The organism is Aeromonas sp. 25-AL00135 (assembly GCF_054052385.1).
Map to the genome: position 1 here is coordinate 56,871 of NZ_JBSTYQ010000002.1, position 113,780 is coordinate 170,650.

General features: G+C 59.9%; 97 protein-coding genes and 1 pseudogene (1 of these 98 only partly in view). 53 read left to right on the plus strand and 45 right to left on the minus strand.

Features of this window, described 5'->3' with window-relative positions:
• Positions 1-2,428: the 3' portion of a DNA polymerase III subunit alpha gene (gene dnaE, locus ACW5XC_RS01835; RefSeq protein WP_042055125.1), read on the plus strand. Its footprint begins 1,052 nt before the window's first position; 2,428 of the gene's 3,480 nt are visible here — the last part of the coding sequence; the start codon falls outside the window, past its left edge; it ends in the stop codon at positions 2,426-2,428.
• 15 nt (positions 2,429-2,443) lie between these two features.
• The gene (gene accA, locus ACW5XC_RS01840; RefSeq protein ID WP_005338549.1) at positions 2,444-3,394 is read left to right on the plus strand and encodes an acetyl-CoA carboxylase carboxyl transferase subunit alpha; all 951 of its coding nucleotides are present in this window, start codon (positions 2,444-2,446) and stop codon (positions 3,392-3,394) included.
• Between the two features lie 287 nt (positions 3,395-3,681).
• On the opposite strand, the gene ACW5XC_RS01845 is transcribed toward accA, so the two are convergent.
• Positions 3,682-3,864 carry a DUF3545 family protein gene (locus ACW5XC_RS01845; protein WP_005338547.1) on the minus strand — a complete coding sequence of 61 codons (183 nt, stop codon included), beginning with the start codon at positions 3,862-3,864 and terminating at the stop codon, positions 3,682-3,684.
• A gap of 159 nt (positions 3,865-4,023) precedes the next feature.
• Positions 4,024-4,974, minus strand: a complete 951-nt coding sequence (gene tal, locus ACW5XC_RS01850; RefSeq protein ID WP_042055127.1) for a transaldolase — start codon at positions 4,972-4,974, stop codon at positions 4,024-4,026.
• A 701-nt stretch (positions 4,975-5,675) separates the two neighbouring features.
• On the opposite strand from tal, the gene ACW5XC_RS01855 reads away from it, so the two are divergent.
• A complete protein-coding gene (locus tag ACW5XC_RS01855; protein WP_042055130.1) occupies positions 5,676-7,106 on the plus strand; it encodes an alanine/glycine:cation symporter family protein in 1,431 nt (476 codons plus the stop codon).
• 62 nt (positions 7,107-7,168) lie between these two features.
• Here ACW5XC_RS01855 and ACW5XC_RS01860 read toward each other — a convergent pair whose 3' ends face one another.
• From ACW5XC_RS01860 to ACW5XC_RS01870, 3 genes are read right to left on the minus strand one after another with little or no spacing between them, the layout of a single operon-like run.
• The gene (locus tag ACW5XC_RS01860; protein WP_042055133.1) at positions 7,169-9,184 is read right to left on the minus strand and encodes a transglutaminase family protein; all 2,016 of its coding nucleotides are present in this window, start codon (positions 9,182-9,184) and stop codon (positions 7,169-7,171) included.
• On the minus strand, positions 9,171-10,166 hold the full coding sequence (locus tag ACW5XC_RS01865; protein WP_042055135.1) for a DUF58 domain-containing protein: 996 nt from the start codon (positions 10,164-10,166) through the stop codon (positions 9,171-9,173). The genes ACW5XC_RS01860 and ACW5XC_RS01865 overlap by 14 nt, the downstream gene beginning before the upstream one ends.
• Positions 10,166-11,095: an AAA family ATPase gene (locus tag ACW5XC_RS01870; protein ID WP_178378367.1), complete on the minus strand. Its 930-nt coding sequence runs from the start codon at positions 11,093-11,095 to the stop codon at positions 10,166-10,168. The genes ACW5XC_RS01865 and ACW5XC_RS01870 overlap by 1 nt, the downstream gene beginning before the upstream one ends.
• A 357-nt stretch (positions 11,096-11,452) precedes the next feature.
• Between ACW5XC_RS01870 and ACW5XC_RS01875 the strand changes: the two genes are divergently transcribed.
• From ACW5XC_RS01875 to dtpB, 3 genes are all read left to right on the plus strand, one after another.
• Positions 11,453-12,625, plus strand: coding sequence for an MFS transporter (locus ACW5XC_RS01875; RefSeq protein ID WP_042055137.1), 1,173 nt, complete (start codon positions 11,453-11,455; stop codon positions 12,623-12,625).
• Positions 12,626-12,643: 18 nt separating this feature from the next.
• Complete coding sequence (gene yidZ, locus ACW5XC_RS01880) at positions 12,644-13,606, plus strand: HTH-type transcriptional regulator YidZ (RefSeq protein ID WP_042055140.1); 963 nt, start codon at positions 12,644-12,646, stop codon at positions 13,604-13,606.
• Between the two features lie 711 nt (positions 13,607-14,317).
• Positions 14,318-15,823, plus strand: coding sequence for a dipeptide/tripeptide permease DtpB (gene dtpB, locus ACW5XC_RS01885; protein WP_042055142.1), 1,506 nt, complete (start codon positions 14,318-14,320; stop codon positions 15,821-15,823).
• A gap of 57 nt (positions 15,824-15,880) precedes the next feature.
• Here dtpB and ruvX read toward each other — a convergent pair whose 3' ends face one another.
• The 7 genes from ruvX to metK all read right to left on the minus strand — a co-directional run bounded on the left by ruvX (position 15,881) and on the right by metK (position 21,616).
• Positions 15,881-16,303, minus strand: a complete 423-nt coding sequence (gene ruvX, locus ACW5XC_RS01890) for a Holliday junction resolvase RuvX (RefSeq protein WP_005343821.1) — start codon at positions 16,301-16,303, stop codon at positions 15,881-15,883.
• Between the two features lie 43 nt (positions 16,304-16,346).
• Positions 16,347-16,901 (minus strand): YqgE/AlgH family protein, encoded by a 555-nt coding sequence (locus ACW5XC_RS01895; protein ID WP_042055143.1) that lies wholly within the window; start codon positions 16,899-16,901, stop codon positions 16,347-16,349.
• Positions 16,902-17,105: 204 nt separating this feature from the next.
• On the minus strand, positions 17,106-18,056 hold the full coding sequence (gshB, locus tag ACW5XC_RS01900) for a glutathione synthase (protein ID WP_042055145.1): 951 nt from the start codon (positions 18,054-18,056) through the stop codon (positions 17,106-17,108).
• Positions 18,057-18,238: 182 nt separating this feature from the next.
• Positions 18,239-18,970 (minus strand): 16S rRNA (uracil(1498)-N(3))-methyltransferase, encoded by a 732-nt coding sequence (rsmE, locus tag ACW5XC_RS01905; RefSeq protein ID WP_042055147.1) that lies wholly within the window; start codon positions 18,968-18,970, stop codon positions 18,239-18,241.
• A gap of 120 nt (positions 18,971-19,090) precedes the next feature.
• Positions 19,091-19,795, minus strand: coding sequence for an endonuclease (locus ACW5XC_RS01910; protein ID WP_042055150.1), 705 nt, complete (start codon positions 19,793-19,795; stop codon positions 19,091-19,093).
• A gap of 73 nt (positions 19,796-19,868) precedes the next feature.
• The gene (locus ACW5XC_RS01915) at positions 19,869-20,396 is read right to left on the minus strand and encodes a SprT family zinc-dependent metalloprotease (protein WP_042055152.1); all 528 of its coding nucleotides are present in this window, start codon (positions 20,394-20,396) and stop codon (positions 19,869-19,871) included.
• A gap of 68 nt (positions 20,397-20,464) precedes the next feature.
• A complete protein-coding gene (gene metK, locus ACW5XC_RS01920; protein WP_005338519.1) occupies positions 20,465-21,616 on the minus strand; it encodes a methionine adenosyltransferase in 1,152 nt (383 codons plus the stop codon).
• A gap of 349 nt (positions 21,617-21,965) precedes the next feature.
• On the opposite strand from metK, the gene tkt reads away from it, so the two are divergent.
• The gene (tkt, locus tag ACW5XC_RS01925) at positions 21,966-23,957 is read left to right on the plus strand and encodes a transketolase (RefSeq protein WP_005338517.1); all 1,992 of its coding nucleotides are present in this window, start codon (positions 21,966-21,968) and stop codon (positions 23,955-23,957) included.
• A 95-nt stretch (positions 23,958-24,052) separates the two neighbouring features.
• On the opposite strand, the gene ACW5XC_RS01930 is transcribed toward tkt, so the two are convergent.
• From ACW5XC_RS01930 to ACW5XC_RS01940, 3 genes and pseudogenes are all read right to left on the minus strand, one after another.
• Entirely contained in the window at positions 24,053-24,583 is a 531-nt protein-coding gene (locus ACW5XC_RS01930; protein WP_042055155.1) for a hypothetical protein, read from the minus strand.
• A gap of 217 nt (positions 24,584-24,800) precedes the next feature.
• Positions 24,801-24,959: pseudogene (locus ACW5XC_RS01935) on the minus strand (reactive intermediate/imine deaminase); the annotation flags it as partial.
• A gap of 8 nt (positions 24,960-24,967) precedes the next feature.
• Positions 24,968-25,996, minus strand: coding sequence for an NAD(P)H-quinone oxidoreductase (locus tag ACW5XC_RS01940; RefSeq protein WP_042055158.1), 1,029 nt, complete (start codon positions 25,994-25,996; stop codon positions 24,968-24,970).
• A gap of 135 nt (positions 25,997-26,131) precedes the next feature.
• Here ACW5XC_RS01940 and ACW5XC_RS01945 point away from each other — a divergent pair, with 135 nt between their 5' ends.
• From ACW5XC_RS01945 to ACW5XC_RS01955, 3 genes are all read left to right on the plus strand, one after another.
• The gene (locus tag ACW5XC_RS01945) at positions 26,132-27,004 is read left to right on the plus strand and encodes a LysR family transcriptional regulator (RefSeq protein ID WP_042055160.1); all 873 of its coding nucleotides are present in this window, start codon (positions 26,132-26,134) and stop codon (positions 27,002-27,004) included.
• A 145-nt stretch (positions 27,005-27,149) separates the two neighbouring features.
• Entirely contained in the window at positions 27,150-28,013 is an 864-nt protein-coding gene (hchA, locus tag ACW5XC_RS01950; RefSeq protein WP_042055163.1) for a glyoxalase III HchA, read from the plus strand.
• Positions 28,010-28,732: a PA1136 family autoinducer-binding transcriptional regulator gene (locus tag ACW5XC_RS01955; protein WP_080771410.1), complete on the plus strand. Its 723-nt coding sequence runs from the start codon at positions 28,010-28,012 to the stop codon at positions 28,730-28,732. The genes hchA and ACW5XC_RS01955 overlap by 4 nt, the downstream gene beginning before the upstream one ends.
• Positions 28,733-28,804: 72 nt before the next feature.
• Here the strand turns inward: ACW5XC_RS01955 and ACW5XC_RS01960 are convergent, their stop codons facing one another.
• A complete protein-coding gene (locus tag ACW5XC_RS01960) occupies positions 28,805-30,070 on the minus strand; it encodes a RidA family protein (protein ID WP_042055168.1) in 1,266 nt (421 codons plus the stop codon).
• Between the two features lie 1,255 nt (positions 30,071-31,325).
• On the opposite strand from ACW5XC_RS01960, the gene ACW5XC_RS01965 reads away from it, so the two are divergent.
• Positions 31,326-32,135: a hypothetical protein gene (locus tag ACW5XC_RS01965; protein ID WP_236727588.1), complete on the plus strand. Its 810-nt coding sequence runs from the start codon at positions 31,326-31,328 to the stop codon at positions 32,133-32,135.
• 22 nt (positions 32,136-32,157) lie between these two features.
• Here ACW5XC_RS01965 and ACW5XC_RS01970 read toward each other — a convergent pair whose 3' ends face one another.
• Both ACW5XC_RS01970 and ACW5XC_RS01975 read right to left on the minus strand, forming a co-directional pair.
• Positions 32,158-33,279 carry an anhydro-N-acetylmuramic acid kinase gene (locus ACW5XC_RS01970; protein ID WP_042055175.1) on the minus strand — a complete coding sequence of 374 codons (1,122 nt, stop codon included), beginning with the start codon at positions 33,277-33,279 and terminating at the stop codon, positions 32,158-32,160.
• Between the two features lie 312 nt (positions 33,280-33,591).
• On the minus strand, positions 33,592-34,917 hold the full coding sequence (locus ACW5XC_RS01975; RefSeq protein WP_042055177.1) for a peptidoglycan DD-metalloendopeptidase family protein: 1,326 nt from the start codon (positions 34,915-34,917) through the stop codon (positions 33,592-33,594).
• A 109-nt stretch (positions 34,918-35,026) separates the two neighbouring features.
• Here ACW5XC_RS01975 and tyrS point away from each other — a divergent pair, with 109 nt between their 5' ends.
• Entirely contained in the window at positions 35,027-36,226 is a 1,200-nt protein-coding gene (gene tyrS, locus ACW5XC_RS01980; RefSeq protein ID WP_005347884.1) for a tyrosine--tRNA ligase, read from the plus strand.
• 42 nt (positions 36,227-36,268) lie between these two features.
• Here the strand turns inward: tyrS and ACW5XC_RS01985 are convergent, their stop codons facing one another.
• Positions 36,269-37,204: a LysR family transcriptional regulator gene (locus tag ACW5XC_RS01985; RefSeq protein ID WP_042055179.1), complete on the minus strand. Its 936-nt coding sequence runs from the start codon at positions 37,202-37,204 to the stop codon at positions 36,269-36,271.
• A gap of 108 nt (positions 37,205-37,312) precedes the next feature.
• On the opposite strand from ACW5XC_RS01985, the gene budA reads away from it, so the two are divergent.
• On the plus strand, positions 37,313-38,107 hold the full coding sequence (gene budA, locus ACW5XC_RS01990) for an acetolactate decarboxylase (RefSeq protein WP_005338506.1): 795 nt from the start codon (positions 37,313-37,315) through the stop codon (positions 38,105-38,107).
• An 18-nt stretch (positions 38,108-38,125) separates the two neighbouring features.
• Entirely contained in the window at positions 38,126-39,796 is a 1,671-nt protein-coding gene (alsS, locus tag ACW5XC_RS01995; protein WP_005338504.1) for an acetolactate synthase AlsS, read from the plus strand.
• Between the two features lie 115 nt (positions 39,797-39,911).
• Here alsS and ACW5XC_RS02000 read toward each other — a convergent pair whose 3' ends face one another.
• Positions 39,912-41,324: an MATE family efflux transporter gene (locus ACW5XC_RS02000; RefSeq protein WP_042055186.1), complete on the minus strand. Its 1,413-nt coding sequence runs from the start codon at positions 41,322-41,324 to the stop codon at positions 39,912-39,914.
• Positions 41,325-41,397: 73 nt separating this feature from the next.
• A complete protein-coding gene (locus tag ACW5XC_RS02005) occupies positions 41,398-42,336 on the minus strand; it encodes a LysR family transcriptional regulator (RefSeq protein WP_042055187.1) in 939 nt (312 codons plus the stop codon).
• A gap of 498 nt (positions 42,337-42,834) precedes the next feature.
• On the opposite strand from ACW5XC_RS02005, the gene ACW5XC_RS02010 reads away from it, so the two are divergent.
• Positions 42,835-44,127, plus strand: a complete 1,293-nt coding sequence (locus ACW5XC_RS02010; protein WP_005338498.1) for an HAAAP family serine/threonine permease — start codon at positions 42,835-42,837, stop codon at positions 44,125-44,127.
• 91 nt (positions 44,128-44,218) lie between these two features.
• On the opposite strand, the gene ACW5XC_RS02015 is transcribed toward ACW5XC_RS02010, so the two are convergent.
• A complete protein-coding gene (locus ACW5XC_RS02015) occupies positions 44,219-44,938 on the minus strand; it encodes a substrate-binding periplasmic protein (protein WP_042055190.1) in 720 nt (239 codons plus the stop codon).
• A gap of 91 nt (positions 44,939-45,029) precedes the next feature.
• Positions 45,030-46,052 (minus strand): MBL fold metallo-hydrolase, encoded by a 1,023-nt coding sequence (locus ACW5XC_RS02020; RefSeq protein WP_042055192.1) that lies wholly within the window; start codon positions 46,050-46,052, stop codon positions 45,030-45,032.
• A 153-nt stretch (positions 46,053-46,205) separates the two neighbouring features.
• Here ACW5XC_RS02020 and ACW5XC_RS02025 point away from each other — a divergent pair, with 153 nt between their 5' ends.
• The 6 genes from ACW5XC_RS02025 to pdxY all read left to right on the plus strand — a co-directional run bounded on the left by ACW5XC_RS02025 (position 46,206) and on the right by pdxY (position 55,674).
• Positions 46,206-47,105, plus strand: a complete 900-nt coding sequence (locus ACW5XC_RS02025) for a LysR family transcriptional regulator (RefSeq protein ID WP_042055193.1) — start codon at positions 46,206-46,208, stop codon at positions 47,103-47,105.
• A gap of 101 nt (positions 47,106-47,206) precedes the next feature.
• Positions 47,207-48,487: an L-methionine/branched-chain amino acid transporter gene (gene yjeH, locus ACW5XC_RS02030; RefSeq protein WP_042055194.1), complete on the plus strand. Its 1,281-nt coding sequence runs from the start codon at positions 47,207-47,209 to the stop codon at positions 48,485-48,487.
• 389 nt (positions 48,488-48,876) lie between these two features.
• Positions 48,877-50,430 (plus strand): lysine decarboxylation/transport transcriptional activator CadC, encoded by a 1,554-nt coding sequence (cadC, locus tag ACW5XC_RS02035; protein WP_042055196.1) that lies wholly within the window; start codon positions 48,877-48,879, stop codon positions 50,428-50,430.
• Positions 50,431-51,175: 745 nt separating this feature from the next.
• A complete protein-coding gene (gene cadB / locus ACW5XC_RS02040; protein ID WP_042055198.1) occupies positions 51,176-52,510 on the plus strand; it encodes a cadaverine/lysine antiporter in 1,335 nt (444 codons plus the stop codon).
• A 77-nt stretch (positions 52,511-52,587) separates the two neighbouring features.
• Positions 52,588-54,720, plus strand: coding sequence for a lysine decarboxylase CadA (locus ACW5XC_RS02045; protein ID WP_042055201.1), 2,133 nt, complete (start codon positions 52,588-52,590; stop codon positions 54,718-54,720).
• A 93-nt stretch (positions 54,721-54,813) separates the two neighbouring features.
• The gene (pdxY, locus tag ACW5XC_RS02050) at positions 54,814-55,674 is read left to right on the plus strand and encodes a pyridoxal kinase PdxY (protein ID WP_042055204.1); all 861 of its coding nucleotides are present in this window, start codon (positions 54,814-54,816) and stop codon (positions 55,672-55,674) included.
• 76 nt (positions 55,675-55,750) lie between these two features.
• Here the strand turns inward: pdxY and ACW5XC_RS02055 are convergent, their stop codons facing one another.
• Together ACW5XC_RS02055 and ACW5XC_RS02060 are read right to left on the minus strand one after the other, a co-directional pair.
• Entirely contained in the window at positions 55,751-56,194 is a 444-nt protein-coding gene (locus ACW5XC_RS02055; protein ID WP_042055206.1) for a PliI family lysozyme inhibitor of I-type lysozyme, read from the minus strand.
• Between the two features lie 58 nt (positions 56,195-56,252).
• A complete protein-coding gene (locus ACW5XC_RS02060; protein WP_042055208.1) occupies positions 56,253-58,286 on the minus strand; it encodes a M13 family metallopeptidase in 2,034 nt (677 codons plus the stop codon).
• Positions 58,287-58,466: 180 nt separating this feature from the next.
• Between ACW5XC_RS02060 and tilS the strand changes: the two genes are divergently transcribed.
• Complete coding sequence (gene tilS / locus ACW5XC_RS02065; protein ID WP_042055211.1) at positions 58,467-59,825, plus strand: tRNA lysidine(34) synthetase TilS; 1,359 nt, start codon at positions 58,467-58,469, stop codon at positions 59,823-59,825.
• A gap of 77 nt (positions 59,826-59,902) precedes the next feature.
• Here the strand turns inward: tilS and ACW5XC_RS02070 are convergent, their stop codons facing one another.
• Entirely contained in the window at positions 59,903-60,805 is a 903-nt protein-coding gene (locus tag ACW5XC_RS02070) for a GGDEF domain-containing protein (RefSeq protein WP_042055212.1), read from the minus strand.
• A 118-nt stretch (positions 60,806-60,923) separates the two neighbouring features.
• On the opposite strand from ACW5XC_RS02070, the gene ACW5XC_RS02075 reads away from it, so the two are divergent.
• Complete coding sequence (locus tag ACW5XC_RS02075; RefSeq protein ID WP_042055216.1) at positions 60,924-62,876, plus strand: monovalent cation:proton antiporter family protein; 1,953 nt, start codon at positions 60,924-60,926, stop codon at positions 62,874-62,876.
• Positions 62,877-62,904: 28 nt separating this feature from the next.
• Here the strand turns inward: ACW5XC_RS02075 and ACW5XC_RS02080 are convergent, their stop codons facing one another.
• The 4 genes from ACW5XC_RS02080 to ACW5XC_RS02095 all read right to left on the minus strand — a co-directional run bounded on the left by ACW5XC_RS02080 (position 62,905) and on the right by ACW5XC_RS02095 (position 66,478).
• Positions 62,905-64,050, minus strand: a complete 1,146-nt coding sequence (locus tag ACW5XC_RS02080) for a patatin-like phospholipase family protein (RefSeq protein WP_005347843.1) — start codon at positions 64,048-64,050, stop codon at positions 62,905-62,907.
• A 112-nt stretch (positions 64,051-64,162) separates the two neighbouring features.
• Complete coding sequence (locus ACW5XC_RS02085; RefSeq protein ID WP_042055218.1) at positions 64,163-65,041, minus strand: alpha/beta hydrolase; 879 nt, start codon at positions 65,039-65,041, stop codon at positions 64,163-64,165.
• A gap of 82 nt (positions 65,042-65,123) precedes the next feature.
• Entirely contained in the window at positions 65,124-65,720 is a 597-nt protein-coding gene (locus tag ACW5XC_RS02090) for a TetR/AcrR family transcriptional regulator (RefSeq protein ID WP_042055221.1), read from the minus strand.
• Between the two features lie 113 nt (positions 65,721-65,833).
• On the minus strand, positions 65,834-66,478 hold the full coding sequence (locus ACW5XC_RS02095; RefSeq protein ID WP_005338467.1) for a response regulator: 645 nt from the start codon (positions 66,476-66,478) through the stop codon (positions 65,834-65,836).
• Positions 66,479-66,649: 171 nt separating this feature from the next.
• Here ACW5XC_RS02095 and ACW5XC_RS02100 point away from each other — a divergent pair, with 171 nt between their 5' ends.
• Entirely contained in the window at positions 66,650-67,276 is a 627-nt protein-coding gene (locus tag ACW5XC_RS02100; protein ID WP_042055224.1) for a glutathione S-transferase, read from the plus strand.
• A gap of 75 nt (positions 67,277-67,351) precedes the next feature.
• On the opposite strand, the gene ACW5XC_RS02105 is transcribed toward ACW5XC_RS02100, so the two are convergent.
• The 5 genes from ACW5XC_RS02105 to ACW5XC_RS02125 form a co-directional block, all read right to left on the minus strand.
• The gene (locus ACW5XC_RS02105; protein ID WP_042055225.1) at positions 67,352-69,463 is read right to left on the minus strand and encodes an alpha-amylase; all 2,112 of its coding nucleotides are present in this window, start codon (positions 69,461-69,463) and stop codon (positions 67,352-67,354) included.
• Between the two features lie 229 nt (positions 69,464-69,692).
• Complete coding sequence (locus tag ACW5XC_RS02110; RefSeq protein ID WP_005338464.1) at positions 69,693-70,859, minus strand: hypothetical protein; 1,167 nt, start codon at positions 70,857-70,859, stop codon at positions 69,693-69,695.
• A complete protein-coding gene (locus tag ACW5XC_RS02115; protein ID WP_005338463.1) occupies positions 70,859-71,230 on the minus strand; it encodes a GtrA family protein in 372 nt (123 codons plus the stop codon). The genes ACW5XC_RS02110 and ACW5XC_RS02115 overlap by 1 nt, the downstream gene beginning before the upstream one ends.
• Positions 71,227-72,246, minus strand: coding sequence for a glycosyltransferase family 2 protein (locus ACW5XC_RS02120; RefSeq protein WP_005338462.1), 1,020 nt, complete (start codon positions 72,244-72,246; stop codon positions 71,227-71,229). The genes ACW5XC_RS02115 and ACW5XC_RS02120 overlap by 4 nt, the downstream gene beginning before the upstream one ends.
• Positions 72,247-72,301: 55 nt before the next feature.
• The gene (locus tag ACW5XC_RS02125) at positions 72,302-72,847 is read right to left on the minus strand and encodes a hypothetical protein (protein ID WP_041202288.1); all 546 of its coding nucleotides are present in this window, start codon (positions 72,845-72,847) and stop codon (positions 72,302-72,304) included.
• 316 nt (positions 72,848-73,163) lie between these two features.
• On the opposite strand from ACW5XC_RS02125, the gene ACW5XC_RS02130 reads away from it, so the two are divergent.
• The 4 genes from ACW5XC_RS02130 to ACW5XC_RS02145 all read left to right on the plus strand — a co-directional run bounded on the left by ACW5XC_RS02130 (position 73,164) and on the right by ACW5XC_RS02145 (position 76,514).
• A complete protein-coding gene (locus ACW5XC_RS02130; protein WP_042055230.1) occupies positions 73,164-73,928 on the plus strand; it encodes a substrate-binding periplasmic protein in 765 nt (254 codons plus the stop codon).
• Positions 73,929-74,020: 92 nt separating this feature from the next.
• Positions 74,021-75,505, plus strand: a complete 1,485-nt coding sequence (locus tag ACW5XC_RS02135) for a L,D-transpeptidase family protein (protein ID WP_042055232.1) — start codon at positions 74,021-74,023, stop codon at positions 75,503-75,505.
• A gap of 164 nt (positions 75,506-75,669) precedes the next feature.
• Positions 75,670-76,215, plus strand: a complete 546-nt coding sequence (locus ACW5XC_RS02140) for a DUF882 domain-containing protein (RefSeq protein ID WP_042055303.1) — start codon at positions 75,670-75,672, stop codon at positions 76,213-76,215.
• Positions 76,216-76,262: 47 nt separating this feature from the next.
• Positions 76,263-76,514: a lipoprotein gene (locus tag ACW5XC_RS02145; RefSeq protein ID WP_005338457.1), complete on the plus strand. Its 252-nt coding sequence runs from the start codon at positions 76,263-76,265 to the stop codon at positions 76,512-76,514.
• 85 nt (positions 76,515-76,599) lie between these two features.
• Here ACW5XC_RS02145 and ACW5XC_RS02150 read toward each other — a convergent pair whose 3' ends face one another.
• Together ACW5XC_RS02150 and cysZ are read right to left on the minus strand one after the other, a co-directional pair.
• Positions 76,600-77,214 (minus strand): trimeric intracellular cation channel family protein, encoded by a 615-nt coding sequence (locus ACW5XC_RS02150; protein WP_005338456.1) that lies wholly within the window; start codon positions 77,212-77,214, stop codon positions 76,600-76,602.
• Positions 77,215-77,360: 146 nt separating this feature from the next.
• The gene (gene cysZ, locus ACW5XC_RS02155; RefSeq protein ID WP_005338455.1) at positions 77,361-78,125 is read right to left on the minus strand and encodes a sulfate transporter CysZ; all 765 of its coding nucleotides are present in this window, start codon (positions 78,123-78,125) and stop codon (positions 77,361-77,363) included.
• Positions 78,126-78,338: 213 nt separating this feature from the next.
• On the opposite strand from cysZ, the gene ACW5XC_RS02160 reads away from it, so the two are divergent.
• From ACW5XC_RS02160 to ligA, 3 genes are all read left to right on the plus strand, one after another.
• Positions 78,339-81,713 (plus strand): AAA family ATPase, encoded by a 3,375-nt coding sequence (locus ACW5XC_RS02160; protein ID WP_042055234.1) that lies wholly within the window; start codon positions 78,339-78,341, stop codon positions 81,711-81,713.
• 15 nt (positions 81,714-81,728) lie between these two features.
• Positions 81,729-82,895 carry a cell division protein ZipA gene (gene zipA / locus ACW5XC_RS02165; RefSeq protein ID WP_021229154.1) on the plus strand — a complete coding sequence of 389 codons (1,167 nt, stop codon included), beginning with the start codon at positions 81,729-81,731 and terminating at the stop codon, positions 82,893-82,895.
• 99 nt (positions 82,896-82,994) lie between these two features.
• Positions 82,995-85,001, plus strand: a complete 2,007-nt coding sequence (gene ligA / locus ACW5XC_RS02170) for an NAD-dependent DNA ligase LigA (RefSeq protein ID WP_042055238.1) — start codon at positions 82,995-82,997, stop codon at positions 84,999-85,001.
• A 78-nt stretch (positions 85,002-85,079) separates the two neighbouring features.
• Here ligA and ACW5XC_RS02175 read toward each other — a convergent pair whose 3' ends face one another.
• Positions 85,080-86,054, minus strand: coding sequence for an ABC transporter substrate-binding protein (locus ACW5XC_RS02175; protein ID WP_005338444.1), 975 nt, complete (start codon positions 86,052-86,054; stop codon positions 85,080-85,082).
• Between the two features lie 444 nt (positions 86,055-86,498).
• On the opposite strand from ACW5XC_RS02175, the gene nrdD reads away from it, so the two are divergent.
• From nrdD to ACW5XC_RS02200, 5 genes are all read left to right on the plus strand, one after another.
• A complete protein-coding gene (gene nrdD, locus ACW5XC_RS02180) occupies positions 86,499-88,616 on the plus strand; it encodes an anaerobic ribonucleoside-triphosphate reductase (protein WP_042055241.1) in 2,118 nt (705 codons plus the stop codon).
• A 48-nt stretch (positions 88,617-88,664) separates the two neighbouring features.
• Positions 88,665-89,492 (plus strand): hypothetical protein, encoded by an 828-nt coding sequence (locus tag ACW5XC_RS02185; RefSeq protein WP_139732991.1) that lies wholly within the window; start codon positions 88,665-88,667, stop codon positions 89,490-89,492.
• Positions 89,493-89,504: 12 nt separating this feature from the next.
• Positions 89,505-90,014, plus strand: a complete 510-nt coding sequence (nrdG, locus tag ACW5XC_RS02190; RefSeq protein ID WP_042055243.1) for an anaerobic ribonucleoside-triphosphate reductase-activating protein — start codon at positions 89,505-89,507, stop codon at positions 90,012-90,014.
• A 64-nt stretch (positions 90,015-90,078) separates the two neighbouring features.
• Positions 90,079-90,249 carry a YqaE/Pmp3 family membrane protein gene (locus ACW5XC_RS02195; RefSeq protein WP_005338440.1) on the plus strand — a complete coding sequence of 57 codons (171 nt, stop codon included), beginning with the start codon at positions 90,079-90,081 and terminating at the stop codon, positions 90,247-90,249.
• A gap of 176 nt (positions 90,250-90,425) precedes the next feature.
• The gene (locus tag ACW5XC_RS02200; protein WP_042055245.1) at positions 90,426-90,818 is read left to right on the plus strand and encodes a TonB family protein; all 393 of its coding nucleotides are present in this window, start codon (positions 90,426-90,428) and stop codon (positions 90,816-90,818) included.
• Positions 90,819-90,874: 56 nt separating this feature from the next.
• Here ACW5XC_RS02200 and ACW5XC_RS02205 read toward each other — a convergent pair whose 3' ends face one another.
• From ACW5XC_RS02205 to slyA, 5 genes are all read right to left on the minus strand, one after another.
• Positions 90,875-91,231, minus strand: coding sequence for an MliC family protein (locus ACW5XC_RS02205; protein ID WP_042055249.1), 357 nt, complete (start codon positions 91,229-91,231; stop codon positions 90,875-90,877).
• A 143-nt stretch (positions 91,232-91,374) separates the two neighbouring features.
• Positions 91,375-92,139 carry a substrate-binding periplasmic protein gene (locus tag ACW5XC_RS02210; RefSeq protein WP_042055251.1) on the minus strand — a complete coding sequence of 255 codons (765 nt, stop codon included), beginning with the start codon at positions 92,137-92,139 and terminating at the stop codon, positions 91,375-91,377.
• Positions 92,140-92,313: 174 nt separating this feature from the next.
• The gene (locus ACW5XC_RS02215) at positions 92,314-93,411 is read right to left on the minus strand and encodes a DUF2955 domain-containing protein (RefSeq protein WP_202904102.1); all 1,098 of its coding nucleotides are present in this window, start codon (positions 93,409-93,411) and stop codon (positions 92,314-92,316) included.
• On the minus strand, positions 93,401-94,456 hold the full coding sequence (locus tag ACW5XC_RS02220; protein ID WP_042055253.1) for an HlyD family secretion protein: 1,056 nt from the start codon (positions 94,454-94,456) through the stop codon (positions 93,401-93,403). The genes ACW5XC_RS02215 and ACW5XC_RS02220 overlap by 11 nt, the downstream gene beginning before the upstream one ends.
• Position 94,457: 1 nt before the next feature.
• Complete coding sequence (gene slyA, locus ACW5XC_RS02225; protein WP_042055256.1) at positions 94,458-94,970, minus strand: transcriptional regulator SlyA; 513 nt, start codon at positions 94,968-94,970, stop codon at positions 94,458-94,460.
• Positions 94,971-95,957: 987 nt separating this feature from the next.
• On the opposite strand from slyA, the gene ACW5XC_RS02230 reads away from it, so the two are divergent.
• From ACW5XC_RS02230 to ACW5XC_RS02245, 4 genes are read left to right on the plus strand one after another with little or no spacing between them, the layout of a single operon-like run.
• Positions 95,958-97,274, plus strand: a complete 1,317-nt coding sequence (locus ACW5XC_RS02230) for a 2-hydroxycarboxylate transporter family protein (RefSeq protein ID WP_042055258.1) — start codon at positions 95,958-95,960, stop codon at positions 97,272-97,274.
• A 23-nt stretch (positions 97,275-97,297) separates the two neighbouring features.
• Positions 97,298-98,848, plus strand: coding sequence for an NAD-dependent malic enzyme (locus ACW5XC_RS02235; protein WP_042055260.1), 1,551 nt, complete (start codon positions 97,298-97,300; stop codon positions 98,846-98,848).
• Positions 98,849-98,865: 17 nt separating this feature from the next.
• Complete coding sequence (locus tag ACW5XC_RS02240; protein WP_005338422.1) at positions 98,866-100,434, plus strand: ATP-binding protein; 1,569 nt, start codon at positions 98,866-98,868, stop codon at positions 100,432-100,434.
• 3 nt (positions 100,435-100,437) lie between these two features.
• Complete coding sequence (locus tag ACW5XC_RS02245) at positions 100,438-101,133, plus strand: response regulator (protein ID WP_005338420.1); 696 nt, start codon at positions 100,438-100,440, stop codon at positions 101,131-101,133.
• A 76-nt stretch (positions 101,134-101,209) separates the two neighbouring features.
• On the opposite strand, the gene ACW5XC_RS02250 is transcribed toward ACW5XC_RS02245, so the two are convergent.
• On the minus strand, positions 101,210-102,109 hold the full coding sequence (locus ACW5XC_RS02250) for a DMT family transporter (protein ID WP_042055263.1): 900 nt from the start codon (positions 102,107-102,109) through the stop codon (positions 101,210-101,212).
• Positions 102,110-102,342: 233 nt separating this feature from the next.
• Between ACW5XC_RS02250 and ACW5XC_RS02255 the strand changes: the two genes are divergently transcribed.
• The 12 genes from ACW5XC_RS02255 to ACW5XC_RS02310 all read left to right on the plus strand — a co-directional run bounded on the left by ACW5XC_RS02255 (position 102,343) and on the right by ACW5XC_RS02310 (position 112,822).
• Positions 102,343-103,167: a helix-turn-helix transcriptional regulator gene (locus ACW5XC_RS02255; RefSeq protein WP_042055265.1), complete on the plus strand. Its 825-nt coding sequence runs from the start codon at positions 102,343-102,345 to the stop codon at positions 103,165-103,167.
• 127 nt (positions 103,168-103,294) lie between these two features.
• Positions 103,295-104,575 (plus strand): GGDEF domain-containing protein, encoded by a 1,281-nt coding sequence (locus tag ACW5XC_RS02260; protein WP_042055267.1) that lies wholly within the window; start codon positions 103,295-103,297, stop codon positions 104,573-104,575.
• 63 nt (positions 104,576-104,638) lie between these two features.
• Positions 104,639-105,049 (plus strand): VOC family protein, encoded by a 411-nt coding sequence (locus tag ACW5XC_RS02265; RefSeq protein ID WP_042055269.1) that lies wholly within the window; start codon positions 104,639-104,641, stop codon positions 105,047-105,049.
• Between the two features lie 101 nt (positions 105,050-105,150).
• A complete protein-coding gene (gene phoB / locus ACW5XC_RS02270; protein WP_005338414.1) occupies positions 105,151-105,840 on the plus strand; it encodes a phosphate regulon transcriptional regulator PhoB in 690 nt (229 codons plus the stop codon).
• 8 nt (positions 105,841-105,848) lie between these two features.
• Positions 105,849-107,144, plus strand: a complete 1,296-nt coding sequence (phoR, locus tag ACW5XC_RS02275; protein ID WP_005338413.1) for a phosphate regulon sensor histidine kinase PhoR — start codon at positions 105,849-105,851, stop codon at positions 107,142-107,144.
• A gap of 178 nt (positions 107,145-107,322) precedes the next feature.
• On the plus strand, positions 107,323-108,297 hold the full coding sequence (locus tag ACW5XC_RS02280; protein ID WP_005338411.1) for a PstS family phosphate ABC transporter substrate-binding protein: 975 nt from the start codon (positions 107,323-107,325) through the stop codon (positions 108,295-108,297).
• A 181-nt stretch (positions 108,298-108,478) separates the two neighbouring features.
• The gene (locus ACW5XC_RS02285; RefSeq protein ID WP_042055271.1) at positions 108,479-109,285 is read left to right on the plus strand and encodes a M48 family metallopeptidase; all 807 of its coding nucleotides are present in this window, start codon (positions 108,479-108,481) and stop codon (positions 109,283-109,285) included.
• Positions 109,273-109,779 carry a GNAT family N-acetyltransferase gene (locus ACW5XC_RS02290; RefSeq protein ID WP_005338408.1) on the plus strand — a complete coding sequence of 169 codons (507 nt, stop codon included), beginning with the start codon at positions 109,273-109,275 and terminating at the stop codon, positions 109,777-109,779. Before ACW5XC_RS02285 ends, ACW5XC_RS02290 begins: the two co-directional genes overlap by 13 nt.
• Positions 109,780-109,887: 108 nt before the next feature.
• A complete protein-coding gene (locus tag ACW5XC_RS02295; protein ID WP_042055274.1) occupies positions 109,888-110,790 on the plus strand; it encodes an ROK family protein in 903 nt (300 codons plus the stop codon).
• 41 nt (positions 110,791-110,831) lie between these two features.
• Complete coding sequence (locus tag ACW5XC_RS02300) at positions 110,832-111,557, plus strand: copper homeostasis protein CutC (RefSeq protein WP_042055276.1); 726 nt, start codon at positions 110,832-110,834, stop codon at positions 111,555-111,557.
• Between the two features lie 150 nt (positions 111,558-111,707).
• Positions 111,708-112,319 carry an FKBP-type peptidyl-prolyl cis-trans isomerase gene (locus ACW5XC_RS02305; RefSeq protein WP_005338405.1) on the plus strand — a complete coding sequence of 204 codons (612 nt, stop codon included), beginning with the start codon at positions 111,708-111,710 and terminating at the stop codon, positions 112,317-112,319.
• A 188-nt stretch (positions 112,320-112,507) separates the two neighbouring features.
• Positions 112,508-112,822, plus strand: coding sequence for a DUF2845 domain-containing protein (locus tag ACW5XC_RS02310; protein ID WP_042055278.1), 315 nt, complete (start codon positions 112,508-112,510; stop codon positions 112,820-112,822).
• Between the two features lie 52 nt (positions 112,823-112,874).
• On the opposite strand, the gene ACW5XC_RS02315 is transcribed toward ACW5XC_RS02310, so the two are convergent.
• The gene (locus tag ACW5XC_RS02315; protein ID WP_005338403.1) at positions 112,875-113,093 is read right to left on the minus strand and encodes a DUF1107 family protein; all 219 of its coding nucleotides are present in this window, start codon (positions 113,091-113,093) and stop codon (positions 112,875-112,877) included.
• Between the two features lie 203 nt (positions 113,094-113,296).
• Between ACW5XC_RS02315 and yfcD the strand changes: the two genes are divergently transcribed.
• Entirely contained in the window at positions 113,297-113,779 is a 483-nt protein-coding gene (yfcD, locus tag ACW5XC_RS02320) for an NUDIX hydrolase YfcD (protein WP_021229132.1), read from the plus strand.
• Position 113,780 lies beyond the last annotated feature (1 nt).

Consider the following 113,780-nt stretch of genomic DNA (forward strand, 5'->3'; position numbering starts at 1 on the left):
CAAGGACAACGGCATTCCCGTTGGCCCGGGCCGGGGCTCGGGGGCGGGCTCTCTGGTGGCTTACGCCCTCAAGATCACCGACCTCGACCCGCTGGAATTTGACCTGCTGTTCGAACGTTTCCTGAACCCCGAGCGGGTATCCATGCCCGACTTCGACGTCGACTTCTGCATGGACCGACGCGACGAGGTGATCGAGCACGTCTCCGACATGTATGGCCGGGAGGCGGTCTCCCAGATCATCACCTTCGGTAGCATGGCGGCCAAGGCTGTGGTGCGGGACGTGGGCCGGGTGCTGGGCCATGCCTACGGCTTTGTCGATCGCATCTCCAAGCTGATCCCGCCGGATCCGGGGATGACGCTCGCCAAGGCATTCGAGGCCGAGCCCAAGCTGCCCGAACTCTACGAGCAGGATGAGGAGGTCAAAGACCTCATCGACATGGCTCGTCGTCTCGAAGGGGTGGTGCGCAACGCTGGTAAACACGCCGGTGGCGTGGTGATCGCACCCACCAAGATCACCGACTTTGCGCCGCTCTACTGCGATGATGAGGGCCATCACCCGGTCACCCAGTTTGACAAGAACGACGTGGAGTACGCCGGTCTGGTGAAGTTCGACTTCCTGGGTCTGCGCACTCTCACCATCATCGACTGGGCGCTCGGCATGATAAACCCGCGTCTTGCCAAAGAGGGCAAGCCGCCGGTGGATATCGCCGCCATCCCTATCGATGACAAGAAGTCGTTCGACCTGCTGCAACGCTACGAGACCACAGCGGTATTCCAGCTGGAATCCCGCGGCATGAAGGATCTCATCAAGCGGCTGCGCCCCGACTGCTTCGAAGACATGATCGCACTGGTGGCCCTGTTCCGACCGGGCCCGCTCCAGTCTGGCATGGTGGATAACTTCATCGACCGCAAACACGGTAATGAAGCGATCTCCTATCCGGACGAGAAGTGGCAGCACGAGAGCCTGAAACCGATTCTGGAACCGACCTACGGCATCATCCTCTATCAGGAGCAGGTGATGCAGATCGCCCAGACCCTGGCGGGTTATACGCTGGGTGGCGCGGATATGCTGCGCCGGGCGATGGGTAAGAAAAAGCCCGAGGAGATGGCCAAGCAGCGGGCCGGTTTCGAGGAGGGCGCCGTCAAGAATGGCGTCGACGGCGAACTGGCGATGAAGATCTTCGATCTGGTGGAGAAGTTTGCGGGCTACGGCTTCAACAAGTCCCACTCCGCCGCCTATGCGCTGGTTTCCTACCAGACCCTCTGGCTCAAGACCCACTTCCCGGCCGAGTTCATGGCGGCGGTGATGACCGCCGATATGGACAACACCGACAAGATAGTGACCCTGGTGGACGAGTGCCAGCGGATGGGGCTGACCGTGATCCCGCCGGATGTGAACACCGGCCGCTATCGCTTCTCGGTCAACGAAGAGGGTCATATCGTCTACGGCATCGGGGCGGTGAAAGGGGTGGGTGAAGGCCCTATTGACGCTATCCTCAGCGCCCGGGATCAGGACGGCCCGTTCCGCGATCTGTTCGACTTCTGCAACCGGGTCGACATCAAGAAGCTCAACAAGCGGGTGATGGAGAAGCTGATCCTCTCCGGTGCCATGGATCGGCTCGGCCCCCACCGCGCCGCCCTGATGGCGACCCTGGAGGAGGCGATGCGGGCCGCCGAGCAGCACGCCAAGGCGCAGGCGGTGGGGCAGGTCGACATGTTCGGCGTGCTCACCGAAGAGATTGACGACGTCAAGAAGGCGTTTGCCAACGTGCCGCACTGGCCTGACAAGGTGTGGCTGGAAGGGGAGCGCGAGACCCTCGGGCTCTATCTCACCGGCCACCCCATCAACCAGTACAGCAGCGAATTGCGTCGTTATACCTCGGGTCGCCTGTGCGATCTGCATCCCACTTCACGCGATACCGTGACCACGGCGGCGGGGCTGGTGATTGCGGCCCGCAGCATGGTGACCAAGCGTGGCAACAAGATGGGGATCTTCACTCTGGACGACCGTTCCGGTCGCCTCGATGTGACCCTGTTCAGTGAAGCGCTGGAAAAATATGAAGAATTGATGCAAAAAGACCGCATTTTGGTGGTTTCTGGACAGGTCAGCTTTGATGACTTCTCCGGTGGCCTTAAAATGTCGGCTCGAGAATTACTGGATATCAACGATGCGAGGGAGCGTTTTGCCAGAGCAATCCGTATCTCCCTCGATGAACAGCGGATTGATGATCGCTTTTTCCCGCGTTTGTGCGAGATTTTGGAGCCCGCCCGTGCCGGAGTCTGTCCGGTTCAGGTAAACTATCGTCGCCCCGGCTCCCGGGTGCGATTGACGCTCGGTACCGAGTGGCGGGTGACGCCCACCGATCAACTGATAGATGACTTGCGAGTCCTGCTTGGACGAGAGCGGGTTGAATTGGTTTTTGATTAGAGGTTCTAAGGCCCTATGAGTCTTTTTCTGGATTTTGAACAGCCGATTGCCGAGTTGCAGGCGCAGATTGATGAACTCAAACATGTGAGTGAAGGCAATCACGCCGTGGATCTGAAAGACGAGATCCGCCGGCTGGAGAAGAAAAACGAAGAGCTGACCAAGAAGATCTTCGGTGATCTGGGGGCCTGGCAGGTATCCCAGATGGCGCGTCATCCCCAGCGCCCCTACACCTTTGACTATATCGAGCATATCTTCACCGATTTCGACGAGTTGGCTGGCGATCGCGCCTATGCCGATGACAAGGCTATCGTCGGCGGCATCGCCCGTCTCGACGGTGAGCCGGTGATGGTGATTGGTCACCAGAAGGGTCGCGAGACCAAAGAGAAGATCAAGCGCAACTTCGGTATGCCGCGTCCGGAAGGGTACCGCAAGGCCCTGCGTCTGATGGAGATGGCCGAGCGCTTCAAGATGCCGATCATCACCTTTATCGACACCCCGGGCGCTTACCCCGGGGTCGGTGCCGAAGAGCGTGGCCAGTCCGAAGCGATTGCCCGCAACCTGAAAGTGATGGCCGGTCTGACCGTGCCGGTGGTCTGCACGGTGATCGGTGAGGGTGGTTCAGGTGGTGCGCTGGCCATTGGCGTGGGTGACCGCGTCAACATGCTGCAGTACTCCACCTACTCCGTCATCTCGCCGGAAGGGTGTGCCTCCATCCTGTGGAAGAGCGCTGACAAGGCCTCCGTAGCTGCCGAAGCGATGGGGATCACTGCCCAGCGTCTGAAAGAGCTCAAGCTGATCGACCACGTGATCGACGAACCCCTCGGCGGTGCTCACCGCGATGTGGAGAAGATGGCCAAAAACCTCAAGGCTCGCATCAAGCAGGATTTGGACGCTCTGCGTCCGCTCGATACCGAGCAACTGCTGGAGCAGCGTTACCAGCGTCTGCTGGGCTACGGGTACTGCTAAGCGCAGCCGTCACCCCCGAGTATTCAGGCCCCCGTCATCGACGAGGGCTTTTTATTGCGGTTGATCTGCCATTCAGGTGAGTGCCCCAACGTGCCCTGAAACGGCGCAGGTCTGCATTCGTGGGTGTGGGGTAGGGTTGGTATGCCACGCTGTTGGTGATGACTGTCATTAGCCTGCAGCATCCTTTGGCATCGCTGGCGATGGCATGACAAACCACGTGATCATCCGATTGCGGCAGAAAAAAGCGCCCCGACTATGCGGAGCGCTTTTACAGGTGTCTGGCGGTATTACAGTTCAATCTCGTCTGTAAGACCTTCATAGGCGATATCGATGGATTGCAGCTCCTTCTGCAGGCGATGTTTGTCTTTCAACGCCTCGATTTCACGCCATTTACGTTTTTTTCCCGTTGTCCCGCGGCTACGCGAACCGAGTTCAACCACCTCGTCATAATCGAAGTTGAACATTTCCATGGCTCCCTCCTTGGTTTTTATCGTTTTCACCACCCATATAACATAACGAATCTGAAATTAAAACGTTTTCGTGACGACTCTATGACAGCGCTAAAAAAGCCCATGAAAAAAAACCGGGCCCCTTGGTAGGGGCCCGGTTTTTATCAGAAAAAGAACTGATTACAGACGGCTTGCCAGCATGGTTTCCAGCTTGCCCTGGTCGATGGCGAACATGCGGATACCTTCGCCCAGCTTCTCGTGAGCCATGGCGTCCTGGTTCAGTTCCCAGCGGAATTCGGCTTCGGTCATCGGAGTCGGTTTGGCCTTGCGCTCACCGGTGTAGTCCAGTTTGCGTACCACGGCGCCTTCGGCCTTGCTCAGCTCTTCCAGCAGGGCCGGGCCAATGGTCAGGCGGTCGCAACCGGCCAGTTCCAGGATCTCGCCGGTGTTGCGGAAGCTGGCGCCCATCACCACGGTCGGGTAGTCGTGCTGCTTGTAGTAGTTGTAGATGGAGGTGACGGAGACCACGCCCGGATCTTCGCTGGCGGTGTAGTCACGGTTGTGCTTGGCCTTGTACCAGTCGAGGATGCGACCCACGAACGGGGAGATCAGGAAGGCACCGGCTTCGGCACAGGCACGGGCCTGGGCGAAGGAGAACAGCAGGGTCAGGTTGCACTGGATACCCTCTTTCTCCAGTACCTCGGCGGCACGGATCCCTTCCCAGGTGGAGGCCAGCTTGATCAGAATGCGGTCGTTGCTGATGCCGGCTTCGTTGTAAAGACGGATCAGCTTGCGCGCCTTGGCGATGCTGGCTTCGGTATCGAAGGAGAGACGAGCATCCACTTCGGTGGAGATACGGCCCGGAACGATCTTCAGCACTTCCAGACCGATATTGACGGCCAGCTTGTCGCCCGCGTCGATGATTTGCTGTGCCTTGTCCTGGCTCTGGGCTTTGGCCCATTTGATGGCGTCTTCGATCAGCGGAGCGTACTCGGGGATCTCGGAGGCCTTCAGAACCAGAGAGGGGTTGGTGGTGGCATCGATGGGCTGATAGCGTTTGATGGCTTCGATATCACCGGTGTCGGCAACAACAGTGGTCAGGGCTTTCAGCTGGGTTAATTTATCGGCCATAGCGAATATCATCTCTTAATGAGGGAGTAATCCCTGGGTTGCGGGCTTGAGACGGTGGTTCTGAAATAAAATTACAGGATCTTGGTGCCTCAGGCTCAGAAAAGCGCGATGGGGGCGGCCCATCGTCATTGCCTGCCTAATTAATACTGATGTGCTGCATCCTGCAATAGGGGCGCTTGGTTGTTAAACATTCAGGCTGTTGAGTCATCCCGTTTTATGGCGTGAAACTATATGATTAGTAAGGTTTTTTACATTTCCTCCCGACCTCGCTCCGGTTTGCTTTCAGCTGAACTTTTTTAGCCAATATCCATATTTGTGTCGTCGATCACATAAATTATCTCGCTACGTACTTGAAATTTAATTACAGCGAAAACGTTTGGCGAAATGTCTCCGTTTGAAAGCCATTTCATGCAAGCGTTTGCGTTTTCGGATAGCTCATCAGGGATATATCAAAATGGTTCTCTTATGGGGCTTAATGGTGGCCTGTCTGATTGAATTATTGAGTTTGTTGAAAGTTTGCGATTTAAATGGAGCTTTATGGGCTTTTACCGTTCGTTTTTTGTGTCTCGCGTGACCGGGATCACTATTCCGGGCTCTCCCGCTGTGCTAGATTCCGCCCCTTTAGCGAAACGCTAATTAAACGACAGACAGAAAACGGTCAGCGCAGACTGGCCATGGATGTGAATAACAACGAGAGAATTATGGACACCTTGATTGCGATGCTAAACGACCTGATGTGGGGAGCCGTGCTCATCTACCTGCTCATCGGGGTCGGTATCTTTTTCACCTTCCGCCTGGGTTTTATCCAGATCCGTCACTTTGGCCACATGTTTTCCGTGCTGAAAAACAGCCGTAAATCGGACAATGCAGGCATCTCCTCCTTCCAGGCCCTCTGTACCAGCCTTGCCGCCCGTGTCGGCACCGGCAACCTGGCCGGTGTGGCTGTCGCCATCTATCTGGGCGGCCCCGGCGCCATCTTCTGGATGTGGCTGATTGCCTTTATCGGCATGGCGACCGCCTTCGTCGAAAGCACCCTGGCCCAGCTCTACAAGGTCAAGGATGAGGATGGCAACTACCGTGGTGGCCCGGCCTACTACATGGAGAAAGGCCTTGGCATGCGCTGGATGGGGGTGGTGTTTTCGCTCTGCCTGATCCTGGCATTTGGTCTGGTGTTCAACGCGGTGCAGGCCAACTCCATCAGTCTGGCGATGAAGGTGGCGTTTGGTATTCCTGACTGGGTCAGCGGTCTGGCGCTGGTGGCGCTCTCCGGCCTGATTATCTTCGGCGGCATTCGTGGTATCGCCCGTTTTGCCGAGCTGGTGGTGCCCTTTATGGCGCTGGCCTACATCCTGCTGGCGCTGGTGATCGTGGCGATGAACATCACCGAGTTGCCCCATGTCTTCATGCTGATCATCAAGTCCGCCTTCGGGATTGAGCAGGCAGGCTCAGGTGCGCTGGGTTATGCCATCTCCCAGGCGATGATCAACGGTATCAAGCGTGGTCTCTTCTCCAACGAAGCGGGCATGGGCTCTGCGCCCAACGCTGCAGCGACTGCCACTCCCTATCCGCCGCACCCGGCCTCCCAGGGTTATGTGCAGATGCTGGGGGTCTTTATGGATACCATCGTCATCTGCAGCTGTACCGCCGCCATCATCCTGATGTCAGGTCAGTTTGAGCCGGGCTCCGGCGTGACCGGTGTCGAGCTGACCCAGCGGGCGCTCTCTTCCCAGATTGGCAGCGGTGGCAACATCTTTATCGCGGCGGCCATCTTCTTCTTCGCCTTCACTTCTATCGTGGCGAACTACTCCTATGCCGAGACCAATCTGGTGTTCCTCGAGCACAACCACAAGGGCGGTCTGATGCTGTTCCGGATGTTTGTGCTGGGCATGGTGATGTTCGGCTCTGTGGGCGAGTTGCCGACCGTCTGGGCAATGGCTGATGTCTCCATGGGGTTGATGGCCATCGTCAACCTGGTGGCTATCCTGCTGCTCTCCGGCGTCGCCATCAAGCTGGCCAAGGATTACAACGACCAGCTCAGGCTGGGCAAGGTGCCCACCTTTGATGCCAACAAGTACCCCGAGATCCGCTCCCAGCTGGAAGAGGGGATCTGGGACAATCCGACCAAAAAATAACAAGCGGTGAGTCAAACCTCTTGATTAAAACCTGAAGGGGGAGCCGGTGGCTCCCCCTTCTTTTATGAGCCGCTCTTCGGCGGCTGATCCCAGCGCTGGGCGAGCTGTCTGATACGCCGTTGCAACTGGCGCCAGCAGCGCCCTTGTTGCCGGTCGTTGAGGAGGGCATAACGCCAGCGGCGATAGAGCCACGCACTCTTTAGCAGGGGATGGGCAAGGTCGGGGCGCAGCCGCGCCAGCCGCTCGCACCATGCTCCCATGCTCTCGGCAGGCTCTGGGGAATAGCCGCTGCGTTTGCCCCGTTTGAGCAGGGGCTGCCAGATGCGCCGCTCTGGCGGCAGACGGGCGGGCAACAGCAGGGGCAAGCTCACCAGCAGGGCGACCAGCATCAGGCTGGCGAGGATCAACCAGGGAGTGTATCCCGCCAGTGCAGGCCAGCGCAGACCGATTTGCTGCCAGAGCTGGCCCGCATCGTAACCAATCACCCAGCGACTCCACTGGTAGTCGATATTGTTGCCCCACCAGCGCAGCTGATTGAGCAGGGCCCAGTTGCGATAACGCTGCAGAGCGAGAGGGTCGGCGGCGGTAAACTCGTCGCTCAGGGCCTCCCTCACGCCGCCTTCAATGCGCTCCGGTGCCACTGCCGCAGTGGGGTCGATTCGCCGCCATGTTCCTCCTTCATCGAGATACTCCACCCAGGCGTGAGCATCGAACTGGTGTACCGCCAGATAGTTGCCCGTGGGATTCCACTCACCGCCGAGATAACCGGTGACCAGCCGTGCCGGAATACCGGCGGCGCGCAGCACGAAGGCGGTCGCCATGGCGTAGTGGCCGCAAAAGCCGCGCCGAGTATCGAACAGGAACTCATCCACCCCGTCACCGCCAAGTCGTGGCGGTGTCAGGGTGTAGTAATAGGATTGGCTGCGAAACTGCGCTAGCAGGGCGGCGACCAGCTCTGCGCGATCCGGATAGCGCACAGCCAGCACTTGGCCATGGACGCGCGCTCTCGGGTTGCCTCCGGCTGGCAGTTGCAGGTTGCGCTGAGCGGCTTGGTGGTCGTCCTCGATCTGTGCTTCGCCGCGGCCAATGCGATAGCGGATTGCCACCTCGCCGCTCCCCTGCCGATAGAGGGTGTGAATGGGGGTGAGCAGCACTGGTCCAGTCAGAATAGTCGGTTCACTTTGGGCAAAGGCCCAGCGGTGGCGCTGGGGCTCGGCGATCACCTCGTAGCTCCCGGCGGGTAATGGACTATCTGCCAGCTGATTGCTTGCCCGTGAAGATGATGCCAGAAGGGTCAGCCCGGTCTGCACCGGCACTGTCTGCTGCCATGCTTTGACCTCGGGGCTCAGCAACCAGCGCTGACCATCGAAAACTTCTTGGCGCATCACCGGAAAATAGCGCTCGCGGACAGTGGGCGGGCCATCGGCAAAGGTGACCCGAAACGCCAGTTCCGAGGAGTTGACCAGTTCGCTGATATCGCCGGGGGCCAGCTCTTCCGAGAGGCCGGACAGGGCACGGCTGGTGGTGGGCATCTGCCAGAGGGGCGGCAGCCTTGGCAGTAGTATAAACAGGGTGATAAGCAAGGGCAGCGCCAGCAGCAGGGCGCTCCCCGCACTGCGCCAAGGCCGTTTCTGCTCGGGGACGACGGCGGTCACCAGCGCGGTCACTGCCAGCCAGAGTGCCACTGCCATCCCGGCTGTCCAGCCGATGCTTTGGCGTTGTACCAGCGCCAGCGCGATAAGAAAGAAGGCGAGCAGCAGCACCTGCTCGATATCCCGCTCGCGCCGTACCTCGATCATCTTGAGGCTATAGCCGAGCCAGAGCAGATTGATCAGGGCGGGCAGGGTGCCCAATGTGCGCCACTGCAACCCCAGCAACACCACGGTTGTGATGGCCAGCAGCGCCAACCAGCGGGCAGGCAGGGGCGGCAAGCCGCGCCACAGCATCATGGCCCGGACGCCGAGGGTGATGGCGCCCACTGTCACTACCCAGAGTTGCAACTGGGGCCAGAGCGCCGCGACCAGCAGCAGCTGTTGCAGGGCGATGAGTGGCAGCAGGCGGCGGTTATCGAGCAGCATCTGGCGTGCTCTTCGGTGGTGTGGCATCGAACTGGGCTAGTGCCAGCAGGCAGCGCTGCACAAAGGCGGCGCCACTATCGGGCCCCAGCGTCTGGTTTGCCAGCGTCAGGGTGAAGGGGATGCCCCGCTTGCCGTAATCGGCGCACCACCAGGCCAGCACCGCCAGCCGCTGCTCCAGATCCCCGCCCGCGACCCGCTGCAATGTGAGGTGAGTCTCATCCTGCTGTGGTTCATGGAACTGTTTGGTCAGCAGGCCGCGCCCTTGGGCAAGTTGCTTCCAGGCGACCCGGCTCAGTGGCTCACCGGCCTGATGTGTCCGCAGGGTATCAAAGTCACCGAGAGTGGCCGGAGCGGGTTGGCCCTGATTCCCCTCGCTTTCGGTCGCATGTTCCCCTCTTAGCGCCCCGAATGCCGGTTTGGGGGAAAGCCAGCCCTCCAGCTGCAAGTCCAGCAGGGACCAGCAGCGAAACAGGCCGAGGGGGTAGCGGCTCTCGACCCGCAATCGGCCAAGGGGCAGTAGTCCACGGCGCGAGCCAGATACTGGCAGGATAACTGAGCTGGGCACAGCGTCGGCCTGTGCCAGCCAGAGGGTGCCTTCGTTGAGGCTAAACCGGAGCGCCTGCACCGGGCGCGGGCTCTGCACCAAGATGCGTATAGGAAGCTGGCTACCCGCTTCCCCCAGCACCAGCGGGCCACCCAGCAGCTCCAGCCCCAGCAGGTTGCGGTGGGTGAGCCACATGGCTGCCATAAACAGGCTGCCGAGGCAGTAGGCCACCAGCAGTACCAGATTGTTCTGGTAGTTGGTGCCTAGCAGATAGATGGCGAGCAGCACCAGCAGATAGAGCAGCCCCATGCGGGTGGGGAGGATAAAGAGGCTGCGGGTACCCAGCGTGATTTGGCGGGCAGGGGGAATGCGGCGATCGAGCCAACGCTGCCGCCAGCGGGTTCGCCACTGCTGCCAACGGTCAAACAATTTGCTCATCAGGGATTGTCCGGATCGACCCGGGCCAGCAACCTCTGGCTCAGGGGACAGGCTTCGCCGTGCTGTACGCCAAAGCTGCCCCGCAGCCGATGCTCGGCCACATAGGGGAAGGCTGCCTGCACATCCTCCACCGTGACAAAGCGCCGCCCCGCCACCAGCGCCCAGGCCCGGCTCACCGCCAGCAAGGTCTGGGCTGCCCGGGGGGAGAGGGGCTGTGGCAGCTCCCCATCAAAGCGGCTCTGGTGCACCAGTGCCAGCAGGTAGTCGAGGGTGGCATCCGAAACATGGATGGAATCCCCTTCGCTTTGCAAGGTGGCGAGTCCGGCAGCATCCAGCATGGCGGGCAACGGGCCAGTCGGTTGGTGGCCCCGCAGTAGCTGGCGCTCCGCCTCTCGCGGCGGAAAACCCAGCGAGAGTCGCACGGCGAAGCGGTCTAGCTGGGATTCCGGCAGTGGATAGGTGCCCGCCTGATCCGCCGGATTCTGGGTGGCGATGACGAAAAATGGATCGGGGAGTGGGTGCGTGTGGCCCTCGATGCTCACCTTGCCCTCGGCCATCGCCTCCAGCAGGGCGCTCTGTACTTTGGGGCTGGCGCGATTGATCTCGTCCGCCAGCAGTACCTGGGTGAAGATGGGGCCGGGATGAAAGCGAAATGTTTGTTGCTGGGGGTCAAAAATCTGAAGCCCCAGCAGGTCGGCGGGGAGCAGATCTGCGGTGAACTGCATGCGCCTGCATGCCAGCCCCAGCACCTGCGCCAGCGCGTGGGCCAGGGTGGTTTTGCCCATGCCGGGCAGATCCTCGATCAGCAGATGACCGCGCGCCAGCAGGGTCACCAGCGCGATTTTCAGTTGCAGCGGCTTGCCCAGAATGACTTGCTCCAGTGCTGCCAGCAGCCCGGCAATCTGCTCGTCTCTCTTCATTCCCTTCATACACATTCCCTGTATTGCGTCGCACCTACAGCTTATACGCCCGTAAGGGTGAAGGCGGATAACTGACGGGCGGTAAAAGTGCTGCGCAGGGATGGCTATGAGCGGGAGGTGACCCGGTTTATTACTGAGTCTGCTCGATTCAATATGGCCGCTATGGCACGTAACTCAATACAATATTTCCTGATTGGAATGTACCGATCGCCATCTCTTCACTAGGTGAGGGCGTTGGGCGCCCATATAGTTGCCCCCATTGCGACGCACTGTGTTGCTACCTTTGTCACCACCTTGGCCCCGCCACTGTTCGCCTGTCGTTGTGATCTGGCAGGCATCGGCACGCCAATCTGTTATGGAGCATCCATGCCTGTATTCCTGTTGTGCACTTTTCTGATGATCATCCTCTATCCGATCGGGATCGATCTCTATCTGGTCGCCGTGCCCAAGATTGCCGATGCCCTGCAGGCGAGCGAGGCGCAGATCCACACGGCCTTCTCCATTTATCTGTTTGGCATGGCGGCGACCGTGCTGCTGGGGGGAATGATTGCCGATCGCTACGGGCGGCGCTGGGTGGTGCTCGGGGGCGCGCTGATTTTTGTCATCGCCTCGCTGGTGGCGGGTCATGCCGAAGGGATCACTCAGTTCTACCTCGGCCGTTTCTGGCAGGGGGTCGGGGCCGGGGCGCTCTATATCATGACCTTTACCGTGCTGCGGGATGTGCTAAGTCAGGAGCGGCTGGCGATGGCGCTCTCGATGATCAACGGGGTGATCTGCGTGATCCCGGTGCTGGCGCCGGTGCTCGGTTACCTCATCCTGTCCCATTTTGACTGGCGCGGGATCTTCGTGGCGATGGCGCTGGTGGCGGCCATCAGCGGTCTTGTGAACTTGTTGCTGCTCAAGGAGACCCGCCCGGCGCGGCAACCGGGGAGTAGCGCGGCGCTGTCCTTTGACCTGCTGCGCTCGCCGCGCTTTATGCTGCTCTCCCTGCTGACCAGTGCCAGTGTGACCGCCATTCTGGTCTATGTCAGCGTCTCGCCGCTGATCCTGATGAAGGAGTTTGGCTTCACCACCGAGCAGTACTCCATCGTGATGATGGTGATGGCCGGCGTGAGTATGTCCACCTCCTTCCTGACGCCCCTGCTGTTGCGCTGGTTGGGCAAACAGAAAGTGCTGGCGGTGTCTCATCTCTCCTATCTGCTGGCGGCGTGCTCACTGATCGGCAACTGGCAGGCGGGGGGCGATATCCATCTGTTGCTGCCGGGGTTTGCGCTGGTCTGTGTCGGCTTCTCCTGTGGCTTCGGGGTGGCGATGGGGGAGGCGCTCGATGGTTGCCAGCACAATGTGGCGTTCGCCAGTGCCGTGCTCTGCATCATGCAGATCAGCCTCTCCGGCCTCTACATCTGGCTGCTGGGTCAACTTGGCTTTGCCCCGACCGAGATGCTGATCTGCGCCTTGCTGCTGGCAATGCTCAGTTACCTGGCTGTCAAAGGGCTGTTACCATGGCTCGCGCTTCGTGAAGCGCGGTCGCAGGGCTGATGGAAGATGAGAGGGGATATGCGCAATCTGGGTGAACTCGATTTGAACCTGCTGGTGGTCTTCAAGTACCTGATGCAGGAGCGCAGTGTGGCAGGGGCGGCGAAAAAGCTCTGTGTCACTCCGTCGGCGGTGAGCAAGTCTCTGGCCAAATTGCGGGAGTGGTTTGACGATCCCCTGTTTGTGCGGGTGCGGCAGGGGTTGCAGCCCACCAACCTCTCCCTGACCCTGGAGGAGGAGCTGAAGGTCTGGTTCCAGCTCACCGACAGCATCACCTCGCTCAATAGCGAGGCGATCCCCGACGGAGCCCGCTTCACCCTGGTGATGGAGTCCCCCTTCTACATCAGCTTCCTGAGCGATCTGCCCATGACCATCTACCAGAAGTACCCCAACTCGGTGGTCAGGGTGCTGGGGTGGGATCACCACTCCCTCAACGACATCGTCAATGGCGATGCAGATCTCGGCTTCTGCGCCCGCGAGACCCATGGCCGCTCTCTGGCCAAGGTCAACCGCTTGCCTTATTACATCGATCACGAGGTGCTGTTCACCGATCGCCCGGTGGTTTTTTTGCGCAAGGATCACCCATTGCTCGAGCAGAAGTGGTCGCTGGAGAACTTTCTGGCCTGCCCCCAGATCAGCATGGTGTGGGAAGCGAACGATACCTGGGCTCTCGACAGTCTGCTGGAGGACGAGGGGCTGAAGCGGGAGGTGCCCATCATGGTCTCCAGCTTCGAGCAGGCGCTGCATATTGCCTCCCAGTCGAGCCACGAGCTGATCGCGGTGGCGCCTTCCTACTGCGGTGGTTATGCCAGTCGGCATCACGGCAATCTGATCGCCATGCCGCTGCCGCTACCCGAAAAGCTCTACGCCCAGCTGGAGATCGCCTTCATCCTGCTGTGGCACAAACGGCACAATCAGGATGCCAAGGTGATGTGGCTGCGCAACGAGATCCGGCGACTCTACAACGACGAATCGCCACGCTAATGTGGCCGTGACTGTGCCCATCGATCAGCCGGAGCCATCAGCTTCGGCTTTTGTTGTCGCATCGCCCTGATGAGTGGGCTTTTGCACGACTTAAGTGCCGAGATCGGGTTCAAAATGTGTGCCATTCAACTCTCTTTATGCACATATTGGCCTTGGTTGCACGTCTCGAGTGAAGCTCTTTTCACGAAAAGAATTCATGTGGTTTCATTAGAAAACTTCACCTATGGTCACTTTTAAAGTGTGATCGACCATTAAGTTCCTGTATTTGCAGTGATATAGCATGACTTCCCTTGAAATGACGGGGTTAGATAGTGCCTGCGTAGGGTGACTGCCAGTAGAGCGCGGCGTGAGCCAGCCCCACAGGTCGTCTGTGGCCGTGCCATGCCCCGGCTATCTGGCCACCAGCCATGAGTGACGGAGCAGAGGGGAATAAGCATCAAGGTTGATAAACCGGCTTGAGTAAAGGGATGCAGCAAAGGTAGAACCCGGAGCCGGTAACTGTACCGGGAGACGCCACTCACCATCCCCCGATAACCCGTAATTGAAACCGGCTAGATGAAAAACACCTTTCATCGAACGGGGCCCGTGTACCCGAAAATAGCCAGATTGGCAGGCTGACTGTACTCCCCGTAATGGCAATGACGGACGAAAAAATAGTGCGGCAGCCACCACCAGATTAATAAAAATAAATCTCAGCAAAGGCAGGTTGATATGCGTCCAGCAACAGCACCGACCGGGTTGTTACAACAGCCCAAACCCTTCTTTATGATATTTTTCGTCGAACTCTGGGAGCGCTTCGGTTATTACGGCGTGCAGGGGATATTGGCGGTTTTCTTTGTGCAGCAACTGGGATTTTCCCAAGAGCAATCCTTTATTACCTTCGGTGCCTTCTCGGCACTGGTATATGGCCTGATCTCGGTCGGTGGCTATGTCGGTGACCATGTGCTCGGCACCAAGCGCACCATGGTGCTGGGGGCCGTGGTGCTGGTGATAGGCTACTTTATGACCGGCCTCTCTATCTACAATCCCGACCTGATTTTCTATGCGCTGGGCACCATTGCAGTCGGTAACTGCCTGTTCAAGGCCAATCCGGCAAGCCTGCTGTCAAAATGCTACCAGCCAAAAGATCCTCGGCTGGATGGGGCTTTTACCCTGTTCTATATGTCGATCAATATTGGCTCCCTTATTTCCCTCTCGCTCGCACCGGTGATTGCCGATCACTACGGCTATACCGTGACCTATAACCTGTGCGGGGTGGGGCTGATTATTGCGCTGCTCACCTTCTTTGCCTGCCGCAATATGGTGAAGGATATTGGCTCCGTACCGGATCACCTGCCACTCGATTACAGCAAGCTGCTGCTGGTTATATTGGGCTCGGTAGCCATGGTCTTCTTCTGCGCCTGGCTGATGCACCACGTGGTGATCGCCAACATGGTGCTGATGACGGTAACCATCGCCGTGGTGATCTTCTTCTTTCGCGAGGCATTCAGGCTCGATACCGTGGGCCGCAACAAGATGTATGTGGCCTTCGTGCTGATGCTGGAGGCGGTGCTCTTCTATGTGCTGTATGCCCAGATGCCGACGTCTCTGAACTTCTTTGCCATCAACAACATGCACCACGAAATGCTGGGCATGAGCGTCAACCCAATCAGCTTCCAGGCGCTCAACCCCTTCTGGGTGGTGGTGGGCAGTCCGGTACTCGCGATGATCTATACCCGGATGGGCAGCAAGGGGCGGGATCTCACCATGCCGCTCAAGTTCACCCTCGGGATGTTCTTCTGCTCGCTGGGCTTTCTGACGGCGGCGGCATCCGGCTGGTGGTTTGCCGATGAGCAGGGGCTTACCTCCCCCTGGTTTATGGTGCTTATCTACCTGTTCCAGAGTCTGGGTGAGCTGATGATCAGCGCCCTGGGGCTGGCGATGGTCGCCGCGCTGGTGCCGCAACGCCTGATGGGCTTCATTCTCGGAATGTGGTTCCTGACTCAGGCGATGGCGTCCCTGCTGGGTGGTTATGTGGCAACCTTTACCGCCGTGCCGCAAGGGATGACGGATCCGCTGCAAACCTTGCCGATCTACACCGGCGTATTTGGCAAGATCGGGATGGCGACCCTGCTGATTGCGGTAGTGATGGGGCTGATGGTGCCCTGGCTCAACCGGATGATGAATGCGAACCCGACAGAGGCCGAAGGGCTGGTCGCGGGACAATCACAGGCGTAATGAGGGGATTGTGCGAGACAAGGCAAGGGCAGCGACCCTTGCCTTGCTATTGATGGCTTAGTTGTACTGCTCTTCCATCCAGGCTTCGACGATCAGCTGCGCCGATACCCCGTCCACACTGCCTTTTTCCAGCGCGCGATAGCCGCCTCGCTCAAACAGGCGGGCGCGGGCATCTGTGGTGGTGAGTCGTTCATCCTTGAACTCCACCGGCTTGCCGAAACGGCCATGCAGCCGGTTGCCGAATTTGCGGGCCCGTACCGTGATCTCCTGATCGGTGCCATCCATGTTCAGCGGCAGACCGACCACCAGCAGGTCCGGTTGCCACTCCTTGAGCAGCTTCTCAATCTCGTCCCAGTTGGGGATGCCGTCGTTGGCCTTGAGGGCGCGCAGAGGCTGGGCTGTGCCAGTCAGCTCCTGACCGATGGCGACGCCAATGCTCTTGGTGCCATAGTCAAAGCCCATGATGCTGCGTGATGACATAACTGATAAATCCTCGAAATAGAGAGCGGAGCGGGCCAGCCGATCAGCTGTGGCCGACGTCGCTGGAGAGGTGAACCGGATTCACCCCTATGCTGGCGGCGGCTTGCTGCCAACGTTTGCGAATGGGGGTTTTGAACACCAGATCCGGATTGGGGGGGATCACCAGCCAGGCGCCGTCTACCAATTCCTGCTCCAGCTGACCGGCACTCCAGCCTGCATAGCCAAGGGCCACCAGCCAATGGGCAGGGGCCTCGCTCGTACCCAGAGTTTCCAGAATATCCTTGGAGGTGGTCACCATCATCTCATCCCCCACCTGCAGGGTGGAGTTGAAACCGGGGCGGAAGCTGTGCAGCACGAAGCCGCGATCGGCATGAACCGGCCCCCCTTGCAACACCGGTTGCTTGAGCTCCGGACTGGCGGGTGGGTTCAGTTTGAGCTGGGTCAGCATGGTTTCCAGCGACATCTCGACCGGAATGTTGACCACCAGCCCCATGGCGCCCTCTTCGTTGTGCTCGCACAGATAGACCAGCGAGCGCTCGAAATAGGGATCCGTCAGGCTTGGCATGGCAAGCAGGAAGTGATTTTGCAGTGTTTGCATAGAGGCCAAATAGTGCAAAGGTATTTGAGGTCAATTATGGCAGTTGATCCCCATGGGAAAAACCGCTTTTTGGGGCTGGGTGAGATCCCGCCCCTTGCCGGATTACCTTGAAACAGAGAGGGGGGGCGCCAGCCCTCCCTCTCTGTTTCCGGGCTTGTCAGGGGCGGGTTACCCCCTGAACAGGCCGGTTAGCCTGCCCAGCGATTATTTGCCCAGCCGACGCTCGATGGCATCCATCAACATGCCGGTGATGTGCACATCGAAGGCCGCTTCAATCTCGCGAATGCAGGTCGGGCTGGTGACGTTAATCTCGGTCAGCCGATCGCCGATGATGTCTAGGCCGACGAAGATGAGGCCTTTCTCTTTGAGGGTCGGGCCTACCGCGCGGGCGATGGCCCAGTCCGCTTCGCTCAGGGGACGGGCTTCACCACGGCCACCGGCCGCCAGATTGCCACGGGTCTCCCCTTGCGCCGGAATACGGGCGAGGCAGTAGGGAACAGGTTCACCGTCCACCACCAGCACCCGCTTGTCGCCCTCCTTGATGGCGGGCAGATAGGTCTGCGCCATACAGTACTGGCTGCCGTGGGCGGTCAGGGTCTCGATAATCACGCCGACGTTGGCGTCATCTTCCTTCATGCGGAAGATGGAGGCGCCGCCCATGCCGTCCAGCGGCTTGAGGATGACGTCCTTGTGTTTCGCGTGGAAGGCGCGCAGCTTGTCGGCGCGGCGGGTTACCAGCGTGGTCGGGGTGTGCTCGGCAAACCAGGCGGTGTAGAGCTTCTCGTTGGCGTCACGCAGGCTCTGCGGCTTGTTGACGATAAGGCAACCCTCATCCTCTGCCCGCTCCAGCATGTAGGTGGCATAGATAAATTCGGTGTCGAACGGCGGATCCTTGCGCATCAGGATCACATCGAGGTTGGAGAGGGGCTGATCCACCACCTCGCCCAGCTTGTACCAGTCGGCATAGTCATATTTGACGGTGAGCGGGCGCATGGTGCCAAAGGCGCGACCAGCTTCCATGTAGAGATCCTTCATCTCCAGATAGAAGAGCTCATAGCCGCGCTTTTGCGCCTCTTCGAGCATGGCAAAGCTGGAATCTTTCTTGATGTTGATGGCCGAGATGGGGTCCATCACGATGCCGAGTTTAATGGTCATCCGAATATCCTTCTTGTGGCTCGATTGCGAGTGAGATTCTTAAAACCTGTTCAAAGTCTGTCGCGAGAGGTCGTCAGCAAGGTAAAGAGCAGCGCAGGAACCGGAGCGTATAGACATACGTGAGGATTCCGAGCAGCGCATGAGCCTTGATCACGACCTCGCAGTAAGACATTGGACTGGTTTCAAGCGAGATCGCCAAAGCGGCACTGCAGCGCAGTAATCGCAGTCAGGGCGGCGGTTTCGGTGCGCAGCACCCGCGGCCCCAGCAGCATCTCTTTGAAATCTTCCTGCACGGTACGGGCGATCTCGTCGCTCGACAATCCCCCTTCCGGGCCAATCAGCAGGCGCACGCCGTGCTCGGGAACGGGCAGGGTGTTGATGCTGTACTCGGCGCGCGGGTGCAGGTTGAGCTTGAGCTCTTTAGTCTCTTCCGCCAGCCAGGCATCCAGCTCCATCGGCATGCGCACTTCGGGCACCACGTTGCGGCCGCACTGTTCGCAGGCGCTGATCACCACCTTCTGCCACTGTTCGCGTTTCTTCTCCAGTCGATCGGCTGGCAGCTTGACGCCGCAGCGTTCGGAGAAGAGCGGGGTGATGCAGGTGACGCCCAGCTCCACCGATTTCTGGATGGTGAAATCCATCTTGTCGCCACGGCTGATCACCTGACCGAGGTGGATGGCCAGCGGTGACTCCACCGATTGGGTATCGCAGCTGTCGATGGTCACTTCCACCGACTTCTTGCCGACGCTGGCGATGGTGGCGGGATATTGATTGCCATCGCCGTTGAACAGCTCGAGCTGCTGGCCCGGCTGCATGCGCAGTACCCGGCCGATATGGTTGGCGCCGTCTTCCGACAGGGCGATAGTCTGGCCAACTTGCAGGGTGGCCGGTTCATAGATACGTGGAATGCGCATGGCTGCTTGTCAGTCTCTTGCTTGGAAACCCTTTATATCCTGCGGCGAGCAAGGCTCACGCGGCAGAAGGGAAGGGTTTCATAATTAGGAGGGGCGATCCCCCTCCCTGGTCAAATGGGGTTATTGGCACTGCTTTTCAATAAAGGGATTGGTATTGCCCTGCAGCTTGCCGATGTGGCGGTTGCGCTCGCACTCCCAGCCCTCTGCCGGGTACTGGCGATCCCAGGCTTCAAACAGTTTACGCTGTTGCGCTGCCAGACGCAGCCCATACTGCTGGCTCATGTAGAGGTAGGCGCGGGCAATCTGGCCCCGTACCGGCCCCTTGGGCGGCTGCACCCGACGATCCTTGAAATCCACCAGCATCTGGCACTGGCCGTACTGATCCGGCTTGCCGTTCCAGTCGGAGAAGCGGTAGTTGGCCCGATCGCCGTTCACTTCGCCAATGGCGGGGAAGAGGTTGTGCATGTCCCCCTCCATCTTGTTGAACTCGGGACTCGCTTTTTCGCAGTTCTTGCGACCGCCATCCTGCCAGCACTGCAGCTGGTGGCCGAACTCCCAGGCGGGGACCACGTGTTCCCACTCGATGCGGGCGGCGCGTTTGGCCTGCTTGCGCGGCTCGTAACCGCAGCTGGCGAGATCCGGGCTCATTTTCTTGCCCTGATAGTCGATGTCGCAGCCGCAGTAGAAGGTGGTGACCGCAGGCTGGCTGCGATAGATCTTCACCAGATCCTGCTTGGCTTCGCGAAAGGTCTGGGCGTGCAGGGGGGCGCTGAGCAGCGGTAAACCGGCCAGCAGGGTCAGGGCGAGGGAGGAGATGAAACGCATGGGATTCCTTGCAAACGGGGTGATTGACGAACGATGGCGGGCACCCTACCACAGGGGCGCGACACAAGCTGGCTTACTGCTCTGGCTCCGGCCGTTCCCGCTCCAGCGGCTGCTTGCAGCGACGACAGTGATAGCGGGCCTCGCCACGCACCACCTTGTTGTGGCGGCGTATCGACAGTTGATGCTGCTGGCAGTGACAGCGATAGGGCACGGTGCGCTGGGCCAGTACCGCCAGATCGAAGCTGTGGGTGGTTCTGGGCTCAAGGCCGAACACCTCCCGCATTACCGATTGCCACTGGCGGCCGTGGGGTAGCACCCGGTTTTTGCCGCGCCCGTCACCCCACAGGGCATAGACCAGCAGATGGGCCACCTCGTGGGGCACCACCTCATCCAGAAACGCCTGCTGGTTGGCCTGATAGAGGGCAGGGTTGAAGCGCAACTCCCAGGTTTGCAGCCGCGCCGATCCTGCCGCCCGGCCCCGCATATTGCAGTAGATCCGCGGGCGGGGGAAGGTGCGGCCAAGGCGCGCCTCGGCCTGCACAAAGCAGGCTTCTACGCGTTGTTGCAGCAGGGCGACAAGCTGGGCAGGAGTGGCAGACATCAACATCTCGTCAGATAGCGGATAAGCAAAAGGGGAGCCAGGCTCCCCTTTTATCACAACAGCGAGCCTTACAGGCCAGCGGCGGAACGCAGCAGTTCGGCCTTGTCGGTCTGCTCCCACGGGAACTCGTCACGACCGAAGTGACCGTAGGCAGCGGTGGCCTGGTAGATCGGGCGCTTCAGATCCAGCATTTCGATCAGGCCATACGGGCGCAGTTCGAAGTGCTCGCGCACCAGTTTGACCAGCAGCTCTTCGGCGACCTTGGCAGTACCGAAGGTTTCGACGCTGATGGAGGTCGGCTCGGCCACGCCTATGGCGTAGGAGATCTGGATTTCACAGCGATCGGCCAGACCGGCGGCAACGATGTTTTTTGCAACGTATCGGGCGGCGTAGGCAGCGGAACGGTCAACCTTGGACGGATCCTTGCCGGAGAAGGCGCCACCACCGTGACGGGCCATGCCGCCGTAGGTGTCGACGATGATCTTGCGACCGGTCAGACCGCAGTCACCCATCGGGCCGCCGATAACGAAACGGCCGGTCGGGTTGATGAAGTATTTGGTGTCCTTGTTGACCCACTCGGCCGGCAGTACCGGCTTGATGATCTCTTCGCGTACCGCCTCAACCAGATCCTTGTGGCTGATGGATTCGGCGTGCTGGGTAGACAGCACAACGGCATCCACACCGATGATCTTGCCTGCGTCGTCGTAGGCGAAGGTCAGCTGGCTCTTGGCATCCGGACGCAGCCACGGCAGGGTGCCGTTCTTGCGCACTTCAGCCTGACGCTTCACCAGCAGGTGAGAGTAGGTGATGGGGGCCGGCATCAGCACGTCGGTTTCGTTGGTGGCGTAGCCGAACATCAGGCCCTGGTCGCCAGCGCCCTGCTCCAGCGGATCGCTGCGGTCAACACCCTGGTTGATGTCCGGGGACTGCTTGCCGATGGCGTTCAGCACGGCGCAGGAGTCAGCATCGAAGCCCATGTCGGAGTGGGTGTAGCCGATTTCACGTACGGTATCACGCACGATCTCTTCGATATCAACCCAGGCAGAGGTGGTTACTTCGCCGGCCACCATGACCATACCGGTCTTGACCAGGGTCTCGCAGGCGACACGGGCCTTGGTATCTTGCTTGAGGATGGCGTCCAGTACCGCATCGGAGATCTGGTCCGCAATCTTGTCGGGATGGCCTTCGGAGACCGACTCGGAAGTAAACAGCTTTGCCATGATAAGAGTCTCAGCTTGTCTGGGTTATCGCCACGGCAATAACCGGATGAATGGGATGGTGTAGAGGTATCTACATCTGGACGTCTATTTTAATTAGCGCCCCCCCCGATTGCCAGCACTATTTTGTCGCGCAGTGTCCAATGGGTCACAAGCGGTGCTCTCCTATCCCGAAAGGGATGGAAATCAAACGTTTTTCTCTGGTTGCTTTGGTCAATAGAGGGCAAGAAAAGCGATTGTCCTCCCAAAGCCACTTTATTCATCCAGATAATATTTGCACGCCGCGCGCCCTGCTGGGACAATAACGCGCCTTAATCTTGGCCATCAAATGAAGCAATCGCAGGAGATTCAGATGCCTTCTCGTAAAGAGCTTGCCAATGCCATTCGTGCATTGAGTATGGATGCCGTTCAAAAAGCCAACTCCGGTCACCCGGGCGCCCCCATGGGAATGGCGGATATCGCCGAAGTGCTGTGGCGTAGCCACCTCAGACATAACCCGAACAACCCCAAGTGGGCCGACCGCGACCGTTTCATTCTCTCCAACGGCCACGGCTCCATGCTGCTGTACTCCCTGCTGCACCTCTCCGGTTATGACCTCTCCATCGACGATCTGAAAAACTTCCGCCAACTGCACTCTCGCACCCCGGGTCACCCGGAGTACGGCTATGCACCGGGCGTTGAAACCACCACTGGCCCGCTGGGTCAGGGCATCACCAACGCCGTTGGTATGGCGATCGCCGAAAAAGCCATGGCTGAGCAGTTCAACCAGCCGGGTCACGACATCGTTGACCACTACACCTACGCCTTTATGGGCGACGGCTGCCTGATGGAAGGTATCTCCCACGAAGCGTGCTCCCTGGCAGGTACTCTGCAACTGGGCAAACTGATCGCGTTCTGGGATGACAACGGTATCTCTATCGACGGTCACGTTGAAGGCTGGTTCACCGACGACACTGTCAAGCGTTTCGAAGCCTACGGCTGGCACGTTATCCCGGCTGTTGACGGTCACAGCCCCGAAGCCATCAATGCCGCCATCGAAGCCGCCAAGGCCGAGACCGGCAAGCCGACTCTGATTTGCTGCCGCACCATCATCGGTTACGGCTCCCCGAACAAATCCGGTTCTCACGACTGCCACGGCTCACCGCTGGGCAACGACGAGATCGCCGCTGCTCGCGCATTCCTGAAGTGGGACCACGCGCCGTTCGTTATCCCGGCCGATATCGCTGCCGAGTGGAACGCTCAGGAGAAGGGTGCTGCACTGGAAGCCGACTGGGCTGCCAAGTTCGCCGCCTATGAAGCCGCTCACCCGACGCTGGCTGCCGAATTCAAGCGCCGCACCGCTGGCGAACTGCCGGCCAACTGGGCTGCTGAATCCGCCAAGATCATCGAAACCCTGCAAGCTAACCCGGCCAAGATTGCGACCCGTAAAGCGTCCCAGAACTCTCTGGAAGCGTTCGGCAAGCTGCTGCCGGAGTTCATGGGTGGCTCTGCCGACCTGGCGCCGTCCAACCTGACCATGTGGTCCGGCTCCAAGTCTCTGACCAACGACGATGCCTCCGGCAACTACATCCACTACGGTGTACGCGAGTTCGGCATGTCTGCCATCATGAACGGTATCGCCCTGCACGGTGGTTTCATCCCCTACGGCGCTACCTTCCTGATGTTTATGGAGTACGCCCGCAACGCCCTGCGCATGGCCGCCCTGATGAAGCAGCGCGCCATCTTCGTTTACACCCACGACTCTATCGGTCTGGGTGAAGATGGCCCGACTCACCAGCCGGTTGAGCAGATCGCCTCCCTGCGTCTGACTCCGAACATGAGCACCTGGCGTCCGTGTGACCAGGTTGAATCTGCCATCGCCTGGAAACACGCCATCGAGCGTACCGACGGCCCGACCTCTCTGATCTTCTCTCGTCAGAACCTGGCCCAGATGGATCGTACTGCCCAGCAGCTGGCTGATACCGCCAAGGGTGGCTACGTGCTGAAAGATTGCGCCGGTACACCGGAGCTGATCCTGATCGCCACCGGTTCCGAAGTGGAACTGGCCGTTGCCGCCTATGAGCAGCTGACTGCCAAGGGCCGTGCCGTGCGCGTGGTCTCTCTGCCGTCTACCGACGTGTTCGACGCCCAGTCTGCCGAGTACAAGGAGTCCGTTCTGCCGTCCTCCGTCACCAAGCGCGTGGCCATCGAAGCAGGCATCGCTGACTACTGGTACAAGTACGTCGGTTTTGGCGGCAAGATCATCGGTATGACCACCTTCGGTGAGTCTGCACCGGCCGAGCTGCTGTTCAAGGAATTCGGCTTTACCGTGGAAAACGTGGTTGCGACCGCTGAATCCCTGTAATTCCAGAGTCTTTGCAAATAAAAACGCCTCCTTATGGAGGCGTTTTTACATTCTAAATAGAAATAGAAATGGAAATATATAAATCAGTTTGCATGTTAATTATATGGTATTAAATTAATAAAAAGTGGCATAGACTTGCTTATTGCTAGGAATATATAAGATATAAACAGTGAATAATCTCTAATCCTGTAACCAACTTCTATCTTATTTCCTAGCTTGTGTAGTTCATTTTTTCTCTCTGGAAGTATTTTTGATAATGCTCTAACCTTTAGCTCTGACTCATCAGGATATAATATATCCCCATTCTCCTCATTGATTGCAATGCCGCCTTCAATGACATTTTTCTTGTATCCAGCTAAATGCTCTGAAAGGTCTAGGTATTTTCCATTTTTATTTAAGTAAATATTGTAAAGTGATATTGTTTTCAACCCACAAATAACTGATATTGAAAGCAAAATTAACGCTAGTAAAATGACTGTGCTTTCATTGAAATAAAAATGCTCACTAACCTTGAAATCTTTAGCAAAATAAGAAAATGTCGCAGCTCCAATGCCTACTATAAAGTAGTCGTACTTATTAGCTCCGTTGATGCTCTGTTTTATTAACTCTATGGAACGTTCAGACATGGATTTATAATCTCTCATCGATAATTAGGATTGTTAATATGCTGGCAATTAGATGAATAATGCCATAAGCAGTGAGTATTTCCTAGTTAGTAGATCGATTAGTGAAGCGTAATCGGGCGTTCGCGTTCTTTAAGAGGATGCCATAAAAAATAATGCTATTTCCTGTTACAAAAAAAAGACCGGCATATAGCCGGTCTCTTTTTATTGAGCGAAAAACTTACGCCTGCGGCGGAGTACTTTCCGCGTTGGACATCACCGCATCCATCTGGATTCGTGCGCCGGCCGGCAGCTCGCGCACAGCGATCACGGGGCGGGCGGGCAGGTAGGCTGGGAAGTATTTGGTATAGATGGCATCCACCTCGGCCTGCTCCACTATGGGCTTTATCAATCTGACGACAACGGCACCATGGTTAATACCAGCTTGCCGATATGACGGCCTGAATCCAGCAAATGGTGAGCGGCAGCGGCCTCATCCAGCGGGAAGGTCTGGTAAACCTGTGGTTTGACCTCGCCCCTTTCGATAAATGGCCAGACATGAGTTTGCAGCTGGGCGATCAGATCGGCTTTTTCCTGCGGAGTACGCGAGCGCAGGGTAGAGCCGATATGGGTCAGCCGCTTTTGCAGCATGGGAAACAGATCCAGATTGGGGGCGGCGCCCGCAATAATGCCGATCTGGACTATGCGGCAATTGATGGCGGCCGCCGCATAGTTGCGCGCGACATACTCCCCGCCAATGATATCGAGAATGATGTCGGCGCCATGGCCATCGGTGGCGGCATGCACGGCCTCGACAAAATCTTCCTCCTTGTAGAGCACGGCCACATCCGCGCCCAGCTTGATGCTGGCGGCCTGCTGCTCGGGTGAGCCGACCGTGGTGATGATTTTGGCGGCGCCAAATGCCTTGGCCAGCATGGTGGCGGTCGTGCCGATGCCGGAGGCACCGCCATGGATCAAGATAATGTCTCCCTTTTTAAACTGACCCCGTTCAAACATATTTGACCAGACCGTCATAAAGGTTTCCGGCAGTGCCGCGGCTTCGGCAAAGCTCAATCCGGGCGGCAGAGGCAGGACATTGCTCTGGTGGGCGACGCTGTACTCGGCATAGCCGCCACCCGAAATCAGTGCGGCGACCTTGTCGCCAACCTTGAGATGTTCCACCTGCTCCCCCTTGGCGACCACGACCCCGGCGACCTCCAGCCCGGGAATATCCGATGCTCCTGCCGGAGGCGGGTAGAGCCCTTTGCGCTGCATCACATCCGGCCCATTGATACCGGTTGCATAGTGCCGGATCAAAACCTCATCAGGCTTGGGCGCTGGTGTGGCGCGGGTGGTCAGTTGCAAGACATCGGGGCCACCTGGCTGGGTAATTTCTACCGCGCTCATGGTGGCGGGAATGGAATAGGCGTTATGCATCAGCGGCTCCTTGTAACGAGGTGATATGCGGTTCCCCGAGTGGGATGAGCACCAAGATAGTGGAGATTGCTGATGAATAAACGCAGTATTATCCCTCATCTGTAATGCAAAAATGCATTTCAACCGGGAGTCGTGATGAACTGGGATGATGCGAAAATTTTTCTGGCGTTGCATCGGGAGGGGAGCCTGAGGGGCGCCGCCCGTGTGGTCGGGGTCGATCAGGCCACCATTGGCAGACGGATTGCCGCACTGGAGCATCGTCTGGCGGCCACGCTGTTTCTCCGCACATCCAAAGGGTATGTGCTGACCCATGTCGGGGAGATAGTGCTGGCCAGCGCTCAGCAGATGGAGCTGGCGGCCATTGATTTTGTGCGGGCGGCGCAAGGGGTCGACAACCGTCTGGTCGGTGAGGTCAGCGTGGCGACCACAGACACCCTGGGGATGGATTTTCTGATACCGGCCCTGACCGAGCTGCATCAGCGTTATCCCGATATCAGGGTCATCCTCAATACCTCGACCCAGGTGGTCAATCTGTCGCTGCGGGAAGCGGATATCGCGATCCGGACGGTGAAGCCGGACAATCCCGACCTGATTATTCGCAAGCTGGCCTCCTGGCCGGTCGGGTTGTATGCCTCCGCCGACTATCTGGCTCGCCATGGTATACCCGAAGCGGGCACCGGTTTTGCGGGCCATTCGCTGGTGGTGTATGAGCCCCACTGGCAGAGCGCGCGCTCGCCCATGATGCTCGAAGAGGCGGCCGAGGGGGCCACGGTCGCTGCGGGAGTCAATACCAGCCTGATGCTGCGTCAGGCCCTGTTGATGGGGCTGGGGCTTGGCGAGGTAGCGGTTCCGCTCGCAGAGCAAGCCGGGTTGGTGCGGGTCTGGCCCGAGCGGCAGTTACAGCAATCCTACGATGTGTGGTTGGTGACCCATCAGGATGTGCAGCATGCCGCGCGGGTCAGGGCGGTCATGGATGCCATCGTCAGGGCATTTGCCGCGATGGCCTAAGTCTGGCGGGGATTCTGTTCAGGTTTTGTCGCAGCGTGGTCACACCTCTTGCCATAGTCATGGCGGTTGAGGGAAAACCCTCATTTACTTGGTCTCTGACAGTCAATACTGTGAGACCGAGTCCACCACTACTGGAGCCTGACCCATGACCGACATGCTTGTTGACGATAAACAACCGACCCCGGATCCGGCAGAGCAGAATGCCTTCTTCCCGTCGCCCTACTCCCTGAGCCAGTTCACCTCGCGCAAATCTGACCTTGCCGGGGCCGACTATCCCGCTCCCTATCGGGAGGGGCGCTGGAAGATCCTGCTGATCGGGGCCGATGAGCGTTATCTGCCCACCGACAACGGCACCCTGTTTTCCACCGGCAACCATCCGGTCGAAACCCTGCTGCCCATGTATCACCTCGACAAGGCGGGCTTTGCCTTTGATGTGGCCACCCTCTCCGGCAATCCGGTCAAGTTCGAGTGGTGGGCCATGCCCAGCGAAGATGAAGAGGTGCTGGGGCTCTATGCCAAATATCAGGCGCAGTTCCGCCAACCGGCCAAGCTGGCTGATCTGCTGAAAGATGCGCTGGATGCCGACTCGGACTATATCGGCGTCTTTATTCCCGGCGGGCACGGCGCCCTGATGGGGCTGCCGGAGAGTGCCGAGGTGAAAGCGCTGCTGGAGTGGGCGATGGCCAACGATCGCTTCATCATCTCCCTCTGTCACGGGCCTGCTGCGCTGCTGGCGGTGGCCAATCCAGAGACCTTCGCGGGCTACAAGATCTGCGCTTTCCCCGATGAGCTGGATGCCCAGACCCCGGCAATTGGCTATATGCCGGGCCACCTCACCTGGAAGTTTGGCGAGAAGCTCAAAGAGATTGGCTTCGAGATCGTCAACAACGGCATCTCGGGAGAGGTGTGCCGGGATCGCAATCTGCTGACCGGTGACAGCCCGCTGGCGGGCAATAACCTCGGCAAGCTGGCCGCTACCACCTTGCTGGAGGCGGTTGCCAAGCGATGAGGTTGTCGTCATCGCCAGCGAATGCGTTGCAGGTCGCGGTGGCGCTGGAAGGGTGTCAGCGGCTGGAGGAGATCCAGCAACTGGTGCGCGCCTTTGCCACTCCGCTGGGGTATCACCGCTTTGCACTCTTCTCCATCAGTGCCAGCGAGGAGGGGGTGGTCGAGCACCTCTACTGGCTGGAGGGGGAGTGGCTGGAGAGTGGCGAGGCGGTCGACCTGCATACCTATATGCGCGAGTGCCCGATGGCGATGCATATCAGGGAGCGAGACCAGCCCTTCTTCTGGAGCAAAACGGTTGGCGCCGTTGGCGAGCAGTACCGTATCGTTCGCCAGCCTGAGGGGCCTGGCCGACATGGCTTGCAGGTTCCCGTCTATGGGCCGTTGGGACTGGAAGGGGCGATGAGCTTTGGCGGCGATCAGATCGATGCCAGTGCCCACACTCGGGTTAGCCTTGCGCTGATCGCGGCGGCGGCTTTTCATGCAGCTCGTCGGCTGATGGAGATGCCGGTAGCGGGTCACGAGCGTGGCCTCACTGGGCGCGAGCGCGAAGTGCTGGAGTGGGTCTCCCGGGGTTGGCGCCATGCCGATATCGCCACCACCCTGAAACTCTCGGTGCGCACGGTCGAGAACCATCTGCGCAGTGCCCGCCGTCGACTCGGTGTAGCCACCACGGCAGAGGCGGTCAGAGTGGCGATCAGGAACCGCGATATTGAGGGCTGAGGGGCTACCCCTTTGTCTGGCATGTAAAAAGAGACCGGCATATAGCCGGTCTCTTTTTTATTTACCGCAACATTACACCTGCGGCGGGGTGCTTTCGGCGTTGGACATCACAGCATCAATTTGCACCAGAGCGCCTGCGGGCAGTTCGCGCACCGCGATCACGGTGCGGGCCGGCAGGTAGGCCGGGAAGTATTTGGTATAGATGGCATCCACCTCGGCCAGATCCGCGATATTGCCGAGCTGGATATTGACCTTGACGATATCGTCCATCACATGGCCGATGCTCTCCACAATCGCCTTGATATTGCTCAGGCACTGGGCGGTCTGCTCCTTGATGCAGCCAGCCAGGAGCTTGCCGGTGGCGGGGTCTATCGGTAACTGCGCAGAGAGATGGTTGTAGTGGGAGAAGGCGACAGTCTGGCAATGGAGCGTGCTGCGCGGTGCCTTGTCGGTATTGCGGGCACGGATCACCAGATTGTGACGGTCTTCCACCAGTTGTGGCGGGGTGCCGTCACCGTGGGAGATGACCGCATCCATCTGCACCCGCGCCCCCATGGGCAGGGCGGCGGCACTGACTACCGAGCGGGCGGGCAGATAAGCGACGGCGCGGGCAATGGCAGAGTCGGGGAAGAAGGTGGTGTAGACCTCGTTGACGGCCTCCAGATCGGCCAGATCGGTCAGATAGACGGTGACCTTGACGATATCGTCAAACGGCACGTCGATGCTCTCCAGCACCGCCTTGATATTGCGCAGGCACTGGCCCGCCTGCTCCTTGATGCCACCGGCGACCAGTTGGCCCGAGGCCGCATCGACCGGCAGCTGGGCGCCGATATTGTTGTAGTGGGAGAAGGCCACGGTATGGGTGGAGAACGGATTGTGCGGCGCCTTGTCACTGTTGCGGGCGAGCTTCACCAGCGGGCAAGGATCTTGCGGGAAGGTACCTTCGCCGTTGGAAATGATGGCATCGATCTGCACCAGCGCGCCCAGCGGCAGGGCGGCGACGGCGAGGGTGGTGCGGGTCGGCAGATAGCCCGGGAAGAATTCGCGATAGACGGCGTTGACCGCCTCCAGATCCGCCATCTCTTTCAGGAAGATGGTCGCTTTCACCGTATCGTCCATCACATGGCCGATGCTCTCGATGATCGCCTTGAGGTTGCTCAGGCACTGTCTGGCCTGCGCGGTGACATCACCGCTCACCATCTTGCCGGTGGCGGGATCGACCGGCAGCTGGGCGGAGATATTGTTGTAATGAGAAAACGCCACCGTTTGGGTGCAGGGGCCCAGATCCTGGGGTGCATGGGGGGTATTTCTTGCCGACTTGATGATGGTGCCACTCATAGATATGCCTCTTTTTAATATTTGTTGTTCATTCAGGTACAGGTTTACCCCATCTTGTTGTGCGCCACGGCCACTGCGCCAGCGACGGCATCCCCGGTTATTATTTGTGATCCACTCAATTACTGAGAGGAATAAGGGAGAAGAGGACAGGGTAGATATTTCAGACGCTGCGATTCTATGAGTGGCTATCAGGGGTTGCAAACCGCTGATTGCATTTCTATGAGATGGCTCAATGGGTGCAAATTTAAGCATATTGCTATTCAATTCACCCGAAATAGGAGCCAATTTGTGCGCAAATTATGCCGAACCGGCGGACAGCCTTGCCCTGACTGGGTTTGCTCTCCCCCTCTTCGGGATATTGGAGTGTGAATAAAGGGTTAATATTATGCGCCGATGTGCAAATAATGCATATTATGGTGCATGGATATCTGTTTTCAGCTCTTTTAAGGGGCTATGAAAATTCCCGTGAATATGCATATCAACATTATTAAAGATACCTCTGGAATATAATTCACGGCTTTTGCATTCCTCTCTGTTAATGATGATTCCGGCATACTCGATGACGCCTTGCTGGCAGCCGGGATCTGTTATTAACGCCATAAAATTCTATGCCATGAATTTGCACGGCGGATCTGCCCCTGCTGTACAGGAGTGGGGAGCATGGCATTGGCATTGGCATTGGCATTGGCATTGGCATTGGCGTGACGGTGTGCGGGAGCTGTGGTGCTGGATGAGAGGTGGCGTTGGATGAGGGGCGGTGGTGGCAATCCGCTTATCTTCACGCCGGTTGCATCCTCCGATGGGTGGGGTTGCCCCGCCTCATCGCGTTTTCCACTTTTTGTGGCTTTGTCTGATCTCCCTCTTATCTGTGGCTGGTTGTGATGATTGGGATGGTTTTCAGGGCTCGGGAATAGTTCAGATGATTTCGCAGGAATAAAGTTCAATGCGCTGTTTTTAAAGGGAAATGTGTCAAAAAATGGATTTATCGACCGCTTTTTATGGTTTCTTGATGAAACTGTTAATTAGTGGCGTGATTGCGAGTCAGGTCGCTTTTTTCACTCGCTATTAATCGTATGATTAATAAGGTAATCAAGGAGCCCTGACGGAGAGCATCGATGCACCGGCAGGCCATTGCCCAGGATTGGCAAGCGAGATCGCGTCGCGATCATCATTACCTGACTGTGGAGGATTTATGCTGGGTTTCGTTCTGGGCGATATGTATTGTCAAACATCTGGGCAGCGGTTACCTCCTCGCTTGGGAAAGAGCTTTCCCATTCCTGCCGATTACCGACTGCGCGGCCGGGTATCCGCCGCCATCATGACCATCGAGAGCCTGCTCGATACCCCTTATCCGCAAAAGCAGTTTCGTGATCTGGTCTTTGGTGCCTTTATCGAGCGCCAGCGTCGGCTGTTTGGCGAACATGTTATTGTGGCCCGCATGGAAGGGGAGGAGGGGCTGGAGCTGTCGATTGATCTCTCGTTTGTCAGTACCGCCGTACCTGTGGGCCTGCTGGCCATCTCTGAAGAGCTGGCCCTCGCCACGGCGCCGCGTCCCAAGAAGAGCCATCCCCACTACGAGGCGCTGTGCAAGGCGATCGACTGCATGGTGATGCTGATGTTTTATGGCAAGGTGATCCGCCAGCGTAATACGGTGTTTGAAAATATCGGCCATCAGTTTGGTTATCAGCCCGCGGCGACCCTGACAGCGCGTGTTGGCCAGGGTGGGGAGGATGACTACGACGCCTTCATGGTCAATATCATGACCTGTATTGCCCACTCCAACTCGCTCAAGGAGGCGCTGGAGAATGCCAGCCGGATGGGAATTCAGGAGCCCGCTTTCTTCTGCATCGTCGGGGCGATTGCCAGCACCCTGTGGGGCGTGCCCAGACAGTGGGCGTATCAGGCTTCACAGCTGATCCATCGCTCCCACCACCACTACATCCAGAATCTGCTTCGCTGTGAAACCCGTGCCGGGCGGCGCCATATCAATCTGGAGCCGCCAAAGCCCCCGCTGTTTGCACCGATCCGGCAACAGGTTGTGCGTCTGTTCAAGGGGGCACACTGATCCGCAGCCCCCTTGTCATCACTCAGGCGGGATAAAGTGCCCCCAGCACAGCCGAACGGCTGGCGCCGGTGACGGCGGGCAGGTTCCCCGGCTTGCGGTGAACAAAGCACATGGCAAGCCAAGCAAAGGCTGCGCCTTCCACCCAGTCGGGGGCCAGCCCCAGCTCGGCGGTGCTGGCGATGCGCCATGCAGGCAGCAGGCTGGCCAGCTCCTTCAGCAAGGGGGCGTTATGGGCTCCGCCGCCGCAGACAAACAGCTCGGCTTTCGGCTGGCTGGCACCGACTGATTCGGGCCGGGCGGGCAGTTGGCGGGCGATGCTGTGGCTGGTGAGCGCCTGCAGGGTGCGCTGCACATCCACGGGGGCGTATGAAGTGCCTGCCAGCTCCCCATCGAGCCAATCGAGGGTAAACATCTCCCGTCCGGTGCTCTTGGGGGCGGGGGCGGCGAAGTAGGGGTGAGCCAGCAGTTTTTCCAGCAGGGCCGGGATGGGCTTGCCACTGGCGGCCCATTTGCCACCGGCGTCATAGCTGCCGCCGTGGGGCTGATGGCGGCGATACCAGCCATCGAGCAGGGTGTTGGCCGGGCCTGTATCAAAACCATAGACACCGCCCGGATTGCCCGGCAGCACCGAGATATTGGCGATGCCGCCGAGGTTCAGTACCACCCGCAGGGCACCGGGCTTGGCAAACAGCGCCTGATGGAAGGCGGGCACCAGCGGCGCCCCCTGACCGCCGAGGGCCATATCCATGGTGCGAAAATCGGCGATAACGTCGATGCCGGTCAGGGAGGCCAGCAGGGCGGCGTTGCCGATCTGCAGGGTAAAGCCGAGCTGGGGGCGATGGCGGATTGTCTGGCCGTGGCTGCCGATGGCGCGAATATCTTTGGGCTCAAGCTTCGCCTTGGCCAGCAGCGCGTGGGTGGCGGCGGCAAACTCTCGCGCCACCAGATTATCGGCCACCCCCATGCGGTCGATTTCGTTGTCGCCCGGGGTGCAGAGGGCATGCAGCGTGCGGGCGGTCTCTTGCGGCCAGGGGTGGCAAAGCGCCGCTTCGACCCGCAGTTCATCCCCGGCGATCATCACCAGCACGGCATCAATGCCGTCCATGCTGGTTCCCGACATCAGACCGATATAGCGTTCAGCCATGTGTCTCCTTACATTGCTACTTGAAAATGCGGTGTGCAGAGAGGGTAAAGAGGGGAGCGGCTTTCATCCCATGCCACATGGCGTGGTCTTTGACATCAGACCGATATAACGCTCAACCATGGTGCATCCTCAATGCGGACCGGAAAAAGAGTGAGAGAGACAGGATAGATAAGCCCTTACGCCTGTGCCATATGCTGCTCCCGGTGATCCATCTCATCTTATGTCCGAATGCGGACTCATTTCAATCTGGTTACCTGGCGCGAGCTCAATAAAAAGGGCTGGCAGGGCCTTCACCCTGCCAGCCCTGATGGCTTAGTTGCCGCGACTATCCCGCTTGTTCTGGGCCAGCTGCAGCTCGGGGTTGTCTAGCTTGGCCAGTTGCGGCATCGCCAGCTTTTTGAAGTTGGCCAGCTCGCGTCCGCTCAGGGTCTCTGCCTGCGGCAGGGTGAGGGTGCGCGGGTTCTTGTGAATGCCGCCCACCACGAATTCGTAGTGCAGGTGCGGGCCGGTGACGCGGCCGGTGCCACCCAGAGTACCGATGGTCTGCCCCTGCTTCACCCGCTGTCCCTTGTTGACGGTGCGCTTGGAGAGGTGCAGGTACTTGGTCACATAGTTGCCGGCATGCTTGATAAAGACGTAGTTGCCGTTGAACTGGTTGTAACCGGCAGCCACCACGCTGCCTGAGCCAGCCGCCATGATGGGGGTGCCCACCGGCGCCACATAGTCGATGCCGTTGTGGGGGCGGATCTTGCCGGTCACAGGATGGAGGCGGCGCGGGTTGAAGTTGGAGCTGATGTATTTGAAGTTGACCGGCGCGCGCAGGAAGCTCTTGCGCATCGCTTTGCCTTCCGGGGTGTAGTAGTTGCCATCTTCATTGAGCACGGCGCGGTAGGCAGTGCCCTGGTTGACGAACTCCGCCGCCAGAATATCGCCGGAGGCGACCCGCTCGTCGTCGCGGAACTTGTCTTCATAGACCACCCGGAAGCTGTCCCCCGGCTGCAAGTCCTGGGCAAAGTCGATGTCCCAGCCGAAGATGGCGGCCAAGTCCATGATCTGATCTTCGGTCATACCCGCATCCACCGCGGCGCCCCAGAAGCTGGAGCGGATCTCGCCTTTGCTCACCTGTTCGCGGGTGTCGAGGGCGATCTTGACGTTGCGAGCGACAAAGGTCTCCTCCTTGCGGCTCACCTTGAGCGCCTGCTCCAGACTGTGGGGGTAATAGAGGCTGTGCAACTGGCCATCTTCGGTCAGCTTGAAGGTGAGCTCCTGCCCCGGTTGCAGCATCCGCAGGGGATCGCTGCCCTCGAGTTGGTCGATCAGGTGCAGATCCGTGGTGCTCAGGCCAATGCGCTGGAAGATCACCCCCATGTTGTCGCCACGGCGTACTTTCACCTGCTTGGTGATGTAGCGCGGTTTGGGCGGGGTAACGGGCTGGGCGGTCTCGGCTGGCAGCTCGTCGTTTAGCGCGTTGTCGTTGGCCGGTTCCCGCAGGGCAATTTCATTGCCGTTTTCATCGACCCGTGTTGCTACTGCCTGTTCGCTTGGCCAGGCAGCTAGCATCATGATCATGATGCTCAAGATCAGCACCATCTTGCGGTGCCAGTGGGGGAGTGCGTTGAAGGCGTGCCAAATAACCATGAGAAGCAGATGAAGTCGGGCAGAATGGACGGATTTTACAGCCTTTCCAATTGGCCCGCCATTCCAGTAATATGTTTGGCCCTGTGGAATCGTGATGGAGAGTCAAAAAATGTCCCAGCTCGAGGTGGCGCTAGCCGAGATCAAGCGCGGAGCGGAAGAAATTCTGGTTGAAGAAGAACTTGTCGCCAAGTTGAAGGAAGGGCGCCCGCTGCGCATCAAGTTGGGCATGGACCCGACCGCCCCCGACATTCACCTGGGTCATACCGTGATCCTCAACAAGCTGAAGACCTTCCAGGATCTGGGCCATGAAGTGATCCTGCTGATCGGTGACTTCACTGCCATGGTGGGAGATCCCTCCGGCAAGAACGCTACCCGTCCGCCGCTCTCCGAAGAGGCTATCAAGCATAACGCCCTCACCTATGCCGAGCAGGCGTTCAAGATCCTAGACCCCGCCAAGACCCGCATCGAGTACAACTCGACCTGGCTGAGCGAGCTGGGTGCGACCGGCATGATCAAGCTGGCGGCCAAGCAGACCGTGGCCCGCATGATGGAGCGCGACGACTTCAAAAAGCGCTACACCGGCGGCCAATCCATCGCGATTCACGAATTCCTCTATCCGCTGCTGCAAGGCTATGACTCGGTCGCGCTGAAGGCGGACGTTGAGCTCGGCGGTACCGACCAGAAGTTCAACCTGCTGATGGGCCGCGAGCTGCAAAAAGATGCCGGCATGGCGACCCAGTGCGTGCTGATGATGCCGCTGCTGGTGGGTCTGGATGGCGTCAAGAAGATGTCCAAATCCGCAGGCAACTACATCGGCGTTCACGACGCTCCGGGCGAGATGTTCGGCAAGATCATGTCCATCACCGACGATCTGATGTGGAACTACTACGAGCTGCTCTCCTTCCGTCCGCTGGCTGAAATCGAAGAGTTCAAGGCAGGTATCGCTGCCGGTACTCTCAATCCGCGCGACGTGAAGATCTGGCTGGCCAAAGAGATCATCGCCCGTTATCACGACGAAGCGGCGGCCGAAGCGGCCCACGAAGATTTCACCCAGCGCTTCTCCAAGAACGCCATCCCGGACGAGATGCCGGAAATCGAGCTGGCACTGGAAGGCGAAGGTCTGGCCATTGCCAATCTGCTGAAAGAGGCCGATCTGGTGGCCACCACCTCCGAAGCGCTGCGGATGATCAAGCAGGGCGCGGTCAAGGTGGATGGCGAGAAGCTGGAAGATGGCAAGGCACTCATCGGTGCCGGTACCGCCGTCTATCAGGTCGGCAAGCGCAAGTTTGCCCGGGTGACTGTCAAATAAGCAGTACCGTCAAATAAGCCGTCGCATCAGGCAAGCTGGTCATCAGGCCGGTTCAAGCTTGTTTAACAGGGCCTCCTTCGGGAGGCCTTGTCGTATCTGGGCGGCACGGATCTGGGCGATAAAGTGCCGCAGCACGGCACTACTTGGGTGTGGCCGTGTCGCCAGACTGATGCTGGTCATCATGCCGTTGCCCTCAATGGGGTGATAACTGACCCCGAGCGGGCGCAGCGCCGCCACCGAGCTGGGCACCAGAGTCACGCCAAAGCCCGCCTGCACCATGCCGACGGTGGAGATCACCTGCGGGCATTCGGGCCCCAATATCGGTTCGAACCCCGCTTCCCGACAGAGGCCCACGATGCCGTCATAGAGCCCGGGCCCGATGGCGTGGGGAAACAGAATAAAACTCTCGTCCTTCAGGCTGGCCAGTGGCAAGGGGCCCGGCTTGGCCTTGGGGTGGCTGGTGGGCAGGGCGATCAGCAGCGGCTCCTGCTCGATAAGGTGGTGGGCAAAGCCCTCGCTACCCCGGCAGGGGAGCCGCAAGATGGCCGCATCCAGCCGATCGTTGCGCAGCGCCTCCACCAGTGCCGGCATGGTGCCCTCCTGCGGGCTGAGGGCCACCTCGGGGTAGCGCTCCCGATAGTCGTGCAGCAGGGTCAGCACCGCGGGGTGGAGCACGGTGGAACCGGCAAAGCCGATCCGCAGTGCCCCCTGCTCGCCCCGGGCAATCCGCTTTACCTTCAGTTTTGCCGCATCGGCCAGCGCCAGGATCTGCGCCGCATCCCGATAGAGGCTCTCGCCCGCCTCGGTCAGCTCGACACTGCGGGTCAAACGGCGCAGCAGCGGGGTGCCCAAGGTCTCCTCCAGCTTGCGGATCTGCTGGCTCAGGGGCGGCTGGGCCATGTTGAGTGATTCGGCTGCGCGGGTGAAATTCTGCTTTTCAACAACGGCCATGAAGTAGCGGAGCGTACGAAGTTCCATATCGATTGAGTCTCAAAGTCATGGGATCAGCGTATTGGTGTTGAAATGTGAACCAAGTCACCATTGGATCCGAACGCTAACAGGATTCACGGTGGAGGTGAAACCCGAATGGAACATATTGCAACATCTGACAGTGCCGGGTGCAGCTGTGCCCTCGAAGTGAGCCAGCAGTTTTCTCGCTGGCGCAGGCAGCATGACGGTGGCGAGATCTACCAGAGTTCCCTGATGAGCGCCCTGCTGGCGGGGGTCTACGAAGGGGAGACCACCATGAGCGAGCTGCTGCGCCACGGCGACTTTGGCCTCGGCACCTTCAATCACCTCGATGGTGAGCTGATCGCCTTCGAGCGCCAGATCCACCAGTTGCGCTCCGATGGCTCGGCCCGGCCCGCCCGCGCCGATCAGAAGACCCCCTTCGCGGTGATGACCCATTTTCGCCCCTGTCTGGAGCGTCGCTTCGACCATCCCCTCAGCCGTGACGAGATCCACCAGTGGGTGGATCGGCTGGTGGGCTCCGACAACGTCTTCGTCGCCCTGCGCCTCGACGGCCAGTTTGAAACGGCCAAGGTCCGTACCGTGCCGCGTCAGGAGCCCCCCTATCGCCCCATGCTGGAAGCCATCGAACAGCAACCGCTGTTCCGCTTTGCCGCGGTGGCGGGAACTCTGGTGGGCTTTCGCTGCCCGCCGTTCGTGCAGGGGGTCAATGTGGCGGGTTTTCACGAGCACATGATCACCGCCGATCGCAAGGGGGGCGGCCATCTGCTCGACTACACCATGGCCCACGGCACCCTGCGGCTTTCTGTGGTGCGTCACCTCAATCTGGCCCTGCCATCGGATCCCGCTTTCCGGCAGGCCGACCTCAACCCCGCCGATCTCGATCGCGCCATTCAGGCCGCCGAAGGCTGATAGACAAGGAGCAATAACGTGGAAAACAGACAGTGGAAGTGCGGTGCCGAGCTGGTGGTTCGTCATCTGGAGGCGCAGGGGGTCAAGCAGGTGTTTGGCATTCCTGGCGCCAAGATTGACCGGGTATTCGATGCGCTGGAGGATTCCCCCATCGAGACCATAGTGGTGCGCCACGAGGCGAACGCCGCCTTTATGGCGGCCGCCGTGGGGCGTCTCACCGGCAAGGCCGGGGTGGCGCTGGTCACCTCGGGCCCCGGCTGCTCCAACCTCATTACCGGGCTGGCGACGGCCACCTCGGAGGGGGACCCTATGGTGGCGCTGGGCGGTGCGGTGCGCCGTGCCGATGGCCTCAAACTCACTCATCAGAGCATGGATACGGTCAACCTCTGCCGTCCGGTCACCAAGTTCAGCGCCCAGGTCAACAGCGGGGCGGCGATTTCGGAAGTGATGGCCAACGCCTTTCGCGCCGCCGAGCTGGGACGGCCGGGGGCGGCGTTTGTCAGCCTGCCGATGGACATCATCAACAAGCCGGTGCAGGGCAATGTGCTGGTGCCCCGCGAGGTGCCGGAGCCGGGCTGCGCCGATGAGCAGAATATGGAGCAGGCATTGACCCTGCTGCGCAACGCCCAGAATCCGGTGGTGCTGCTCGGCCTGATGGCGAGCCGGCCGGAAAATGCCGAGGCAGTGCGCGCCTTCCTCGACAAGGCGCGGCTGCCGGTGACCGGTACCTATCAGGCTGCCGGGGTGGTGGACAGCTGCCACTTCGATGACTTTGCCGGACGGGTCGGGCTCTTCAACAACCAGCCGGGGGATCAGCTGCTGGCAGGGGCCGATCTGGTGATCTGCATCGGCTACAGCCCCATCGAGTACGACCCCGTGCTGTGGAATGGCGATCGGGAGCGGCGCATCCTCCATATCGACGTGCTACCTGCCGATATCGACAGCAGCTACTGCCCGACCGCCGAGCTGGTGGGGTCGATCCGCGCCAACCTGTTGCAGCTGACCCGCATCATGGGCAATCCGAAAATCCGTCCCCCCGAGGTGGATCGGCTGCTGCAAGGGGTACGCCAGCAGCGGCTGCGACTGGCGATGCGGGCCGATGATCTGCACGGCAATCCGGTTCACCCCTTGCGTATCGTGCGAGAGCTGCAGGATCTGGTGCGCGATGACATGACCCTCTGCGTCGACATGGGCAGCTTCCATATCTGGATTGCCCGCTACCTCTACAGCTTCCGTGCCCGTCAGGTGTTGATATCCAATGGTCAACAGACCATGGGGGTGGCACTGCCGTGGGCCATCGGCGCGGCGCTGGTGCGGCCGGGGGAGAAGGTGATCTCGGTATCGGGGGATGGCAGCTTTATGCAGTCGAGCATGGAGCTGGAGACGGCGGTGCGGCTCAAGAGCAATATCGTTCACATCATCTGGGTCGATAACGGCTACAACATGGTCGCGATGCAGGAGCAGCAGAAGTATTGCCGCACCTCTGGAGTCTCTTTTGGTCCCATCGACTTCAAACGCTATGCCGAATCGTTCGGGGCGGCCGGGTTTGCGGTGCGCTCGGCCGACGAGCTGCGCGCAACCCTGCGTGCCGCGCTGGCGGTGGAGGGGCCCGCTGTGGTGGCGATCCCGGTGGATTACTCCGACAACCCGGGGCTGATGGCCCAGCTCAGGCCAGAAGTATTGGCATAAGTGTGGGCAGCAGTGCTGGCCTGGCTTGTTGTGTCAGCGCAAGCAGACCCGCCCATATAGCAAAAACCGGCATCAATGGATGCCGGTTTTTTATTGCTACGCGGGATGGGAGGCCTTAACGGGCCAGCTGGACGGCGGCGCGTGCGCGGGCCGGTTGTGGGCGACGCTTGTTTTTTGGTGCGCAGGCCATCTTCAGGCGCAGCCACTCGCGCCACAGCAGCCAGCAGAGCGGCAGGGTGAGCAGCAGCACGGTCGCGGGCTGGGCCATCAGCACCCCATCACGGCCCCACAGTTGCGGCAGCAGGAAGATGAGCGGCAGCAGCAACACGGTTTTGGCGATGGAGATGACCAGCGCCTGACGGGTACGCGCCATGGATTGCAGCAGCACTATGCCGAACATGATGATCCCCTCCAGCGGAATGGCGCCGAGGTTGAGGGTCAGGCTGCTGATGGCAGCGGCCAGCAGTTCGGGATCCTTGTCGCCGGTATAGAGCATGGCGACCTGTCCCGGTAGCAGCTGGATGGTGAGCCACACCAGCATGCCGTAGATAAAGGTGAACTTGAGCCCCATCTCCATCAGGTACTTGAGGTTGCGGTGGCGTTTGGCCCCCGCCGCCTTGCTGATGAGCGGCTGAATGCCGAACGCCAGCCCCTGCAGGATGACGATAAAGACCGCTTCGGTGTAACCGGCCACGGTAAAGCCCGCCAGATCCTTCACATTGCCATACACCATCAGCTGGCTGTTGTGCAGCATCAGCAGCAGGCCGAGGTTGAACTGGGCAATCAGGCTCGGCAGGCCGGTAAAGAGCAGGTGCGGCATGGCGGGGAGGTTGGGCACCAGATCCCGCCAGCTGAGGCGAAGCCGTGCCCAGGGGGTAAAGAAGTAGCCAAGACCGATCAGGCTCACCGCACCCTCTGCCATCAGGGTGGCTTGCGCGGTACCGATCAATCCCAGCCCCAGCCGACCCACCATGATGTAGTTGAGGATGATATTGAGCACGGCGCCGCTGCTCACCAGCACCATGGCCAGCTTCGGGCGGCCATCGTTGCGCAGCAGATAGGGCACTGCCAGATTGCTGGCCAGCAGCAGGGTACCGCCGCCAATCCAGGTGAGGTAGTCACTCGCCTGTTTCCAGGTCTCGGTGCCCTGTTCAATCCCCAGCCCCAGCAGGATATCGGTGTGGGTGTAGTAGAGCAGCACCGGCGCAACGCCCCCGAGTCCGGCCAGCAGCCAGAGGGCGTTGACCAGCGCCTGACGGGCTAGCGTGTCGTTTTTCGCCCCCTGCTGGAAGGAGATGGCGGTGGCTGCCCCCATGCTGATCATGGCGGCCAGACCAATCAGCACCATGATGACCGGATAGACCAGGTTGATCCCGGCGAGGCCAGCGGCACCGACATAGTGGCCGACGAAGATGCCGTCGATGAGGTAGTAGGCCCCCGAGACCAGCATGGCAAGAATGGAGGGGAGGGCGTAAGCCCAGAAGCGACGGGTCATGGCCCGTTGCCGCAGTGTTAAATAGGCAGACATATCTGTTCTCTCGGGGAGTTCGATTATCGAACAGCTAGTCTAGATTAATACTTATTTGGTGATAATCAGGGTTTCACTTGATGAATTGCTGAGTATTACTCACTAATCCGGGATTTTGGTAGTGCGCCTTGAGCATGTCGATCAGGATGCGCAGCCCGCTGCCCAGCTGATGCCGACTGGGATAGAAGAGGTAGAAGCCGGCAAAGGTGGGACACCAAGGCTCCAGCACGGTGAGCAGTTTCCCCTCCGCGACCTTCTGGCTCACCTCCTCTTCCAGACAGTAGGCGAGCCCCAGCCCCGCCTCGGCGGCGCCCAGATAGAGGGCCGGGGTGCTGGTAGTGAGCGGCCCGGTCACTTCAATCTCCAGCATGGTGCCATCGGCGGCAAAGGCCCAGCGATAGTGATGGTGCGGGGTGAGGCGATAGCCGATGCAGGCGTGGCGGCTCAGCTCGCTCGGGTGCTCCGGCGTACCGTGCTCCGCCAGATAGGCCGGGGAGCCCACCACCAGATAGCGCTGGGGCGGGCCGAGGGGGATGCCGATCATCTCCTTGGGCAGCAGATCGCCATAAAAGAGCGCGGCATCGTAACCATCTTCAATCAGCCGGGGCATCAGCTCCTGCTCCACTACCTCCACCTGCATCCGCGGATAGCGGGCCAGATAGTCGATGAGTACAGGTGCCAGCAGGCTGTCGATGGCGCCGCGGGGGGCGCAGAGTTTGAGTCGACCCACCGGTTCATCGCTGTTGCGGGCCAGCTCGCAAAGCGCCTCTTCCAGGGTATTGAGGGTGGGGAGCAGCTGCTTGAGCAGCCGCTGGCCCGCTTCGGTCGGCACCACGGCGCGGGTACTGCGGTTGAGCAGCCGCACCCCCAGCCTTGCTTCCAACCCCTTCAGGCTGTGGCTGAGGGCGGAGGCGGAGACCCCGAGTTCGAGGGCGGCCTTGCTGAAACTGCGGTGACGGGCGACGGCGGCAAATACCGCCAGTTCGGCGAGATCGGTACGGGTAATGGTCATCATCAATCAACAAAAAGGCGTGAGTCACAAGGGTACGCCAAGGCCGTGCTGCACACAATCCGCGCTAAACGGGTGGCTTGTTGCGAATATGTAGCTGCTCGCAGGCCATTGATTCCAGTGAAACTAAGTTGAATTGTTAAAAAAAACTCACAATAAGGCGCTTTGAGTGTGATCTTGGTCGTCCGAAAGGCGACCAAAATCAAACTTTGGTTGATTAATTCAAAAAAACGCTGTGATTAATAAGGGCATTTAATTAAAGTCAGCCCATCAAGAGTGGCGCACGTTAATCAGTTGTTAAGTGAGACGGGCGCCGACCCTCAGGGTCAAAATCTCGCACTGTTGTTTGTTGCAATCCTGTTGTCACAAGGAGTGATGGCCAGGTTGCCGGGGGGCGAGAGGTTAATATCAAGGACGGACAGCAGGCGTTCCAGGGAGATGGAACCGGGCCAAGGCCCGACCAAACAAGAATCCCATTTTCCTAGATGACAGGAACAACGTATGTCTGACATGAATATTGCAGCTGATGGTCGTTTAGCCAGCAACACCTCCCGCGGCGTCAACAAGGCCGATGTGGTCTGGATGCTGGGTCTGTACGGTACCGCGATCGGTGCCGGTGTGCTCTTCCTGCCAATCAACGCCGGTGTAGGTGGCCTGTGGCCGCTGGTTGCCATGTTGATTCTGGCGCTGCCGCTGACTTTCTTTGCTCACCGTGGTCTGACCCGCTTCGTGCTGTCCGGCTCTACCCGTGATGGCGACATCACTGAAGTAGTAGAAGAGCACTTCGGCAAGACCGCAGGCAAATTCATCACCCTGCTCTACTTCTTTGCCATCTACCCGATCGTGCTGATGTATTCAGTCGCCATCACCAACACCGTCGAGAGCGTGATTGTTCACCAGCTGGGCATGTCTGCACCTCCCCGTGCCGTTCTGTCACTGGCCCTGATCCTCGGTCTGATGGCGGTTGTTCGTCTGGGCGGCCAGGTTATCGTCAAAGCGATGAGCGTGCTGGTATTCCCGTTCGTGCTCACCCTGATGGGTCTGGCGTTCTACCTGATCCCGCACTGGAACGGTGCCATCATCACTGAAGCTCCGGCCCTGTCCGACGCCTTCAACGGTGACTTCATCAAGACCCTGTGGCTGGCTATCCCGGTAATGGTGTTCTCCTTCAACCACTCCCCGATCATCTCCTCCTTCGCGGTGGACAACAAAGGTCGTTACGGTGAAGGTGCCGAGAAGAAGTGCAGCAACATCTTGCTGGGCGCCCACGTCATGATGGTGATGACCGTTATGTTCTTCGTATTCAGCTGCGTACTGAGCCTCTCCCCGGCTGACCTGGCTGCTGCCAAAGAACAGAACATCTCCATCCTGTCCTACCTGGCCAACCACTTCGATAACCCGGTTATCGGTACTGTGGCTCCGCTGATCGCCATGGTTGCCATCAGCAAATCCTTCCTGGGTCACTACCTGGGTGCGCAAGAGGGCATGAACGGCCTGATGGCCAAGGCGCTGCGCGAGAAGGGCAAGAACGTTGACACCAAGCAGCTGAACAAAGTCACTGCCGTGTTCATGATCCTGACCACCTGGGCCATCGCCACCATCAACCCGAGCATCCTCGGCATGATTGAAGACCTGGGCGGCCCGATCATCGCAATGCTGCTGTTCCTGATGCCGATGTACGCCATCACCAAGGTTCCGGCCATGCGCAAATACGCTGGCAACATCAGCAACGGCTTCGTGACCATCATCGGCCTGATCGCCATGTCCGGTATCATCTACAAGCTGATTGCCTGATAACGCCGGTTATCAAGTTGAATGAAGAAGCCGCCTCGCAAGAGGCGGCTTTTTTTATGGCTGTTTGGGGCGCTGAGCGGATGCGGTATCGCTACTTCATCAGTTTCTTCACCTCGTCACTGGCCAGCGCCTTGTTGAATTTGTCCCGTGCCTCTTTCCCCTTGGCGGAGTTGGTAAAGCAGACGTGAAGGGACTTGTCCTCGAGGATCTTGCCGTTGAAGCCGAGGTTGGCGGCGACGTCCTTGAGCTGGGGATCGCTTTCCAGCAGATAGGTCATCACATTCTGGTCGATGACCGCCAGATCGAGCCGACCGTTGCCGAGCTTGAGCAGGTTCTGGCTGTCCGAGCTGGTGGCATCGGCCGAGAGTGCCTTGCTGGCCACTTTTTCGTCGAACTCGGTGGTATTCACATAGCCGGTGACGACACCAATTTTCTTGCCCTTCAGGTCGTCCAGACTCTGCCAGCTCACCGGCTGATCGACCCGCTGGGCAAAGCCGAGAGGGCCGTTACCTATGGGGTCAGAGAAGAGGCAGCTGCTCTTGGGGTCGAGATACTCGGGGAAATAACCCAGTACCTCTGGGTTGTTGGTTGCCTCGTCCACGGCCCGTTGCCAGGGATAGAACTTGATAGTCAGCGGGTCGCCAGCCAGGGCAAAGGCTGCGGTCACCACCTGACTGCTCTTGCCCTGTTCAGGGAGGCTGGCGCTGGTGTAAGGGGGCCATTCAAGGCTGGTCAACACCGCCGCCTGAGCGACCGACATGCCGAACAAGGGAAGAGTGGCTAGGGCGAGGTGCTTCCATTTCAGGCTCATAGAGATAACTCCTTGTGGTCAAACACCCCTTAAAGATAGCCCCCGGTGTCGATTGCGGATGCCGGCCATGGCTGACTGGCATCCGTGCCAGCTATTTGTTGTCGATATTCTCCGACTGCCAGAGGGCATAGCCCTTGCCGGAGGCCGTGGTGGGCAGATCAATCTGCATCAGGTCGTTGCTGATGACAAAGGGGCCCGAGTAGCGGGCGCGCAGATCCTGCGCCAGATCTTTGACCCTGATCTTGCCGTTGAGGCCGATATGGCTGAACACGGTCAGCGCCGGTTTGGCTTCGTTCATTACCCGGGCCGCCTGCTCGGGGGAGGCGAGGTGACCGGCGATCGCCTTGTAGCCGGGGTTGGTCTTCATCTGCTCGGCAGAGGTCATGGAGACGCAGTGCACCAGCAGATCGGCCCCTTTGGCCTGCTTCACCACTTCGGGGCTGTAGCGGGTATCGCCGGAGAGCACCACGCTGTGGCCGTGATAGTCGATGCGATAGCCGAATGACGGCTTGATGTTGACTCCGTGGTCGTTGTCAAAGGCGGTTACCTTGACCCCGTCATGGTTGTAGACCACCCCGGCGGTGACCTCGTGGCTGTTGATCTCCACCCCGTCCAGCGGCGTTCCCTCATCCTTGACCCGGGTGGCGATGTCGGTGGCGTAGGCCTGCTGCAAGCCACGGGCGAGGGCGGTGGTGCCTTTGGGGCCGTAGAGTTCCATCGGCGCGTGGCGCTGGCCATAGGCCGGTTGCAGCCAGCCGGTCAGCCAGAGATCCGCCAGCCCGTTGGTGTGGTCGGAGTGAAAGTGGGTGAGGAAGAAGGCGTTGACCCGGCCGATGGGGATATGCAGCTGCCACAGGCGAGTGGCGGAGTTGCGGCCAAAATCGAACACCAGCTTCTGGTTGCCCGCCTCGACCAGAGTGCTGTAACCGCCCCGACTGATTTGGGGCACCGGAGTGCCGGTGCCGAGCAGGCTGACCCGAAAGATATCGTGCCGGGCTTGAGTTGCTGAGGCAGGGGCTTGATCGTGGTTGCTGATAAAGCTGCTCTCGGCGGCCTGACTGACACCGGTAGCCAGCAGACCGACCAGTAATGCGGCCAGATAGGTGCTTTTCATGGGAATTTATCCTGTGGGGAAGGGACGGCATCACTGTATTGGTAACTAAAAGTTGAATAAATTGGCTAAAATCCATTTCTTACTAAACTTTTGGTTGTGAATCAGGGCTCGGTAAGCGGGTCGTGTTACTCAGGAACGAACAAAGGAGCGGTTGTGGACCGATTGACCTGCATGCGTATCTTCACCCGGGTGGTGGATCTCGGCTCCTACAGCGCGGTGGCGAGCGAAGAGGGGATCAGCGCCCAGATGGTGGGCAAGCATGTGCTGGGGCTGGAGCAGTGGCTGGGGGGCAAGCTGTTTCACAAGACCACCCGCCAGCAGACTCTCACCGAGCTGGGCCAGCTGTTTTTGGCTCGCTGCCAGCGGGTGCTGGAGGAGCTGGCACTGACCGAGTCGCTCACCCAGAACCTGCTGGCCGAGCCGGCCGGACGGCTGCGCATCGCCGCTCCCCTCAGCTTTGGCCACCACCGGCTGGTGCCGCTGCTGCCCGCTTTTCTCGACCGTTATCCCAAGCTGGATCTGGATCTGCAGCTCACCCCCCGCTGGGTCGATCTGGTGGAGGAGGGGTTCGATGGCGCCATCCGCACCCTGCGCCCGCAGGATGAGGCGCTGATTGCCCGTCCGCTGCTGACCCAGCACTACCGGCTCTGCGCGGCCCCCGACTACCTCAATCGCCACGGCGTGCCCCGTCATCCGGCCGATCTTGCCCGCCACCAGTGTCTGCATGGCAACTGGGGCGAGCACGAGCGCTGGCAATTTGTTGGTGAGGATGGCCAGAGCGAGGAGGTACGGGTCGCCTCGCGCCTGCGCATCAATCACTGGCCTGCTTTGTTGACGGCTGCGCTCTCGGGGGCTGGCATCACCTTGCAGCCAGCCGAACAGGTGCGTGAGCATATCGCTTCGGGGCGTTTGCTGCCGCTGCTTGGCCGCTATCAGAGCCCTGCCAAGACCCTCTACTTCATCTATCCGGCGGCGCGGCGGCAGGTGCTCAAGATCACCCTGCTGGGGGATTTTCTGGCCGAATCCCTGCAAGCTGGGCCCGAGCCTGAATAAAAGGCTGCATATTTTCGCCCCCACGCTTAACCATCGTGCTTAACAAAGGGGCGGGGCAGGCCTAACATGGCGGGATGTTTTTTTAGTCAGGACAAAAGGATATGTCTGGGTTGAAAAAGGATCTCGGGCTCTGGCAGGGGATGGGGCTGCTCGCCACCTCGCTGCTCGGCACCGGGATCTTCGTGGTACCGGCGACTGCCGCCTCGCTGGCGGGGGGGGCCTCGCTCTGGGCCTGGTTGCTGCTGATTGCGCTGGTGCTGCCCATCGCCTTTACCTTCGCTCGCCTCGGCCGTCGCTATCCCCATGCGGGCGGCGCGCCGCACCTTATCGGCCTCGCTTTTGGCAATGGCGCCGAGCGCTTCTCCGCCTTCCTGTTTCTGGCGGTGCTGCCGGTGGGCCTGCCTGCCGCCCTGATGATTGCCGCCGGCTTCTGGCATGCCCTGTTCGAGATGGGGGAGTGGACCCTCTGGGCCATCCAGCTGCTCACCCTGCTCGGGGTATTCCTGCTGGGGCTGCGCGGGGCGCGCTCCTCCGGCAATCTGCAACTGCTGATTGCGCTCGCCATTTTGGGGCTCACCCTGCTTATCTGGTTCAAGGGGGAGGTGAGCTGGCGCGATGCGGCCCGGCCGCTGCCGAGCGCGGACGAGTGGCCCCCTATGGCCACCGCGCTGGCGGTGATGTTCTGGTGTTTCGTCGGGCTGGAAGCCTTCGCCCACATGGGGGAGGAGTTCAAGCGACCGGAGCGGGACTACCCCATCGCCCTGCTCGGCGGGGTGCTGCTGGCGGGACTTATCTACTGGGTGCACTCGCTGGTGGTGCTCAAATATGGCCTCTACGGCGATGAGGCGAAAAACGCCACCGCCATCCCCTCCCTGCTGGCGCTGCTGTTCGGCCCCACCGCCAAGTGGCTGGTGGCGGTGCTCGGCTACCTCTCCTGTTTTGCCAGCATCAACATCTACATTCAGGGCTTTGCCCGGCTGATCTGGAGCATGGCACGGGAAGGCAAGTTGCCCCCCTCGCTGGCCGTGCTCACCGCGCGCGGCGCGCCGCTGCGGGCGCTCACTCTGGTGCTCGCCATCTGTCTGCTCTGCATTACCCTCATCATCTGGCTGCGACTGCCGCTCGATGAGCTGATCCGCTACGCCAACGGCAACTTCGTGCTGGTCTACCTGCTCTGCATGGCGGCGGGCTGGCGCCTGCTCGGCGGGGTGGGCAAGGGGCTGGCGGGGATAAGCGTGCTGCTCTGTGCTCTGGTGCTGGTGGCGCTCGCCACTCAGGTGCTCTATGCGGTGGTGCTCAGTCTTGGCTACGGCGGCTTCTCGTTGTGGCGGCGTTATCTGCGCCGCAGTCGTCAGCAGGATGCGCTTCCGGTAGCGAAGTAACGTCTCCCCGATGTTCGAAGAAATGAGAAAGCCCTGATGTTCAGGGCTTTTTGATTCCGGCATATGGGATGTTCATATGAATACTAGTTGGCACGTTATTTGCCGAAAAGTGCGGTGTCGGATCAACTCAACGGCGATTTATAGCCAAAAAAAGTGGGATCCAGCTCCCGTTTTGCTTAAAGTGATCCCTCCCGATCCCGGTGGTCGGAATGCCCGCAAGGATGCCCTTCAGACGTAAACAGGATGGCCTGGCCAGACTGACTCTCAGAGATGTGATTGCTTCGGTTCTCTTTTTATCTGTCACCTGTGGTGATAGCGCCTTGTTCCGTTCAGTCAGCCCGGGTTTTGCGTCTCTCTCATCGTGTGTCACCATCTGCAGCGAGTGAATCATGAGCGAATCGGTTTTTGAGATCCACGACTGGACCCTGAGCGTTGACGACAACATGCTGTGTCGCCCCGACCGCGAGGTCTACCTCGAACCCAGACTGGTCAACCTGTTGCGGTTTCTGGCCCATAATGCCGGCACCGTGTTTGGCCGCGATGCCCTGATCAACGAGGTGTGGGATGGCGCCGAGGTGACCGATCAGGTTGTGACCCAGTCCATCTTCGAACTGCGCAAGATCCTCAAAGATGGTCGCACCGATGCGACCGACTATATCGTCACCGTACCCAAGCGCGGCTACAAGCTGGTGGCACCGGTGCGGCCGCTGCAGGTGGTTTCCGTGGTGATGGCGGACGAGCAACCCGTGCCCGCGGTCAATACCGCTCTCTCCGACAACCCGACGCTCTCCGATCTGAGCCCGCCCGCGGCTGAGCAGGATGATGATGCACAGCCCAATGTCGCCCCTTTTCCCGCCGGGCCCCTGACCCGCGCCATCTCCACCCATGCCAAGGATGCTCGCAGCCGCTGGAAGATGGTGAGTTTCGATATCTTCGTTGCCATCGTGCTGATCGCCATTGTCAGCATGCTCAGCTACCAGCACACCAGCCCCCAGGTGCATGCCATGCTGGATCCCAACCTGCTGGTGTTCCGCTTCCACTCCGGTATGGATGACAACAACGAGAACGTTCGCCTCGCCGATGGCATTACCCGCGCCCTGATGGGGGAGGTGGCGGTGGCTACGCCGCTGCGGGTGCAGTACGGCGCCACCACTCTGATGGGGGGCATCATGCCCGGCAAGGAGCTGAGTGTGCGGGTCACCCGCCAGCCCCGTGGCACCTATCTCGATCTGGAGTATCGCAATATCAACACCAACCGGGTGCTGTTCAGCCATCAGTACCAGCTCAGTCGCCACAGTGTGCACGGCGTGTTGCAGGCCAGCAGCCAGGATCTGTTGCGCGCCCTCGACCAACCCGATGCCGAGCCGGGGATGGGCTGGCCGACCGATGATGCCTCCCTGATGGCGATGATGGAGGCGCAGTACTACATCAACAGCCGGGATCCGGTCGCTCTGAAACGGGGTATCGATCTGCTGGAGCAGGCGCTGATTGCCCATCCGGATCAGCCGTTGCTGTTGGCGGAGCGCTATCTGGCGGGCGAGGCGCTGGCCACCCTGGCGGGCAAATCCGAGAGCGAGCGGCTGCAGGGGATTGGCACTCATCTCGCCAGCGTGGTGCAAAACAGCGGTGCTCTCCCTGCTCGGGTGTGGGAGGCGTTGACCCTGCAGGCGATCCTCAACGGCCAGCAACAGCAGGCCAACTATCTGCTGGAGAAGGCGGCGAGTCGCGGCCGCTCGGTGCTCTATTACATACTGCAGGGCAAGCTGGCGGAGCTGGACGGTCGCCCCGAGGCGGCGGGGGATGCCTACAGTCAGGCCTTCCTGATGGAGGCGACCGAGCAGACCTATCTGCTCTGCCAGCAGCTCGGTTTCTACAGCAATATGGAGAGCCTCACACCGGCTCTGTTCAATGCGCTGGGCCAGAGCAAAGTGAAGCTCTTCTAACTCCGTAGTGTTGGTTTTCCCCCGGTCGGTGCGGTTGCCGACCCCATCCACAGGCTGCCTTCGGGCGGCCTGTGTGGTTTCTGCTTGTTTCAATCCTGCTTGTTTGCCACCGGGGATAGTCGCTCGGGTGCGGCCCGGTTTATCCCCCACTATCCCCACTTGCCTTTGTCTTGCCCGCGGCATTCGCGGCACTCGCGTTTGTTCGGCTTTGTGCCGCGTGAGTAGCTTGTGACATCTGCTCATGGTTGGCGGCGGGATAAGCTGTCTGTCTCGACCCATTTCTCATTGCTTACCGGTTATCGCCGTTGTGCTTTACCTCTGAGACTGGATTGTGATGAGCCGAGCGGAGGGCCGAACAGGAGGTGAGTGGCCTTCAGGGTGATGGTCAGCAGGGCGTTCAAATGGTTACAAGGGGAGTGGGCGCATTGGGAGCTGCTTTATCCCGGGTTTATATGGCCAAAAATATCAAGACGGCGAGATAAGGGGGTTATCAAGGGGCAAAAATGGGGCAGAAGGATATCAAGGTTTTATCAAGACGGCTGTGTGATGTGATGTCAATGTACTGTTTTTAAATGGTTTTTATCAAAAGTGACGAGGCGGCGAAAAAAGTTGCCTCATATTTTTATCCGTTAGCTGGTCTTTATGTTTTCCGGGGATGAGAGGCCTAGTCTGTGCCCATTCTTTGGCGGGGCGTTCCGCCAAATGTGTATGTGACGACCCGACCTTTTATAGAACCGGAGATCTTATGTCCCTAGATACGAGCAAGAAGATTGGCCTTATCGCCTGTACAGGTGTGGTGGCCGGCAACATGATGGGGAGTGGCATCGCGCTGCTGCCTTCGGCACTGGCCACCATCGGCTCCATCTCTGTCTTTAGCTGGGCAATCTGTCTGGTAGGCGCCATGGGCCTCGCCTTCGTCTTCGCCCGCCTGGCTACCAAGAACCCGCAAGAGGGTGGCCCCATTGCTTACGCTGGCGAGATCTCTCCGGTGTTCGGTTTCCAGACCGGTGTGCTCTATTACCACGCCAACTGGATCGGTAACCTGGCCATCGCCATTACCGGCGTCTCCTACCTCTCGGTCTTCTTCCCCATTCTCAACAGCCCAATTCCGGCCGCCGCAGCCACCATCGCTGCCGTCTGGATCTTCACCTTCGTCAACCTGCTTGGCGGTAGCTGGGTGAGCCGACTCTGTACCCTGGGTCTGGTGCTGATCCTGCTGCCGGTTGTCGGTACTGCGGTGATGGGCTGGGGTCATTTTGATGCCACCGTCTACAGCCAGAACTGGAACACCACCAGCGGCAGCGACCTGCATGCGGTCATCAGCGCCGTGCTGATCTGCCTCTGGTCCTTCGTCGGTGTTGAATCTGCCGCCGTCTCTTCCGGCATGGTGAAGAACCCCAAGCGCACCGTACCGCTCGCTACCATGCTGGGTACCGGTATCGCGGGTGTTATCTACATCCTCTCTACCCAGGTGATCAGCGGCATGTTCCCGGCCGGTGAAGTGGCTGCTTCCGGCGCCCCGTTTGCCATGGCCTCTTCCGCCATCTTCGGTAGCTGGTCTGCACCATTCGTCTCTGCCTTCACCGCTCTGGCCTGCTTCACCTCGCTGGGCTCCTGGATGATGCTGGTGGGCGAGGCGGGCAAGCGTGCCGCCAACGACGGCAACTTCCCGAAAATCTACGGTGAAGTGGACAAGAACGGCGTAGCCAAGAAGGGTCTGATCCTGGGCTCCCTGAAGATGACTGCCCTGATGGTTGGCCTGACCGCCTTCACTTCCCAGTCCGCTCACGCTGCCGATCTCTTCAACGTGCTGACCACAGATGCGGTGCTGCTGACCATGCTGCCCTACTTCTACTCCAGCATTAACCTGATCCGCTTCGAGGGCATGACCTCCCGCAGCATCGGCGCGATGATCTTCTCCGGTGTGGCCTGTGTCTTCTGTCTGGTGGCCCTGATGGGTGCCAAGGGTTCCAACCTTACCGCTACCTTCGTGGTGTCGCTCATCATCCTGATGTTCTACGCCAAAAAACTGGGTCTGCGTCAGCACGACGCCCTGCTGAGCGAACAACCCAGCAACTAATTCCCCCTTTTATCTTCCGAGCGCTCTTCACTCACCATCCCTGATGGAGAGCGCCCCTTTACGTGTGGAGCATTACGATGAATATCATTGCCATCCTCAACCACCTGGGCGTTTTCTTTAAAGAAGAACCCATTCGCCAACTGCAAGCCTCCCTCGAGCGCAAGGGTTTCGAGGTTGTTTATCCGGTCGATGTGGCCGACCTGCTGAAACTGATCGAGAAGAACCCCCGCGTTTGCGGCGCCATTTTCGACTGGGACAAATACTCTCTGGGTCTGTGCAAGGAGATCCACGATCGCAACGAGAAGCTGCCGATCTTCGCCTTCGCCAACGACCAGTCCACTCTGGATATTCACCTGACCGACCTGCGTCTGAACGTGCACTTCTTCGAGTACCGTCTCGGCATGGCTGACGACATCGCCCTCAAGATGGGTCAGGCCACTCAGGAGTATCAGGACGCCATCCTGCCGCCGTTCACCAAGGCACTGTTCAAGTACGTGGAAGAGGGTAAATACACCTTCTGTACTCCGGGTCACATGGGCGGTACCGCCTTCCAGATGAGCCCGGCCGGCAGCATCTTCTATGACTTCTATGGCCCGAACGCGTTCAAGGCCGACGTCTCCATCTCCATGCCGGAGCTGGGCTCCCTGCTGGATCACTCAGGTCCGCACAAGGAAGCCGAAGAGTACATCGCCCGTACCTTCAACGCCGATCGCTCCTATATCGTTACCAACGGCACCTCCACTGCCAACAAGATCGTCGGCATGTACTCCGCGCCGGCCGGCAGCACAGTGCTGGTTGACCGTAACTGCCACAAGTCGCTCACTCACCTGATGATGATGAACGACGTGACCCCGATCTACTTCCGTCCGACCCGCAACGCCTACGGCATTCTGGGTGGTATCCCGCAGAGCGAATTCAGCCGCGACACCATCGCTGCCAAGGTTGCCGCGACACCGGGTGCCCAGGCTCCCCGTTACGCCGTGGTCACCAACTCCACCTATGATGGCCTGCTCTACAACACCGGCTTCATCAAGGAGGCGCTGGATACTCCTTACATCCACTTCGACAGTGCCTGGGTGCCTTACACCAACTTCAGCCCGATCTATGAAGGCAAGTGCGGCATGAGCGGTGAAGCGATGCCGGGCAAGGTGTTCTACGAAACCCAGTCCACCCACAAGCTGCTGGCGGCCTTCTCCCAGGCCTCGATGATCCACATCAAGGGTGACGTGGAGGAAGAGACTTTCAACGAAGCCTTCATGATGCACACCTCCACCTCGCCGCAGTACGGCATCGTGGCATCGACCGAGATCTCTGCTGCCATGATGCGTGGCAACACCGGCAAGCGTCTGATCAAGGACTCCATCGATCGCGCCATCTCCTTCCGCAAAGAGATCAAGCGTCTGCGTGATCAGAGCGAAGGCTGGTTCTTCGACGTATGGCAGCCGGACAACATCGACACCGTCGAGTGCTGGAAGCTGGATCCGAAAGATGACTGGCACGGTTTCAAGGACATCGATGACAACCACATGTACCTGGATCCGATCAAGGTCACCCTGCTGACTCCGGGTATGGGTCGTGACGGCCAGCTGCTGGAGAAGGGCATCCCTGCCTCTCTGGTCTCCAAGTTCCTGGACGAACGCGGCATCGTGGTCGAGAAGACCGGCCCCTACAACATGCTGTTCCTCTTCTCCATCGGTATCGATCAGTCCAAGGCGATGCAGCTGCTGCGCGCCCTGACCGAGTTCAAGCGCGGCTACGACCTGAACCTGACCATCAAGAACATACTGCCGAGCCTCTATCGTGAAGACCCGAGCTTCTACGAAGGGATGCGTATCCAGGAGCTGGCGCAGCGCATTCACGAGCTGACCAGCAAGTACCGTCTGCCGGAGCTGATGTTCAAGGCGTTCGACGTACTGCCGGAGATGAAGATGACTCCGCACGCCGCATGGCAGCAGGAGCTGGCCGGCAACGTGGTGGAAGTGCCGCTGCGTGACATGGTTGACCGCATCAGCGCCAACATGATCCTGCCGTACCCGCCGGGAGTTCCGCTGGTACTGCCGGGCGAGATGGTGACCCAGGATTCTCTGCCGGTGCTCGAGTTCCTCGAGATGCTGTGCGAGATCGGTGCCCACTACCCGGGTTTCGAGACCGACATCCACGGCCTCTATCGTCAGGCCGATGGCAGCTACACCGTCAAGGTGCTGCGTTAATCGACAGTGACAACAGTCGAAAGTGACAACAACGGGCCGCAAGGCCCGTTTTTCCCTCCGGAATTCCTGTTCTTATTGCGTGAGTCGCCAATCATGAAGCGAGTGCTCTCCATTCAATCCCACGTAGTCTTTGGCTGTGCCGGCAACAGCGCCGCCGTTTTTCCCATGCGTCGCCTCGGGATCGAGGTGTGGCCGATGAACACTGTGCAGTTCTCCAACCACACCCAATACCGCGAAGGCTGGCAGGGGATGGTGATGCCCGGCGGTCATATCCGTCAGCTGGTAAACGGCCTGGCGGAGATCGGCGTGCTGGCCGAGTGCGATGCGATCTTGAGCGGCTACCTCGGCTCGGCCGAACAGGGGGAGGAGATCCTGGCGGCGGTGGCCCGGCTCAAGGCGCTCAATCCGGCCGCCCTCTATTTTTGTGACCCCGTGATGGGTCACCCCGACAAGGGGTGCATAGTGGCACCCGGCGTCGCCGATTTTCTGAAAAACCGGGCACTGGCCTGCGCCGATATGCTGGCCCCCAATCTGCTGGAGCTGGAACAGCTCACCGGCCGCGATATCCGCAATGTGCCGGAGGCCATCGAGGCGTGCCAGCAGCTGCGCGCGCAAGGGGTCAAGCTGGTGATGGTCAAGCATCTGGGCAAGGCCGGTTTTGCCATGGACAGCTTCGAAATGCTGCTGGTGTGCGAGGAGGGAACCTTTCATCTCTCCCGCCCGCTCTACCCTTTTGCCCGCCACCCTATCGGGGTGGGGGATCTGCTGAGCGCCACCATGCTGGCCAATCTGCTGGCGGGTTGCACCCCGGTGGCGGCGTTCGAGCTTACCAATGCCAGCGTGGATGCGGTACTGGCCCAGACCTGGCTGGCGGGGGCTTACGAGCTGCAACTGGTGGCGGCCCAGCACGAGATGGCGCTGCCGCAGGTCTCCATCCGGGCGACCCGCCTCTGAGCTGGTTACGCCAACAGCAGAAACAACAAAGCCCTGATCATCAGGGCTTTTTACATTGCAGATTCGGGGAGAGGGCTTAGTCCTGCGGGCTTTTGAGCGCCTTGACCACATCCTCTTTGGGCTCCAGCTCCTTGACCTGATTGAAGATCTCCAGCTCCCCTTGCGGACTGACGGTGTAGGCATCGGCATCCTGATAGCTGCCGCTGCCGGCGCTCTCGATGATGACCACCAGCTCGGGCTGTTTGTCGCCATTCAAATCGACCAGTTTCAGCTCCCGGATAAAGCCGTTACGAGCCATCACCTTGCCATCCTGAAACTCATCCAGTGGAAACTGGGCGTTCTGGCCCGAATAGAGCCGCACGTCATAGCTACCGATGGAGGCGGGCTCACCGGCCCCCTGCGCCACCCGGATCACCTGCCCGGAGGGGAGGGTCAGTTGCTTGCTAAATCCCTCTTCGGCTTGTGCTTGTGCCGCCAGCGGCAGGGTCAGCAGCCCCGCCATCATCAATACTCTGTTCATCTTGCAACCTCTTGCTGTCTCTTGAGTGCGGGCTCCCGGGGAGCCCGCCGTGATGTTGCTACCAGATCTTCACCCGCTTCTGGGGCGGCAGATAGAGTTTGTCCCCCGGCTGGATGTTGAATGCCTCATAGAAGGCGGGAATGTTCGGCACCACGCCGTTGACCCGGTACTCGGGCGGCGAGTGGGGGTCGGAGCGCAGCAGCATCTGCATCAGCTCGGGACGATACATCCCTTTCCACACCTGCGCCCAGCCGAGGAAGAAGCGCTGTTCGCCGGTGAAGCCGTCCAGCACCGGTGCCTCCTTGCCATCCAGCGACAGCTCGTAGGCTTTGTGGGCGATGGTGAGACCGCCCAGATCGCCGATGTTCTCGCCCAGAGTGAACTGACCATTGACGAACTGGCCGTTGATGGGCTCGAAGCGGTTGTACTGGGCCACCAGACGGCTGGTGCGGAAGCGGAACTCCTTGAGATCTTGCGGCGTCCACCAGTCGCGCATCATGCCGTCGCCGTCGGATTTGGCCCCCTGATCATCAAAACCGTGGCCCATCTCGTGACCAATGACCCCGCCGATGGCGCCGTAGTTGACCGCATCATCCGCCGTCATGTCGAAGAAGGGGGGCTGCAAGATGGCCGCCGGGAAGACGATCTCGTTGTTGCTCGGGTTGTAGTAGGCGTTCACCGTTTGCGGCGACATATGCCATTCGTCCCGGTCGACCGGCTTGCCGAGGCGCGCCAGACTATCTGCGTATTCAAAGGCTTGCGAGCGTTGCAGGTTGCCCACCAGATCATCCGGTTTGATGGCGATGGCGCTGTAATCCTTCCACTTGTCGGGGTAGCCGATCTTGGGGCGGAACTTGGCCAGCTTCTCGAGGGCCTGCGCCTTGGTCTCGGGCGACATCCAGTCGAGCTCCTTGATGCTCTGGCCGTAGGCGGTGCGCAGGTTCTCCACCAGCTGCTCCATCCGCTCCTTGGCCGCAGGCGGGAAGTAGCGGGCCACATAGAGCTGGCCGACCGCTTCACCCAGATGATCGTTCAGCACCCCGAGCGCCCGCTCCCAGCTGGCGCGCTGCTTGGGCGTGCCGCTCAATGTGGTGCCGTAGAAGGCGAAGTTGGCGCGGTCGGTCTCGCTGTCGAGATAGGGGGCGTAGTCGGTCAGCAGTTGCCACTTGAGGTAGGCCTGCCAGTCGGCGATGGGGGTCTGGGCCATCACCTGATCCAGCGCGCTCAGATAGGTCGGCTGGCCGATGATGAGATCCGGCTGGCCAGCAATGCCCGCGGCATTGAGATAAGCCTGCCAGTCGAGGTGGGGGGCGAGCCGTGCCAGTTCGCTGGCGGGGCGCTTGTTGTAGTTCTTCTCCCGATCCCGCAGCGCGACGTTGTCCCACTGGATGGTGGCGAGCCGGGTTTCGAGGGCCAGAATCCGTTTGGCCTTGCCGCTCGGGTCAGATTCCCCGAGGCGGCTCAGCATGGCGGCGATATGCTGCTGGTACTTCTGGCGCAGGGCCTGACTGTCGGGATCCTGCTTGAGGTAGTAGTCCCGATCCGGCAGCCCCAGTCCACCTTGATAGAGGTAGACCGCATAGCGGTCGGGGGACTTGGCATCGGCGTCGATCCAGATGCCGAACGGTGCGCCGCCGCCCATGCGGCCCGACTGGGCAAAGGCGCGGGCCAGTGCGGCCTGATCACCGATCCGGTCGATATCGGCCAGCGCCGGTGCCAGCGGGGTGAGCCCCTTGGCGTCACGGCCTGCCTGATCCAGATAGCTGGCGTAGAGATCGCGGATCTGCTGGGTCGGCGTGCCGGTGGCGGCCTCCTGCTTGGCCAGCCCCTCGACCAGCACCCGCACATCGGCGAGGGATTTGTCCCGCAGCATGTAGAAGGCGCCATCGGCGGGGCGATCGTCGGGGATCTTGGCGGTGGCGAGCCACTTGCCATTGACGTAGCGGAAGAAGTCATCGCCGGGTTTGACCTGGGTGTCCATATTGGCCAGCGCCAGCCCGGAGTGTTTGGGGGAGTCTTGCGGTGCCTGACTGCAGCCAGCCAGCAGTACCAGTCCAATCAGGCCGGCCAGTAAGCTTTTCTTATTGTTCATCTTGTTTGATTCCAATTCGGATTGTTTGCTTCCCTGCCCATCTTCCTTGCTCCAACCGGTTGTGCGACCGCCTTGCGGCCAGCCTGGTGGAGAGGGCGGGCGAGCCTCACTCTAGCAGCAGGGTTGCAGCTTGATAAGCCCGACTCTGCTAAGATCGGCCGGTCCGTTTTGGGGAAGCCTATGATTTCTCATCTTTATTCTCGCTTTTGTCTGACTATGCCAGCGCCGGAAGGTTCCACCGGTCTGCTGGTGGCCTTCAGTGGCGGCCTCGACTCCACCCTGCTGCTGGTGCTGGCGGCGCAGTATGCCCGCGAGCACAGCCTGCCACTTCGCGCCCTGCACGTGCACCACGGCCTCAGTCCCCATGCCGATGAGTGGGTCGCTCATTGTGAAGCCGTGTGTCAGCAATTGGCGGTGGAGCTGCTGGTCGAACGGGTGACTCTGGCCCGTGGCAATGGCGAGAGTCTGGAGGCGCAGGCTCGCACCGCCCGTTACCAGCGGCTGACCGCCCGGATGCGGGAGGGGGAGTGGCTGCTCACCGCCCACCATCAGGACGATCAGCTGGAGACCCTGCTGCTGGCCCTCAAGCGCGGCGCCGGTCTGCGCGGGCTGGCGGGGATCCTGCCAAGCCAGCCCTTTGCCGGCGGCCTGTTGCTGCGGCCGCTGCTCGATATGAGTCGCGCCGAGCTGGCCGAGGCGGCAGCGAGCCTCCCCTTTGGCTGGGTGGAGGATGAGAGCAATCTGGACGTGAGCTATGACCGCAACTTTTTGCGCCAGACGCTTATCCCCCAGCTCAAGGCGCGCTGGCCCGCCATGGCCCAGACCGCGGCGCGCAGCATGGCCCTGTGCGCCGAGCAGGAAGCGCTGCTGGATGAGCTGGCCGAGAGCGACTGGCAGCTGGCGGGCGAGGGGGAGGCGCTCCATATCGGCCCGCTGCACGCCCTCTCACCTACCCGGCGCAACAACCTGCTGCGCTACTGGATCCGCCGTCAGGGGGGGGAGATGCTATCCCGCGAGCAGCTTGCCCGGCTCTGGCAGGAGGTGGCGTTGGCGCGCGGCGATGCCAATCCCCGGCTCAACTGGGGGCGCCAGAGCTGCCGCCGTTTTCAGGAGCGGCTCTATCTGGTGAGCCCTGATCTGCAACCTTGCCATCAGGTATTGCCGTTGACCGTGGGTGAGCCGCTGACCCTGCCGGACGGGTTGGGCGAGCTGGTGGTGCGTATGGCGGAGCACGGCGAGGATCGGCTGCGCTCCCCCCGAGCGGACGAGCCGCTCTCGGTGCGCTTTCAGGTAGCGCCCGGGATCCCCCTCAAACCGGTGGGGCGGAGCGGTAGTCGGCGGATGAAGAAGCTGCTGCAGGAGTATGGCGTGCCTTCGTGGCAACGGGGACGCATCCCCATCCTATACTATGGCGAGCAGGTGGCGGCGGTGGTGGGGCTCTTTGTCTGCGACGGTTTTATGGCACAGAGTGCCGGGCTGGTTTGCCACTGGCAGGGAAACGGTGCCGCCCCCATCCTGCCCGAGCAGGATCTTGCCTGAGGTGATCTCGGCGTAAACCCAAAAAAGAAGCTCCGGTCACATGGCGCGCATGTGCCGGAGCAAAGAAGAGTTCGCGATTATTCGTTAGGGCTGGCCTTGCCGGCTTTCTTGCGGGCGTAGAGGTGACTGTCGGCCGCCTCGTAGAGGCTCGGCACATCGACCCCGGATTGCCAGCTGGCGGCGCCAAGGCTGCATCCGACCGAGAAGGTGCTGAGCTCCTTGTTGGTCATCAACATGTGCTGCAGTCGCAGCCAGACCGGGCGCCACGCCTCGGGTTCGGCCGGTTGCAACAGCAAGGCAAATTCATCTCCCCCGAGCCGGAAGGCTTGATCCGTACTGCGGATACACCCCTTGAGCAGCTGGGCGAAGCGGCTCAGCACCAGATCCCCCACCGGATGGCCCCAGGTATCATTGATCTGCTTGAAGCGATCGAGATCCAGCAGTACCAGCACCAGACCGTGGGGCTCGCGGCTGTGCTGCTCGATGGCGCGACCGATGGCCTCGTCAAAGTAGGAGCGGTTGCCAAGGCCGGTCAGGTGATCGAGCCGGACCAGCTGATCCAGTTTTTCCAGCCGCAGATAGAGGGGCAGCAGCAGGCAGAGCAGCTGATGGTATTGCATCAGGACCCGTTGCTGGCTGCCGCTCAGCGGATGTTCCAGCTCGTAGTGGAGCTGGCCGAGCAGCTGGCCATGCTGGCCGCGCAGCTCGAACGGATAGTTGTGCAGGTTGAGGGTGGCCAGCGGCGGGTGCTGGATCAGTACATGGGGCTGGCCACAATCGAGGTAGAGACCGTGGATCCTGACAATTCTTGCCGCACGATCGGCAAAAGTTGTCAGCAGACCGCCGAGATCGCTCTGCCTCAACAACTGCTCGAGCAACTGGTTGCGTTCAACGCTGGGCAACGGCGTGAGCCGCTCCATCTGGCGAACCCACTGCTCGATGCCATGGCTAAAGCCATTAAGTGACGACGTATTTTCCATGGTCTTCCACCTGTAACACCTGACTACTGTCTCCTCCCTGCAATTGGCATGCCCAATATATCTTTCCTGCCCGCCAGATCGGCTGACTAAGCTTAAGTCGATAAAAGGAGAGGAAAATTTGTACACCGACCTGTTGATCCTGCTGTTCGCCGCCGTCCTGCTGGTGGCAACTTTCCGGCGCCTCGGCTTGCCGGTGATCCTCGCCTACCTGATTGCCGGCGTCTTGCTCGGCCCCCACGGGCTGGCGGTGATCACCGGCCAGTCGATCATGCAGACCATTGCCGAGCTGGGGATCGTCTTTTTGATGTTCTCGCTGGGGTTGGAGTTCTCCCTGCCGAAATTACTGGCGATGCGCCGATTGGTGTTGGGGGTGGGGATGTTGCAGGTGCTGCTCACGTCACTGCTCTTTTTCGCCATCGGCTGGTGGTGGGGGTTGGGTCTGGCCCAGTCGCTGGTGGTGGCGGGAACGTTGGCACTCTCCTCGACGGCGGTGGTGATCAAGCAGCTCGGCGAGCAGAAGCAGCTCCATACCCGCCGCGCCCAGCTGGGGGTGAGCGTGCTGCTGTTTCAGGATCTGGCGGTGGTGCCCCTGCTGGTGATGATCCCTATCCTCGCCCAGCCGGAAGTGCAGGGCAGCGCTTTGGCCGCCGAGATCGCCTGGGCCACTCTCAAGGGGCTGTTTGCCCTCTTCACTCTGTTGGCGGTGGGCAAGTGGTTGCTGCCGCTGCTGTTTCACGAGGTGGCGCGAGCCCGCTCCGACGAGTTGTTCGTGCTGAGTGCCCTGCTGGTGGCGCTGCTGGCTGCCTACATGACCCATTCACTGGGGCTGTCGATGGCGCTGGGGGCGTTTCTGGCGGGGATGATGCTGGGGGAGTCCCACTACCGTCATCAGCTTGAGGTAGACATCAAGCCCTTTCGCGACGTGCTGATGGGGCTCTTCTTTATCACCATCGGCATGGCCATGGAGTGGGAGCTGGTGGCGCGGGCTTGGTGGCAGGTACTGATCTGCGTGGTGCTGCTGGTGCTGTGCAAATCTCTTCTGGTGCTGCTGGCCGGGCGGCTGATGGGGGAGCGCAAGCGCGACAGCATGGCCGCCGGCATCATGCTCAGTCAGGTGGGAGAGTTTGGCTTCGTGCTGCTGGCACTGGCACTGCACCACGGCTTGCTGGATCAGCAACTGGTCTCCCTGCTGATCGGCATCGGCATCATCTCCATCGCCATGACTCCCTGGCTGGTGACCCAGGCCCATTCGCTAGCTCGCAGCCTCACCGATCCTGCGTTGCTGACCCGCTCCGAAGTCGCCCAGTCGGGACTGAGCAAAAACCAGCACGTCATCATTGCCGGGTTTGGCCGGGCGGGGCAGACCTGTGCCCGCTTTCTCAAGATCGAGGAGATCCCCTTTCTGGCCCTAGACCTCGACCCCGAGCGGGTGAGCGAGGCCAAGCTGGCGGGGGAGCAGGTGGCCTTCGGCGACGCCAGCCGCCGCGATATTCTGCTGGCCGCCGGGTTGTTGCGGGCACGGCTGGTGATCATCACCTTTGATGATCGCAAGCGGGTGGAGGCGATGCTGGCACTGATCCGCGAACTGGCGGGGGAGCTCAAGGTGCTGGTGCGCACCCGGGATGACAGCTTTCTGGAGCAGTACAAGCAGGCGGGGGCCTTCGAGGTGATCCCCGAATCCCAGGAGGGGGCCCTGATGCTGGTCTCCCACCTGCTGCTCAATTGCGATATCCCCATCGGTCGGGTGATCCGCCGGATGGAGCTGGAGCGCAGCAGTCAGTATCGCTTCCTGCACGGCTTCTACTGGGGGGATCAAAGCGCCAGCAATCTGGAGGCGGATCAGCTGCTTGAACGCCTCCATCCGCTGTTGCTGCACGATCAGGCGTGGGCGGTAGGCCGTGAAGTGCGCGAGCTGCCGCTCGATGAGGTGCGGATCAAGGAGGTGCAGCGCGGGGATCAGAGTCTGGAGCCCAGACCCGAGCTGGTGCTGGCGGCCGGTGACCGGCTGATCCTGTTTGGTACCGTGGTGGCGATGGAGCAGGCGGAGCAGCGTTTGCTGGAGGGGCGCTGAGTCCCCTCGCACTCATCGGCTGCGCCCTTTACTCCCGCTCTTTTGGTAGCCCTTCGATATCGAGGAAGGCGACGACCCGCTCCCGCTCCCTCAGGGTGTCCTGATAGCCCAGCTTGATCAGCTGCTGACAATAACCCGGATAGAACATCAAAAAGCTGGCCAGACTGCTGGTCTCATCCCCCTTCACACCCAGCACCCGCAACAGGCGGCGCAACTTTAGCGGTAGTTTGCGCAGGTAGGCCAGTGCGATGGTGTCGAGATCCTGACTCGGTTTTAGCACGCAGGTCTCCACCCGTTTCAGCTTGAGGCGATTGCGCTCCCGCTCAGGGATAAGATCCAGAGTCTGGTTGATGCGCCACAGCCGCTCCAGATCGGAGTTGAGAGTGTCGGTAAAGACGGTATCGAGCAGATGGCTGGCGATATTGGAGCTGGTGAGATGGCCGTGGTGATGGGTCGGCGCCGAGTGGGCTGGCGGATCCAGGGTGATCAGCAGGATCCGCTCCGCCCCCAGATGGATGGCGGGGCTGAGCGGGCTCAGCTGGTGGATGGAACCGTCGCCGTAGAACTTCTCGCCGATCCGGGTGGCTGGAAAGACAAAGGGGAGCGCCGAGGAGGCGAGCAGGTGCTCAGATGTAAGTACGGTGCGCACCCCGCGCCGTCTGGCCCGCTCCCACGGATGGTGGTCGGCCCGCCCCTGAAAGAAGGTGGTGGAGAGGCCGTCATCGTAATCGGACGCAGTGATGGCCAGTGCCTCCAGACTGCCGTAGAGGATGTTGTCATCAATTCGGTGATAGTCGATGAGTTGATCCAGCAGGCGGTGCAGCGGCGCGTTGTCAAAGAGGTGAAAGGCGTGGTTGGTGTGAGGATTGATCAGCCCCGCCGACCCCTCGTACATCAGCCGCCACAGCAGGCGCCCCGGGTGAAAATCGAAGATGTGGTGAGTCTCGAAGCGGCGCCAGACCCACTCCAGCTTGCGCACCCCCAGATGGAAGCAGGAGGCGTAGCAGGCCAGTGCGGTGACATTGATGGCCCCCGCCGAGGTGCCACACAGGATGGGAAAAGGGATGCCGAGATTGCGCGGGTAGAGCTCCGCAATCGCCTTGAGGGCGCCGACCTGATAGGCGGCGCGAGCACCGCCACCGGTGAGCAACAATGCTGTATTGGGTCTGGCCATATGCTGGCGCCTTATCGTGTTCTGACAAGAATGTTCCCACTGACAAGTTAACTATAAGGCGCTGTATCAAATATAAAAACGGGCGCTTGCCCGTTTTTTTCATGGCCCCATGTCAAAGGGCGCGGTGAGGATTTTCCGGCCGCGCCAGTTGATCGAAGGCGGCGAATACCGGGGCGCTGGCGAGGATGCGACCGTGGCCCAGTCCCCGGGTGCTCACCAGCCGGGTATGACCATCCTGACTGGCCCGCAAGGAATCGCCGTGCGGGGCAAATCTGTCCTCCTCGTCGTGTACTATCATCGCCGCGCCGCTGCGACTGGCGAGTCGGCCCAGCGGATCAACCGTGCTCAAGGGGTGCTGGTACTCCTGCTCAATCTCCTTGACCACCGCATCGAACAGCCGGATGGAGTAGCCGGAGCGTGCCACCATGCCGTAGAGCTGGGGCACATAGTCGAGCACCGGCGAAATCAACAGCAGCGGCAGGGTATCGATACCCGGCTGACGGCTGGAGAGAGTGACGGCGCCTCCCATGCTGTGGGCGATGACCCCGTGTAGTGGGCCTACTTCGCTGGCCAGCCTGGTTGCCAGCTCGTCGAAGGCGCGTACGAAGCGGGGCAGGTGGCCTGTGTTGCCTGCGCTCTGGCCGTGGGCCGGATGATCGTAGGCAATGGCGGTGAAACCCTGCGCGGCGATATGGCTCATCAGCGGATAGAACTGGCTGGCGCTGCCGGACCAGCCGTGCATCAGCAGCCACAGTGGTCCCTGACCGAGCCGATAGCTCATCAATACCCCTTCGCTGGTATGGACGGCCTGCTTCACCAGATCGGCAGGCTCGTGGTCATCCCGCTGGTTGCGCTGGGGGGTGAGCAGCAACTTGCTGGCGGTGCGCTTGGCATGGATGGGGGCGAGTCTGTGGTGCAACCGGGTGCCGATCCCCAGCAGCCATTTGCTCGGGCTGAAGCGGCGGGTGTTGAAGTAGATCTTGCTGCTCATGGTCATCCTGTGGTTTTTATGTGCGAACGCTCGTGCTTTTTTGTCGGTTTTTAAAAATTCGTGTTGAACGGATGCCAAAACATCAGCGCCAGCTGGCGAGCAGAGCATCCACTTCGGGCCAGAAGTGGCGGGCCGGATCCTGACACAGTTCGAGATCGTTGAACACCTGATCCGCCAGATAGAGGCCATAGAGGCGGTAAACGGCGCGCCAGGGCTCCATCTCCCGTCGCCACTCACCTGCGGCCTGACCCTGCACCACCTGACGGGCCAGATAGTCGAGCCAGAAGCGCACCAGTTGCCGGGCGGCTTGCTGCACCAGGCTCTTTTGCTCATGGCCATCCTGCACCGAGGTCCAGGCATCGAGGAACATGCAGCGTCCGGCGAAGCAGTGGTTCCACGCCTGCCAGGCGCGCAGCAGGGCGATCAGCTTGTCGTGCTGGCTCTGGTGCTCCTGCTGGCGTACCGGCTGGATCACCCGCAGCCGGAACACCTCGGCGGCGTACTCCAGCACGGCGATCTGCAGATTGTCTCGGGATTGAAAGTGGGCAAACAGGCCGCTTTTGGACATCTCGCAGGCGCTGGCCAGCGAGCCTATGGTCAGGCTCTCCAGCCCTTGCTGGCTCGCCTGCTCGAAGGCAGTCTGCAAAATGTTTTCCCGGGTCAGGCGCCCCTTGCTCATCACTATCTCCTCATTGGCGCTGGCAGCATAAAGTACGATCGTGCTAATTGTCGAGCAACAAATAGCCAGCATGGCTGGCTATCTCATCTGGCCTGTGTCGCCGCGTTCGGGGCTCAGCTCTCCTTGATATCGAGCTGTTGCAGGGCGATGACCGCCTGAGTGCGGTTTTTGACGCCCAGTTTTCTGAAGATGGCGGTGATATGGGCCTTGATGGTGGCCTCGGAGACGTTGAGCTCCCAGGCGATCTGTTTGTTGAGGCTGCCATCGCGCAGCATGATCAGCACCTTGTATTGCTGGGGGGTAAGGCTGGCCAGCTTGCTGGCGAAATCGGGGCCATCTTCCGATTCGGGATGGAGCGAGATGCCTTCCGGCACCCAGTTATCCCCCCCGATCACCGTATTGAGGGCGTTGACCAGCTCCTTCATCGGTACCGATTTGGGAATGAAGCCGAGCGCCCCGAGCCGCAATACCTGCTGGATGATGGCCGCATCTTCCGAGGCGGAGACCACCACGATGGGCAGGTCGGGATACTGGCCGCGCAGGTGGGCCAGCCCCTCGAAGCCATTGGCTCCCGGCATCTTGAGATCGAGCAGCAACAGGTCAACTTCGGGGTGCTCGCCGAGCAGGCTGGTCAGGCTGTCGATGGAGTCCGCTTCCAGCAATTGAGCGTCGTTGATGGCCATGTGCACCGCTTGGTAAAGGGCGCCCCGAAACAGGGGGTGGTCATCTGCGATGACGATGGTAAATTGGCTGTCCATATTTCGGTTAATGGCTCACATTGTTGCTAACTGATTGTTTTGAAAAATCAAACTAGCATCGCTCACCAAGAGGGTCAAACCCGCCGGTGCGCAAATGTGAAGCGACCATCGGATGTTTTGCCATCAAGGGCAGGCAGGCCGGTCGCAGGCAACTCATGCAGGAGGCAACAGATGGGTTCCTTGGTATTGGCGGTGGGCACCGGCTCCACCTGGGCGATGCGGGCGGCACTGGTGCTCGCCATGAGCGGGTTGACGTGGCAGGAGCAGGTGTTCGATCTGGAGGATGCCAAGTCGCTGGCGCGGCTCAAGCGGCTGGCACCGGCCGGTCTGGTGCCCTGGCTCGAACACGATGGCGTGCGGGTTCACGACTCGCTGGCCATCGCCGAATATGTTCACGAGCTCTGTCCCGACCGCCAGCTCTATCCCGTTTCGCTGGCCGAGCGGGCACTGGCTCGCAGCCTCTGCGCCGAGCTACACGCGGGATTTCGGCAGATCCGTTCTCTGCTCCCCTTCTTTCTTGGGGCGCCAACCCGTATCGATCCCCCGGTGGAGGCGGTCGGTGAGCTGGCCCGTTTGCAGGAGATCTGGTCGCAGACGCGGGGCCCCTTCTACTTTGGCGAGGCGGGCATTGTCGATGCCTTCTATGCGGTGATGGCCTACCGGCTGGCCAGCTACGGCATCCTGTTGCCCGGTCAGGCCGGAACCTATCAGCAGGCGCTGCTGGCCTGGCCCCTGTGGCAAGAGATGTTGGTCAAAGCTCGCCTGCAGTGGCCGGAGGCAGCGCGCCAGTCACAGTGAACCGTGGCAGATGGATAAACGAGAGAGGGGAGCCAGTGGCTCCCCTCTCTGCTGCTGGTCAATGTGGCTTAAGGGTTACTTCTGCCGGCCGGCAAAGACCACCACCACCTTGTCATCCCCCTTCTCCCGCACAAAGGCGTAGGGGGCATCCGAGAGTTTCTGGTGGCTGCCTGCCGCAATGGCCGGATGGGCGGCGCGGAACTGGCCCAGTTGCTGCCAGTGCTTGACCAGCTCAGCCTTGTCTCCGCTGGCCAGCTCCTGCCAGTTCATATCCGAGCGCAGCGCCTGATCGAACACCCCGCCATCCTTGGCCAGCCCGCGGCCGGACTCGTCGCCGTAGTAGAGCTGGATGCCGCCTGGCAGCAGCATAAAGCTGTTGGCGACCCGGCGCTGTAGCGGCACATCCTGATAGTCGCCAAAGAACAGCTTGGTGTCGTGGGAGCTGATGTAGCTCAACACGTTGAACTCGGGATCCTGATTGATGCGGCTGGCGTAGCTGGCATAGGTGGGCTCGGCGCTGGCCATGCACTGGGCCTGTGACAGGGCGAATTCGCGCTGATAGTCGAAGTTGATCAGGGAATCGAAGCCGTTCTGATACCAGAAATCCTTGGCGACCCCGTGATCCCACACCTCACCCACCATGTAGAAGGGCAGAGCGTCGAGGGCCTTGTCCGGGTTGGCGGCTTTCCACTCCTTGAGTGCAGCGGTGCCCGCCTGCTTGAGCTTGGCCCACACTTCGGGCTCCAGATGCTTGACTGTGTCGGCCCTAAAACCGTCGATACCAAAGCGGCGCACCCAGTCGGTGTGCCAGGCGATGAGATAGTCGCTCACGGTAGCGTCGGGCAGCGCCTTGGCGAGGGTATCCTTTTTCGCGGCCAGCAATGGCGGCAGCCCTACCGGTTTGGCCGATTCGGTCAGAAAGTCCGGCAGCCCCGCCACCGAGCCGGTGACGTCGTCGGTGCCGGGCTGCGGGTAGCCGGGCAGACCGGCGCGCACCCAGTCACCACTCCACCACTTGTTCCACGCGGGTGATTGATAGTCGATGAACTGGTTGTAGCCATGCCAGTTGAGGCCGCCGCTCGGGCGCCACAGGTTCCAGACGGTTGGCAGTTTGCTGCTGTTCTGGGTCAGTTCGGTGAGCCCCAGATCTTGCAGATCGGCGAGGGTGGCATAACCGGCGTGGTTCATCACCACGTCGAGGATGATCCGCATGCCGCGCTTGTGGGCCTCATCCACCAGGGTTTTCAGACTCTCTTCATCGCCGTAGTTGGGGTCAATCTTGGTGAAGTCGAGCGCCCAGTAGCCGTGGTAGGCGTAGAAGGGGAAATTGCCCTGCTCGCCGCCACCAATAAAGCCGTGAACCTGCTCCACCATGGGGGTGATCCAGATGGCGTTCATGCCGAGGCTCTTGATGTAGTCGAGCTTTTCGGTCAGCCCCTTGAAGTCACCGCCATGCCAGGTGGCCACCTCATCCTGACCATCCTTCTGGCGGCCGAAGCTGTGGTCGTTGGCCGGGTCGCCGTTGTGGAAGCGATCGGTCAGCAGGAAATAGACGCTCGCCTGATCCCAGCTGAACGGTGCTGGCTTGGCCGCCTTGACCGGCTCGAGCAGCAGCAGGCCGCCGCTCTCTTTGCTCGGGGTCAGGGTCAGCTTGCCCTGTTTGACCACCGCCTCCTGTTTCGAGTAGGCATCCCGCAGTCGGGTACCGTCGGGCCAGACCCCTTTGAGCGACACCGTGACCTGGCCACCATCCCAGCTGATGCAGGGCTCTTCTGGTGGCTGGCGTTTGAACTCGCTCTTCTTGGTCGCCCGCAGCACCTTGAGGCTGGGGGTATCCGGGTTGAAGGTGAACTGATACTCCCCGGCCAGCATCACCCGCAGGGTAAAGCTCTGATCCTTGCTGCATTTGTCCATGGGTTGGGCGGTGCCGAAGGGGAGTGGCTTGCTCTCGCTCGGGCCAAAGCTGGTACCGCAACTGTTGTCTGCGTCGCTGATGCGGATCTGGTGGCTCCCTTTGGCAAGAGGGTGAGTCAGTTCCACAGTGCCCTTGTCCAGCGCGATCGGAGTCGCCACCGGCTGACCATCCACATAGAGGTGAATCTCGGGGGTAGCCATCGCCTGTGGGGTGAACAGAGGGGCGGCCAGCAGGGCGAGCCAGAGAGGGGATAAGTGATGAGCACGACGCATAAGCCATTCCTTGAGCAGGGCAGTTCGGACAAGGGCCCATTCTAGGAGCAGCAAAGCGCGCCTTGGATCGGCAAAATGCCGATTTGTGACATCAGTTCAAATGGTTACGTTTTCAAGCCGAGGAAAGTGTGACAGAGAGGTGGTGGGAATCTCTGTCGATAAAAATAGCGGCCATAAAAAAATGCCGGTCAGGTGACCGGCATTTGGTGTGTCAGGCATCGTCGTCACATCAGACGGTGAAGAACTTGAAGTTTACGAAGGCCACCGCGATGAAGGAGGCAACCATGCCGCTGATGCAGAGCACAGCAGGGCGGATGGCTGGCCAGCGATGGGTCAGCAGAATGATGGCCAGCAGGGTCGGGTAGAGCCCGAACATGTAGCGTGGCATGGCGTTGAGGCCGGTCATCAGCGGGATGGTGCAGCAGATGAACATCAGGGTCGCTTCCGCCCAGCGTTTCTGGCTGAACAGGTAGCCGTTCAGGCACCAGCCGAAGATCACCATGATGGAGAGGTAAGCCTTGCGGCCGCCCAGCTCGAAACCGCTCAGCCACCAGTCCAGCGGGCTGTCCATGTAGCGACCCCATGCCACCTGAATGTGTTTGAAGGCGAAGGCATCGCCGGTCAGATGATAGAGGTAGACCATGTAGGCAAACAGGCCAAACGGGATCATCCAGAGGGTGAACACCACCTTGAAGGCGCGCTCGGTGAAGCGGAAAAATTCCCGCCAGCCGTAAGCTTGCAGCGCCAGGATCAGCACCGGGAAGACCATCATCACCCCCAGGTTGCGGGTGGCGGAGATACAGACCCCCAGCACGGCCACCATCAGCCACTGTTCCCGATAGGCGAACAGGAACATCCCCAGCATCAGCGCCATAAAGGTCGACTCGGTATAGCCGGAGACGAAGTAGGCGGAGAAGGGGGAAAAGGCGAGCAGCCATACGCCAAAGCGGGCGGTATCGTCCCCCAGCTTGAGCTGACGCAACACCAGCAGCATCAGCGGCAGGCTGGCGAAGAAGGAGATATTAGTAACAATGATGAGGCCGATCAGGCTCTCGACATTGAACAGGTTGGAGATGGCACCGGAGACCATCGGATAGAGCGGCATAAAGGCCCAGTTGGCCGCATTGCCCTTGCTCAGCCAGCGCGGGTAGAGGTCGTATCCATTTTCGATGATGCGCTGGAACCAGACGCAGTCGAACTGACAATAGGCCTGCAGCGGGCCAATGTCGGGGGAGCCATAGAGCTGGACCCCGAAGTAGCCCATGCCATACAGCGCCACCCGGCTCAGCATGAAGGCGGCGATGATCATCAGCCAGTCACGGCCGCTGATGCGCAGTGACGGGCGATAGGGGAGTGCAGCCCCGGTTAGCGGGGCAGTATTGGTCATATCATTCATCAGGCAAAAACCCAGACGCGAGAGAGAACGTAAGTGAGGACGGTAACGGTCAGGGTGGCGATGACCACCGGCAGCAGACCGGAGAGCCCCGCAAACAGCAGGCCGCTCAGGATCAGGTTACGCACCGCCAGCGAGAAGAGGGCGACCAGCAGAAACTTGCTGGCAGCTCCCTGCTTCTGGAAGGTGATGTAGCGGTGACCAAAGAAGGAGAACCAGAACGCGATGGCAAAAGCCAGCGTGGTAACCAGGTGCTCCGAGATGGTGGGCCAGGTATGAAACAGTGCGATGGAAGTGCCCAGATCGACGAGGGTAGCCCCCCCGCCGACAAAACCGAAACGTACCAGCCGCCAGAATTCCTCGCGGGAGATCATTGCGGTGCTTGCTCCTGCTGCTCTTGCGGGTTGCTGTCAGCGCTCTGCGGTTTGGCCGCATCCTGCTTGGCATACTGGCCATAGACCCCTTCAATGAGGTAGACCGGGCGCTGTTTCACTTCCACGAACATGCGGCCGATGTACTCGCCGATGATGCCGAGCGACAGCAGCTGGATACCGCCGAGGAACAGCACTACGGACATCAGGGAGGCGTAACCGGGTACGTCGATGCCGAAGAAAACCACCTGGGTCACGATCTTGAGGATGTAGAGGAAGGCGACGAAGGAGACGCCGACACCCACATAGCTCCAGACCCGCAGCGGCCAGCTGGAGAAGCTGAGCAGACCGTCGAGGGCGAAGTTCCACAGTTTCCAGTAGTTGAACTTGGTTTCACCGGCGTGACGGGCCGGGCGCTCGTAGGGGACGCCAACGGCACGGAAACCGGCCCAGGCAAACAGACCCTTCATGAAGCGGTTGCGCTCGGGCAGCAGCTTGATCGCCTCGACCACGCGACGGTCGATCAGGCGGAAGTCACCTGCGTTCTCCGGCAGCTTGGTGCTGGTGGAGAGCGCGTTGAAGAAGCGGTAGAAGCCACCGGCAGTCAGGCGCTTCATCGGGGTATCTGCACTGCGATCGACGCGGATGCCGTAGACGGTGTCATAGTCACCGGTCTGCCACAGTTTGACGAACTCCAGGATCAGGGCAGGAGGATCTTGCAGATCCACGTCCATCGGCACGATGGCATCCCCTTTGGCCTGATGCAGACCGGCGGTCAGGGCGGCTTCTTTACCGAAGTTGCGTGCCAGGTTGACCAGGGTCACGCGCGGATCGCGGGCGATGGCCTGCTCGACCACTTCACGGGTACGGTCACGGCTGCCATCGTTGACGAATACAATTTCAAGCTGGTCTTTCAGCGGGGCCAGTTCGTTGTCTATCGCGTTGATGAAGGCATCGATGCTCTCTTCCTCGTTGTAAACGGGAACGACCAGAGAGAGTCGAAAATCTGGATGCGACATAAGAACGTCCTTATTTGGGATAGTTGTTTTTATAAAATGGTATTCGGGGCAAGGATCACTGGGCTACGGTCAAACGTACCGACTGCACATTGATGGGAGTTGGTGCCGAGAGCGCCAGAAAATTGGGGCGCTTGGGATCTGCCGTGAGCGAGTCACCGGGCAGACTGAGGCGGATTTCGTTGATACCCGCTTTGGCCAGTTTCACCGTGGTGGTGAAGTCGTGACCCAGCGCCACTTTCAACAGTGCTCCGGCTTCCGGGCTGTTGATGCGGGCCTGTACGGTAAGCTGATCCGGATTGGCTGCCTGCTTGGGCAGCACAAAGTAGAGACCGCCCTGACCGCTGAGCAGGGTACCTTCGTCGCTCGGCTTCTTGGCCCAGCCTTCGCTGGAGAGGAAGCGGCTCGGTTTGGTCAGATTGAGCTCGTTACCCGGCTGGTAGGTCATGCTGGAGTTGTGTTCCCAGAAGCGTGTCTTGCCTTCCAGATAATAGAGTTTGTAGGCCAAGCTCACGTTGGGGTGAGCAGCCAGATAGAGGGTGTAAAGATAAAAACCGCTTAACGCCAGAATGGCAGTCAAAAAACCGAACTTTTTGTACGTCATATCACTCTCTATGCCTGACAGAATGGGTAGGCCGATGTCGCGCATATGCTAATCCAATTGCAAAAAAAGCATAGTGGATCACAAAAAAATATTTGGTCACATATTAACCCCTTTTTACCCCTGTTCCAAACGTTGCTGTTTCCCGGTTAAACAGGTCTGGCGGGGCGCCGGTTGCCAGTGGCGCTCCGGCAAGGTATTTGGCAAATAGACGTGCTTTGCTGCGTCATTTTCTAGCGGATGCGATAGTCATCTTGCCTCTATCGCCATTTTGCAGGGGGCGATTTATGATGACTCACTTATTCGTCAAGGATGACATATGAAGTGGCTCTCTTGCTGTCTGTTGCTTGGATTATGGGCGCCAATGGCATTGGCCAGGGCCCTGTGTCCCGAGCCCATTCAGGTCGGTTACGATAACTGGCCCCCCTACCATTATTACGAAGCCGACTCACCGCAAGAGGTGCGCGGTTACGCCGCCGAGGTGCTGACGGCTGTGCTCACTTCCATGCACTGCAAGGTCCACTATGTGGAGCTGCCCTGGAAGCGGGTACTGCACGAAATGGAGTATGGCGAGATAGACATGGCGATGGAGGCGAATATCAATGATGAGCGCGCCCGTTATGCCTGGTTTTCCGACTCCTACAACCCGGGTCGCACCTTGCTGTGGATCCGCAAGGGCAGCCACTACCCCGAGCAGGATCTGGCGAGCTGGCTGACCAGTGGTTACTCCCTCGGTGTCACCAAAGAGTACTTCTATGGTGATGAAGTGATGTCGCTGCTCGCTCGCTATGCCAAACAGGTGAGTGCGGTGAGCGACCAGCAAAATTTTGAGAAGCTGGCCCGCGGGCGGATCGACGGTTTCCTCGGTGACATGCTGGCTACCCCCAGCGCCCTTAACAAGGAGGGGATGAGCGGTCTGTTCACCAGCCACCCCATGGTGGTATCTGAATCGCCGAGCTTCTTTATGTTGGGCAAGCGCAGCTTTTCGCCGCAATTCTTGCAACAATTCAATCAGGCGTTGGCGCGGTTCAAGGAGACAGATGCGTATGACATTATCTGGCAGCGTTATGCCCCCGGGCGCTAGCAAAGTATTGGCCGTTCACGCATCATGAGCGGCCTGAGCATCGGGTCTGCTTGTCAGGCCTGACAGAGTGAACAAACCGTTTTGAGGTACCCATGGGGATGAAGTATTGGCTGGCCCTTGCCAATCTGGTGTGGCTGGGATGTTTGCCCGCCGGTGCGGTACATGCGACCGAAGCACAAGTTGTGGTGGCGGCCAGTGAAACCGGACACGACTGGTATCAGGGCAGTCAGGCCGAACAGGCCCGTGTCGAGCTGGAGCAGCAGTTGCAAGAGGCTGTGCTTGCCCAGCTGCATCCCGATTTTTTCACGCTGTGGAAGCGCCTGCAGGCCACCCCTGCAGACAAGCGTGGTGCCATCTATGACGACATTTTTACCAAGCTGAGCCGTTTCCAGCACGCCTGGCGGGGGATGGATCTGGTCTCGCGCGAGCAGATGAAGACCCTCAAGCTCGATTTGAACCGCCCAGTGGTGACCCAGCCCAGCGATGATGACCTGCTCACCCAGGTGAAATCCCTGCGCCCCCAGGTGGCGGAATACGAGGCGGTGCGGGCCAAAGTACACAAACTGCTGGCGATGCCGATGGCCAGCAAGTGGCCGGCCCTCGATATGCCGACCCTGCGTGCCGGAGAGAGCTCCGCGGAGCTCGGCCAAATCCGCGCCATGCTCAACGAGCTGGGCGACAGCGCCCCGAGCCATGGTGATCAGATTTACGATGGTGATACCGAGCAGGCCATCAAGCAGTTCCAGCGTCGTCACGGTCTCACCGCGGACGGCATTATCGGCCGTCAGACCCGCTCCTGGCTCAATACCGGCCCGCAAGTGCGCGCCAGTCTGCTGCTGCGTAACCTGTGGCGTCGCGATCTGGTGGATCAGCTCGCCGGTGGCCGCTACGTGTTGGTCAATATTCCCGACTACCGCCTGAGTGTGGTGGAGTCCGGCAACGAGGTGTTTACCAGCCGGGTCATCGTCGGCAAAGAGCAGCGTGCCACGCCCATCCTCGCCAGCGAAATTCGCTCCATCGTGCTCAACCCCTCCTGGCATGTGCCGCGCTCGATCTTGAGCAAGGACATTCTGCCCAAGCTGGGTCGCGATCCCGCGTACCTGAGTCGCGAGCAGTTCGAGGTGATCGACAGCGAGGGCAATCCGGTCCAGTTCACCGAAGAGGGGTGGCATCAGGCGCTGGCCGCCGGTTTCCCCTATCGCCTGCGGCAAAAGCCGGGGGATCACAATGCCCTGGGGCGCTACAAATTCTACCTGCCCAACAATGACGCCATCTATCTGCACTCCACCCCGCGCAAGGCGCTGTTCGAACAGGGGGCGCGCGCCTTCAGTTCGGGCTGCATCCGGGTGGAGCATGCCGACGATCTGGCCGAACTGTTGCTGGCAGATTCCCGCTATCAGCCGGACAAGGTGGCCAATATCCTCAAGGAGAGCCAGACCAAATGGTTGCCGCTCACCACGCCGATCCCGGTCTTTACCGTCTACTGGAGCAGCTGGCTCGACGAAAATGGTCGCCAGCAATTGCGTAACGATATCTACGGATTTGATCGGGTCAGCTTCCAGAGCCGCCTGCTGTGATCCCTGCCACAGAGTGAAAAGCCCGGCCTGTGTCGGGCTTTTCTATGGGCGATTGAGGTTTGACAGGGCCCCCCGCCGGAGGGTAGTTTCAAGCGCCTGTATCACATTCAATCAGTGATCTTATTCAACTATTTTCGCTTGAATCTGCGATGGACGAACTCCTTATGCTGGAACAAGAGATAAGTCGACGTCGCCTGTTGCTGGGAGCCGGTTGCCTGCTGGGCAGCTCGCTGATCTCCTTCCCTGCACTGGCCAGCCGCAGTACCACCGGGCGTGAACTCAGTTTCTTCAATCTCAATACTGGCGAGCGGGTGCACGCGAGCTATTGGGAGAACGGCCACTATCTGAGCGACGGGTTGGCCGAGCTCAACCACATCTTCCGCGATTACCGGCGCAATGAAGTGTTCAACATCGACAAGAAGCTGTTTGATCAGCTGTTCCTGTTGCAGCACAAGCTGGGTCGGCGCAGCGAAATCCAGCTGATCTCCGGCTATCGCGCCCCGGCGACCAATCGTCAGAAGCGCCACAAGAGCCGCGGCGTGGCCAAGCACAGCTACCACACCCTGGGGCAGGCGGTGGATGTGCGGATCCCCGGCGTACAGCTGGCCCATCTGCGCAAGGCGGCGCTCCAGCTCAAGGTGGGTGGGGTTGGTTACTATCCCCGTGATAACTTCGTTCACCTCGATACCGGCCCGGTGCGCAGCTGGTAAAGGGGATGGCAAGCTGCCAAGCTCTTCCCACCAGAGAGGAGATAGCGATGAAAAAGATAGTGATTGGCGGCCTGATCGCCCTGTTGTTGACCGGTTGCAGCAAGCTCAACCGTGAAAATTACGACCAGTTGAAGATGGGGATGAGTTACGCCGAGGCCAGCACCATTCTGGGCAAGGCAGAGCGTTGTGATGATGCCTTGGGCACTACCAGCTGCCTCTGGGGCGGGGAAGGGAAGAACATCAAGATCCGCTTTATCGCTGACAAGGCGACCTTCTTCAGCTCGGAAGGGATTAACTGAGTCGCAGAACGTCCATGAAAAAAGCGCCACTCGGGCGCTTTTTTGTTGTTCGTAATCCAACCTGCTTCGCCAGAAGCTGGCGTACTCAGTGGGTCGCGTACTGGTAGTTGAAGGTGGGCAGACCCCACTTGAAGCGTACCGCCAGCAGCCGCAGCACAAAGCCGATCCCGATGGAACCGAACGCTGCCCAGTTGGTGGGCAAGCCCTGATCCAGCGCCAGACAGTAGAGGGCTGCGGTGATCAGCGAAATGGCTGCATAGAGCTCGCGACGAAATACCAGTGGAATCCGCTGGCAGAGCAGATCCCGCAGCACCCCGCCAAAGACCCCGGTCACCACCGCCATGATGCAGGCAATACCAGCGCCGTGGCCCATATCCAGCGCTCGGGCCGCACCGAAGATGGAGAAGACCACCAGTCCCAGGGCATCGAGGGCCATGAACAGCTTGCCGAGATAGCGCATCAGGGGGGCGGAGACCACACCTGCCATCGCGGCTGCAGCAACCAGCAGCACGTATTCCGGATGCTCAATCCAGAGCAGCGGATAGTGGCCCAGCAGCACATCGCGAATGGTGCCACCACCGATGGCCGTCGCCGAGGCGATGATCACCACACCAAACAGATCCATCCGTCGCCGACCCGCGGCCAGCGCGCCGGTCATCCCTTCGGCCACCAAGCCAACCAAGAAGAGTGCATGTAACATGAGATATCCCAGGGAACGAGAAAGGCGAGAATCCTACCAACTCGTGTCATATGGGACAAGCTATCGAATGCATGCATTAATTTAATTCATGCTAAATGCGAAAAAGGCACCGTTTTGGGTGCCTTTTTCTAATCAATGTTCAAGGGTTAGCGCCCCAACTGCTCCTGCCGGTAGTGATCGACCCACATGGCGGTGGCACCACAGATGGCAACCGGCATCACGAAGAGGTTCACCACCGGAATGGCGGAGAAGAGGGTCACCAGAGCGCCGAAGCTGAGACACTTGCCGCGGCGCTGCTTCAAGGCATCGCGCATGGTGATGAAGTCGATCTTGTGGTTGTCGAACGGATAATCCACATACTGGATCGCCATCATCCAGGCACTGAACAGGAACCAGAGCACCGGCGCCAGGGTCTGGCCCACCACCGGGATCAGGAACAGGATCAGGCAGCCGATGGCCTTGGGCAGGTAGTACTTCAGCTTGGTCCATTCGCGGCCGAAGGTGCGCGGCACATCCTTGACGATATCCAGCATGCCGCTGTCATTGGCGGGCTGACCGGTGAGGATCTGCTCCACCTTCTCCGCCAGCAGGCCGTTGAAGGGGGCGGCGACCCAGTTGGCGACCGAGCTGAAGATAAAGGAGAAGACAACCAGGATGGTGATGAGGGCGATGGGCCACAGCAGATAGTCCAGCCAGTCGAGCCAAGCGGGGATCTGCTGATGGAGCCAGGCGAACAGGCCGTCCAGTTGCAGCAGCAGGGCATAGAAGGCCCCGGCAAACAGCACGAAGTTGACCAGCAGGGGGATCAGCACAAAGGTGCGGATGCCCGGTTGGCGAATAAGGGAAAACCCGCGCAGGAAGTAGTCTGCACCGCTGATTGAATCTTTGACCATATGGGGTGATTGGCTCATGTGAGCTCCATCTATGCATGGGAGAACTGCCAGCATATTACAAACAAGCCTTTGATTTGGTAAAGTCGCCGACTATTCCTTATTTCTTGCCGATGTGGCTGAAAACCGGGCATTGATGGGGATGATGCCTGCATATTACAAACAAAGCCGGGTTTGGATTTGGTAAAATCGCCTGCCCGCCTCCTCTTTATTTAGCCACTGATACAGGTCGCCATGCGTCTGAAACTGATCAAACTCGCCGGCTTCAAGTCGTTCGTCGAGCCGACCCGCATCGAACTGTCGGCAGACATGACCGCCGTGGTGGGCCCTAACGGTTGTGGCAAATCCAACGTCATCGACGCGGTGCGCTGGGTGCTGGGGGAGAGCTCCGCCCGCCATCTGCGCGGCGAGAACATGACCGATGTCATCTTCAACGGCTCTATCAATCGCAGTGCGCATGGGCGCGCCTCGGTCGAGCTGGTGTTCGACAATCCCCACAACCGGGTGCCCGGCGAGTTCGGCCGTTTTACCGAGATCTCGGTGCGCCGCGAAGTGCTGCGCGACGGCTCCAACCACTATCAGATCAACGGCCAGAAGTGCCGCCGCAAGGATGTGACAGACCTCTTCCTCGGCACCGGTCTTGGCCCCCGCAGCTACGCCATCATCGAGCAGGGCACCGTCAGCCGACTGGTGGAGTCGCGTCCGGCCGATCTCAAGCTCTTTATGGAAGAGGCCGCCGGGGTTTCCCGCTACAAGGAGCGGCGCCGCGAGACCGAGCAGCGCATTCGCCACACCCAGGAGAACCTGGAGCGCCTCGGCGATATTCGCGGCGAGCTGGGCTCTCGCCTTGAGCACCTCAAAGCCCAGGCCGAGACCGCCGAGCGCTACAAACAGCTCAAGAGTCGTTCGCGCGCCGCTCGCGCCGAGCTGATTGGCTCCGAGTTGTGGGCGCTGGAGACGCGTCTTGGCGAGGCTAAAACAGAGCTGGCGCAGGCCGAGCAGGCGCTGGCGGCGCTCGATGCCAAGCGCACCGCCGATGAGGGGCGCCACGTCACCCTGTCGGTCGCCAGACAAGAGGCGCAAGCCGAGCAGGCGAGCCGTCAGCAACAGATTTTTCTCGGCGGGCAGGCCATCGCCCGCCTCGAACAACAGCAACTGCACCAGAGTGAACTGGGGCGCGACTGGCAGGCCCGTGCAGAGGCGCTGGGCGAGCGAATCGCCACCCGCAAGGCGCAGCTGGCCAGCCAGCAGGATCAACTGACCGAAGGGGTATTGCGCGCCGAGCAGGAGAGCGCCCGGCTGGAGCAGTGTGAGCAGTTGCTCACCGAGCAGCAGGAGGCCCGCCAGCACGCCAGCGAGCAGCTGGAACAGGCTCGCTTGCGCCAGCAGCAGTGGCAGCAACAGTTGGCCGGGTTGCAGGGGCAGCTCAACCAGACCCGTACCCGGTTGGGTGGTTTGCAGGAGTTGCAAGCCAAGACCCGGCTGGCCCGCCTCAAGCTGGAAGATGAACGCGCTGGCCCCCTCGGCACAGAGGCCGACGATCTGCAACCGGCCCTCGATGCCCTGAGTGGTGAGCTGGAGCTGACGCGGGCGGCCAATGGTGAGCTGACCGAACAGCTGGCGCAGGCGGTCGACGCCCATGAACAACTCAAGCAGCAGCATGGCCAGCAGTTGAGCCTGCAGCGGGAGCTGGAGGCGCGGCTGGCGACGCTGGATCAGATCCTCGGCGAGCAGATGGAGGGGGCGACCCTGGCGGATCGACTGCAGGTTGCCCCCGAGTGGGCACCGGCGCTCGACAAGGTGCTGGGTCGCTGGCTCACCGCAACGCCGGCGGACGAGTGCGATCTGATGCAAGAGGGGCTCTGGATTGGCCCGGCGCAACCGGCGGTTGCCGGTACGCTGGCTGCGCAACTGGGCGGCGAGCACATTCCTGCCTTCCTCAATGCCATCTGGCTGGTGGAGAGCCGAGAGGCCGCATTGGCCCGCCAGCCAAGCCTTGCGGCCGGTGAGTCGGTACTGACTCCTGCTGGCGACTGGCTGGGGCCAAACTGGGCAGATTTGGGACAGGGCGCGGCGCTTGGCACCATGGCGCTGCTCGGTGAGCGTGAGCGGTTGCATACCGAGCAGGAGAAGGTTGCCGCGGGGCTGGCACAGCTGAGCGAGCAACTTGTCTCAGCCGATGCCCGGCGTGCCCAGCTTGCCAGTGCGCAGGAGTTGTCGCAGCGAACCTTGCGCGAGCAAGAGCTGAAATGGCAACAACTGCGCGAAGCCTGGAGCCTGCAACAGGGTCAGCGGCAGGAGCGGTTGCAGCGGCTCGGTCAGCTCGGCGAAGAGCTGATCCGGCTCGATCAGGAGCAGGCCGAAGAGGCAGAGCGACTGGCCAGCGCCCGTGAACAACTGGAACTCGATGAGGCGCGCCTTGCCGAGTTGCAGGAGCAGGGGGAGCCGCTGACGCAAGGGTTACAGGTTGCTCAGGAGCAGCTGACCCGCTGCGAGCGGGCGGTCGACGAGGCCCGTGCGCGCCGCGAACAGCAACAAGCGACCTGCCAGCGTTTGCAACTGGAGTTGGGCAATCTGCGCCAACTCATTACCTTGGGCGAAGAGGAGTTGGCGAGGCTCGGACTGGAGCTGGCCGGGTTGAAAGGGCCGGATAGCGAGGCAGTGCCGGATCTGGCGCCCCTGTTGGCCGAGCAGCGCAATCTGGAGGCGCAGCAGCTTGCCTGCCATCAACGGCTTGCGGAGCTGGAGCGCCAGCTCGGTGAGCTGGAACAGGCCAGAAGTGCCGATCACAAGCAGCTGGTGACGTTGCAGGAGAAGCTGGCAACCCTGCGCCTTGAGCGCGAACGTAACCTCACCCGTCGACAGGGGCTGCACGAGCAGTTCGAAGAGTTGGGGGTTCGACTGGTAGATCTCGATCAGGCGGTGTTGATCGCCGCTGATCGCAGCAAGCTGCGGCAGGAGATCCAGACCCTGGAGGCGCAAGTGGAAGCGCTTGGCGCCATCAACCTGGCGGCGCTGGAGGAGTATGAAGAGGCGAAAACCCGGGCAACCTATCTTGAAAATCAGTGTCAGGATCTCGAGCAAGCGCTGGAAACCTTGAGCCAAGCCATTAAAAGAATTGATAAAGAGACACAAATACGGTTCCGGGACACTTTCGATAAGGTCAACGAAGATTTAAAATCCCTGTTTCCAAAAGTGTTCGGTGGGGGCAGTGCCTGGCTTGAGCTTACCTCCGATGATCTTTTGGAGGCCGGAGTGAGCATCATGGCGAGACCTCCGGGTAAGAAGAATGCTACCATTGCCCTGCTTTCCGGGGGGGAGAAGGCGTTAACCGCGCTTGCGCTGGTTTTTGCCATCTTCAGACTCAACCCAGCACCTTTTTGTCTGCTGGATGAGGTGGATGCACCGCTCGATGAAGTGAACGTCGGTCGCTTCTGTTCTCTTGTCAAAGAGATGTCGAGCACAGTACAGTTCGTTTACATCAGTCATAATAAGGTCTCCATGGAGATGGCTGAGCAGCTGGTTGGCGTCACGATGCAAGAGCCCGGGGTTTCTCGCATTGTGTCGGTCGATATCGGTGAAGCCGTCGCTTTGGCTGAGCAAAACTAGAAAGAGAAGCAGCTAATGCAGGAATTGCGTTACATCTTGGTTGCCCTGGGCGGTATTGCTATTGCGGCATTGCTCATTCACGGGTTGTGGAGCAACAAAAAGAATCGTCAGGCACCGATCAAAGAGAAACCGATTGGACGGATGGACTCCAAGTCGCGGGATCGTGATAACGACGCCTTCGACAGCGATGGCATCGGCCAGGTACGTGTGGTCAGTGGTGGCCGTCGTGCCGAGCCCAAGCTGCGCAGTGAAGAGAGCCGCCAGCCGGAACTCGGTCGTCGCCCTGCCGTCCCCGCCTTTGATGATGAAGATGACGAGGACGATCTGCCGCCGCCCGTAGTGCGCAAGCCTGCTGCCCGCCCGGTTCCGCCGCCTCCTGTCTATGAAGAGGAAACATTCGACGAACCGCTGCCCGAGGAGATCGACGAGGCGCCTGCCGCGCCGGTGCGCAAACCTGCTCAGGTCAATCGTCGTACCCCGGTCTACCGTTCCCGTCCCCAGCGCGAGCCCATGATGCAGTCGCTGGACGACGAGCCGCTGGTCGAGCCCGCCTATGCGACCGCCCCGACTTTTGGTGCCCGTGCAGAGACAGTCCGTACCGCCGACACCGTGCGTGCAGAACCGGTGCGTGCTCCCGAGCCGGAATATCAGCCGCAGCCCCGTCATGTGGCTCCCGAGCCTGTTTATGAAGAGCCGGCCTATGTGGCACCTGCACCTGTGGTTGAAGAGCCGCGCATGGCGCCCCAGCCGGTCGAGAAGATCTGGCAGGATGTCTATGTCATCAACCTGATGGGCCGTCCTGGTCACGACTTGCAAGGTGCGACCCTGCTCTCATCCCTGATGGCGCTGGGCTTCAAGTTTGGCGAGATGGATATTTTCCACCGTCACGAAGATCCCAACGGTAAGGGTGAAGTGCTCTTCTCCATGATCAACATGGTCAAGCCGGGTACCTTTAACCCGTACCGGATGGAGCAGTTCACCACACCGGGTGTCTCCCTGTTCATGCAACTGCCGCTGCGCAGCAATGCCGCGTTTGCCTTCGAGGATATGCTGCAGGCTGCCGATCAGTTGGCCAGCGATCTCGATGCCATGCTGACAGATATGGATCGCAGCCCGCTGAGCGACGAGACAATTGCCCGTTACCGTCACGAGCTGGCTGCCTACGAGGCCAGTCGCGACTAATACGCCATGCGGGTCGAGTGAAGAAAAAGTGCGGTACCCTGGTACCGCATTTTTGTTTCTACCCCGGCCGGATGTTCAATCACACTTCGAGACTTTTTCATGAGCGACACCCTCTCCCGCCACCGTCAATTGTGTGAACTGCTTACCGAATATGGTCACCAGTACTATGTGCTGGATAATCCGACCGTACCCGACGCTGAATACGACCGTCTGATGCGCGAGCTGATTGCGCTGGAGGCCGAGAATCCCGAGCTGAAAACACCGGCGTCACCCAGCGTGCGGGTCGGCGGTCAGCCGCTGACCGCCTTCAAACAGGTACGTCACGAGATCCCCATGCTCAGTCTGGATAACGTCTTTAGCAGCGAAGAGTTGCAGGCGTTCGAACAGCGCATGAGCGATCGCCTCAAGCGTGACGTGCGTTTCACCTTCTGCTGCGAGCCCAAGCTCGACGGTCTGGCGGTGAGCCTGCTCTATGTTAATGGTCAGCTGGTGCAGGCGGCCACCCGGGGCGATGGCGCCACTGGTGAGGAGATCACCGAGAACGTGCGCACCATCAAGGCCATTCCGCTCGCGCTGCGCGGCACTGGCTGGCCAGAGCGGCTCGAGGTGCGTGGCGAAGTCTTTATGCCCAAGGCCGGTTTTGAGGCGATGAACGCCAAGGCGCTGGCAGCGGGCGAGAAGGTGTTCGTCAACCCGCGCAACGCCGCCGCCGGCAGCCTGCGTCAGCTTGATTCACGCATCACCGCCTGCCGTCCCCTGAGCTTTTACGCCTATGGTGTGGGGGTGGGGGGTGAGCAACTGGGCGACTCCCACTTTGGCCGTCTCACCCAGCTCAAGGAGTGGGGCTTGCCGCTTAGTCCCGAGGTGAAGCTCAAAGAGGGGGCAGCCGGCTGTCAGGCGTTCCACGACGACATTCTGGCTCGCCGTGGCGAGCTCCCTTACGAGATCGACGGCGTGGTCTACAAGGTGGATGCTATCGCTCTGCAAGAGGAGCTCGGCTTTGTGGCCCGCGCCCCGCGCTGGGCGACCGCCCACAAGTTCCCGGCGCAAGAAGAGATGACAGAGCTTGAGAACGTCGAGTTTCAGGTCGGCCGCACCGGCGCCGTGACCCCGGTGGCCAAGCTTAAACCTGTGTTTGTCGGCGGCGTCACCGTTTCCAACGCCACCTTGCACAATGCTGACGAGATCGAGCGCCTCGGCGTGATGATTGGCGATACCGTGATCGTGCGCCGGGCAGGGGATGTGATCCCGCAGATCGTCGCCGTGGTGGAGGCGCAGCGCCCTGTTGATGCGCGCGAAATTCTCTTCCCGACCGAGTGTCCGGTCTGTGGCTCTGCGGTGGAGCGGTTGGAAGGGGAAGCGGTTGCCCGCTGCTCCGGTGGCCTGTTCTGCGAGGCGCAGCGCAAGGAGGCGATCAAGCACTTCGCCGCCCGTCGCGCCATGGATGTGGACGGCCTTGGCGACAAGATTGTCGAGCAGTTGGTAGACAAGGGGCTGGTGAAGACTCCCGCTGATCTGTTCAGCCTCAATGCCATCCAGCTGGCAGGTCTTGAGCGGATGGGGCAAAAATCCGCCCTCAATCTGGTAGCCGCCATCGATGCTGCGCGCAGTACCACCTTGCCGCGTTTCCTGTTTGCCTTGGGGATCCGCGAAGTGGGGGAGGCGACTGCGCTCAATCTTGCCAACCACTTCCTCACCCTGGATGCCCTGCGCGCTGCCTCGGTGGAGCAGCTGCTCGAAGTGGCAGATGTGGGCGATGTGGTGGCCAAGCATGTCTACTACTTCTTGCGTCAGCCCCACAACGTGGAGGTGTTGGAGGCTCTGCTGGCTGCCGGCATCCACTGGCCGGCCATCGAGAAGAAAGAGGCCGCGGAGCAACCCTTTGCCGGCAAGACCTTCGTGCTGACCGGCACCCTGACCACCTTGTCGCGCAACGACGCCAAGGCGGCATTGCAGGCGCTGGGGGCCAAGGTGGCAGGTTCGGTATCTGCCAAGACCGATGTGCTGGTCGCGGGGGAAGCGGCCGGTTCCAAGCTGACCAAAGCACAAGAGCTGGGTATCACCATCTGGACCGAAGAGGAGCTGCAACAGGCGTTGCAGGGCTGATAGCCCTCACCAATCCTAACCGCAGCTCCTGATAAAAGAGAACCCGGCATGGCCGGGTTCTCTTTTTTGTCTCGGCGGTTACTCACGCCAGAGGATCTTGTGACGCCATTTGTCGGGCACTGTGAGCTGCCAGCGGGCCAGCTCGCTCTTGCTGAAGACATATTCGCCGCGTAAGGCCGCTCGCGGGGAGATGGTACGGGGCAGGGTGCCCGCTAGAATGGTATTGATGAGGCTGGCTGCCTGTATCCCCTGATCGTGGCCGTCCAGCACCAGCCCGCCGATGGCCATCCCCTTGCCGACGGTAAACTCCCAGAAACAGAAGAGCGGCACCGGCGTGTTGGCGCTGGTCCACTCCAGCACCGTCTTTTCGCTCACATGCTTGCCATTGTCATCGACCAGCGTGTGGTAGAGGCCGAGGAAGATCGCCTGATAGCCGTTCTTCTTGGCGTTGAGCACTGCCTCCTGCCAGAGGCTGTAATCCCCCATCAGCTGGCTGTTGATCCTGGTCTGGCCGACCCGCAGCTCGGTCTGGGTCTTGAATTCATCCTCAATGGCAGTGAGGGCCACATTGCTGGAATCAAACAGCACCAGCGCCTTGTCGAGCCCCCCCATCATCTGGCTTATTTCGCTGATGTTGCGCTTGAGCAGGGGGCGCTCCAGCACGCCGGTGATCTTGGGGTGGCCGACAAAGCCCTTGAGGCGCGGATTCTCGTTCATGCCAAGAAATACCACCGGGGTACCCAGCGAGGCTATCTCGTTGGCCAGATAGTTGATGGCGTTGTCATCCCCCAGTACTACCAGATCCGGTTTGCTCTTCAGATAAAAGGCGATGGCTTGCTGGGCTATTTCGTCGAACTTCTCCCGTGGATGGCGTTTGGTGTCCATATAGAAGTGGGTGATCTTGTGCTCCCCCTGCAAGCCATCGAGCAGCCCTTTGTTGTAGCTTTGGTCCCACAGGTATTCGGGATGGTAGCTGCTGATCACCAGAATGTTGGCGGCCCAGAGCGGCAGAGAGAGGGTGGATAGCAGTAGCAACAGCAGGGAGGTGCGCATGGGTTGTCCCTTGTCGAGGGGAGAGAGTTCTTGTTCAGTATGGGCGGTTTTGGTTGGTGCTGTCATCTCGAAACCGGTGCTGCGGGGGGGCGATTTTTTTCGGGTTGATAGATCGGACGCCAGCCCGCACCCAGCTTGAGGTTGGATTTGAATGGGGCTCTTTTGGGTTGGTCGTGAACTGTCCCGCTCGCTGAAAAACCTGTTCTGGATCAAGAAATGAGGCTTCGCTTTGGTGCCTAATAGACACCACATATAGGGACGCATTCGTTTTTAATCCCTATATGTTGTGTTATTAAGCTGTGTATAAGCTGTTCCTCTCCTATCTTCAGCCCAGGCTTGTCAAGCCTCGGCTGAATTTATTTGCGTCCAGGACGAGATGCCGGGAGGGGGGCCCAACAAGGGTGAGCCAGAGGCAAATGCCTGGCCTTTTAACGGGGAAAATTCATGAAACCGGTTGTGATCAAACGTGACGGATGTCGCGCACCATTCAATGCCCAGCTGATTGCAGAGGCGGTCAGCCGAGCGGCGGAAGCGGTCAATCAGGCCAATCCGGCACTCGCCTCCCGCATTGCCAATGCAGTGAGTCAGGAGCTGGAAGGGCGTGGTGAAGTGGATATCCACGAGATCCAGAACCGGGTCGAAAACCACCTGATGGCTTCCGACGACAAGGCCATCGCCCGTGCCTATATCGAATATCGCCACGACAGGGATCAGGCCCGCGAGGCGCGCGGCCGTCTGGCGCAGGAGATCCGCGGTCTGGTCGAGCAGACCAACGCCGCCCTGCTCAACGAGAACGCCAACAAAGACTCCAAGGTGATCCCGACCCAGCGTGACCTGCTGGCCGGTATCGTCGCCAAGCACTATGCCACCAGCCACATGCTGCCCCGTGACGTGGTTCAGGCCCACGAGAGCGGTGATCTGCACTTCCACGATCTCGATTACTCACCTTTCTTCCCGATGTTCAACTGCATGTTGATCGATCTGAAAGGGATGCTGACCCACGGCTTCAAGATGGGCAATGCGGAGATCGATACCCCGAAATCCATCAGCACCGCCACGGCCGTGACCGCCCAGATCATCGCCCAGGTGGCGAGCCACATCTATGGCGGCACCACCATCAACCGCATCGACGAAGTGCTGGCCCCCTATGTGACCATCAGCTGGCAGAAACACCGTGAAGTGGCTGAAGAGTGGGGCATTGCCGATGTGGAAGCCTACGCCATGGCCCGCACCGAGAAAGAGTGCTACGACGCCTTCCAGTCACTGGAGTACGAAGTCAACACCCTGCACACCGCCAACGGTCAGACGCCGTTTGTCACCTTCGGCTTTGGTCTGGGGGACAGCTGGGAGTCGCGAATGATCCAGCGCGCCATCCTAAGCAACCGCATCGCTGGCCTTGGCAAGAACAAGAAGACCGCCGTGTTCCCGAAACTGGTGTTTGCCATCAAGGATGGCCTCAACCACAAGCAGGGCGATCCCAACTACGACATCAAGCAGCTGGCGCTGGAGTGTGCCTCCAAGCGGATGTATCCGGATATCCTCAACTACGACCAGGTCGTGAAAGTGACCGGCTCCTTCAAGACCCCCATGGGTTGCCGATCCTTCCTCGGTGCCTACGAGGAGAATGGCGAGCTGATCCACGAAGGTCGCAACAACCTAGGGGTGGTGAGCCTCAACCTGCCGCGCATCGCCCTGAAATCCCGTGACGAAGCGGACTTCTGGGAGCGTCTGGATGCCTCCCTGCGGGTCGCCAAGAAGGCGTTGATGTACCGCATCACCCGTCTGGACGGGGTGAAAGCACGGGTTGCACCGATCCTCTATATGGAAGGGGCTTGCGGCGTGCGGCTGAAGGCGGACGACAACGTCAGCGAGATCTTCAAGAACGGCCGCGCCTCCATTTCCCTCGGTTATATCGGGGTTCACGAGACCATCAACGCCCTGTTTGGTGACAAGGTTCACCTGTTTGACAGCGCCGAGCTGCAACAGAAGGCCATCGCCATCATTGCCCGCCTCAAGGCGGCCATCGACGAGTGGAAGGAGGAGACTGGCTACGGCTTCAGCCTCTACTCCACCCCGAGCGAGAACCTCTGCACCCGTTTCTGCCGCATCGATGCCAAAGAGTTTGGCGTGGTATCCGGTGTGACGGAGAAGGGTTACTACACCAATAGCTTCCACCTCGATGTGGAGAAACAGGTCAACCCGTACGACAAACTGGACTTCGAGGCGCCCTATCCGCCCATCGCCAGCGGTGGCTTCATCTGCTACGGCGAGTACCCCAACATCCAGCACAATCTGGAAGCACTCGAAAACGTCTGGGACTACAGCTATGACAAGGTGCCCTACTACGGTACCAACACCCCCATCGACGAGTGCTACGACTGCGGCTTTACCGGCGAGTTCGAGTGTACCTCCAAGGGCTTTACCTGCCCGCGCTGCGGCAACCACGACCCGGCCAAGGTGTCGGTGACCCGCCGTGTCTGCGGCTACCTCGGCAGCCCGGATGCGCGCCCCTTCAATGCGGGCAAGCAGGAAGAGGTGAAGCGCCGCGTCAAACATATGTGACTAGGTTCGCTATTGTTCATAGTTGATAGATGTGTGCAGGAGTAAAATTTGAACGCTCAAATCAAAGTGAAGTATTTAAAAGAAAACTCACAAAATGTTCATATTATTCATTACTCCTGCCAAAACCTTGGAGATAACAATGAGAATTATTCTCCAAGGATTACATCAATAGCTGTATTGCACCGAGACAGCTCGACTATGCATAGCTTTTCTATACATTTGATTGCAGAGATAGAAAAAATAAAAAGAGAAAATATTCATGAGCATTATGATCTCCTTGAGGAGAAGATGCTTTGTTATTTTTTTAAGTTTGTATCTTCTATTCCTGATGCGATTTGGGTCCATTGGAATATGAGTAATATAAACTATGGTTTTGAAACTCTCTATCATAGATATAAAGTCTTATCTGGAATAAACCCTTCAAAGATTCCAGATTCCAAGAAAATAAACTTATCCTCCTTAATATCAGCGCTTTATGGTGATAGGTGTGTTGAGCATCCAAGAATGAAGAAACTTATGGAACTCAATGACGGAAATCATAAAGATTTATTGACTGGTGCTGAGGAAGTGGCTGCTTTTGAAAGCAAAGAGTATATAAAGTTACACAATTCAACAATGCAGAAAGTGTATTGGTTTAATCATGCCTTAGCACTTTCCTTAGCTAACAAGTTGAATACGAAAAACAATAGGTTTATACGTAGGATTAATTTTGTTTTAGATAGTACAGCGGCTAAAATATTAGGATTTGCAGCTATAGTGTTTACTATTATTCAGTTCGCATATTTTATCAACGATAAATATGCTATAGACCACAGTATAAAAACTGCTGGAGATAGAATTGAAAAAGAAATAAATATAAAAAGAATATCCCAATAAATGGATATATCTATGAAATACCACCAATACTACCCGGTCGATGTGATCAACGGCCCCGGCACCCGTGCCACCCTGTTTGTCTCCGGTTGTGAGCACCAGTGCCCGGGTTGCTACAACCAGAGCACCTGGCGGCTCGATGGCGGCCAGCCGTTCGATGAGGCGATGAGCGATCGCATCATTGCGGATCTCAACGACAGCCGCATCAAACGGCGAGGTCTGTCGCTCTCCGGCGGCGATCCGCTCCACCCGGCCAACGTGCCCCACGTGCTGGCACTGGTGAAACGGGTACGCGCCGAGTGTCCGGGCAAGGATATCTGGTGCTGGACCGGCTATCTGCTCGGCGAACTGTCAGAGGCCCAGCGCGAGCTGGTGGCTTTGCTGGATGTGCTGGTGGATGGCAAGTTTGAAAAGGCGTTGGCAGACCCGGGCCTGCTATGGCGTGGCAGCAGCAATCAGCAGATCCACGATCTCAATGCCTGGCGTGATGCGGGTGAGCGAATTCCCTGTCTGGTTTGCAGTTGAAGTCCGGGATGTTTATGGTTAGCCCATTCCAATCCTGACGACATTTTTGAAAAGGAGAGCCGAGATGAACAATCTGCTCAAGATCCTGCTGGCCATTTTCCTGCCCCCGGTGTGCGCGTTTATCCAGGTGGGCTTTAGCCTGCACTTTTTAATCAACATAGTGCTGACCCTGATGGGCGGTCTGCCGGGCATGGTCCATGCGCTCTGGCTGGTGGTGAGCGACAAGCGCGGCTGATACCTTCGGCTGGTTAGTGAGCTTATTGACGATAAAAGGGCCAACCTCTCGGGGTTGGCCCTTTTGTTCATGTTCATACGAATACTTTTTCGTTAGGATGGGTGACTGACCAAGCGGGCCGCGTTGAGCGCCCTGCAGTCCGGCAACAAGCACCGGCAGAGAACAAGGAGCGTTACATGAAGTGGAAAGTCGCAGTATGGTCAGGTCTGGCAGTGACACTGTTGCTGGGGTGCTCATCCCGTCAGGAGGTAGCGCAAGAGCGCGCTCCGATCGCTATCCCTCTCGAGCAGTTGTCCAGCTACTGGGTTCAGGAGAAGCAGTGGTCATGGCTTGGCAATGACGAGCCCGCCCTGCCGGCCAAACCGGTCAAGGGGTATGTGGAAGTTCGCTATCAAATTGACGCCAGCGGCACGCCGGTCAAGCCGGAAGTGGTGGCGGCCGAGCCCCCCGGCGAACTGGAACAGAGCGCGCTGGCGACCCTCTCGCGGATCCGCTACAGCCCGGCAGAGGGCAACCCGGATGCCATACCGGTCGAGGTGACCAACCGCTTCGAGATCGAGATCAACTGATCCCTCATCACTCGGATGCCAGAGAAAGAGAGACCCCGGCCAGGCCGGGGTCACGTTTATTGCTGTTTGCAGTCGTTGTAGGCGGTCTGCCACTCGCCATCCTGATCCCGAAGCTCGACAAAGCCCTCATCCCCCTTGTTCCACCAAACGGCCTCATGTTCGTCCGTATAGCGGGCGCCGGAGGCCGAAATGGCTTGGGGCAGGGTGTAATCCTTGCCGTCCGGCAGTGACAGCTTGATAAAGTTGAGGCTCTCGTCGGAGAGGGAGAAGTAGCGCACCTGCACCTTCTTGCCCTGCTCGCACTGGTAACTGACCGGTTCGCCACCGGTGACTGAGAGGGTATTGCCCTGATTGCAGCCAGCGAGCAGGCCGAGGGCCAGCGCACCAGCGGCCATCATATGTGCCTTATTCATGATTACAGCTCCATTGGTGTCATACGGGCGTGAGCCTAACAGGTTGCCGTTATTGTGCAATCCGCACGGCCATTCGGTGCGTCGCTGGCTGTCCGGCATACCGCGCGAGTATGAGGGGGACGCAATCAGGAAGGTATCGCCAATCAGTAGAGGCCAAGTCTGGTTTCAAACTGGCGGATCAGCGTCTCATAGATGCCGTTGTTTTTGATCTTCTGCAGCCCCTGCTCGAACTGTTTGGCCAGCGCTTCCCCTTGCGGGTGGTGGCGGGAGAAGGCGAGCCAGAAGCCATCGGTGGAGAGTTTGCCAACCTTGACCACCTTGCCGGTCAGCTGCTTCTGCTGGATCTTGAGATAGCCCGGCATGCCGTTCATCAGGATGTAGTCGACCCGGCCGCGTACCAGCATCTCGAGGATCTGGGCATCGGATTTGGCCTGAAAGCGGGTGATCCTGGGGTTCTCCATAAAATCGGTGGGGTAGGTGTAACCCAGGGTGATGCCCACCCGCTTGCCTTCTAGCGAGGTGAGCTTGAGATCCCGTTGCGGGTCGCTGGCAAGGGCGAAGATGGCAAGATCCTCCTCGAACATGGGGGTATCGTGCCAGTGGTACTGGTAGCGGTTCTCTTCGGTGATGGTAGCGTTGAAGCACCCCGCAAGTTTGCCGCTTTTCGCATCGTGCATGCAGCGGGCGAAGGGGAGGGTACGAAAGACAATCTCGATCCCTTCGGCGGCGAACACCGCCTTGACCAGCTCAGGCGCCAGTCCGCGGGGCTGGTCATCCTCATTGTCCTTGTCGCGCTCGCAGTAGGGGGCCCAGTCATCTTCGGCACCAATGACAAGCGGGGTGGCCCCGAGCGGGCTGGTAGCCAACAGCATCAGACAAACCAGCCATTTTTTTAACAACGGAACCATAAGTGTGCACCTCATCGACAGCAGCCTTACAAGCATAGCCACACTTCTGCGCTGACTTGTAGTGGCAGGAGCATTGGTGAGGGAAGTCAACGAGCGAGAGAAAAAAAGCCCCGGCAGGCGACGGGGCGAAAGAGAGCTCATCCATGGGCTGACAACAGTGCTTACAACAGGAAATCAATAACCGAAGCGGGTCGCCTCGAAGCGATTGAGCAGCCGATGGACGAGGTAGCAGGCCAGCAGGGTGACCACGATGGCAAACAGTATGCTGCTCACCCTGTAGAGGGCGCTGAATACCAGATCGTTGCCCGGGGTGAGGTACTGGCCAAACAGGATGCCGAGGGTGGTGAGGGCGCCAAAGCCGACCCCGGAGCCGCCTGCCTCCTTGACGTGGGCATGGCTGAACAGCATGGCGCCGAGCCACAGTAACGGGGCGACAAGCAGCAGTTGCCCTGACCAGTCATAGAGCAGCAGCTGGCCGAGCAAGCCGAAGGTGACACCCAGCAAGGTGCCCATCGCCCGTTTGCGGGCATAACTCAGTGCACCGTTCCAGTGCATGGGGAACAGCACCAGCAGGGTTGTGGCCTGGGCAGACATGGAGTCGCGCAGGTCAAACACCTGAAATACCAGAAACGACAGGGTGGCCACAGTGGCACCCAGCAGAGCTTCATGGCGCATCCGGTGCGGCGCCTTGGGGGCCGAGGCGGGCTTGGGTCTGGCCTCCACATCCGGGATCAGCATGGTCATCAGGTAGGCGATCAGCACCGACAGCACGCTCGCCCAGATATTGTTGAGGATCAGGTCGTTGAGGTCGGTCTGCGGATAGCTGGCAAAGTGCAGCATGATGCTGAGGCTCAGCATCCCGTTGGCCCCGAACAGAAACAGGCTGCCCCGCGACATGGCGGCGAAACGGTAGAGAAACAGCAGAAAGGCGATAGGGGTCATCAGCGCCGGATGGCTGCCAAACAGCCCCCCCAGCAGCCCGACCTCCACTCCACAGACCACCGCTGCCGCGATCAGCTGGCGCGCGGCATGGCCATTCATCACCGGCACCATCCCCAGCAGCAGCACCGGTGTGACCGTATAGAAGACCCCGTAATTCCAGCCAAACAGCTTGCAGAGCAGAAAGCCCGTGGTGCAGCCAAAGGCGATGCGCAGGCACTGGCGCAGCTCGTTGCCGGTGAGGGGCCGATACCAGAGGTGAGTGGCAGCACCACCGGCGGGGTGTGCTGGGGCAGTATTGACCGACGGGTGAGTGGCGTGGTTAGTAGACATAATGGAGCAGGCTGAGCAGGTGGATCTGGCCTCGTGCCAGCATGGCGGTCAGGGCATTGTCCGGCAGCAGTTGTACCGTGGCCCGCGCCCCGGCTGGCAGATGATCGGGGATCTGGTCCAGCTCGAGGTGCAGCCGCATCCGCTGGGCATCCCGTACCCAGCGATCAGACTCCACCGGCGCGGCCAGTCGACCATTGGCATCAAACTGACCGGCGCTCACTCCGGCATCCAGACTGCTTACCCGAGCAGGATAGAGCTGACCCGGCTCGCCATCGAAGGCGACCAGTGCGCGGGTTTGCTCGCCAACATGGCGCAGGCTCTTCTCCCGAAAATCGGCAATGACGTCCACCTGTTCCGACACCAGTGCCAGCAGCGGGCTGCCGGCGCTGGCGATACTGCCCGGCTTGAGCTGCAAGTTGGTGATGGTGCCATCCTGATCCGCGTGGACCTGGCTGTAAGAGAGGGCCAGCTGCGCTTGCGCCAGCTGGTTGCGGGCCTGGCGCAGCAACAGATTATCCTCACCGGTCACGCCACGACTGGCCTTGATCTGGGCCAGTTTGGCCTGACTGGCGCGCAGGTTGGCCTGGGCGCTGCGCAGGGCGCTGTCAGCCTCATCTTTTTGTTGCAGCGAAACCATGTGACGTTGGTAAAGCGCATCGATCCGCTCAGCCTCGCGCCACTTCTGGCTGGCTAGGGTCTCCTTGGCGTTGATCTCGGCAACGGCGGCGGTCAGGGCGGCATCCAGTTCACGGTTCTGCTGCTCTGCCTGCGCCAGCGCAAGGCGGACCTGCTCCACCGCCAGTTCAAAAGGGGCCGGATCCAGCCTGAACAGCAGCTCTCCTTTCTTGACCTGCTGGTTGTTGTGAACGGCAACCTCGATCACCTTGCCGCTCACCTGGGGGGCCAGCTTGGTGACCACCCGGGTCGCCATCGCCTGAGGGGTGAGGGGCATCAGCAGGTCGGCTATCAGAAAATAGGCAAACAGGGTGGCAAAGCCCGCCATGGACCATTTGATCCAGCGGGTAAATTGTTGATCCGGGGTCATCTTATTCTCTCTCTGTGTCGGTCTCGGGAGGGCTTGTATCGCCTCCGGCTTGTCGGTCGTGGTGTTGTTCAATTTTGCTGAGGGCGTTGGCCGAGATCCGCTGCACCGTGGCTTCAAACAGCTGCAGGGTCTGCTCGTCGATGCCCCCCAGCAGCTCGCGGCGGATATTCATGATGCGGTCGGCGATCTGATCGAGCAGGGTCTGGCCAGCCGGGGTCAAACAGACGATGCGGGCCCGCTTGTCCTGACTGCAGCAGTGGCGCTCAATCAGTCCCTGCTCTTCCAACTGGCCCAGGGTGCGCATCAGGGATGGCAGTTCTATTTCGAGGGCTTCGGCCAGGGTCTTCTGGCTGACATGGTTCCCCATGCGGGAGAGTTTCCACAGCGCGGTCCAGCGGGGATGGGTGAGGCCAAGGGGGGCCAGCTCCAGATCGGCGGCAGTACGCCATAGCCGGTGCATCCGCGCTATCTGCTCGGCGAGCGACAGCTCGCGCAACCTTTCCAGATCCGTCATCTTCTCATCCTCAATCTACTTAGCCTGCTAAGCATCATACTTGTTTAGCAGGCTAAGTAAATAGTGTGATGCGGATCATGTTTCTGGTCGGATCTTTCGCTGGTGTGAGTTAGCAGCATTCGAGCCCCTGATATTATTTTCGGGGCTAATCCACTCGAGGCTCTCTTGGCGCTTCGGATATTGCACCGTGAATGGAGGATATTCGGTAGTTATTTTCATGAAATTTTCAGCTTCAGCGAGCAGCTCTTTTTTTATCCGCTAATATTGATGGGGTTATAAAATAAGGGGGAAACGGGTTGTGGATGGATATGACAGTGGATGTGTGTATCTGGCAATTGAAACGCTGTTGAGTGATGGGGAATATGGTGCAGAGTCACACCATGGCGTGAATCGGGAAGGCGCTATCAGAAGTACCGATATCAGTCATGATTTTGACCCCGCCAATATTCCATTGCTGTTGGCAGAATAGACCTGACCGTGTGTGATCCTTGTGAGTTCAAGCCAGTGCTCTGGTATTCGCTGGCTTGACTCATCACTATTTCAATCTCCCCTTTTTGCATCTTTCTTCTCACCCTTTTTCATCGTGCGTGCTTCCTGCACGCCGACTCAAACCCTGATGTGGCACGCCGTGGCACTCGCGTCATGGTGATGACATTGCCCGCTGATTATCACTCACAGGAGCTGTGGCGATAAATGGTCGCAGAGCTTGTCATCTGGCTCTGTTATTTCCCCGAAGGGGGAGAGATCATCGCATCGTTATTACTGCTGATCATTCCAATATCCGCCATTGGGCTCGCTCGTTTTATCGCCCAATTTCCTGGTCGAGCAGGGCATCGATGGTCTGGTGTTCTATTGTGCTGCGCACGTTAGCGGCACCATGATGTTTAAGTTTTTAATGTTTTTATATGGCTTTGCAGTCTGGCTAACCGACAGGAGTGAGGGGGATCAATAAAGTAGCGGTCACAATCACACGCAGAGTACATAACAATGAAAAACCTCTCTTCCCTACAAACCACACAAGAAAAGGCCGCCTTTATGGGCGGCCAACAAATTGCCGGTATGCCGCTCTTTATATTTCTGGGGTTGGCAACCTGTGTTCTCTTTTCCGGCTGGAATGGCTCGCTGCCGCTGGGCATGGTCGGTGCGCTGGCACTGATGTTTGTGCTGGGCACCCTGCTGACCGAGTTGGGTGAGCGGATCATGCCAATCCGTGAATATCTTGGGGGCGGCACCATCCTCGCCATCTTTGGCGGCGCCGCCCTGTTCGAATATCAGCTGCTGCCGGTGCAGGCGGGGCAGGTCATCACCAACTTCATGAAGGAGGGGGGCTTTCTCAACTTCTTTATCGCCAGTCTGGTGACCGGTTCGGTGTTCGGTATGAGCGGCGCTTTGCTGAAAAATGCCGCCATGCGCTATCTGCCGGTCATTCTTGGCGGCGTCGCGCTGGCACTGCTGAGCGTGGGGCTGGTCGGCTCCCTGATGGGGTATGGCTTCAAGAATGCGGTGCTTCTGATCGGCCTGCCCATCATGGGTGGTGGCATGGGGGCGGGGGCTGTGCCTCTGGTGGAGATCCTCTCCGGCCCGATGCAGATGTCCAGTGCGGATCTCTTGTCGCGCATGGTGCCGGCGGTGGTGATCGCCAATACCCTGGCCATTCTGGTGGGCTCCCTGCTGGCGCGGCTCGGTCGTCGTTACCCCTCCCTGACCGGTAACGGCAAGCTGATGATCAAGGAAAGTAGCCAGAGCATTGCTGACGAGCAGGCCGAAGCGCCGACCCTTCAGAGTCTGGGTATGGGCCTTTTCATCAGCTCCAGCATGTTTGTGCTGGGCTCCCTGCTTGGCAACTTTATCCCGATGCACCCCTTTGCCCTGATGATTTTGGCGGTCGCCTTTATCAAGGTGAGCGGCCTGCTGCCGCGCCGTTATGAGCAGGCGGCGGCCGACTGGTATCAGTTTGTGGTGAGCAACCTGACCCCCTCGCTGCTGGTGGGGATCGGTGTCGCCTACACCAGTATTCCGGAACTGATCAGCGCCTTCTCCATCAGCTACTTCGTGCTGGTCATGGTCACCGTGATCGGTGGCGCCCTCGGCGCGGCGCTGGTGGGCCGGATGATCGGCTTCTATCCCATCGAGGCGGCCATCACCGGCGGGCTCTGCATGGCCAACATGGGGGGCACCGGCGACGTAGCCGTGCTCTCGGCGGCCCAGCGGATGAAGCTGATGCCCTTTGCCCAGATCTCCTCTCGCCTTGGCGGCGCCGTGATGCTGATTTTGGCCACCGCTCTTATCTCCCTGCTCGCCTGATACCGGATTGAGGAACAAACAAGATGAACGACATCATGATGGGCACCAGCCTGCCCTATGCAGAACGCAAGCGTCAGGGGGTGCGGGGTCGCATGCCCCACAAGGAGGAGTCCCTCTCCCAGCAGCGGCGCCGGATCTACCGGTTGGTCAGCGCCATGCAGAGTCCGTTTGACCAGCATCTGCTGCTGCGCCAGCTGCAGGAGGACAACCCGGTGCTGTTCTACGATCTGGTGCGCCACCACCTGCCGGAGCTGCTGCCAATCATCTACACCCCGGTGGTGGGGGAGGCGTGCCAGCGCCACAGTGACCTCTATTTGCGCAGCCGCGGGCTCTATCTCTCCTGGCACGACAGGGACGATCTTGACGACATCCTCGAGTCGGTGGAACAGGAGGTGGATGTGATCGTCATCTCCGATGGCGAGCGGGTGCTGGGGCTCGGCGATCTCGGTATCGGCGGCATGGGGATCTGTATCGGCAAGCTGGCGCTCTACTCCGCCGCTGGTGGTATCAACCCTGCACGGACCTTGCCGCTCTGCGTCGATGTGGGCACCAACAATCCCGAGCTGCTGGAGGATGACTCCTACCTCGGCTGGCAATCCCCGCGCATTGACGGCGAGAGCTACTACCACTTCATGGACAAGGTGGTCGCCGCCATTCGCAAGCGCTGGCCGCAGGTGGTGCTGCAGTTTGAAGACTTTGCAGGCAAGCACGCCGCCAACTTGCTGACCCGTTATCGCGACGAGCTCTGCATGTTCAACGACGATATTCAGGGCACGGCGGCGGTCGCCTCCGCCTGCGTGCTGGCCGGGTTGCAACAGGCGGGGACCACCCTCAGTGATGCCCCGGTGCTGATCGTCGGGGCGGGTTCTGCCGGCTGCGGCATCGCCGCCATGCTGGCCCAGCTGGCGGGGAGTCACGACGGCGTCTGGCTGTTTGATCAGGACGGGGTGGTCTGCGCCGATCGTCCCAACTTGACTCGCGCCCAACAGCCGTTTGCCCGCGCCGTGGAGGAGGGGAACAGTTCGCTGCTGGAGACCATCCGGCAGGTGCGCCCGGCGGTCTTGATTGGCGTGAGCGGTCAGGGCGGCCTCTTTACTGGCGAGGTGCTGCAGGCGATGGGGGAGGTGTGCGATCAGCCGGTGATCCTGCCGCTCTCCAACCCGACCCGCAGTGCCGAGGCTACCCCCGAGCAGGTGTGGGCCGCCACAGATGGCCGCGCTCTGCTGGCCACCGGCAGCCCCTTTGCGCCGGTAACGGTGGCCGGGGAGCTGCGGGTAGTCTCCCAGTGCAACAATGTCTATGTCTTTCCGGGGATTGGTCTCGGGGCCTGCGCGGTCAAGGCGCGCCGCATCAGCGATGGCATGTTGCTGGCCGCGGTGCGGGCTGTCGGCGCCTATCCGCTGGTGGCGGGCCGGCTGTTGCCCCCCATCGAGCAGGTGGGAGAGGTGGCCCGCGCCGTCGCCAGAGCGGTGGCGCTCTGTGCCCGCGAGGAAGGATTGGCCGATTTTGTCGGCGATCCGGCACCTTTGATTGACCAGACCTGGTGGCATCCGCACTATTGGGCAGCGTCCTGACGTTTTAAGGTATGTGCATGAAACTTCGCCACCAGTTGGTCACCCTCTCTCTCGGGCTCTCCCTGCTGCTGATCCTCATTCTGGGCAGCCTGCTGGCCCTCTTTATCCGTCATCTGCTGGAGAGCAATCTGCAGGATAAGGGGAGCGATCTGGCACGGGTGATGGCGGCGGACACCCGGGTGGTCGAGGCTCTGCGTCAGGGGAGTGATCCTACCCTGCGCGACTATGTGGAGGCGGTCTGCAACCGCACCGATGCCACCTATATGGTGGTGACCGACGAGCATGGTCGCCGCCTCAGCCACCCCAACCCCGATCTGGTGGGGCAGAAGTTCCGCGGCGAGGATATCTGGCCCGCGCTGCAGGAGCGGCGAAGTTATTGCTCCAAGGATCGGGGCACCATGGGGCCGGCGATCCGCTGCTTCTCCCCGGTGGTTGGCGGGGATGGGCGCGTCATGGGGGCCGTGGTGGTGGGCTACCTGATGCAGCAGGTGGAGGGCATCTACATGGAGCGGGTGGCCCTGCTCATCTGCGCCATCGTGGCGGTGCTGGGATGCGGCCTGCTGCTGGCACTCTGGGTGCAATATTTGCTGCGCAAGACCCTGCTCGATCTGGAGCCGGAGGCGATCGTGCGCCGCTTCACCCTGCAGGATCTGGTGCTTGAGCACATCACCGAAGGGGTCATCGCCCTCGATGGCCGCGGCAACATCAACATGATCAACAGCACCGCCAGCTATCAGCTGCGGCTGCCGGTCACCGGGCGCCACGCCCTGCAGGGGCAGTCGCTGGCGGAGCTGGTGCCGCCCCTTGCCCCCTGTCTGGAGCAGGAGGGTGGGGAAGTGAGCTTCACCATTCAGGGGGAGTCCTTTGTCGGTCGCTGGCAGGCGGTGCAGGGCAAGGCGCCGGGGCGGTTGCTGATCTTCAGCCGTCCGGAGGTGGCCGCCAGTCTGGGGGTGCAGGTGACCCACCTGCGCCAGTATGCCGAGATGCTGCGGATGCAGAGCCACGAGTTCGCCAACAAGCTGAGCAGCCTCTCCGGCCTGTTGCAGCTGGGCCATGTGGATCAGGCGGTGGAGCTGATCCAGCAGGAGAACGAAGCGTGCCAGACCATGCTGCAGGAGCTGCTGCGGCTGATCGACAACAAGCCGGTGGCGGGGCTTATTCTCGGCAAGTTCAGCCGGGCCCGCGAGCTGGGGGTGACCCTGGAGCTCGATCCCGATTCGGCGCTGGCGGAGTATCCGGCCTCGGTCTCGGCCGATCTCATTACCCTCATTGGCAACCTGCTGGACAACGGCCTGCAGGCGGCCTGGCGCAACCGCCAGCAGCGGCCGCCGCGGGTGCTGCTCTCCCTGTGCGATGTGGGGCGGCGACTGGTGATCGAGGTGGAGGATAGCGGCGAGGGGGTCGACGAGGAGCTGGCCGATCATCTGTTCGATTACGGAGTGAGTCGCCAGAGCGGCGATCACGGGGTGGGTCTGTTCCTGGTCAAGGAGACCGTGGGTCGGCACGAGGGTGTGATAGAATGGCGGCGAACCGCCGAGCAGACCACCCTGTTTGGTATCTACTTGAATAAAAACCAATTAATGTGAGCCATGGACCCAATAATCACGCTTGTTATTGAAGATGACGATCGGATCGGTGCCATCTTGTCAGAACTGGTGGCGGCGACACCCGGTTTCTCCCTGCTGGGGCGGGCCGGCACCCTGGCCCAGGCCGATGCCATGATGGCCGGTGTGGTGCCCCAACTGCTGCTGGTGGATGTCTCCCTGCCCGATGGCTCCGGCCTTGAGTGGGTGAGCCGCCTGCGCAGCCACAACCGCGAAGCCTATGTCATCATGGTGACTGCCTCGCGGGATGTGGAGACCATACAGCAGGCCCTCAACCTGGGGGTTCATGACTACGTCATCAAACCATTGCGGCTGTTTCGCATCCAGCAGAGTCTGGATGAGATCCTGCAACTGCACAGCCGCCTCTGCGAGCGGGGTCGGCTGGAGCAGGAAGATCTCGACAAGCTGCTGGGCAAGGGGGGGCGCTCCCAGATCAAGGAGATGCGTGTCACTCCCAAGGGGATCGACAGCATCACCCTGCGTCAGGTGCTGGATCTGCTGGCGGGCGAGCCGGAGAACGTCTTCTCCACCGACACGGTGGCGCTGCGACTCTCCCTCAGCCGCACCACGGCGCGCCGCTATCTGGAGTATCTGGAGTCGGAAGATCGGGTGGATGTGGATCTCAACTATGGTCAGCGGGGGCGGCCGGAGCGGCGCTACCGCTGGCGCCGGGCCGGTTGAGATGCGCACTGGCGTGCATTGCAGAAACAACAAGGGAGCCATGGGCTCCCTTGTTGTTTCCGGACGATGTTGGTTCTCAGGCGGCTTCCCGTTCGGCTACCGGCGCACGCCCCTTCAGCTGGGAGGCCATCACCCCGCCCAGGATCAGCCCGCCACCCAGCAGGTGATAGCCGTGGATTGGCTCGCCCAGGCCGACGACGGCGATCAGCGCCGTACAGAGCGGCATCAGGTTCATAAAGACCGAGGTGCGCTCTGCCCCCATGCAGGCGAGGCCGCGCATCCAGCAGTAAGCCGCCAGCAGGGAGGAGGCGAGCCCGGCGAAGAGCACCAGCCCCCACCCTTCGGCTGGCACCGCCATCGAGTCGGCACTGAGAGCGAGCGGCACCAGCAGCAGTACGGCCAGCAGGATCTGCATGTAGAGGTTGAGCCAGGGGCCAAACGGCAGTTGCCAGCGGCGGATCAAGAGGCCGTAAAGGGCGTAGCTGGCGGAGCCGAGCAACATCATGCCATCCCCCGGGTTGATGCCGTTATGGAGCAGGGCCAGTGGTTCGCCCTTGCCAAGCAGCCAGAGCACGCCGAACAGGGAGATACTCATGCCGAGCAGTGCCTGTTTGCCGGGACGCTGGCCGAAGAAGAGCGCCCCTTGCAGCAGGGTGAGCAGTGGAATGAGGGAGCCGATCACCCCCATATTGGTGGCCGAAGTGCTGTGAGCAGCGTAGTAAGCGAGGCACTGGTAGAGCACCATACCGAGCGCCGCCAGCACCAGCAGCTTGCCGAGCCAGGGGCGAACCTCGCTACGGCGGCGCCACAGCTGCGGCAGGCAGAAGGGGGTCAGCGCCAGAGCGGCGATCACCCAGCGATAGAAGGAGATAGCCGCGGGGTCGAGCACACTGGCGGCCGCCTTGGACACCACGGTATTGGTAGCCCAGATCAGCACCGCCATCAGCGGAAAGAGAAGAGGGGAAAAGATTCGCATCAGAGGCTCCTTATTAACAGGGGGCCAAGTCTACCCTTGTCTTTATATTATCAAGTAGCGTAAAACAGACAGATGACCCAGCAGAAAAGACAACTCTTTCTGATGCACCTTATTCCGGCCCACACGGGCTGCGTCTGCCCGCAACTGATGGCTGCTTTTGACCTGTGCCGGAGACCGAGCCAACAGGGCGTTGCATCACGCCTGCTCCTCTCTCTCGCTGACAAGGGGCGCTGATGGCCACTCACCACTTTCAGCCGGTAGATGTCGTTCTGCCCGCTCCCAATCCGCTCTTTTTCAGTTACCAGCAGATGTTGGCCGACAGCGCGACCGTGCTGCACTCCCACCCCTGGGGCCAGCTCAACATGATCAGCCTGGGGATCATGGAGATAGAGCTGGGGGATCAGCGACTGGTGGCCCCTGCCGACTACCTGATCTGGGTACCGGCGGATCTCGACCACACCTCTTACAACGAGCAGACCCTCGACTACACCTCCATCTACGTCAGCCACGAGCTGGCGGCCAAGCTGCCGCCAGAGCCCAGATTGCTGCTGCTAACCCCACTTATTCGCGCCCTGCTGAGCGACTTTTGCGAACGGCGGGTGAGCCATATGGCGGATGAGTGGGATCAGCGTCAGGCCGAGTTGCTGGTGGAGCGGCTGGCGCGCACCCGTTGTCAGGAGAGCTACCTGCCGATGAGTCAGGACAAGCTGCTGGCTCCCATGCTGGCGGTGTTGCACAGCGATCCTGCCGATCCCCGTACTCTGGCCCAGTGGGCCGGACAACTGCACACCACAGAGCGCACCTTGTCGCGGCGCTGCCTGCGGGAGCTGGGGATGAGCTTCGGTCAGTGGCGGGCGCGGTTGCGGCTGCTCAAGGCGCTGGCCTGGCTCAAGGGCGACATGCCCATTCAGGAGATCAGCTGGCGGCTCGGTTACGGCTCCACCTCGGCCTTTATCGCCATGTTCAACCGGGAGCTGAGCTGCTCCCCCCAGCGTTATCGCCAGCAGTCGACAGTGCGGGTTGGCACTGCGCTTGAAAAACGTGACAGAGAGCTGTGAACTCCTTGATAAGTGGCATGTTTCTTGTAATTCACGGGGTTATCATAGTGGCTTGTTATCGCGTGCTATCCGAGGCCACCGCCTGTTCCAGTTGCACGGGTATTCCTATTGATACGATGGGGTCAGCATGATCGCTTCCAGTTCCCGTTTTGCCGAGTTGCTGTTCTGGTATTTGCTGGCGCTGACTGGCTGCTCCATCCTGCTGTTCGAGTTTGGCCCCGAGCGGGTGCTTGATATCAAGGAGTGGCCGCTCTCGGTAAGCGTGTTGAAGGCGGTGGATGCTGCACCGGGAGCGGTGAGTTACCGTCCCTCGGCCGATGGTAATCCCGGCGTAAAGTGTGTGCTGACTGCGAGCCCCGAGAGTTATCCCAGCTGTGGTCTGGTTCTCACCCTGACCGCGCGCGAAAAGGGTATCAATCTTGCCCGATTTAACACTCTCCATATTCGCTTGAGCGTGACGGGGGGCGAGGAGCAGGATTGGCGTTTCTACTTGCGCAACTACAATCCGCTTTTCGACAAGATGGATGACCCGTTGCAGTCCAAATTCAACGAAATCATCTTTCGCCCTGCCGATTACGGCAAGGACCACGAGGTGCCTCTCGACGTGTTTACCCCGGCAACCTGGTGGATCAAGCGCTACAAGGTGCCGTTACAGTTGCAGGGGCCTGATCTGAGCCGGGTCTACGCCATCGAAATTGCTGCGGGGTCATATATGTCGCCGGGTGAGTATGGTGTGGTGATCGAGGAGCTGCAGTTTCATGGCAACTGGCTTGAGCCTACCCTTTTCTACCGGTTGATCCTGTTTGTCTGGTTTATCTATGGCTGTGCAGTCTTTCTGGTTAACCACCTCGCCATGAAGCAGCGTTTGTTGCATGCCCATCAGGCTAAGCTTGAGGTGGAGGTGCTGAACCGTACCCTGAGCGAAGAGAATCGCCGCACCCGTGAGGAGGCCTGTTATGATCCACTGACCGGTGCTTTCAACCGGCTTGGTGGTGAGCGACTGCTGGCCGATATAGCTGATCTGTCGTTTTCCTTCATCTATATCGACGTTGACCACTTCAAACAGATCAACGACATCCACGGTCACCCGGTGGGTGATGAGGTGCTCAAGCATCTGGTCAGCGAGATCCTGCGCCATTGTGATGCGCTCTGCCATCTGGTGCGCTGGGGCGGTGAGGAGTTCGTGCTGGTCTGCCTTCACTACGATGAGCTGCGGGCCTGTGCGCTGGCCGAGCGGTTGCGCGCTACCCTAGAGGCTGATATCCACTGGCCGTCCGGGTTGCGGGTGACAGCCTCGTTCGGGGTGGCTGAGCGGGCGGGTGAGTCGCCGGAGCAGGTGCTCAAACGTGCCGACGAGGCGCTCTATCAAGCCAAGACGCAGGGTCGCAACCGGGTTGCGAGCCACTGACTGCGATGCGTCGAGATGCCGTGTGCTTTATTCCAATATCGCTTTCAACATGAGCAAGCAGTTATGACACAACACATAGGGGCGCTGACCCTGCTGGTGGCTGATTACGATCAGGCCATTCGCTTTTTTACCGAGGGACTTGGCTTTGTGCTCCTGGAGGACACTCGGCTCGATGAACCGGGCAAACCGGGCAAGCGCTGGGTGCGGGTTGCCCCCAAAGGCGCCTCCGGTTCCGCACTGCTGCTGGCACAAGCGGCCAATGCGCAGCAGCAGGCCGCCATCGGCCAGCAGGGCGGTGGCCGGGTATTTCTGTTCCTCGAGACCACTGATTTCTGGGGGGATTACCAGCGCATGCAGGCGTACGGTGTTCATTTTTGTGAACAGCCCCGTGACGAGCCTTATGGCACCGTGGTGGTGTTTGAGGATATCAGCGGCAACCGGTGGGACTTGTTGCAACGTACTGCTGCCAACTGAATCTGAAAACGTTTATCATCCCGCCTGTCATAAAGTCATAAAAGTGTCACAGAAAATTCTAATAATTGGCGCACCCATCTTCACAGAGGAGAGAGAAGGGAATGGCTAAGCGAATTCTGGTGGTCGAGGACGAAGCACCGATCCGCGAAATGCTCTGCTTCGTGTTGGAGCAGAAGGGATATGAGACGATTGAAGCGGAAGATTACGCCGATGGACTGGCGAAGGTGCGCGAACCCTACCCCGAACTCATCGTGCTCGACTGGATGATGCCGGGCGGCAGTGGCATCCAGTTTATCAAGCAGCTCAAGCAGGATGAGGTGACGCGCCAGATCCCGGTGGTGATGCTCACCGCTCGCGGTGAAGAGGAGGACAAGGTGCGTGGTCTGGAGGCCGGTGCCGACGACTACATCACCAAGCCGTTCTCGCCCAAGGAGCTGACCGCTCGCCTCCATGCGGTGATGCGCCGCGTGTCGCCCACCTCGGTGGATGAGGTGATCGAGGTGCAGGGGCTGAAACTCGATCCTGTCTCCCACCGGGTCAGTGCCGAAGAGAAGGCGCTCGACATGGGGCCGACCGAATTCAAGCTGCTTCACTTCTTCATGACTCACCCCGAGCGGGTCTACAGCCGTGAACAGCTGCTCAATAATGTCTGGGGTACCAATGTGTACGTCGAGGACAGAACCGTGGATGTGCATATTCGTCGCCTGCGCAAGGCGATTGAAGAGACAGGGCACGACAGATTGATCCAGACGGTGCGTGGAGCCGGATACCGCTTCTCAACCCGTCTCTAGAGGCAGTTATGTTGCAACCTTACGCCTGGCGGCGACAGTTGTGGCGAATGGCGTTTTTTTACGCCCCCTTCGCATTGGTTGGCTGGTTGATTGATCATCTTGCCCTCTGCCTGTTGGTGGCGGCCGTGTTGCATCTGGGCTGGCACTATCGCTTCCAGAAGCGGCTCTCTGACTGGCTGTGGCACGACCGCAGCCTGGTGCCCCCCAGCGGCAATGGCAGCTGGGAGTACATCTTCAACGGTATCTACAAGCTGCAGCAGCGTCACCGCGCCCGTCGCCGCGAGCTGGCGGGGCTGATCCGCCGCTTCCGGGAGGGTGCCGAGGCGCTGCCCGATGCCGCCGTGGTATTTCGCACCGATGGCAGCATCCTCTGGTGCAACCGGCTGGCGGAGCAACTGCTCGGTTTTCGCTGGCCGGAGGATGCTGGCCAGCATATCGGCAACCTCATTCGCAATCCTGCCTTTAACGCCTACCTGGGCAAGGGGGCATATGACGAGCCCCTCGAGATGCACTCCCCGGTCAATGAGGAGAAGTTTCTCGAGTTTCGCATCATGCCCTACGCCTCCGATCAGGCGATGCTGGTGGTACGGGATGTCACCCGCTTGCGCAGTCTCGAGAAAACTCGCAAGCACTTCGTTTCCAACGTCTCCCACGAGCTGCGTACCCCGCTGACCGTGCTCAAGGGCTATCTGGAGATGACCGAGGAGCCGCCCCCGCCCGCCATGTGGGCCAAGGCGCATCGGGTGATGATGGAGCAGACCATCCGGATGGATAATCTGGTCAATCAGCTGCTCACCCTCTCCCGTATCGAGGCGGCCCCGACCGTGGATCTCTCCCATCTGGTGGACATGCCTGCCATGTTGGGGCTGCTGGAGCAGGAGGCGCGAGCGCTCTCGGGCGAACGGGCCCACCAGCTCGAATTTGTGGTGCAGCCCAATCTGTTGGTGCGCGGGGATCAGGAGCAGCTGCGCAGTGCCGTCTCCAACCTGGTCTACAACGCCATTCACTACACCCCGGCGGGGCGCAAAATTACCGTGGAGTGGCGCAAGCAGGGGGCGATGGCGCTGTTTGCCGTGAGCGATGAAGGGGAGGGGATTGCCCCCGAGCATCTGGCGCGGCTGACCGAGCGGTTCTATCGGGTCGACAAGGCACGCTCGCGCCATACCGGCGGCTCAGGCTTGGGCCTTGCCATCGTCAAGCATGCCCTCAGTCATCATGACTGCCAGCTCGATATCGAGAGCCGGGTCGGCCTTGGCAGCCGCTTCAGCTTTCTCATCCCGAGCCGTATGGTGGTGATTAAATAGTCTTTTATGGCAATGAGTTAGCTGCAAAAAGAGGGCTTTTGAACGGGCCCTCTTTTCATTTGTTCAAATCTGTCGCCATGTCATTAAAGTGTCACATTAAATCCATAAATTTGTCACTGCCAGGTCAGATACTGGCGCCGTCTTAAGAACGGACCTTCTGTAACTTTGGAGAGATTGGATGAAACTCAACAAACTGGCTGGTGTAATCGGATTTACCGCAGCAACCCTGTTTTCTGTCAGCGCCCTGGCTGCCGGTGTGGATAAAGACCTGCCGGATTACACACCGACCAGCGGCATTTCGGGCAACCTGTCCTCTGTCGGCTCGGACACCCTGGCCAACATGATGACCCTGTGGGCCGAAGAATTTAAGCGCTTGTACCCCAACGTCAACGTGCAGATCCAGGCCGCCGGTTCTTCTACCGCCCCGACTGCCCTGACCGAAGGTGTTGCCCAGTTCGGCCCGATGAGCCGTGCCATGAAGGCCGGTGAAGAGGAAGCATTCGAGAAGCGTTACGGCTACAAGCCGACTGCCATCCGCGTTGCAGTCGATGCCCTGGCGGTGTTCGTCAACAAGGACAACCCCATCAAGGGGCTGACCATGCCGCAGATCGACGCCATCTTCTCCAGCACCCTCAAGTGCGGCGAAGCCAAGGCTGCCACCAAGTGGTCTGATCTGGGTCTGGACGGCAACTGGTCCTCTAAGGATCTGCAACTGTTCGGTCGCAACTCCGTATCCGGTACCTACGGTTACTTCAAGGAGCACGCCCTGTGTAACGGCGACTTCAAGAGCGGCGTGAACGAGCAGCCGGGTTCTGCCTCCGTGGTGCAGTCTGTTTCTGCCTCCCTGAATGGCATCGGCTACTCCGGTATCGGTTATGTCACCTCCGGCGTGCGTGCAGTACCGCTCTCCAAAGATGGCAAGACCTTCATAGAAGCGACCTCCGATAACGCCATCACCGGCAAGTATCCGCTGTCACGCTTCTTGTACGTTTACGTGAACAAGCATCCGAACAAGCCGCTCTCCCCGATGGAGCAAGAGTTCGTCAAGATGATGCTCTCCAAAGCAGGCCAGAACATCGTTGCCAAAGATGGCTACGTGCCGGTGCCGGCCAAGGTGGTACAGGCTGACCTGAAAAAGCTGGGTATCATGTAACTGCCTGCAGTCAGCATGCCCTGATAAAACGAGCCCCAAGCGGGCTCGTTTTGTTTTTGGCGGCTGTCAGTTTTGTTAATAGCGCAGGATGGATATTTTTCCGCCAGCCGGGGGCTGGCTCCCTTGCGTAGCAGGGCGGCATTTCCGAGAATAGGGCAACGTTATGGCAAAGGATCCCTTCATGATTGCGTCCCTCACCAAGTTTGGCATGGTAGCCCTCTGTAGTTCCCTGCTGGTCGCCTGCGCCCAGTCACCGACCGGCCGCAGCCAGATGCTGCTCTACTCTCCCCAGCAGATGAATCAGTTGGGCGCCGACTCCTTCGAGCAGATGAAGAAGCAGGAGAAGGTGAGCAAGGATGCCAAACTCAACGCCTATGTCTCCTGTGTCGCCAAGGCGGTGACCGCCCAGGTGCCGGCCAGCTATGGCATCACCAACTGGGAAGTGGTGGTGTTTGACTCCAAACAGGTCAACGCCTTCGCCCTGCCTGGCGGCAAGATTGGTGTCTACAGTGGTCTGCTCAAGGTGGCCAAGAATCAGGATCAGCTGGCGACCGTCATCGGCCACGAGTTGACTCACGTACTGGCCCAACACTCCAACGAACGACTCTCGCGCAGCCAGTTGGCGGGGATCGGTCTGGCGGCTGCCGACATTGCCATGGGCACCAGCGAGTATCGCGGCGCCACCATGGCCGCCCTTGGCCTCGGGGTCGAGGTGGGGGTGATGTTGCCCTATGGCCGTACTCAGGAGAGCGAAGCGGATCGGCTGGGGCTTGAGCTGATGGCGCGCGCCGGGTTCAATCCGGCCGAGGCAATCCCCCTGTGGCAAAACATGAGTGCCGCCGCCGGTGGCAACACCCCGCCGCAACTGCTCTCCACCCACCCGAGCAACGAGAACCGGATCGCCGAGTTGCAGGCGCAACAGGCGCAAGTGCTGCCGCTCTATGAGCAGGCCCGCGCCAACGGTCTGATGCCCCAATGCAAGGCATAAGCCTGCGCATGGCGCGCAGCGACGATGCCGCCGCCATGACGGTGATGCAGCGAGCCAGCTGGCTCGCTGCCTATGGCCAGGTGCTCGGTGCTGACCTGCTGGAGCAGCTGGACGTCACCGCCCATCTGCAGATCTGGCAGAGCCGTCTGGCCGAGCCGGGCCCAAGGCCCATGCTGCTTTGTCTCGATGAGGTGGTGATTGGCCTGCTCTACTGGCAACCACAGCAGGAAGCGGGGCAGAGCCATGCCCTGATCCGCGCTTTTTACCTCCATCCCGACCACTGGCGACAAGGTTATGGTAAACGGCTGTGGCAGGCGGTGGCGATGCAGATGCGCCGCGCCGGTTGCCATAGCGTCAAATTGTGGCTGCTTGATGGCAACCACATCGGCGAGGGGTTCTACCTGCGCCGCGGCTTCGTCTTTGATGGCGAGGAGCGCACCCTGATAAGCCTCGGGCAGCCCTGCCTGCAGCGACAAATGAGCCGTTTGCTCTGATCACTCTCCCGTTTTTCGCCTTCGGTCACTTTATTTTTTTTGCGAATTAATACAATGTCCCCCTTGGAACAGAGTTGGATAAACACGGGCTGACAAGGGAGTGCTGGCATGTATTACGGCTTTGATATCGGTGGCACCAAGATCGCCTTCGCGGTCTATGACGGTGCATTGAACCTCTGCCATGAGGAGCGCATGAGCACCCCGGGCAACGATTACGAGGGGTTGCAGCAGTTGATCCGCTCCCGGGTCGAGCAGGCGGATGCCCGCTTCGGCGCACGGGGCTCGGTCGGCATCGGTTTCCCCGGTGTCATCAACAGCCACGATCACAGCATAGTGGCGGCCAATCTGCCCTCCATCAATGGTCGCCATCTGGGCTCAGATCTGGCCGAACTGCTGGAGCGGCCGGTCAAGGTGGATAACGACGCCAACTGCTTCCTCTGGTCCGAAGTGCATCAGGGTGCCGCCGACGGCGCCGGCAGTGCGCTCGGTGTCACCATCGGTACCGGCATCGGCGGCGCTGTTTATCTGGCGGGCAAGCTTATTCAGGGGCGCAACTGGCTGGCTGGCGAGATTGGTCACTACCCCTTGCCCGCGACCATGCTGATGAAGTACCCCGAGTTGCCCCGTCCCCGTTGCGGCTGCGGCCGTCTGGTCTGTTTTGAAACCTATGCCTCCGGCACCGGTCTGGAGCGTCTCTATCATCATTTCCATGGCCAGCGCGCCACGGGTCACCAGATTGTGGGGCGCTTCGAGGCCCATGAACCCCATGCGGTCGAGACGGTCGACTGCTGGCTGGAGATCATGGCCGCTGGGCTTGCCACCGCCATTTCGGTGATTGATCCCGAGGTGGTGGTGTTGGGGGGCGGCCTGAGCGGCCTGCCCGCCCTCTATGAACAGCTGCCGCTGCGTCTGCCCGGTCACTTGCTGCCCGGGGTCGCCCTGCCCGAGATCCGCCAGGCCCGCTTCGGCTGTGCCGGTGGTGTGCGCGGCGCAGCCTTGCTCAATCTATGAGATCAGATGTGGGGTCTGATCTCCCCGAAAAAGGAGTCCTCATGACCCGTCTTGAAATCTGTATCGACAACCTAGAATCCCTCTTCACCGCCCAGCAATCCGGGGCGGATCGCATCGAGCTCTGCTCTGCGCTGGGTCTGGGCGGCCTGACCCCCTCCTATGGCTTTATGCAGCTGGCAGCCCGCCACGCCACAGTGCCGGTTTACGCCATGATCCGCCCGCGCGCCGGGGATTTTTGTTTCAACGACGGCGAGTTCGAGATGATGCTGCAAGATATCGCGGCGGCCCGCGCTGCCGGTCTGCAAGGGGTGGTGGTCGGTTTGCTGGATGAGGAAGGGCGGGTGCCTGCCGCCAAACTCAAACAGCTGGTGGATGCTGCAGGACCGTTGGGGGTCACCTTCCATCGTGCCATCGACCTCTCCTCCGATTGGCGTCTGGATCTGGAGACCATAGTCGCTGCCGGTTGCGAGCGCATTCTGAGCTCGGGCCATGCGCCGACCGCGTTGGCGGGGCTGGAAACCCTGCAGGAGATGCAACAAGCGCTGGCGGGACGTGCCAGCCTGATGCCGGGGGCCGGGGTCAATGCCGACAACGTGCGTACCATCATCGAGTTCACCGGGGTGAGCGAAGTGCATATGTCCGGCATGGGCTGGCGCGGCGGCATGGTGCCGCACGGAGTGAATATGGGCACTTCGGATGATGGTCGGGTCAATATCACCGATGGCGCCAAGGTCGCTGCGGTCAGAGCCTTGCTGGATCGCGGTTAAGCAGATCGCCGCCGTTGGGCGGCGTTCATCCGCATCTTGTGTGAAGTTCCTCCCACTGACGGGGAAATCAGGGGCGCCCCCGGCAGCACCCCGGCCAAAAGTCTGATATTATCCCGCCTCTTTACTACATGGATCTGGAGCAACATCTTAATGTCCCAATACGACTCTATCGAACAGAAGGCCAGCTATGGCATCGGCCGCAACATGGGTGATCAGCTGGCGCAGCAAGCCTTCGCCGGTCTGGATATCCCGGCCCTGCAACAAGGTCTGGCAGATGCCCTGAATGGTCTGGAGTTCGCGGTCAGCCGTGACGATATCAATGATGCCTTCCAGGTGATCACTGCGCGTATGCAAGAAGAGCAGGAAGCTGCCGCCAAGGCCGCCGCCGCTGACGGCGAAGCCTTCCTGGCTGATAACGCCAAGCGCGCTGAAGTGAAGGTGACCGACTCCGGTCTGCAGTACGAAGTGCTGGTAGAAGGCAACGGTGCCGTTCCGGTAGCCGGTCAGTCCGTGCGTGTGCACTACCACGGTACCTTCACCCACGGTGGTGTATTCGACAGCTCCGTTGCTCGCGGCCAGCCGGCTGAATTCCCGGTGACCGGCGTGATCGCTGGCTGGGTTGAAGCGCTGCAGCTGATGCCGGTTGGTTCCAAGTGGAAGCTCTACATCCCCCACGATCTGGCTTACGGTGCCCGTGGCGCGGGCTCCATCCCGCCTTACTCTGCACTGGTATTTGAAGTCGAGCTGCTGGACATCCTGTGATCCTGCTGGCTTGATGCAAACGGCGACCCTCGGGTCGCCGTTTGTTTTTGGGTTATGTGATAGACAGCATTTGTCGCGACCAGCGGGCTGGAAAGGAGAAAAGGGCAGCTCTTTTGCGCTTTTTACTGGTTTTTTCAGAAGCGGGAACAGGCATACTGCGACTCATTAGAGAGGATAAGGAGAACCCGATGAGCAATAAGATGAAGAAAGTTGCGGGGCTTGCTCTGTTGCTGCTGAGCATACCGGCCAGTGCCGATGCAATGCGCTGCAAGAACGCCCTGATCACTGAGGGAGACACCACCGCCGAGATGCTGCTCAAGTGCGGTGAGCCGATGTTGCGTGAAGAGCTCAACCGCAACGAGGAGAACCAGTTTGGCAACATGGTGCAGGTCAAATATGGTGAACGCTGGACCTACAACTTCGGCAAGAACGAGTTCATGCGCTTTGTGACGGTGCGCAGCGGCATCATTACCGATATCGAAAACGGCCCGCGCGGCCAGTAGCCGGCGGGCAAAGCATGGATGCACAACAGACAGTAGGGCAAGACCCTTTGACTCACATGTCCGGCAAGGGGTCGCGGTGACCAAGTTGTCTGACAGCCAGATTGATCTGGCGAGCCAGTCTTAGCCGCTGGCGGCAGGTCAGGCCATGGAGGCTGATCCTGCCCGCGTTGAATTCAAATGTCCCCAGCGACTCGATGGCAAAATAGCCTCGATGAAAGCTCTTGATGTAGCGAGCGATCTGCCGTGGGGATAACTGCTTGAATACCTTCATCACACGGTTCCCTGATTGCCTGGACAGGGCACACTATGGTGTCGGTCGATGACACTGATATGACGGTTTATAAAGATTTGCATGAATCCTTATTTTGCCAGTGAGTTCGGCAAATTGACGGCGTCATCGAAAAAGTTGTGCCATGACAAACCACCGCACCGATATACTGCGGGCTTGAATGGAACAAATAAAAGGGCCTGTGCGTGGAATGGGTTGATGTGGTGGACGGGAACAACCGGGTGATTGGCGTGGCCGAGCGAGCCAAGGTGCGGCGAGAGAATCTCTGCCATCGCGCCAGCTATATTCTGGTGCTCGACGACGCGGATCGGATCCTGGTGCAGCGGCGCACCCTCAGCAAGGATTTCTGCCCCGGCATGCTGGATGCCTGCGCCGGTGGCGTGGTCACCACCGGTGAGGAGATGGAGCGCTCCGCCCGGCGCGAGCTGGCCGAAGAGCTGGGGATTATGGATGTTCCTCTGCAGGGCTTTGGCAGCTTTTATGCGGAAGGGGAGGGCTACCGGGTCTGGGGTGGCCTCTTCAGTTGCCGTTATCAGGGGCCGCTGCAGTTGCAGGCCGAAGAGGTGAGCGCGGTGCACTGGATGAGCTTGGCCGAGATTGCCGAGCGCGCCAGCGAATTTACCCCCGACTCCCTGCTCGCCATCGCCACCTGGCAGGCAAGGCGCTGAC

Excerpts from the sequence above, each read along its gene's own strand:
- ruvX (WP_005343821.1), bottom strand. The coding sequence starts at position 16,303 with ATGTCATCACGCAGCATCATGGGCTTTGACTATGGCACCAAGAGCATT.
- ACW5XC_RS02230 (WP_042055258.1), top strand. The coding sequence starts at position 95,958 with ATGAAAAACCTCTCTTCCCTACAAACCACACAAGAAAAGGCCGCCTTT.
- dtpB (WP_042055142.1), top strand. The coding sequence starts at position 14,318 with ATGCGTCCAGCAACAGCACCGACCGGGTTGTTACAACAGCCCAAACCC.
- ACW5XC_RS02010 (WP_005338498.1), top strand. The coding sequence starts at position 42,835 with ATGTCTGACATGAATATTGCAGCTGATGGTCGTTTAGCCAGCAACACC.
- ACW5XC_RS01865 (WP_042055135.1), bottom strand. The coding sequence starts at position 10,166 with ATGAGCAAATTGTTTGACCGTTGGCAGCAGTGGCGAACCCGCTGGCGG.
- ACW5XC_RS02070 (WP_042055212.1), bottom strand. The coding sequence starts at position 60,805 with ATGGAAAATACGTCGTCACTTAATGGCTTTAGCCATGGCATCGAGCAG.
- ACW5XC_RS02115 (WP_005338463.1), bottom strand. The coding sequence starts at position 71,230 with ATGATCTCCCGCGAGGAATTCTGGCGGCTGGTACGTTTCGGTTTTGTC.
- ACW5XC_RS02140 (WP_042055303.1), top strand. The coding sequence starts at position 75,670 with ATGCTGGAACAAGAGATAAGTCGACGTCGCCTGTTGCTGGGAGCCGGT.
- ACW5XC_RS01940 (WP_042055158.1), bottom strand. The coding sequence starts at position 25,996 with ATGCATAACGCCTATTCCATTCCCGCCACCATGAGCGCGGTAGAAATT.
- ACW5XC_RS02110 (WP_005338464.1), bottom strand. The coding sequence starts at position 70,859 with ATGAATGATATGACCAATACTGCCCCGCTAACCGGGGCTGCACTCCCC.
- ACW5XC_RS02210 (WP_042055251.1), bottom strand. The coding sequence starts at position 92,139 with ATGGTTCCGTTGTTAAAAAAATGGCTGGTTTGTCTGATGCTGTTGGCT.
- ACW5XC_RS02080 (WP_005347843.1), bottom strand. The coding sequence starts at position 64,050 with ATGGCCAGACCCAATACAGCATTGTTGCTCACCGGTGGCGGTGCTCGC.
- ligA (WP_042055238.1), top strand. The coding sequence starts at position 82,995 with ATGAGCGACACCCTCTCCCGCCACCGTCAATTGTGTGAACTGCTTACC.
- ACW5XC_RS02085 (WP_042055218.1), bottom strand. The coding sequence starts at position 65,041 with ATGAGCAGCAAGATCTACTTCAACACCCGCCGCTTCAGCCCGAGCAAA.
- metK (WP_005338519.1), bottom strand. The coding sequence starts at position 21,616 with ATGGCAAAGCTGTTTACTTCCGAGTCGGTCTCCGAAGGCCATCCCGAC.
- ACW5XC_RS02260 (WP_042055267.1), top strand. The coding sequence starts at position 103,295 with ATGATCGCTTCCAGTTCCCGTTTTGCCGAGTTGCTGTTCTGGTATTTG.
- zipA (WP_021229154.1), top strand. The coding sequence starts at position 81,729 with ATGCAGGAATTGCGTTACATCTTGGTTGCCCTGGGCGGTATTGCTATT.
- ACW5XC_RS02205 (WP_042055249.1), bottom strand. The coding sequence starts at position 91,231 with ATGAATAAGGCACATATGATGGCCGCTGGTGCGCTGGCCCTCGGCCTG.
- ACW5XC_RS02300 (WP_042055276.1), top strand. The coding sequence starts at position 110,832 with ATGACCCGTCTTGAAATCTGTATCGACAACCTAGAATCCCTCTTCACC.
- cadC (WP_042055196.1), top strand. The coding sequence starts at position 48,877 with ATGAGCGAATCGGTTTTTGAGATCCACGACTGGACCCTGAGCGTTGAC.
- ACW5XC_RS02195 (WP_005338440.1), top strand. The coding sequence starts at position 90,079 with ATGAACAATCTGCTCAAGATCCTGCTGGCCATTTTCCTGCCCCCGGTG.
- nrdD (WP_042055241.1), top strand. The coding sequence starts at position 86,499 with ATGAAACCGGTTGTGATCAAACGTGACGGATGTCGCGCACCATTCAAT.
- phoR (WP_005338413.1), top strand. The coding sequence starts at position 105,849 with ATGTTGCAACCTTACGCCTGGCGGCGACAGTTGTGGCGAATGGCGTTT.
- accA (WP_005338549.1), top strand. The coding sequence starts at position 2,444 with ATGAGTCTTTTTCTGGATTTTGAACAGCCGATTGCCGAGTTGCAGGCG.
- ACW5XC_RS02020 (WP_042055192.1), bottom strand. The coding sequence starts at position 46,052 with ATGAAAAGCACCTATCTGGCCGCATTACTGGTCGGTCTGCTGGCTACC.
- ACW5XC_RS01910 (WP_042055150.1), bottom strand. The coding sequence starts at position 19,795 with ATGCGTTTCATCTCCTCCCTCGCCCTGACCCTGCTGGCCGGTTTACCG.
- pdxY (WP_042055204.1), top strand. The coding sequence starts at position 54,814 with ATGAAGCGAGTGCTCTCCATTCAATCCCACGTAGTCTTTGGCTGTGCC.
- gshB (WP_042055145.1), bottom strand. The coding sequence starts at position 18,056 with ATGACCATTAAACTCGGCATCGTGATGGACCCCATCTCGGCCATCAAC.
- yjeH (WP_042055194.1), top strand. The coding sequence starts at position 47,207 with ATGTCTGGGTTGAAAAAGGATCTCGGGCTCTGGCAGGGGATGGGGCTG.
- ACW5XC_RS02090 (WP_042055221.1), bottom strand. The coding sequence starts at position 65,720 with ATGAGCAAGGGGCGCCTGACCCGGGAAAACATTTTGCAGACTGCCTTC.
- ACW5XC_RS02255 (WP_042055265.1), top strand. The coding sequence starts at position 102,343 with ATGGCCACTCACCACTTTCAGCCGGTAGATGTCGTTCTGCCCGCTCCC.
- ACW5XC_RS01895 (WP_042055143.1), bottom strand. The coding sequence starts at position 16,901 with ATGCAAACACTGCAAAATCACTTCCTGCTTGCCATGCCAAGCCTGACG.
- ACW5XC_RS02100 (WP_042055224.1), top strand. The coding sequence starts at position 66,650 with ATGGGTTCCTTGGTATTGGCGGTGGGCACCGGCTCCACCTGGGCGATG.
- phoB (WP_005338414.1), top strand. The coding sequence starts at position 105,151 with ATGGCTAAGCGAATTCTGGTGGTCGAGGACGAAGCACCGATCCGCGAA.
- nrdG (WP_042055243.1), top strand. The coding sequence starts at position 89,505 with ATGAAATACCACCAATACTACCCGGTCGATGTGATCAACGGCCCCGGC.
- ACW5XC_RS02130 (WP_042055230.1), top strand. The coding sequence starts at position 73,164 with ATGAAGTGGCTCTCTTGCTGTCTGTTGCTTGGATTATGGGCGCCAATG.
- ACW5XC_RS01855 (WP_042055130.1), top strand. The coding sequence starts at position 5,676 with ATGGACACCTTGATTGCGATGCTAAACGACCTGATGTGGGGAGCCGTG.
- ACW5XC_RS02310 (WP_042055278.1), top strand. The coding sequence starts at position 112,508 with ATGAGCAATAAGATGAAGAAAGTTGCGGGGCTTGCTCTGTTGCTGCTG.
- budA (WP_005338506.1), top strand. The coding sequence starts at position 37,313 with ATGGAACATATTGCAACATCTGACAGTGCCGGGTGCAGCTGTGCCCTC.
- ACW5XC_RS02060 (WP_042055208.1), bottom strand. The coding sequence starts at position 58,286 with ATGAACAATAAGAAAAGCTTACTGGCCGGCCTGATTGGACTGGTACTG.
- ACW5XC_RS02175 (WP_005338444.1), bottom strand. The coding sequence starts at position 86,054 with ATGCGCACCTCCCTGCTGTTGCTACTGCTATCCACCCTCTCTCTGCCG.
- ACW5XC_RS02250 (WP_042055263.1), bottom strand. The coding sequence starts at position 102,109 with ATGCGAATCTTTTCCCCTCTTCTCTTTCCGCTGATGGCGGTGCTGATC.
- ACW5XC_RS02095 (WP_005338467.1), bottom strand. The coding sequence starts at position 66,478 with ATGGACAGCCAATTTACCATCGTCATCGCAGATGACCACCCCCTGTTT.
- ACW5XC_RS01875 (WP_042055137.1), top strand. The coding sequence starts at position 11,453 with ATGCCTGTATTCCTGTTGTGCACTTTTCTGATGATCATCCTCTATCCG.
- ACW5XC_RS01985 (WP_042055179.1), bottom strand. The coding sequence starts at position 37,204 with ATGGAACTTCGTACGCTCCGCTACTTCATGGCCGTTGTTGAAAAGCAG.
- tyrS (WP_005347884.1), top strand. The coding sequence starts at position 35,027 with ATGTCCCAGCTCGAGGTGGCGCTAGCCGAGATCAAGCGCGGAGCGGAA.
- ACW5XC_RS02315 (WP_005338403.1), bottom strand. The coding sequence starts at position 113,093 with ATGAAGGTATTCAAGCAGTTATCCCCACGGCAGATCGCTCGCTACATC.
- ACW5XC_RS02215 (WP_202904102.1), bottom strand. The coding sequence starts at position 93,411 with ATGTCTACTAACCACGCCACTCACCCGTCGGTCAATACTGCCCCAGCA.
- ACW5XC_RS02135 (WP_042055232.1), top strand. The coding sequence starts at position 74,021 with ATGGGGATGAAGTATTGGCTGGCCCTTGCCAATCTGGTGTGGCTGGGA.
- ACW5XC_RS02240 (WP_005338422.1), top strand. The coding sequence starts at position 98,866 with ATGAAACTTCGCCACCAGTTGGTCACCCTCTCTCTCGGGCTCTCCCTG.
- ACW5XC_RS01930 (WP_042055155.1), bottom strand. The coding sequence starts at position 24,583 with ATGTCTGAACGTTCCATAGAGTTAATAAAACAGAGCATCAACGGAGCT.
- ACW5XC_RS01945 (WP_042055160.1), top strand. The coding sequence starts at position 26,132 with ATGAACTGGGATGATGCGAAAATTTTTCTGGCGTTGCATCGGGAGGGG.
- ACW5XC_RS02280 (WP_005338411.1), top strand. The coding sequence starts at position 107,323 with ATGAAACTCAACAAACTGGCTGGTGTAATCGGATTTACCGCAGCAACC.
- ACW5XC_RS02305 (WP_005338405.1), top strand. The coding sequence starts at position 111,708 with ATGTCCCAATACGACTCTATCGAACAGAAGGCCAGCTATGGCATCGGC.
- ACW5XC_RS02220 (WP_042055253.1), bottom strand. The coding sequence starts at position 94,456 with ATGACCCCGGATCAACAATTTACCCGCTGGATCAAATGGTCCATGGCG.
- ACW5XC_RS02015 (WP_042055190.1), bottom strand. The coding sequence starts at position 44,938 with ATGAGCCTGAAATGGAAGCACCTCGCCCTAGCCACTCTTCCCTTGTTC.
- hchA (WP_042055163.1), top strand. The coding sequence starts at position 27,150 with ATGACCGACATGCTTGTTGACGATAAACAACCGACCCCGGATCCGGCA.
- ACW5XC_RS01860 (WP_042055133.1), bottom strand. The coding sequence starts at position 9,184 with ATGCTGCTCGATAACCGCCGCCTGCTGCCACTCATCGCCCTGCAACAG.
- ACW5XC_RS01970 (WP_042055175.1), bottom strand. The coding sequence starts at position 33,279 with ATGGCTGAACGCTATATCGGTCTGATGTCGGGAACCAGCATGGACGGC.
- ACW5XC_RS02120 (WP_005338462.1), bottom strand. The coding sequence starts at position 72,246 with ATGTCGCATCCAGATTTTCGACTCTCTCTGGTCGTTCCCGTTTACAAC.
- ACW5XC_RS01915 (WP_042055152.1), bottom strand. The coding sequence starts at position 20,396 with ATGTCTGCCACTCCTGCCCAGCTTGTCGCCCTGCTGCAACAACGCGTA.
- ACW5XC_RS01955 (WP_080771410.1), top strand. The coding sequence starts at position 28,010 with ATGAGGTTGTCGTCATCGCCAGCGAATGCGTTGCAGGTCGCGGTGGCG.
- ACW5XC_RS02265 (WP_042055269.1), top strand. The coding sequence starts at position 104,639 with ATGACACAACACATAGGGGCGCTGACCCTGCTGGTGGCTGATTACGAT.
- yidZ (WP_042055140.1), top strand. The coding sequence starts at position 12,644 with ATGCGCAATCTGGGTGAACTCGATTTGAACCTGCTGGTGGTCTTCAAG.
- ACW5XC_RS02235 (WP_042055260.1), top strand. The coding sequence starts at position 97,298 with ATGAACGACATCATGATGGGCACCAGCCTGCCCTATGCAGAACGCAAG.
- ACW5XC_RS02245 (WP_005338420.1), top strand. The coding sequence starts at position 100,438 with ATGGACCCAATAATCACGCTTGTTATTGAAGATGACGATCGGATCGGT.
- ACW5XC_RS02150 (WP_005338456.1), bottom strand. The coding sequence starts at position 77,214 with ATGTTACATGCACTCTTCTTGGTTGGCTTGGTGGCCGAAGGGATGACC.
- ACW5XC_RS01845 (WP_005338547.1), bottom strand. The coding sequence starts at position 3,864 with ATGGAAATGTTCAACTTCGATTATGACGAGGTGGTTGAACTCGGTTCG.
- ACW5XC_RS02105 (WP_042055225.1), bottom strand. The coding sequence starts at position 69,463 with ATGCGTCGTGCTCATCACTTATCCCCTCTCTGGCTCGCCCTGCTGGCC.
- cadB (WP_042055198.1), top strand. The coding sequence starts at position 51,176 with ATGTCCCTAGATACGAGCAAGAAGATTGGCCTTATCGCCTGTACAGGT.
- ACW5XC_RS02145 (WP_005338457.1), top strand. The coding sequence starts at position 76,263 with ATGAAAAAGATAGTGATTGGCGGCCTGATCGCCCTGTTGTTGACCGGT.
- tal (WP_042055127.1), bottom strand. The coding sequence starts at position 4,974 with ATGGCCGATAAATTAACCCAGCTGAAAGCCCTGACCACTGTTGTTGCC.
- ACW5XC_RS02000 (WP_042055186.1), bottom strand. The coding sequence starts at position 41,324 with ATGTCTGCCTATTTAACACTGCGGCAACGGGCCATGACCCGTCGCTTC.
- ACW5XC_RS02160 (WP_042055234.1), top strand. The coding sequence starts at position 78,339 with ATGCGTCTGAAACTGATCAAACTCGCCGGCTTCAAGTCGTTCGTCGAG.
- ACW5XC_RS02125 (WP_041202288.1), bottom strand. The coding sequence starts at position 72,847 with ATGACGTACAAAAAGTTCGGTTTTTTGACTGCCATTCTGGCGTTAAGC.
- slyA (WP_042055256.1), bottom strand. The coding sequence starts at position 94,970 with ATGACGGATCTGGAAAGGTTGCGCGAGCTGTCGCTCGCCGAGCAGATA.
- ACW5XC_RS02285 (WP_042055271.1), top strand. The coding sequence starts at position 108,479 with ATGATTGCGTCCCTCACCAAGTTTGGCATGGTAGCCCTCTGTAGTTCC.
- ACW5XC_RS02295 (WP_042055274.1), top strand. The coding sequence starts at position 109,888 with ATGTATTACGGCTTTGATATCGGTGGCACCAAGATCGCCTTCGCGGTC.
- ACW5XC_RS02005 (WP_042055187.1), bottom strand. The coding sequence starts at position 42,336 with ATGACCATTACCCGTACCGATCTCGCCGAACTGGCGGTATTTGCCGCC.
- ACW5XC_RS02290 (WP_005338408.1), top strand. The coding sequence starts at position 109,273 with ATGCAAGGCATAAGCCTGCGCATGGCGCGCAGCGACGATGCCGCCGCC.
- ACW5XC_RS02045 (WP_042055201.1), top strand. The coding sequence starts at position 52,588 with ATGAATATCATTGCCATCCTCAACCACCTGGGCGTTTTCTTTAAAGAA.
- tkt (WP_005338517.1), top strand. The coding sequence starts at position 21,966 with ATGCCTTCTCGTAAAGAGCTTGCCAATGCCATTCGTGCATTGAGTATG.
- ACW5XC_RS01870 (WP_178378367.1), bottom strand. The coding sequence starts at position 11,095 with ATGAAGGGAATGAAGAGAGACGAGCAGATTGCCGGGCTGCTGGCAGCA.
- tilS (WP_042055211.1), top strand. The coding sequence starts at position 58,467 with ATGATTTCTCATCTTTATTCTCGCTTTTGTCTGACTATGCCAGCGCCG.
- ACW5XC_RS01975 (WP_042055177.1), bottom strand. The coding sequence starts at position 34,917 with ATGGTTATTTGGCACGCCTTCAACGCACTCCCCCACTGGCACCGCAAG.
- cysZ (WP_005338455.1), bottom strand. The coding sequence starts at position 78,125 with ATGAGCCAATCACCCCATATGGTCAAAGATTCAATCAGCGGTGCAGAC.
- rsmE (WP_042055147.1), bottom strand. The coding sequence starts at position 18,970 with ATGCGCATTCCACGTATCTATGAACCGGCCACCCTGCAAGTTGGCCAG.
- ACW5XC_RS02200 (WP_042055245.1), top strand. The coding sequence starts at position 90,426 with ATGAAGTGGAAAGTCGCAGTATGGTCAGGTCTGGCAGTGACACTGTTG.
- ACW5XC_RS02055 (WP_042055206.1), bottom strand. The coding sequence starts at position 56,194 with ATGAACAGAGTATTGATGATGGCGGGGCTGCTGACCCTGCCGCTGGCG.
- ACW5XC_RS01960 (WP_042055168.1), bottom strand. The coding sequence starts at position 30,070 with ATGAGTGGCACCATCATCAAGTCGGCAAGAAATACCCCCCATGCACCC.